This is a genomic window from Terrabacter lapilli (genome assembly GCF_039531305.1).
Lineage (GTDB): Bacteria > Actinomycetota > Actinomycetes > Actinomycetales > Dermatophilaceae > Terrabacter > Terrabacter lapilli.
Map to the genome: position 1 here is coordinate 1 of NZ_BAAAPU010000004.1, position 90,842 is coordinate 90,842.

The window sequence follows — 90,842 nt, forward strand, 5'->3', positions numbered from 1 at the left end:
CGGACCCGCCACCACTCACCCTAGAACCGCGCTTCCCGCCGCGTCTTGACACAGAGGGGAGCCATGATCGAACGCCTGGGGTCAGCGGTCGGCGTTCGTGCGCGCCACGATGATCGTGGCCCTCGTCGACGCCATCGGCATCTCGGTCGGCGCGGCCATCCTCAAGATGTCCTTCGCCTTCGCCATCGGCATCCTCGTGTTCCTGTTCGCGTTCATCCCCATCGTCCGCGCGCTGCCTCGGGCGCGGTCGCGGTGCTCCTCGCGGTCGTCGCGCGGGCCCGCGGTGGCGATCATCATGTTTGGCCGTCGTCATCGGCGTGCAGCAGCTCGAGTCGCACGTGCTCCAGCCGTTCCTGCTCGGCAAGGCCGTCAGCGTCCACCCGCTCGCCGTCATCCTCGACATCACGTGCGTGTCGATCATCGCCGGCATCGCCAGCATCGTCGGGGCGCTCGTGGCGGTGCCGTTCGCGGCAGTCTCGAACGCGGGCGGCAGGCACCTGCTCTCGGGTGAGTCCAGGGACGAGATCTACGGCGAGCTCGAGCATGCCGCCGACGAGGGCAGCACACCGGTCAGGCCTGACCGCGTGACCGTCGGCTCAGCGCGTGGGGACCAGCACCTCCTCGAGGAAGGCCTGCACGGCGGCGTCCCACAGCTGCGGCTGCTCCATGTTCGGGTAGTGCGCGGCGCCCGGCACCTCGGCGTACCGCCCGTCGCGCACCCCCGCAGCGAGCCGGCGGCCCATGTCGCGGTGGTCGGGCGAGTCGAGGTCGCCGCAGAGCGCAAGGACCGGGACCTCGATCTCGCCGAGGCGGACCTCCGCGTCGTGGACCGGCTCGGGCAGGAAGGCGTCGGGGCTGGCGTGCCGGGTCAGGGTGTCGGTCAGCATCTGCCGGCATCGCTGCACCGTGTCGCCCGCGACCTCGTCGAGAGTGCGCGTCGGGCCGGCGCAAAAGGCGAGGCTGGCCTCGACGTAGGCGGCGGCGTCGCGCTCGACGATCGCCCGCTGCCACTCCTGCAGGATGCCGAGCACCCAAGGGTCGGTGAAGGTGGGGACGCTCGTGGCCGTGCCGCTGACGACGATCGCCCGGACGACGTCAGGGTGCTCGAGCGCGGTGTCGGTGGCCGCTCCACCGCCCATGGAGAGGCCGACGAGGACGGCCGGCCCGGCATTGAGGTGGCGCACGAGGGCGGCGACGTCGTCGCAGTGACGGCCCGGAGCGTCGAGGGTCGAGGCCTCGCCGTGGCCGCGCAGGTCGGGCACGACGACGCGACGGTGCGCGGCGAGCACGTCCACCTGGTCGTGCCACATGCGGTGGTCGACACCGCCGCCGTGGAGCAGCAGCACGAGGTCGCCCTCGCCGGTGTCGGTGTAGGTGACGTGGCCGTGGTCGAGGTCGAGGCGGTGCATGTGGTCGCTCCCTGTGCGTGGTCGATGGGTCGATGGGTCGAGGGGATGGGTCGGGAGGCGGGCGGCGGATCCGGCGTCAGTCGCTGCCGCCGCGGTCGGCCGCGACGACGTCGGGGTGGAGCCGGTCGGCCTGCTTCCCTGCGATCCGTCGGACGCCGGCGGTGAGCCGGGCGAGCACCTCAGCGCACCGCACGAGGTCGTCGGGGTCGATGCCGGTGGTGGCGGCCTCGAGGTTGGCCGCCTCGGCGCGCTGCAGGTCGGCGAGGACGGTGCGACCGTGCTCGGTCAGCCCGACGAGCCGCGACCGGGCGTGCGCCGGGTTGTCGCGCAGCTCGAGGTGGCCGAGGCGCACGCCCTCGTCGACGACCTTCTGCACACCTTGACGTGTGACGAGCAGCTCGCGGCCGAGGTCCGGCACGGTCCGTGGGCCGCCCTCCAGGAGCAGCACGAGTACCGCTCGCAGCGGCAGGCTGACGTCGGTGCCCTCGAGCAGGTCGGCGACGGCGCGCGCGGAGTACTGGTGCAGGGGACGGACATGACGCAGGACGGCATACGCGCCCTCGACCCGGTTCATGACAACCAAGTTGTCATATTGGGCGAGGCCTGCGCAACTCCCGGACTGACGAACCCCACCCACACCCTCGCAGTGCCGCAGCCCGCCTCGACGGGTGAGTATGTGGCGCCCGCCAGGCTGCATCTAGTGTTCGTTGTCCACGCCGTAGACGGTGTATCCCGCTCCGGGAGCGCGGCCATGCCTCGGCTCCTCGCGACGCTCCGCGCCTCGTGGCCGGTCGCGGGCACGGTCGTCACCGGCGCCATAGCCGCCACCCAGCTCACCGGCTGCGTAAGCCACCCGAGCGCCGGGACGGTCTACGAGAAACGCTGCGAGGAGGCCGACAGAAGGGGGCCATGTCAGGATGTCGCCGTTCGCCATACTGCTCCGGTGTCACAGGAGCGGGCAACGATGAAATGGTTCACTTTTGCCTTCCATGACGGCCGCCTGCCGGACCGGGCGCAGGACGTGGTCATTCGCGACTACCGGAGGCATCTGCGGGACCTGCGACGGACCGCACTCGTTCTGCGCGCCCTCGCGGAGCTCAACCTTCACGACGCACAGGTCCAGCGGTGGCATCTCACGGATGCCCAGTTCCGCTGGAGCCTGCTGATCGGCGATCTCGAGAGCGGTTACCAGCTCGTGGACATCAGCTATCGGGCGGCGTCGCTGGTGGGGATCGACGCCCGGGCGCTCGTCGCGGCACAGCTGGACACATCGGCCGACGCAGAGCTTGTCTCGGATGAGCTCGACGCGCTTGACGACGGACGCTTCGAACACCGGTTCCGGTTCTGGCCGGAGCTTGAGTTCGGCGTTGCGTTCGGTCAGGTCGACGTCACGCTCCTTTCCGCATCGTCGCAAGACCGCCGGATGAGCTAGCCGTCTTGCCGAATCGGATCGCGGCATGAGCGAGCATCCACCGCGAGGGCGACGCCCGTCTGCCGATGTCCAGGGCGGGCTAGGTTGACGCTGGAGGAACGAGATCCCTCGCTTCATCGCTGTCGGCCACTAGCGTCGGCGCTGTGAAGCGACAGGTAGGGATGAGCCTCGGTGTGCTGGTTGTGGTCGTACTTGTGGCCGCCGCCCGCGTCGAGCGCGCGTCACACTCTGTGCCGAATGGCATGGCTCTCGGCGTTGTCGGCCTGGCGCTCGTGTCGGCGTTCGGATGGTGGTCGCTGCGTACCGGCAAGCACACGCCTTGGCGTGTGGCCGAAAAGGACCTGGCCCAGGGACGGGCCGTAGTGCTGTGGAAGCCCGGATGTCCGTACTGCGAGCGGTTGCTGGGGTCGCTGGGTCGCGATGAGCGGATCACCTGGGTGAACGTCTGGAAGGACGTCGAAGCCAACAGCGCGGTGAGGCGCCTGAACTCGGGCGATGAGTACGTGCCCACGGTTCTTGTGGGGACCGAGGTTCTCCGGAACCCGAAAGCACAGGAAGTGCGGAGCCTCCTCGCTGAGCGCTGATATGTGGGAGTCCGTGGAAGAAGCGCATCGAGTCTGCGCCGACGCTAGCGCGACAATGGGGACATGGCGAAGAAGTCCAAGGGCGCCACCTTTGCGGAGCTCCTCAAGCAGCCGACCGGGAGCGAAGCGGATGTGCTTAGGTCCAGGAAGCCTGCCGTACGTCCCGCCGGGCACAACGCTGCGGGTGAGTTTTTCGACCCCAGCGGCAGAGCCCTGCTTCTCCTGCACGAGAACGTAATCCCCGATCTGGCGCAGGAACGGGTCAGATCCGGTGCTCTCGTTGCCTACGAAGGCTGCGGTTGTGGCGGCTGGACTCGATGCCAGCCCGAATGGTTGTCCAGTGACGCGTTGTCACGACTCCACTCGGCCTCCGCACCCGAGTTGGTCAAAGGCCAGCGAGCGCCCACGTGGATCGACGTCTGGAGCAGCGACCGGTCCCAGGTCGTCGTCTACCTCCACGGAGACGTCCGGTGGGGTGACGTGATTCCGTGAGCCTCTCGCCGCCCTGACCGGTTAGTCGTGCTGCGGCATGCTCGGACCCGGCTTCCTCCGCGCGCCGTGAGCGGTGAACGCGTGACGCTGCCGCCAGCGTCTGTAGCCGGCGCGACGGCAGAGTCCGCGCCCCCGTTTCGGGCGCAAGTTCAGCCTCGAATGCCCATCGTGAGCGGAGCGGGCCACAGCAGTGATGAGGGCGGAAGTGGTCTTGCCGAGGGCGGTCCCGGGATGCGCTGAACCCGACGCCAGCCCCCGACGTCGTTCTGGGGTGAGGCCGTCCGGATCGGCTGGAGTGGCCCGGCAGAAGAAGGAATGGCCCATGCGTACACCAGTTGCCCCCCGACTCGTCGCGGTCACTGCGCTGGGCGTGGCCGCGATCGCCCTGGCCGCGTGTGGGGCCACGGGCGGCCCATCGTCGGGCGCTTCACCCTCGGTCGCCTCACCCTCGGTCGCCTCACCCTCGGCCGGCTCAGCCACGGCGGCCCCCGTGATGGCGCACCCCGCCCAACCGGTCGCGATCGGCGAGCGTCAGACCGGCGTGGGTCTTGCCCTGACCAACCCGGCGGGACGGACGCTCTACACCTACAGGCTGGACAAGGGCGCCGGCAGTCACTGCACGGGCGCCTGCGCAATCACATGGCCGCCACTCATGGTCGCCCCCCACGCATCGCTGACGAGCAGCGTTTCCTTGCCCCACGCGCTCGGCACGATCGCACGCCCTGACGGCATGCAGGCCACCTACGACGGACACCCGCTCTACCTGTTCGCTGGCGACAAGGCGCCAGGCGAGACCAAGGGGCCGGCGGTCATGCAGCTGTGGTTCGTCGCCACGCCCGTCGGCCGGGCCAGCATGGTGACTCCGGGTCCAGCAGGGACGATGACGCCCCCGACGGGCATCCGCGCTACCGCACCGCCGACCGTTCGACCCCTTCGGGCGTTAATCCCGCCCAGGATGGCGCCGCCGCGCGTGCCCGTTGTGCCGAATCCCATCCCGCAGGGCGGCGGCGGGGACCATGACTCGGATAACTTCGGTGGCCCCAACGACGGCGACGGCAACGTCTGATGACCGGCCTGCGCCGCTGCCACGCGGTTCGGGCCGCCGGTGGTCTGATGGCCGTCGCACTGTTGGCGGCTACGGGATGCAGCGCAACCGGTGCCGCCCCGGGTGGAGTCCCGGGTGGAGTCCCGGGACACCGCTCTGCGGCCTCGTCGGGCCCCAGCGCTGACCACACATCGGGCTTTGGCTGGTTCGTTCCCCGGGCCGTGCCCACCGGTTGGCGACAAGCCGGTCTGCCCGACCTGACTGCGGTCATGGCCTACCCACCATCGGCGCGGCCCATCCAGGCCGATACAGGCGCTGTCGCCGTCGCGCAACGCGGTGCGCAGGGAGACTTTTTGCTTTACCTCAACGCCACGCCAAAACAGGGCGCGGAGTCGCTCGCGAACTGGGCGACGTTTCGCCTCGCGCACCAAGCGGACGAGGCGAGCTCGGTGACGCTCGTGGCGTCGGCGACCGGCCTCATGTTCACCCGAGGCCGCGGCTCGTGCGTCATGGACGACTACACCTCCAGGCACGGACCGCGGGCCTACCGCGAGATCGCCTGTTTCGTCGCCGGTAAGCGCGGCAGCAGTGTCCTCGTCGCCGCCACGAGCAGAGAGCACTGGAGTGCAGAACGCGCCACCGTGCAGGCAGCAGTCGAGTCATACACCCCGCGCTGATGGTCCCGTCCGTCCATCCGTTCTGCGCCCTGCTCCCCACCGCTTTCACGCCTGACGCGCTGCCCCATGATGACGGCGCACCTGCTGACGAGCAGCGAGCAGATGTTCGAGCCCACACCCGGCCCACTGTCGCGAGGCGCCGCGGTGATCTCCGCCGAGAGCGACCGCTGACGCCTACCCACCGCCGTGCGCGGCGCCGGGGCGAGACTCGGCGCCCTCAGCCGTCGGCGACGGCGCCCAGCCTCGTCACCCGGGCGCCGGTGAGAACAGGCCGTGTCCAAGGCTGTCTCTCGGCGAGGTCTCGGTATGCGGAGAGCGGTCGTTGAGTGCGTCTGAAGCCGGGGAGCACTGACTTTCTTGGGGGGTCAGTCTTCGGGTGCTTCAACGATGGGCACGGCGATGTCCATGGCAGGCGCAGAAGTGTCTCCGTTGGGGTGGGTCGGGTAGTAGATCTCGCGGTTGGGCCCGGCGGGAACGACGCGGCCGCTGAAGGCTCCGGTCGATAGGTGAGCGTGTGCGGCCACGAGACGGTCCAGCTGGACGTCCCCGTTCGTGAAGGGGATGTAGGCCAGCCGGTCCTGCTGCGATCTCGAGTGCTATTCCCTCGGCTGGGCGCAGGGGTTGGGCTACGGGCACGCACACGCGGATGGATCCTGGGGTCAGGTCAGTCGCACGATTCAGGTACTCGGCGTACACGGGGGCGGTCACCGCGACGCCGCGCTGTCGAAGGACTGAGAAGAGAAAGTCTGCGGTTCGGCCGATGACGTCGGGGAGTTCGGTCAAGGTGGCTGCGCCGGAGCTGGTCAGGATGAGGGTTCCGGGTTGTTCTCTTTCGCGTGTCGTGAAGGCGGGTGCCTGCCCGAGTGCCGCTCGGGCGTCTTCCGCTTTGGCCGCCAGAACGCTGGTGTCGTTGCGTCTGAGACTCCATAGGTCGCCGAAGGCCTGCACGGGGTTGGAGGAGTTGAGGACCTGGGTGATGCGCTCCAGGGAGAAGTCCAGGTGGCAAAGCGCGACGATCTGGTGTCCCCGCTCGACCTGATCGGGCTCGAAAAGGCGCGTCCGGGTGAGCGGGTCGCGGCGTGCATCGAGTAGCCCACGGTCGGCCTCATCCGAGGGCGGCCACTCGCGGACGTCGAGCTGGTAGTGGTCAGCGAGTCTCGCCATCTGCGCCTTGTCTAGATTGGGGCACAAAGCCTCGACGGGAAGGAGTTGGCAGGGGATGCCGCGAGACATGAGTGGCACGGTCGAATCCGGGCGCGGCCTGGGTGTGGACCGGATGACTGATCCGGCCCTGCTCGAGCAGTTGCAGGTACTTGCCGGATGCCCGATCCTGCCCGGAACGCTGAATCTTCGTCTACACGCGGCCCTAGATCGAGGGGATCACTGGCGCTACGTCGCCGCAACGGACATCGCCCCGGACTGGGAGCAGCTCACCGGACAGGCCGGCTACTACCTTTCGCCGATCACGATCGCCCAGCGCTACCGCGGTCTGGCCTTCCAGGCCGATGAACCAGCTGGCTCCGGATATCCGACAGACCTGATCGAGCTGTTCAGCGAAGTCCACCTGCGGACCGCGCTGGGCCTCAGCGACGGTGATCAGCTTGTCGTGGCCTTGCGCGATTCGTGAGCTCCCAGACGCATCCGTTTTCGACACGGCAGCACACCACACCTGCCGGCGGTCGCGACGGCAGGCTCTGACGGGTCGCGCCCCCACCCCTCATTCGCAGGTCGGATGAACGCCTTCGCGCAGCTACGTCAGCGTGCTTTGGGGCCCGCTGGGAACTAGTCGGTGTCGTGCCGGGAGCCCGACTACGTACGGAGGAGGGTTGCCGAGGCACTACGCGCAATGCGCGGGGCCCCGCCCAACCTCAAAGTAGCGGCATGCCAGGTCGCTCACTGTCACGGCCAGCGCAGCGGCATAGGAAGGCGTTGACCGATGGTGCCTGTCGAGCGCGGTGGGCGGCGACCATGAGGTCAGAACCAGTGGAGGCAGTGGGGAGAGCGTTCGGCGCGGAAGAGGGCGTCGGCCAAGGCTGCTGCGCCTTGGTGGTGGGCCCGGATGTGCCCTGCACGCACGAGTGTGCTCGGTGCTGTTCCGCCGAGGTAGACGGCCCCCAGGTCGCTGACGTCGAGGGACAGGTCCGGCTCTCGTTCCGTCGGGACGCAATGAGCTTGGCCGCCCTGAACGGTCAGGAGATAGCGGTTGCGCTCGCCGAGGAAGGGGTCGTCGACGTCCAGGACGAGCTCGCCGTCCATGGACCAGCCGCGCGCGATCAGCGCCCGCGGAATGTCCAGCAGCCGCACCCAGAGCCAGTCCCCGACATGGTCCACCTGCGCGGCACGGCAGTCAGTGAGCTGCCAGCGCAGCGGGTGATCGTGCGGGACGTGTTTCAACACGCACTGCGTGACCAGGTCGTGATCGAGGATCAACCGGGCCAGGGCTGTGAAGACCGTGTCGTCGGAAGTGATGGTCTCGTCGACCGTCACCGTTCCGCTGTCGACCGAGTAGCTGGCGTACCCGTTGGGGACCCCGTCGCCGTCACGGTGGACGGCGACATAGCGCGGAGTGGGAGTGACCGGGGGCGCTCCCGCGCCCAGTGTCCACCAGCGGTGCGGGCGACCCAGTGCGCCGGGCGTCGCGCGACGGTACCGGTCGTAGACCTCTTCGAGGATCTGGCCGCACTGCTCGCGCCGCAGCACCTCGATAGAGCCAGTGCGGGACTCTGTCGTCGGGGCTCCGGGCGTCGCGCGCGCCCGGGGTCGGTCGAAGACTGCACGGTGGCGCTGCAGCGTCAGGTGGGCGGTGTACGTCGCCGGTCCGTAACCGAACCTCTGGTAGATCGGAGCCTCGCTTGCCAGCAGGACGGCGAGAAACTCCCCTCGGTTACGCACATCGGTGAGCTGCTGGCGCATCAGCGCGCTGAGTACGCCTTGGCGTCGGTGAGAGGGCAGGACGCCGACGGCGCTCACTCCGGCGACCGGGGCGATGACCCCACCGGGCAGGGTGAGCTCGAACGAGTACGCGGCGGCGCTGCCCACGGGTCGCCCGTCGGGCGTGTAGGCCAGCAGGCCGCGGTCCATCTCGATCGCGGACCACCAGAGCCCGCCGCCATCGACTGGGGTCTCCGTGAACCGCCCGAACGCTGCGTGAACGACGTCGAGGAGGACCGAGAGGTCCTCGTCGGTCGTGGCACGGATCTCCATTGATCTCCCCTGGCTGGGTGTCGGGACGCACGTCATTGGCACCGCCGTGCGGCGTCGACGATCCAGCAGCCCTGTCGCGCCGAGGCCGCGCCGACCGTACTGCCCGGAAGCGGGCCGCGGCCACGTGTTATTGGGCGGCCGGCTCACGCGTGCGGGCGGGTCGGCGCGGCGGAGCCCACCATCAGCAGCGAGCGGGGAGTCTCAGAGGAACTTCCGGGGTTGGGTCACGAGCTGACGAGCGATCGCGAGCATCTTGCGGATGCCTGGCCGGGAAAGGTGCGCGTCCGGGTCTGGGAGGTGGGCGGCGACGGTGCTCTGGTAGAGGCACACGCCGGCGAGATAGCCGTCGAAAGCGCCTCGTTCGACGGCTGTGAGAGCACCAGCGCCTTGCTCGTACGCGGTGATGCAGCTTCGGAGCTGCGTCACCGTGTCAGACGGCTCAGTGGCTATAGCGGTGGCCGTGTCGTCGGGACCGAGCAAGATCCAGGCGCCCGCGTACGCCAGATCGTGCACGCGTGGGCGTCGGGCGGCAAAGCCGAGATCGAGGACGAGGTGCTCGCCGCCGAGCCCAGCGGGAAGGTTCTCCAGCCGCGGATCGCCGTGAACCACGGTCGTCGGGAGTACGCGGGCGGGAACCCAGATCTTCTCGAGCCCCGCAGCGCTGACGCCACCTCGCGCACGTGCTGTCGCGAGAGTGAGGTGAGCGGTCGACGTGCGAGCAGTGCCAGGTGCCTGCGAAGCGTGCCGGGAGCGCCGTAGGTCGACACGACGGGACGTGGCACGTGCGCGTCGTCGAGCACGTCATGGATCCGCGACACGGTCGTGAACATGGCGCGGTAGGCAGGCCATCCGGGAACCGGTACCCGGTGAGGGACATAGCCCTCGATCTCGGCCACGCGGCCAGCCACCGAGAGCAGGTCGCGGCCGTTGCAGGTGCGAGGTTCTGCCGCGGACAGGCCCGCGTCCAACAGCTGGCGCTTCAGCCGGCGCTCGGCCTTGACCCGGGAAGGGCTGACGAACGGGGCATGCACTCGGAGAACGAGCTGGGCATCGATCAGGTGCACGTTCCGGCTCATGGTCCCACCGAGCGCCGCCACCCTGCCTCCGTTGGCCAATCGGCTCACCAGGTGCTGCAGGTCAGGATCGTCCGAGCCCAGGACCAGAGAACCTGAGGGTTTGGCCCGTCTGGGCGGTCGCTGCATGCCCACGAGTATCACTGACACCGCACCGTCGGCACGGGTCGGCCGCCACCGAACCAACAGCGCACATCGGCAGGTCCGGTAGACAACTGCCGCCTAGGGAAGCGGGTGAGTGGCCCGGACCAGCCTTGGGCCCGGGCGTCCGTAGTGGACTGGCGCTTCTGTTACAGGTGCCGAATGAGCGCTCGGACGCCGCGGAGGATCTGGGCGGCCACCCGGTCCGTTCCGTCCAGCTGCTTGACGTTGGCGACCACCCGGGGAGCCGAAGGGGACCAAGGCGCCCGAGCACCGGCGTACGGCCCCGCTCGGTCCCGAATTCCTCAGCCGTGGAGCCCCACATGTGCTCGGCGGTACGAGCCTCCGCCAGCCCGATCACGTGGATCCCGTCCGGGAAGTCGTCGACGCATCGCCGCGCCGGCTCGAGGGCGAGTCGGGTCTTGCCCGACTCGCCGCAGCCGTCGTGGCCGCCGCGGTGCATCATGGGTCCGTGGACGACGGAAACTTCGGATGACTCCCGGACGGCGACTCGCGGCGACGGTCAACGGTGCGGAGCTCAGCCTGGCCGGCGCCGACCCGTCGACCAACGCGCTCGACTGGCTGCGGGCCCAAGGCCTGACCGGTGCCAAGGAGGGCTGCGCCGAGGGAGAGTGCGGTGCCTGTGCGGTCATGGTGGCCCGACCCGACGGCGGTTCGGGCACCGAGTGGACCGCGCTCAACGCCTGCCTCATGCCGGCTGCCGCACTCGACGGCCAGGAAGTCGTCACGGCGGAGGGCCTGGGCACGCCCGAACGGCTCCACCCGGTGCAGCGCGAGATGGCGGTGCGCGGCGGCTCCCAGTGTGGATACTGCACGCCGGGCTTCGTCTGCGCGATGGCGGCCGAGTACTACCGCGACGGCCGCACTGCGACGCGTGACGATTCTGCCGCCGCCGGCCATCCGCACGGGCACGCCTGCGGGCCCAACGGGTTCGAGCTGGAGGCGCTCTCGGGCAACCTGTGCCGGTGCACCGGCTACCGGCCCATCCGCGACGCCGCCTTCGCACTCGGTGAGCCCGTGGCCTACGACCCGTTCGCGAACCGCCGCACGGGTCCGCCGCCCGCAGCCGCAGCGACGCGGCTCGAGGGACCGACCGGCACCTACGCCCGTCCCGCCCACCTGGGCGAGGCCCTGGACCTCCTCGCCGCCCACCCGGACGCGGTGCTCGTCGCCGGCTCGACCGACTGGGGCGTCGACGTCAACCTCCGCGGGGCCCGGGCGCCCTTCGTCATCGGCATCGACCGCCTCCCCGAGCTGCGGCACCTGGTCGTCGGTGACGACGTCGTCGAGATCGGCGGCGCCCTGAGCCTGACCGAGGTCGCGCGAGGCCTTGCCGGCCGGGTTCCGTTGTTGGACCAGCTCTTTCCGCAGTTCGCCTCGCGGTTGATCCGCAACGGCGCGACGGTCGGCGGCAACCTCGGCACTGCCTCACCCATCGGCGACCTCCCGCCGGCGCTGCTCGCGCTCGAGGCATCCGTGGTGCTCGCCGGCCCCGGAGGCGAGCGCGAGGTGGCGCTCGCCGACTACTTCACCGGCTACCGGCGGACGCTGCGACGCCCGGACGAGCTGGTCCGCGCCGTGCGGATCCCCGTGCCCCTCAGTGGCACGACGGCCTTCCACAAGATCACCAAGCGTCGGTTCGACGACATCTCCAGTGTCGCCGTCGCCTTCGCGCTCGACGTGGTCGACGGCGTGGTCCGCCGGGCACGCATCGGACTGGGTGGCGTGGCCGCGACGCCGATCCGGGCGTATGCCACCGAGGCGGCGCTCGAGGGGCAGCCCTGGACCGTGTCGGCTGTTCGCGCTGCTGCCGAGGTGCTGCAGGGCGAGGGAACCCCTCTGGACGACCACCGTGCGAGTGCCGACTACCGCAGCGCCGTCCTCGGCGGCGCGCTGCTGAGGCTCCACGGCGAGAGCACCGTCCACCCGGCCGCGGAGGCCGTCGCCGATCGAGGTGTGCAAGCATGACCGCTCTGTCGGACCGCCCGACTGATCCCATTGTGGGGCAGGCGATTCCGCACGAGTCGGCCGCCCTGCACGTCACCGGCGCGGCCCTCTACACCGACGACCTCACGGTGCGCACCCACGGCATCCTCCATGCGCATCCCGTCCAGGCCCCGCACGCCCACGCCCGGGTCACGCGGCTGCACACGGCGCCGGCGCTCGAGGTGCCGGGTGTGGTGCGAGTGCTCACCGCGGCCGACGTCCCCGGCGTCAACGACGCAGGGGTCAAGCAGGACGAGCCGTTGTTCCCCTCGGAGGTGATGTTCTTCGGCCACGCTGTCTGCTGGGTGCTGGCCGAGACCCTCGAGTCGGCACGGCTCGGGGCCCTGGCTGTGGAGGTGGACTACGAGCCGCTTCCCTCGATCGTGACGGTCCGCGAGGCGATCGCGGCCGAGAGCTTCCAGGGAGGCCGGCCGACGATCGCGCGAGGAGACGTCGACGCCGCCTTCGCGGGCGCCGAGCACGTGTTCAGCGGCGAGCTGGATCTCGCCGGTCAGGAGCACTTCTACCTCGAGACGCACTGCTCCCTCGCCCACGTGGACGAGGGCGGCCAGGTGTTCGTCCAGAGCAGCACCCAGCACCCGAGCGAGACCCAGGAGATCGTCGCGCACGTGCTCGGTCTGGCGAGCCACGCCGTTACGGTGCAGTGCCTGCGGATGGGAGGCGGCTTCGGCGGGAAGGAGATGCAGCCACACGGGTTCGCGGCGATCGCCGCCCTCGGAGCCGTCCTGACCGGGCGTCCGGTGCGGCTGCGCCTCACCCGGAGCCAGGACCTCACCATGACCGGCAAGCGGCACGGGTTCCACGTCCAGTGGCGCGCGACCTTCGACGGCTCCGGCGCGATCCGGGCCCTCGATGCCACCCTGACCTCGGACGGTGGCTGGAGCCTCGACCTCTCCGAGCCCGTTCTCGCCCGGGCCCTCTGCCACGTCGACAACGCGTACTGGATCCCGAACCTGCGGGTCAACGGTCGGATCGCTTTGACGCACAAGACGTCCCAGACGGCGTTCCGCGGGTTCGGCGGTCCCCAGGGGATGCTCGTCATCGAGGACGTCATCGGCCGATGCGCCCCCCGGCTCGGGATCGACGCAGCCGAGCTCCGACGGCGCAACTTCTACGCGGAGGGCCAGCACACCCCGTACGGTCAGCTCGTGCGCCACCCGGAGCGGGCGGTCAGGTGCTGGGAGCAGGTGCTCACCACCGGTGAGGTCGCGGCCCGCTCGGCGCAGATCGCCGCCTACAACGCCTCCCACGAGCACACCAAGCGGGCGCTGGCCGTGACCCCGGTGAAGTTCGGCATCTCGTTCAACTTCACGGCCTTCAACCAGGCGGGTGCGCTCGTGCACGTCTACAAGGACGGGTCGGTCCTGATCTCGCACGGCGGCACCGAGATGGGCCAGGGCCTGCACACCAAGATGCTCCAGGTCGCGGCCACGGCGCTCGGGCTCCCGCTCGCCCTAGTACGCCTCGCCCCCACCCGCACGGACAAGGTGCCCAACACCTCGGCCACGGCAGCGAGCTCGGGCGCGGACCTCAACGGCGCGGCCGTCAGGAACGCCTGCGAGCAGATCCTCGGGCGGTTGCGGGCCGTGGCCTCGGCGCGCCTCGGCGTGGACGACGAGGACGTGCTGTTCGAGGACGGCGTCGTGCGTGCGGCAGGGGGCGACGAGCAGGTGGCCTGGGCCCAGCTCGTGAGCGAGGCCTACCACCAGCGCGTCCAGCTCTGGGCGGCCGGTTTCTATCGCACCGAGGGCCTGCACTGGGACTCCAGGACGATGCACGGCTCCCCGTTCAAGTACTTCTCCTACGGGGCGGCCGCGTCGGAGGTCGAGGTGGACGGCTTCACCGGTGCCTACCGGCTGCGCCGTGTCGACATCGTGCACGACGTGGGGGACTCCCTGTCGCCGCTCGTCGACCTCGGCCAGGTCGAGGGAGGCTTCGTGCAGGGCGCCGGGTGGCTGACCCTCGAGGACCTCCGTTGGGACGAGTCGTCGACGCCTGCCCGCGGGCGGCTCGCGACCGCGTCGGCCAGCACCTACAAGCTGCCCAGCCTCTCCGAGATGCCCGAGGTCTTCAACGTCGCGTTGCTCGAGCGTGCCGCCGAGGACGGCGTCGTCTACGGGTCCAAGGCCGTCGGCGAACCCCCGCTCATGCTCGCCATCTCGGTCCGTGAGGCGCTGCGCCAGGCCGCCGCCGCGTTCGGGCCGTCCGGCACCTCCGTCGACCTCGCGTCCCCGGCGACGCCCGAGGCGGTCTTCTGGGCGGTCCGGCAGGCTCGCGGGGGCGGGCAGCCGCCGCACACGACCCCGCTCGTGGACGGGGGCGTCGGCCTCGTGCCGGAACAGCCCGACCCCGCTGCTCCTCCGCTGGAGCCCCGTTCCGAGCAGCTCGTCTCCGGATCGGGAGGCTGAGGTGCACTGGCTCGCAGCGGTGCAGCGGCTCCGGGTGGACCGGGAGCCCGGAGTTCTCGTCACGCTCGTCGGCGTCCGCGGCCACGCACCCCGTGAGGCCGGCGCCAAGATGGTCGTGTCGACCGACCGCACGTGGGGCAGCATCGGCGGCGGCAACCTCGAGGAGACAGCCGTGGCACGCGCGCGTGCGATGCTCGTGAACGGCGACGAGGCTCCCGAGCAGCTCGGCCTGTCGCTCAACGAGCGGGCCCCCGTCGAGCACGGCCAGCAGTGCTGTGGCGGGGAGGTGTCGGTGCTCCTCGAGCCGCTCGCCGTCGTGCCGTCGGTGGCGATCTTCGGCATGGGGCACGTCGGCACGGAGCTGGCCCGCATCCTGAGCCGGCACGACCTCGAGCTGCACCTCGTCGACGGCCGCGCGGACCGCCTGACGCCAGAGCGTCTCGAGGTGCTGGCCGATGCAGTGGCCGGGGTGCACGTGCACCACGCGCCCGTGCCCGAGCTCGTGCTCGGGCAGGTCCCCCGGGGCACCCACGTGCTGGTCATGACCCACGACCACGCCGAGGACGTGGCGCTGTGCGACGCCGCACTGAGGTGCTCACACCTCGGGTCCGTGGGGTTGATCGGATCATCGGCGAAGTGGCGCCGGTTCGAGCAACGCCTTGCGGCCGAAGGGCATTCGGCGCACGACCTGGCCAGGATCAAGTCTCCCATCGGCGCGCCCGGGGTCGTCGGCAAGAGCCCCGCCGCGATCGCGGTGGCCGTGGCAGCCGACCTCCTCGGCGTTTTCGCCCGCGAACGAGCCGACCAGGACGCCCCGTCGTGACCCTGTTCCGGGGGCACGTCATCGACACGCCCACGAGCCCCTTCACCGGTGGCACCCTGCGGTCCCACGACGACTGCGGGCTGCTCGTCCGGCAGGGGGTCATCACGGCACGTGGACCGTTCGAGGCGGTGCGCTGCGAGCACCCCGACGAGCCCGTCCTGGACCTGCGTGAGGGCCTGCTGCTGCCCGGGATGGTCGACACGCACGTGCACTTCCCCCAGGTGCGCGTCATCGGCGGGCTGGGGCTGCCCCTGCTCGACTGGCTCGAGCGCTACGCCCTTCCCGAGGAGATGCGGCTGGCCGACGGGGACTACTCGAGGGGCGTCGCGCGCGACTTCGTCGCCGGCCTCGTGGACGCCGGCACCACGACGGCACTGGTCTTCGGCGCCCACTACGCCCCGGCTGTCGACTCGATGTTCGAGGCAGCCGACCAGTGGGGCCTGCGCGTCACGACCGGGCTCGTGACGTCGGACCGGCTCCTGCCGGAGCCGCTGCTCACCACGGGGGAGCGTGCCTACGCCGAGTCCCTCGACCTCGCGACGCGCTGGCACGGCAAGGGCCGCCTGCGGTATGCCGTGACGCCACGCTTCTCGCTCTCGGCGAGCGAGGCGGTGCTCGAGGCCTGCGCTGCGACCTTGTCCGAGGTGCCCGGATCGTGGTTCACCTCGCACGTCAACGAGAACCCGCACGAGATCCGTGAGGTCGCGGCGCTCTTCGACGGCGCCTCCTACGTCGACACCTACGACCGCTTCGGCCTCGTCACACCGCGATCCGTGCTGGCCCACGACGTGCACCCGACCGACGCCGAGCTGGCGACGCTCGCCGAGCGGGGCGCCGCCGTGGCGCACTGTCCCACGAGCAACGCAGCCCTGGGCAGCGGGCTGTTCCCGTTGCGCCGCCACGTGGAGGCCGGCGTGCGCGTCGGCCTGGGCTCCGACGTCGGGGCCGGAACCGGGTTCTCGCTGTTCAAGGAGGGGCTGCAGGCCTACTTCGTCCAGCAGCTCCTGGGCCCCGCGGGGCTGCCCCTGACCTCGGCCCACCTGCTCTGGCTGTGCACCGCGGCCGGCGCCGACGCGCTCGGACTGGGCGAGGAGGTGGGCGACCTGTCGGTCGGCAAGCAGTTCGACGCCCTCTGGTTGCTGCCCGAGGCCGGTGACCCGCTCGCGGTCGGACTGGCGAACGCCGCGTCACCCGACGACGCGCTCTCGAAGGTCTTCGCTCTCGGCACGACCTCGGACGTCGGCGGGGTGTGGGTCGGCGGAGACCAGATCGCCTCCGGTCGCTGGCGGCTCCCGCTCCACCCCTGACCGTCAGCCGGAGCTGGTCGTCTGCGTCACGGCCGCCCAGGCACGCCGCGGCCCGGGCCGTTCCCGCAGCGACGCGCTGAGCCCGTCCAGGGACGCGTTCTGGCCGGTGAGCCCGGCTCCACCGTCGAGGCCGAGGAGCAGCTCGGCGGCGCCGCGGATCTCTGCGGCACTCGCCTGGTTGGGGTCGAGCACCTCACCCAGACCACAGCGCTCGATGGCAGCAGCACCGGCGAACTGGTCCGTGGACAGGGGGAGCAGGAGCAGCGGGACTCCCGCCGTCAGTGCTTCGGTGACACTGTTGTTGCCACCGTGCGAGACCGCAAGAGCTGCGCGACGCAGGAGCGTCACCTGCGGCAGCGTCTCGCGCACCAGCCAGGAGCGCGGGAGCGGCCCGAGCAGGTCGCTGGGCGTCGAGCCGCTGGCCAGTGCGACGCGGACGTCGAGGCCGCGCAGTGCTTCGGCGATCCGTGCCAGCACGTCGGAGCGGGCGGAGAGGAAGCTGCCGAGGCTGACGTAGACGACCGGCTCGTCCCCCTGGTCCAGCCACCTCCCGACCTGCTCGTCGTGGGCCTCCTCACGGACCGCGGATCCGAGGAAGGTGTGGCGGGGGAGCAGGGACGTGCGCCGGGGCTCGTGCAGCTCTTCAGGGTAGTTGAGCAGAAGGACGTCACCGGTCTCGGCAAAGGCGTCGGTGCTCGATGCAGCACCGGGGGACAGCTGCGCGAGAGCGGCGTTCCACTGCGCGGTGAAGTCGTCGCGGACCCGCTCGGACAGTCCGCGCAGCTCCTCGAGCGCACCGGGGTCGGGCCCGAAGGCGCGCGGCCACGCGTCAGGGTAGCCATAGACCTCGTCCCCCACGCTGAGCGCCGACGGGTGGCCGAGGACGACGTCGGCGTGGCTGATGCCGCTGCTGGAGAGACCCAGCCGGGCGCCGAAGGCCAGGTGGTCGACGATGATCGTGTCAGGGCGTACGCGCTCGACGACGTCGTGGACAGCCCGTGCCACCCCCACCGCGTTCCACAGCAGGTCGTCGCCCCGGGCCCTCGCCTGGTAGGCGAGTGTCTCGACGGCACCGAGGCGCGTCGCCGCGAAGAACCCTCGCAGGGAGTCGTCCTCACCGGCCGGCTGCTCCTCGGCTCGGATCACGCCAGGGTTCGAGCCTCGGCCGAGCTGGAGGTGCTCCCGCTCGTAGCCGAACATCGACACCAGGGCATCGGTGGCGGCCCCGGTGGCGACCACGACGCGCTCGCCGGCGTCGCGCCAGGCCGTCGCGAGCGTGGCGAGGGGGTAGAGATGCGAGGCGTAGTCGGGGCTGATGACGAGCAGCGTCACGAGGCGCCCTCCATGGCGTCGTGCCGGACGGGACCGGCCGTGGTGCCCGTCGAGCCCCTGCCGCCAGTCCGTCCCGGCCTGCGTGGGGCTGCGACGCGCTGGTAGACCGCAGCGAGCGAGGCGGCCATGATGTCGATGCCGAACCGCGTGCGCACCATGTCCTGCGCCTGCCGCCCGCGGGCCTCGGCACCCGGCGCCGCGGCCAGGTCGAGCGCCGCGTGCATGGCTGCGGCCACGGCATACGGCGTGGAGGTGGCGGTCAGGATCCCGGTCTCACCGTGGGCGACGTAGGTCGCCGGTCCGCCACCCGCGGGCGCGACCACGACGAGGCCGACTGCCATCGCTTCGAGGATGGCGATGCCGAACTCCTCCTTGAGGCTCGCGCTGACGTAGATCCCGGGCAGTCCTCCCACGCCGGCGCGAGCCGCGCGCAGAGCGGCGAGCCAGGCGATGGTCGTGGCGTTGGGGCGGTGGCCCGCGAGCAGCAGCCCTCGCTCGGCCGCCTCGGCTGCCGGGACGACGGCATCGATGCGCGCCAGCTCGGCCGCCTCCTCATCGGTGGGGTGCTCGAGGTCTCCGCCGACGAGCAGCACGTTGCAGCGGTCGTGGAGGTCTGGGTCGTCCACCCAGCCGCGCACGAGGGTCGCCATCCCCTTCACGGCGTTCAGTCGGCCGACCGACACGGCGACCGGCAGACCCCTCCGAGCGGTCGGCAGTGTCGCGAGGAGGTCGTCGAGCTCGCGGAGTGCGACCGCGGCCGCGGAGCCGCGCACCGCCTCGTCGCGGACCTCCCGCACTGCCCGGCCGAGGGCCGACACGTCGACGCCCTCACCGACGACGGTGGCCCGTTCCGGGCGGTCCGAGAGGTCGAGGCCGAGGTAGCGCTGCAGGTCGCGCTCGACCTGCGGCCGCGGGAAGAGCGCGAGGTGGTCGGCTTTCTCGGTCAGGTCGAGCAGCAGGCGGTCGCGGAACCAGAGGTGCTCCACGAGGTCCGCCTCCCCGAAGCCGGACCGGGTCAGGGTCCCGGCCGTGTCGCGGGCCTCGATGAGGGCCTGCGGGTCCGGGGCCAGGGTGAGCACGACCGGGATGTCGAGCTCGCACGCGACCTCCGCCGCGGCCATCGACCCGACGTCGGCCATCCGGAGGTGGATGGCGTCGACGTGCCCCGCGGTCCGCAGCACCCTGCGTATGCCGCGTCGTGCGGAGACGCGGGCCGGCCAGGCCCGGGACACCCCGGAGGGAGCCCCCGTGAGCTGCACGCGGGCGTAGTGGTGGCCGGCGGTGAGCAGCTCCGAGCCCGGCGTCGGGCTGTCGAGCGACCGGATGCGCGCCAGCGGGAACTGCGCCGGGTCGGGACTGCCACCCGAGATGGTGAGAACGCGTCCGATGCGCGGCTGCCGACGCAGGAGTGCGTCGCCGAGGTGGACGAGCAGGGTGGCGATGCCCCCGGTGTCGCCCTGGCCCGAATGGTGCAGGCGGCCGTCGATGTCGGAGTGGAGGAACACCTGCGCCACGGTGAGGCCTCCCGGGGCGGGGACCGTCGGCGCGGGGCACAGGTCGTGGAGGGCGAGCCGCGCGGTCTGGGCCAGGGGACCCATGCTCCGGGTCAGGGCGACGAGGAGTGGTTCGGCACTACGGTCCGCCGCCGGACCGTCGCCCAGGGCGGCCAGCGCCGCCGCCCGGACGGGAAGGGCTTCGTCGTCGTCGGCGGCGTGGTCGAGCAGGGCCTGGGTCGTGGCTGCACCGGCCACCAGCCCGAGGGTCTCCACCAGACGCGCGCGGCCGACAGGGTCCGTGCAGGTCCGCAGCTCGCCGACCAGCGCGGCGCGCACCTCATCCGGCCCCTGGCTCGCCCACTGCTCGAGGGTGCGCTGGGCCAGCATCCCGGCGAACCCTCCCTCCCGGCATACGTCGGCCAGGACCGGAAGGGCTGCGCCGACCAGGGGTGTGTTGCGAAGAGCGTCGACGGCATGCTCGGCCACGTAGCGGCGCTCGCCGGACAGGAGGTCGGTGAGGACGCAGCCCGCTGACGGGTGGTCCATGGCGCCGAGGGCGTGAACTGCCGCGGTGGCGGTGAGCGGGTCGCTCGTGAGTGCTGCCGACCGAAGCGTCGACAGGGAGTCGTCCCCGGGGGCTGCCGCAGCGGCAGCCGCCAGGGCACGCGCCTCGCGCATGCCTTGAAGCAGAGTGGGAGCGGCCCTGACGGCAGCGAGCGCTGGGCCGACGTCCATGGCCACAACCCTAGGTTGCCTCATGCTTTCGCGTCGTGGCGCTGTACAGGGTTCCTCGAGATGGCAGGGTCGCCGGCGACTGAGCCGACGGTCGTCGAGCGCGTGTCGCGTCCCTTGCGATCCGACGGAAGCCGTTGTGGCTGCTGACGGTTGCCCGGTCGGCGGTCGAAGACGGCCCCTGCGAGACGGCTCATTCGACTTCAGCCGGTCGCACCCTCGCGGGCCGTGGCCTCGAGTTGACGGACCCGGGACACGAGACCCTTCAGCAGCAGGACGGCAGTGTGCGGATGCTGCTCCATCAGGTCGGTCATGGCCACGGGCGACAGGCGGAAGGCGCGAACGCCCGAGGGGCCGCTCGTGACGGTCGCCGAGCGCGGCGCGCCGTCGATGAGGGACATCTCCCCGAGGTAGTCACCGGCCGACAGGGTCCGCACGTGGCGGCCGTCCACCTCGACGTCCGCCGTCCCCTCGATCAGCATCAGCATGCCTGCCGAGTGCTCGCCCTGCTGGACCAGCACGGTGCCCGGCCCGACCTCGAGGGTCGAACCCCGGGCGACCATTTCCTCCACGAGGTCGTCGGGCAGCTCGCAGAACAGCTCGACGGCACACAGCGAGTCCTTCAGGTTCATGGTTCATCCCCACCTCATGGCCCGTCCGGGTCCGCACCTCGACGGTAGCCCGTTCGACCAGGCCACGCGTCGGCATCGCGCGAACCAGCGAGACCAACGGACGGCAGCGCTTGGACGTCTCATGCTTTGTGGATGGTGACCCTGCCCGGTCACCCGTCGTCCAATACGGGTGAGGCCGACGACGCCGCACAAGAGGTGAGGGGATGACGACGAACAGGCCCGGGCTGGACAGCAGCCCCCACCCCTCCGCGCATCACGCCCGGCGAGCAGTCCCGCCTGCCTTGCGTGCGTATCAGCGATCGTGGCTTCGACCGGATGTCGTCGCGGGGGTGACGCTGGCGGCCGTCGCCATACCCGAGACGATGGGCTACACGTCGATCGCGCGTGTCCCGGTTGTCACCGGCCTGTACACGATCCTGTTCCCGGCAATGGCCTTCGCTCTCGTGGGCTCCTCACGGCTGCTCGTGGTCGGGGCCGACTCGGCGACGGCCGCCATCCTCGCCTCCGGGCTTGCTGCCGTGGGCATCGCGGGTCTGGTGCCCGACTCGCCGCAATGGCTGGCCCTGACCTCCCTCGTGGCGCTCATGTGCGGGGCCTTGCTCCTCCTCGCCCGCCTGTTGCGACTGGGATTCCTGGGCGACTTCCTGTCCGCCTCGGTGCTGGTCGGCTTCCTCACCGGCGTCGGCATCCAGGTGCTCTCCGGCCAGATCCCCGACATGCTGGGCATCCCCAAGGGGAGCGGCGGCTGGTTCGAGCAGCAGTGGTACATGTTGACCCACCTGCCGCAGACCAACCTGCCGACCATGGCCTTCGCCGTCGGAACCCTGGCGCTCATCGTCGGCTTCCGGAAGTTCCTCCCTGCCGTCCCCGGCGCCATCATCGCAGTGGTCCTGTCCATCGCGCTCTCGGCCGCGTTCCAGGCGTCCACCCACGGCGTGGCGATCATCGGGACGGTCCAGGGCGGGTTCCCTCCGATCGGCCTGCCGTCCGGGGTCGGCTGGGCGGACGTGCCCGACCTCGTCACGGTCGCCGTCTCGTGCTTCGTCCTGATCATCGCCCAGAGCGCGGCCACCTCGAGAAGCTTCGGTGCCCGACACGGCGACCGCGTCGACATCAACCAGGACCTCGTGGGGCTGAGCGCGGCGAACCTCGCGGCCGGGCTCTCCGGGACGTTCGTGGTCAACGGGAGCCCTACCAAGACCCAGATCCTCGACGGGCAGCACGGCAAGTCGCAGGTCGCCAACCTGACGATGGCCGGCGTCGTCCTCGTCGTCCTGCTCTTCCTGACCGGGTTCCTGACCGACATGCCCAAGTCCGTGCTGGCTGCGATCGTCTTCGTCATCGGGATCGACCTCGTCGACGTCGAAGGCCTGCGCCGGGTGTGGGCCGCCCGCCGCAGCGAGTTCTACATCGCGGTGATCACCGCCGTGGTTGTCTTTGCCGTCGGCGTCGAGCAGGGCATCGTCCTGGCCATCGTGCTGTCCGTCATCGAGATGGTGCGCCGCCAGTACCGTCCCCGCCAGTTCGTGGTCAGCGTCACCCGGGACGGCCGCGAGACCTACGCCCGCGCCGAACCGGGCCTGCAGAGTGCGCCAGGCCTCCTCGTCTTCCGCTACGACGCCGACCTCTTCTACGCCAACGCGAACCAGTTCTCCGACGAGGTGCAACGACTGATCGTCGGCGCCCCGGATCCGGTTTCGTGGCTGATCCTGGACTGCTCGTCGATCCCCGACATCGACTACTCCGCCGCTGCCGCCCTCGAAGGGCTGATCACCTTCGTGCACACCCACGGCGCGACGTTCGCCCTGGCAGCGACCGACCCGAACCTACGTGCGAGCCTGTCCGCGATGGGCGTGCTGGCGCACCTGCATGAAGAGCACATCTTCGACTCCGTCGAGGACGCCGTCGACGCGTACCGGAATACCGCGAACGCGAAGAAACGGGGCGGCGCCTAGCGACCCTCGCCCGCGAGCGAGGTCGTAGTGAACCCTGCGACAGGCGCGCCCGGATGTCGCCCCGCCGTGCGCGGCGCCCCCATTCGCCCCCGGACCTGCTGCGCAATTGGACCGCCCCGCGCCACGTGTGTCTCGAACGTTCAGGCGCAGTTGGTCGCAGACGACGGCGGCTGGGCGAGCTTCTTGAACGACTCCTTGTGCCCGGCGTCATCGGTGAACGTCGCCAGGTCATCAGCAACGGTCACCCGACCAGGCTGACTCGGATTGCTCCAGCCGGCCGGCGGGTTGCCATCCCTGACCAAGGGGCCGCCCACTCGCTCGAACCAGTCGACCCCGACCTGCACGTAACGGATGCCACAGTGGGTGTAGAGGTCCACCGTCGTGCCTTCATCCGCCGACGGGATCGGCGACGGCTGCTCGGACGAACACCCCGCGAGGCCCAGAGCGAGGCCGCACATGGTGATCAGGACCAGCGCTCCAGTCGGTCGCATGGCTGTACCCCCGTCTCATCAAGCCGTGTGCAGCGAGCATCGTGCCGGAGGGACGCCTCGCGGCGGCGGTCGCCGCAATCGTGACGCGACCGCAACTCATGCTTAGCCATCCCCGGCCCGGCACGAGCGGACCTTTGGCGGTTCGTGAGCCCCTGCCGACGTCTCGTCCTGTACTGCGTTGGCGGCTATTCGCTCAGCAGCTGCAGTTCGAGAGGGCTCCGTCCCATGGCCCAGCCCACCGCAGCCGTCGTTCCCACCGCTCCGGCGGCAAGGCCGGTGATGGGTGCCCAGAATGTGAGGTCGCGCGCGTTGCCGGAGCCCCAGAACGCGAGGAATGCAATGCCGGCGGCTGCGATCGCGGGGACGGCCAACATGGTTCCGACAACAACTGGAAGGGCGGCTTGAACCATGTTGGCTCGGCGGGTGACGCCGGCGGGGACACCGATGGCGCGTTGCGCGACGAGGGTGCGTCGTCCTGCCCATCGGGCCTCGGCGAGGGCGAAGATGAAGGTGAGGATGCAGAGCAGGTAGGCCAAGGTCAGGGCGCCACGGAGAACGGCGGACTGCTCAACGTAACGGGCAAGGCTCAGAGGGTCTTTGGTGACTCTCTGGATGATGGCGTCGGGTGCGCGGTGCTGGAGTCGCGCTTGAACGGCGTCAGCCTCGTCAGTCGGCACTACGGCGGTGATGGAGGCATTGGGGGCTGTAGCGGCCCAGGGCGCTGTACCGGGCGGAATGACGACGGCCATCCCACCAACCCCGCCGATGGTGTCGCGGGGCGCCGGGAGGGTGATCGGTGACCTGCCAACCTGCGGTATGGAGATGGTTGCGCCCGCCTGAACGGTGCCGGTGGCGCCGTCCTGTCCGACGCGCACTGGCCCCGGGACACAGTGCGCCCCTGATTCGCTGTATGTGTGGACATAGCGCTCGCACGATGTCACGTAGATGGACACCTGTTGTCCGTCCCCGCGTTGGGTGCCGATGAGGAAGATCTCGGACGTGGCGGGCAGGTCAGCTGCGATGGCGCGACGTTGTTCGGGTGAGGCGTCGGCGAGGTCTACGTGCAGGACTGCGGTGTGAGGGTCGCCGACTGCATCGAGGTAGGTCGACCGCAGAAACGCTGAGGACAAGCCGACAGCCATCACGGTCGCGACGAGGGCTGCGAGCAGGCGCGCACTGAGCCTGCCGTTCGTTGCCGCCTGCCGTGCTCCGAGCCGAATGCTGAGGGGCACCCCCTTGGTCGAGATCCACTGGGCGAATCGCGTCACGAGACCCGGCAACGCGATGAGTAGACCGACCATGGTCGACAGGCAAGCGCCCAGGACAAGCTGGACGTGCGTTGAGGGGTCGAGTACCGGATCCTCGGGAGCCGCACCCAGTACCTTGAGCGCCACTATCGTCAGGAATGCGCCGCCCACCAGAGCGAGAGTCCCACCGACATACACGGGCCACGGTCGCGAACGCAGTACGTGTTCACCGGTTCGAAGATGGCGCAACATGCTGCGTCGTGCGACGACGGAGGTCAGGACACCACACGTGAGGAGGCACGCCGCGGCCAGGCCGGGGTTCAGTTCGGTATCCGACGAAAACCAGGTGACGCCAAGGACCCCCGTGGAGAGCCAAGGAGTGGCGAGCACGTGAACCCCGATGCCCGCCAGTGCGCCGAGCGTGGCGACGAGAGTGAGCTCACCGCTGAAGATGCGGGCACACCGATCCAACGACACCCCGATCAGCCGCAGCGAAGCGAGCCGAGCACGCCGGCTCGTGACCGAGAGCCGCGCGCACACCGACAAGAACAACAGGGCCGGCAGTGCCACGAGCAGCATCGCCTCCAGGCCCAAGGCGCTGGAGGCGCCACCGGAGAGGCTGCGATCACCAAAAGCGACGACCGTCGACCCAGGCCCTGACGGCGTGGCACTCCCACCGCCGGTCGCCTGCGTGAGCCCCGCCGCTGACGCCGGGGGAGCCGTTGTCGACGCCGGTGCCGCTGTCGAGCCCGTTGGTGACAGGCGGCTGTATGACACGAGTTCGTCGGGCCGCGCCAGCCCGTCGTCGGCGATCACCCCCTCGTCGACAGCTCCCAGCGCGAGAGCTCGTCGTGGATCGTCGGCAAGAAGTCGCAGTAGAGCGGGTGAGACCTTGGAGTGACCGGGTGCTGGGAGCGCTGTGAGGCCGGGCGGGATCGGGGACGAGGAGTCCCCGCCGCTGAGACGGATCTGGGCCCAGATGCCTTGGGTGGTCGCGGTCTGGGTGGTGGCGACCTCGAAGTGAGCGGTCTTGCTAGAGGCGTCGCCCCAAACGGGCATTCGCGATGCCTCGCGGTCGGCGCCGGAGCCGAGGGCGCGCGGCACCGTGACGGCGACCAGGAGGGCAGCCACCGACAGGGCGACACCAACGGCCATCGTCAGCAGCCGGGTGAGGTCTGATGCTCCAGCGCCGCGGACCAATCTCGCCGCGAGGCGCAGATTCGAGGTCAACGCGGCGCGCCCACAGAGACAGCGACCGGCGCCTCGTGGCCGTCGACGACCTCGACGACTCTGTCAGCCGCTGACGCGGCTACCGCGTCATGGGTCACCAACACCAACAGGGATCCCTCGGAAGCGCAGGATTCGATCAGCAACCGCAACACATGGTCACGGTTAGCGCTGTCCAGTGCCCCAGTGGGTTCATCCGCGAAGACGACGGCGGGCCTTGTGGCCATCGCCCTGGCGATGGCAGCGCGCTGGCGTTGGCCGCCGGAAACGGTGGCAGGTCTGCGTCGGGCGGCCTCGGCTATGCCGAGTCGTTCAGTCCATGACTGCGCCATCCGCAGGGATTCCCGGCGGCGACGCCCGTTGAGCTCGACCGGTAACGCGATGTTCTCCAGCAGACTGAGCTCCGAAATGAGCTCCGAGGACTGGAACACGAACCCGAACCGAGTCAACCGGATCTGGCTGCGCTGCTTGTCGCTCAGCCGGTAGAGGTCGCGGCCCATGAAATGAACCACTCCGCTGGTGGGCGCCTGCAAACCCGCCAAGCTACGCAACAGGGTGCTCTTGCCGGACCCAGAGGGGCCGACTATGGCCACCGCCTCGCCGGCATGGGCAGCAAAGCCCATGCCGGCGAGAGCGGCGTTGACGCCGTAGCTGACATGAAGGTCCACGGCGGCCAAGAGGGACTCGGGCACAGGCGACGTCAGCGGTTGTAGGTGCCGACTTGGCAGGACTGCCCGAGAACCGTTCGGTCGCGGCAGACCTGCGCCTTGCTGTATCGCACGTACCGGGCTGCCCCGTCGTAGAGAACCCTGTTGAAGGATGCGTTGGTGCGGGGGGCCGCCTTGGCCAGCTGGCTGTAGCCGTACCCCTCCACCTGCGCGTAGAAATAGGCGCTCTGCGCATCCGTCGTGCCGGTGTTCCTCAGCGTTCCGACGTATTGAATGCCGGTGCCTGTGTAGCTGGTGCCCGAGGGATGCACGTCGTAGTAGTACGAGCCACTGGCCGAAGCACCGGAGACGGCGAGGTTGAACGTCCCGGAAGTGGCGGCCATCGCCAACCCAGCCCCGAGAAGAATCGAAGCCACTGCGGTCGTCCCGACAGCGGCGGCGCGAGATTTCTTGCGCATGAGAACTCCTCTTTCAGTAGGAAGAGGACTGACAGCGGGATCCCCAATTGGTCAGCTTTCGACGCGCGCCAGCCGTGTTGCCCCTGACGGCCCAAACACCTCACGTGATCAGACCCAACCGTTCAGCCGTCGACGCACCAGCGCCGACGGGGGGAACGTATTGAACATATTGGTCAGCCACAACCCGAGGTGCACAAACCTGCAAGAGCGCGGCAGCAACGACCGCGCAGGGGGTGCTCAACGGAGCTCCTCACGAACAGCCTGTTCTCGGGGCGTGTGCACGCGGACGCGTGCGGCGCCATCCTGGACGCGGTCAAGGTCCGGCTTGCCCCTGTGGGTGGCCCGACTGGCCCGGGCCCGAGTCGTACGCGTACTACCGGCTCGCCGACGAGGTGGCCCGGCTCCGTCTCGTGCTCTTCCACCGGCTCGAGCCGCTGGAGGTCCGCGCCGCTGACAGCACGGGCCGCGTCGAGACGATCCACACCTCGACGAACCGGGACGTCGTCGCGTTGCGTGCCGCCGGGATGACCGGCTCAGGGCGGCCGAAGAGGTCGCCCTCCCGGACCCGTGTCGGCCGTTCGCGCGTCGGCGACGAGGCGCCGGTCCACGACATCGGGCAGCCGCCTCGCGAGGCAGGCGCAGTCAAGGTGCCGGGGGAGTTGCCCAGTTCGACAGCAGCATCGCGGTGATCGTCTCGACCTCACCCAGGTTGGCCAGTGATGCCAGCCGTAGTGGGGGGCACGGCTCCGGCGGGCTCACCCGCATCAACAGCTCGCGACGGATGTCGAACGTGCGCTCCGGTCCAGGCGGGGTGCCCGGGCCTTCAAACCGGACAATGACCACGCCGTCCTCGGACCGCATCACCCAGCCCGCACCGTGGTCTGGGTGCGAGACGTCCAGCCCGACTGCCACAGAGTGCAGAGTCAGCGGTGTCGGCAGGAGCTCCTCATCTGCGTCGTCCGGCTCCTCGTCCTCGGGAAGCAGGCCTGCGCCCTCGATGGTCGCGCCGGGGACGTGATTCTCTTCCACCTTCGGGACCGCAGCGTCCGGCTCCCCGGCGGCGAAGGGCGTCCCCGTGAGGACGCCCAGGGCGTTGAGGCCATCGACAGCAGGGCCGCCGGCTTCGGCCTCCGGCAGACGCAGCTGGGCCCAGTGGGTCAGCCCGGACAGGGACACACCGAGCAGGCGGACCGGCTCGACCGGGTTGGCCGCGGTGAGCGCCGCAGTGGCTGCGTCCCGGAGCTGGTCAGCCTCGGCCGTCGGGTGGGCCAGCGTGACCGAACGGGTCAGCGTGGTGAAGTCGGACAGGCGGACCTTGACCGTGACCGTCCGGGCGCCACCGCCGTGGCGCGCGAGCCGGCGTAGCGTCCGCGCCAGGACGTCCTCGAGTGCACCCGGCAGCTCCCACCGGAGCAGGTCCTGGGCATAGGTCCGTTCCGCACCGACACTCTTGGCCTCGCGCTCCACGACGACCGGGCGTGGGTCATCCCCGCGCGCGAGCCGGTACAGGTTCCACCCCGCCGCGTCTCCGAGAACGCGCACCAGGTCCTCCCGACCTGCCGCGCGCAGGTCGGCGACCGTGCGGATGCCCAGCGTGCGCAGGGTCGCCTCCGTGGCCGGGCCGACACCCCACAAGGCGCCCACTGGCTTGGGCATGAGGAACTCGTCCTCGTCCTCACCGGGCACGACGGTGAACCCGTGTGGCTTGTCCGCGTCGGAGGCCAGTTTCGCGATGAGCTTCGAGCGTCCCAGCCCGACGGAAACCACCAGGCCGGACCGGTTGTAGATGAGCCGGCGTGCGAGGTCAGCGGCCATGACCGGGTCGGCTGCGAACGGGCCCGCGGCCAGGTCGACGAACGCCTCGTCGAGGCTGACCGGCTGCACCAGCGGTGACAGCTGCCGCAACGTGTCCATGATGAGGGCGCTGTGCGCGGCGTAGGCGGGGAACCGCGGCGTGAGCACGGTCGCGCCCGGGCACAGGACCCGCGCCTGGGACATCGGCATCGCCGACCGGCACCCGAAGGCGCGCGCCTCGTAGCTGGCGGTCGCAACCACCCCTCGAGGACCGGTCCCGCCGACCAGAACCGGTGTGCCGGCCAGCGACGGCTTGTGCCGGGTCTCCACCGAGGCGAAGAACGAGTCGGCGTCGACGTGCATCACGCTCGCGTCCTCGCGCACCTGCTTCGCCTCCTCCCGAGCTCTCCCTTTGACGGCACCAGCCCCTCGTGGTTCGCCGCAGCCCTCACTGTGCCGCACGCCCACGCACCGACAGGGCCTACCCCCTCGAGCGCATCCGCCGGGGCGGCCCTGGTCGACTCCAAGCGGGAGGGATGTAAGGGCCAGCTCGGCGGACGAAGTCACGCACCGCGGGGTCGGGGTCACCGGGTCAGGGGCACGTGCGTGCGTTCGAACGTGCGGTCACTCTGGTCGTGAGCCAGGCCTACTCCGTCGAGGTCATGCTCGACGAGCGCTGACACCACCAGGACCGACTGATGCCCGGCCTGCTAGCGCGGCGAGTACCGCCGGCGGGCGGCGACGACGAGGATGAGGCCGATGATGGCGAGGACTGCTCCCACGCCGATCGCGACGATCCAGGCGACGGCCTTGCCTGCGGTCGACTTCGCCGGTGCGACGGCGACGAGGGAGCCCTCGGACGGGACCTTGACGGAGAAGACGCCGGACGTGCCGATGGCGAAGTGGGCGACCTCGGTCCAGGTTTTGCCGTCGGCGCCGGTGACCTGGACGGTCTCGGTGGTCGGGATGACGGTCAAGGCGTCGCCGGTGGGGGCGGTCACGGTGACGGCGTCGGCTGGCACGGTCGCGTTCCCCGATGCCGGGGTTCGCGTAGAGCGCGGGACGTGGTCGGGGTCACGACCTCAAAAGTGTCGGTCCTCAGTCCCGGCAGAACACCTCCGATTGCGAGCCCTCAGGCCCGGTTGATCGCCTACAGGGGACGTTTCAGGACGGTCGGGCCCGACCAGCAGCTCGCCCCGACGAGGGAAGATCCTCGAGACTGGCCGGCCTCCAACGCCAACGAGCTTCGGCAGAGCCCGCCCTCCGCGGCGGATTCGGACGTCTCGTCCGCAGCGGATTCCGACGTCCGCCGCGGCCTGCACATGGTCGTCTGCGATCAGATGCCCCAACGGATGCTCGCCCCTCCAGACAGAGTCGGCCGAGTACGTCGCTGCCCAGTCCGCGGCCGCCCCGACGACTTGACTCGGCTGCCTGGATGCCACCGAAGCCGGTGAGGACGCGCCGTCGTAGAGCTGCAGGGCCGGATGGGGGGCGAGGTGCTGCTACCTCGGACGGGCCCGACGATCCTCAGGCTGGGTGTCGGAGGCCGCCGGGGCCTGGAGCCCGCCGACGACCCACGCGACGAGCATCGCCACGGACTCGGCGCAGGGCGGGCCTGCGACGGGCGAGAGGCTGCCGGACGCGAAGGCGCCGACGGCCCCCAGTACGGCGTTGTGACGCAGCATCAGCTCCTCGCGGCCGAGGTGGGGCAGCGCGGCCGCGAGCCGGTCGACGAGGTGGGCGTCCACGAGGTCGCGGACCGACCCCAGGTTCTCGAGGAGACCGGGTGAACGCTCCACCATGCCACGCTGGATGAGACCCCACAGCCGGGCAACGCGGGACCCTTCGGTCGCCGGGTCGAGCGCCGGTGCGAGCCAGATCCGCACGAGGTCCTCCAAGGGGGCGCCTTCGGGTAGCTCGTCGAGGCGACGGCGCTGGACCTCGGACACCTCGCGCAGCGCGTCCCCGTAGACCAGCGACACGAGGGCGTCCTTGCTCCCGAAGTGGTAACCGACCGCGGCGACGTTGGCGCCGGCCCGTTCGGTGATGTCGCGCAGCGTCGTCGCGGCCTGCCCCTGCTCGAGCAGCAGGTCCTCGGTGGCGGCCCGCAGGCGGGCGGCGGTCGACGAGCTCATGCGGCCATCATGCCAGCGCTTGCCGTGCGTCTCAAACATTTGCTTCAATCAATTGATTGAAAGCGCGAGGCGAGGAGGAGCCATGACGACGTTGCTGGGACGATTGGGCCGCGGGGCGGCCAGCCACCCGTGGCGGGCGTTGGCGGGTTTCGTGCTCGCGCTACTGGTCGTGGGAGGCGTCGCCGGCGGCCTCGGAGCCGGGTTCACCGACGAGGTCCGCCTCGGCGACACCGACTCGCAGCAGGCCTCGGACCTGCTGACCGAGCGGTTCCCTGCCGCCGCGGGAGACACCGCGACGCTCGTGTTCCACACCACCGGTCGGCTCGACACCGCCGCCGACAGCCCGGTCGGCACCGCGGTGGCCACCGTCGCACGTCAGCCCGACGTCGAGTCCGTCGCCCCGGTGCAGCTCTCGGCCGACGGCCGGACCGGGTACGCGACGGTGCTCTACGCCAAGAAGGCGGCAGACCTCACGGCGGGCCACCTCCAGCGGCTCGAGTCCGCCGTCGCACCCGTGAAGCCGGCCGGGGTTGACGCCAGCATGCGCGGCCCGGTCGTCGACCGGTGGCGGGAGCGGCCGGTCCCGCTCGGGGAGGTCATCGGTCTCCTGGCAGCGCTCGTGCTCGTGACGCTGCTCTTCCGTTCGCTCGTCGCGACCTTCGTGACAGTGGGTTCAGCGCTGCTGGGGCTCGCACTGGGCAACACGGTCCTTGCAGCCGTGTCCGGGGTCGTCGACATCCCCACCGTCGCACCCACGATCGCCATCATGCTTGGCCTCGGAGCCGGCGTGGACTACGGGCTGTTCCTCGTCGCGCGGTTCCGGAGCCGGCTGCGTGCGGGCGACGACGTGGTGACGGCAGCAGCCCGGGCCAACAGCACCACCGGCACGGCCGTCGTCACCGCCGGCGCCATCGTCGTGGTCTCCATCTGCGGCCTCTATGTCACGGGCATCACGATCATCGGCCGGATGGGGCTCGCGGCCGCCATCGTGGTGGCCGTCGCCGCGCTCACCACCGTGACCGTCGTCCCAGCGGCCCTGCGACTCGCCGGACGCCGCGTCCTGCCCAAGGCCGAGCGCACCGCCCCTTCCGGCACTGACCGCGCCTCCGCGCACGGGTCCGAGGGCCGTCGGGCCCGGCGCCTCGCACGGTGGGTCGCTGCTCGCCCCTGGAGCACCGCTGTAGTGTCGACCGTCCTGCTCCTCGGCCTCGCTTCGCCGGCGCTCGGGCTGCAGCTGGGCCAGCCGGACGATGGCAACCGGCCCGCAGGCGACACGATGCGGATCGCGTACGACCGGCTCGCCGAGGGCTTCGGCTCTGGGTTCAACGGGCCCCTCCTCGTCGCGCTCGACCTGCGCGACACGTCCGACCCGGCGGCCAGCACGCGCACGGTCACCGAGCGGCTCGCGCGCACGCAAGGCGTCGCGGCAGTGGCCCCGGCGCAGACGAACCCGGCCGGTGACACTGCGGTGGTCACCGTCATCCCGACCACAGCACCTCAATCCGACGCGACGAGCGAGCTCGTACAGACCCTGCGCGAGGACGTCCTACCTTCCGCCCTGGCCGACAGCGGCGTCACGGCACACGTCGGCGGACAGACCGCGACCTTCGACGACCTCGCGAGCAAAGTGTCCGGGAGTCTCGTGCTCCTCATCGTCGTGGTCGTAGGGCTCTCGCTCGTGCTGCTGACCTTCGCCTTCCGGTCGCTCGTGCTGTCTTTGGTCAGCGCCGGGCTCAACCTGCTGTCCATCGGCGCGGCCTACGGCGTCGTGACGCTGGCCTTCCAGACCGGCTTGGGCACCAGTCTGCTGGGTGTCAACGAGCAGCCGGTCGTCTCGTTCGTCCCGATGCTGATGTTCGCCATCCTCTTCGGGCTGAGCATGGACTACAACGTCTTCCTGCTCTCAGCGATCCGCGAGGAGCGCGCCACCGGGACGCCGGCGCGCGAGGCCGTACCGATCGGCGTCGGTCGTACCGCGAGCCTCATCACGACGGCCGGGGCGATCATGACGCTGGTCTTCCTCGGCTTCACCTTCACGAGCGAGACCGAGGTGCGGATGATCGGGCTGGGCCTTGCGACCGCTGTGCTCATCGACGTCACCGTCGTCCGGCTGTTCCTGGCCCCAGCCGTCCTCGAGCTGCTCGGCGAACGCGCCTGGTGGCTGCCCCGAGTGCTGCAACGGCGGCTCAGTCAGGTGCCCGCCCCGAGTCACTACCCTCACGGCCAGCGCCCGGGGCCCAGTAGTCGGGGTGCACCCACCGCCGGACAAGATCGTCAGGGGAGGACGAGCCGAGGTGTACGAGCGAAAGCACGCCACAAGAGCTGAACCCGACGGCTACCTGCACACCGCTCCACCGCTGGTTGATGACCAACAGGGCTTGGAGACGTCGTCACGGTCGGCCCAGTTCCGGCCTGGGAACGTCGGTGAAGACGCCCGCACCGCGCGGCGGGAGGCGTAGCGTCCGAGAATGCGCAGCTTCCCGGTGACGGACGAGATCCGCTCCTACGCCGTGACTCACGGGTCCTGGCGCCCAGACCCTGTGGTGCACGAGCTGAAGGTGCAGACAGCGGAACTGGGGGACGCGGCAGGCATGCAGATCGGCGACGACCAAGGCCAGCTGCTCACGATGCTCGCCCGTCTGATCGGTGCCCGCCGAGCCGTCGAGGTTGGAACGTTCACCGGCTACTCGAGCCTGTGCATCGCTCGGGGTCTGGCTGAGGGCGGTTCACTCCTGTGTTGCGATGTCAGCGTCGAGTGGACCGCGATCGGCCAACGCGCGTGGGCTGCCGCTGGTCTGGCTGACCGGATCGACCTGCGGATCGCGCCGGCGATCGACACCTTGCGCTCCCTACCGGCGGCGCAAGATGTCGACCTGGTCTTCATCGACGCGGACAAGCCGTCGTATGCCGCCTACTGGGCAGAGCTGGTCCCGCGCGTGCGACCCGGCGGCCTACTGCTTGCGGACAATGTCCTGTGGAGCGGCCGGATCACCGACCCGGAGGCAGCCGACGCCGACACCACCGCCCTGCGTGCCTTCAACGACGTGGTCGCCTCGGACGCTCGCGTCGAAGCCGTGGTCCTGACAGCCTTCGACGGACTCACCATCGCCCGACGGCGGTGACGAAACCTGCGACAGCACGCAGCTCGGTCCTTCAGGGAATGTTCGCGACTAGAGGCCGGTCTGGGCTTCCAGTCGGCCGGAGTCGACGGCGTCGACGAGGGCTTGGTAGTCGCGTTCGTTCTGGTCGGCGTAGGCCGCGGAGAAGTCGGCGATCGCCTCGTCGAAGGAGGTGCCCGCGCCCAGGTAGGACGCGATCGCGATGCGGTCACCGGATCGCGCGTGGGCGCGGGCCAGCGTCGCGCCGCACAGCTGGGCGTATGCCGTCATGGCGTCCGCGTGCAGCGTCTCGACGTCGGCGGAGCCCTTCCAGTCACGCAGCTGGCGGATGTAGAAGTCACGCACCTGACCGTCCAACCCGGTGACGCGCTGCCAACCGAGGAAGATGTCGCTGGCCGCCTGCATCAGCCGCTGCCCGGCCACGACGCGCTGCCCGTGGTTGGCGTACCTGCTCTTGCCCACGAACCTCTCGAGGACGGACGCCTCGGCCTCCTTGGCCTGCAGGAAGAGGGGGTCCTGGTCGTCCCTGCCGAGCAGGAGCAGGATCCAGGCCCGGGTCCCGACGCTGCCGACGCCGACCACTTTGCGGGCGGCGTGGACGTAGTGGAAGGACTCCAGCAGCTCTCGTCGGTCGGTCTCGAGCGTGCGCCGGTACGAGCGGATGAGCGCCTGCAGCTCTCCCTCGAGGTCGTCCCGGGCTGACCCGGCCGGTAGCAGCTCCTCGATCGGCACGATCAGCGGGGCGTCGGAGACGATCCGGCGCTGCCCGTCGACCTCATGGGTGAGCTTGGTGAAGGCCTGCATGCTGTCCCGGGTGCGGGCCTTGGCGACGTTCGCCTTCGTCCGCTTCCGCTGCTTCTTGGACACGCTGTCCTTGAAGGTGTCGTACATCGTCTCGACGTCGATGTGTGCGTACCAGACGTCGAGGTTGCGCTCGGCCGCGAACAGCCGCATGCGTGTCCGGTACTCCGCGACGCAGGCTCGAACGATCTGCCAGCGCTCCTCCGGGGCGAACCCTCGGTCTCGTCCGGCGATCTCGAAGCTGGCCGCGAGCCGCTTGACGTCCCACTCCCACGGTCCGGGGAGCGACTCGTCGAAGTCGTTGATGTCGAACATCAACCGGCGCTCGGGCGAGGCGAAGACGCCGAAGTTCGACAGGTGGGCGTCGCCGCAGAGCTGGGTGTGCAGCCCTGACACCGGAGTGGCCGCGAGGTCGTTGGCCATGATCAGGGCTGCGCCCCGGTAGAAGGTGAACGGCGAGACCAGCATCCGTCCGTAGCGCACCGGCACCAGCTCAGGGACCCTGCTGAGGCCCTGCCCCTCCAGGAGCGCGATCGGATCGGGGCGGTCCGCGGCGGGATGCCACTGGCCGTGGCTGGTGCGGGGCGTCTCGTTGCGAGCCGCCTTCCCCTTGGCTTCCCGCTCGTCGACGCTGAGGTGCGTCAGCTTCGGTGCAGCCTTGTCGCCGAGGGTGGCTGACGTCGTTGCGGGTCGCATCATGGTGGTCACGAGTTGCTCCTTTGAACGCGGGACGCCTTCAGCCGGAAGCGCGTCCCTCTGACGACCCCCGAGAACGAAGACCGGCGTATTGGCTGGTGGTCTGGTCCAAGTGCCCAGGGTGCTCGAGTCACGGAATGCCCGTGGGCGCATGGCAATCGGGCGAACCCTGCAGCACTCGAAACCTCCACCCACTGTGGCACTGCCAGGGCCTGCGTCGAATCATCCGTGAGGGACTAGACCTCGTGGCCATGGCCGCTCGGAACATCCGCAGCCGAACGGAGCAGGACGCCTTCGTTCGGGCGTCAGGGGCGGGCAGACCGAACGCCGACTACCCGGCGGCAGGCGAGGTCGCGGCCGGGGTGGGGACGGGCGGCTGGTCGGTTGCCCGGCGGGCCCGCAGGGCGCGGAGGATCATCTTGTAGACCTCACCCAGGATCAGCAGGAGAACGCCGGGCACCAGGGCGATGGCCCATTGCCTGCCGGTGAGCGGGGTGGTGTGGAACAGGTCCTGCAGGACGCGGATCTGGGTGATCAGCATCGCCCCGACGAAGGCCCAGGCGAAGGCCCACAGCAGCTTCGGGTTGGACAGGGTCGCGCTCCCGAAGGCGCTCACCTCCGGGAAGCGGAGGTTGAGCGCGAGGAAGACGTTCATCACCGAAAGACCCACCAGACCCATGGTCTGCCCCACCTCCAGCGACCCGTCGGTGGTCTTGCCGATCTGGACCAGGACCAGTGTCGCGGCCGCCATGAACAAGCCGTTGACGAACAGCTGCACCATCATCGATCGGACGATGATCGGCTGGTCGAAGGGCCGTGGCCCGCGTCGCATGATGCCCGGGCTGGCGACGTCCAGCCCCATCACTGCCCCGATCGGCGCCACGACGGCCATGTGGATCCACAGCACCTGAGAGGGGACGAACAGGGCGGTGCCGGCTATCCGGAACGCACTGGAGCCGAGGAAGGCGAGGATGAACATGAACAGGTTGGCGATCTGGATCCGCAGGAACTTCTGCAGGTTGTCGTAGACCGATCGCCCTTCCTCGACGGCGGCCACGATGGTGGCGAAGTTGTCGTCGGCCAAGATCATCTTGGCGGCGCCCTTGGCGACGTCCGTTCCGGTGATCCCCATGGCGATGCCGATGTCGGCCGCGCCGATGGCCGGTGCGTCGTTCACACCGTCCCCGGTCATGGCGACGATGTGACCGTTTCGCTTGAGCACGTCGACGAGCCGCACCTTGTGCTCGGGCGCCACCCGAGCGATCACGCCGATCTCGTCGACCTGCCTGGCCGCCTGCTCGTCGTCGAGAGCAGCGAAGTCGGCGCCGGTCATGGCACGTCCCTCGATGCCCAGCTCGCTGGCGATGGCGGCTGCGGTGACGGCGTGGTCTCCGGTGATCATGCGGACGCGGATCCCCGCCCGCTTCGCCTCGGCGATGGCCTTGGTCGCCTCGGGCCTCGGCGGGTCGACCTCACCGACGAGAGCCGTGAGCTCGAGCTCCTGCATGAGGTCCATCAGCTCGGCGGTGGGGTCGAAGCCGGCGGGGTCGAACTCTCGTTGGGCGAAGGCCAGGACGCGCCGACCCTGGCCGGCGATGCGGTCGTTCTCTGCCAGGACCTTGGCGCGCATCTCGTCGGTGAGCGACTGGCTGACGCCACCCGGCATACGGGCCCGCGTGGAACGCTGCAGGAGCACATCGGGCGCGCCCTTGACGTACGCCCGCACGACGGGCCGACCATCGGCCCCCGGCATCGTGTGGAAGGTGGCCATGAACTTGTAGTCGGAGTCGAACGGCACCGCTGCGATGCGCGGGTGGCTCTCGCGGAACTGCCTGACGTCGAGGCCGCCCTTCTGCGCGAGCACGTACAGCGCCCCCTCGGTAGGGTCACCGACCACGACGCCGTCCTGGATGTCGGAGTCGTCGCAGAGCGCGCACGGGAAGAACACGTGGTCGAGGTTGGTCTCGGCATCGCCCGCGGTGCGTTGCACCTGGCCGTCGAAGCTGTAGCCCTCACCGCTGACCGTGTAGCGGTGTGCGACGGTGGCGAACTCGCGGACGGTCATCTGGTTCAGGGTCAGGGTGCCGGTCTTGTCGGAGTTGATCGCCGACGTGGAGCCCAGCGTCTCGACGGCGGGGAGCTCCTTCATGATCGCGTTCCTCTTGGCCATGTTGACCGAGCCCACCGAGAGGATCGTGGTCACGACCGCCGGCAGGGCGTCCGGGATGGAGCCGACGGCAAGTGCGACACCGATGCCGAAGAGGACCGTGAAGGACTCACCCTGTGCAAGACCCATGATCACGATGGCGATGAAGGCGAAGAGGGCTGCGCCGATGATGAAGATCGTGAGCCGGTCCACCTGCCTGGTCAGCGGCGTCTTCTCCACCTTCTGCTCGGCAAGAAGGTGTGCGATGTGCCCGACCTCGGAGCCCATTCCCGTGGTGGTGACGAGGATCTCGCCATGGCCGCGCGTGACGTTGGTATTCATGAACGCCATGCAGGTGCGATCACCGATCGGCACGTCGACCGACCCGAGCGGCTCCGTGGCCTTCTCGACGGCGACGCTCTCGCCGGTCAAGGCGCCCTCCTCGATCTGCAGCGTGGCGGCGACGACCACACGGCCATCTGCAGGGACCCGATCACCGGCGTCGACGAGAACGACGTCGCCGGGCACGATCTCCTCGGCAGGGATCTCGAGGACGGACCCGTCGCGCCGGACCTTGGCGACAGCTTTCAGCATCTCACCCAGAGCCGCGGCTGCCGCGTTGGCCTTCCCTTCCTGGTGGTACCCCAACCAGGCGTTGAAGAGGGTCAGCAGCGCCAGCCCCACCGCCGTGCCCCACTCACCGATCAGCAGGCTGACAAGGGCCGCGACAACGAGCACGATCTGCATGTAGTCGCCGTAGTGCTTCAGGAACTGCTTCCAGATCGGCTGCGGCTGCTCCTGGGCCAAGGCGTTCGGGCCCGACGTCTCGAGCCGCCGCTTCGCCTCCATCTCCGTCAGGCCCCTGACCGGGTCGACGTCCAGCCGTAGAAAGACCTCGTCGGCCGGGAGAGCCCACCATGCGACGACGTGGCCTGGTCGGGTGGTCGCGGCCGGACGGCTGACCTTCTCGGACATGCTCTTCCTCCCTGAGGGCGACGCGGTCAGCCGTGCAGAGGTTGGCGCGTTCAGAATGGCGTGGGAATCAAACGCGGTGGCAGAGCCGGGGCTTCGTAGTCACCGGCTGCCTGGCGCTCCGGCAGCTGGACGTCCCGCACCGTCAGTGGCTCGTAGGGCACCTGGGTCAGCAGATGACTGATGACGTTGAGGCGCCCACGCCTCTTGCAGTTGGTGTGCGCGACGTGCCACGGAGCCCAAGGGGTGTCGGACGCGGCGAACATGGCGTCCCTGGCACGGGAGTAGTCGTACCACCGGCTGTAGGACTCCAAGTCCATGTCGGAGAGCTTCCACACCTTCCGCGGGTCGTGGATGCGGTTCTCGATCCGGCGCGTCTGCTCGTCGGGGCCGACCTCGAGCCAGTACTTGATCAAGATGATCCCCGAGTCGACCATGGCCTTCTCGACGCTGGCGACCTGCGCGAGGAAGCGTTCGGTCTCGGCCGGCGTGCAGAACCCCATCACCCGCTCGACGCCGGCTCGGTTGTACCAGCTGCGATCGAAGATCACCACCTCACCGGCCGCGGGGAAGTGCTTGATGTAGCGCTGGATGTACATCTGCGATCTCTCCCGATCGGTCGGCGCCGGCAAGGCGACCACGCGGAACACCCGGGGGCTCACGCGCTCGACGATTCGCTTGATCGTGCCGCCCTTGCCGGCGGTGTCGCGCCCTTCGAACACCACACACACCTTGGCCCCGGAGGACCTCACCCACTCCTGCATGGCCACGAGCTCCGCCTGCAGCGGCTCGAGCTCGGCCTCGTAGGTCTTGCGCCGCAGCTTCGCCCGTCCTGAGGGCTCGTCCCACGCGCTGGAGGCCCCGAGCGGGAGCTGGTCGGTCTCGCTGGCCTTCTTCTTGCCCATCGCTGGCCTCCTGCACGACGCCGAGACGTCTGCGCTGCGGTCCAGATGAACCGCTCGCCGTTCTCGAAGGCTAACCCGGGGTTCGGCTCGGTGCCTGACCTTCCTCGAACTGACGCCGCGCCTCACGTCGCGCCTCTTGCCGCGCCTCACGTCGCGCCTCTTGCCGCGCCTCTTGCCGCGCCTCACGTCGCGCCGACTCCAGGCATGTGACGTCGAGCCGGTCAGGGCGGCGACGACGTGTGCTGTGGCAAAAGCATGATGAGGTCGGCGATCGAGGCGCAGCATGAAGAGATCCGTCCCCAGGTCCAGTGCCAGAGCCCAAGGAGCGACGATGTCACGACGAGCCCCCTTCGTTCCCGACGGCGTGCCGGTGCTGTCCCGCGGTCTGCACCGCAGCCCCCGCAAGGGTGCGTGCTTCATGGAGATGGCCTCGTTCCTCGCCGGGGAGCAGTGGAGCGACCATCCGACCTGCACCCATCCCGTGTTGGCCGCGATGGCCCGCCGGGTCAACGACATGCTCGACGACGCCCACCGCCAGCGCCTCGTGACGATGATCCCCGAGGTCGTCGGCCTCAACCCGGACGACCCGCGCGCGACGACGGCCCTGCTGCTGACCGCCGTACGGGCCGCCCTGCCGGTCGCCGCACAGGAGCGGCAGAACCTCCTGGCGGTGGCCATCCTCAACGCCGAGCGCGTGCTCGCCGAGCAGGACGGCCGTCCCTGTGGTGACCTGTCGTTGGCGTCCCGAGACGCCCTGGAGAACTGTCCGGCGGCCGGGCACTGGGCGCGGGCCTACGTGGCCCGCGTGGGCTTCACCCCTGTGGTGGCGACGGCCCCGTCCAATGCGGCCAAGGTCGTAGCCCTCGCTGTGGACACCATCGCCCGATCCTGGGTCGAGGACCGCCACGCGGCTCTGGTCGAGCTCCTGCGCGACGGCATCGACGTCATGGCGGCCTTCTCGCCACTGGTGCCCGACCCCGTCGTCGTGTCCTGGCCGGTGCGAGACCCCGCGGTGCCCGAGTCGACGCCGACGCGAATGGCCCGCAGCTACGCCGGCTGAGCCCGGCGGCATACGCACCCTCCACCCCTGGCCCGGCATGCCGGCCGTCACCGCCTCCCCGTTGGCCGCGGCGCAGACGGACCCTCACAGTCGCCGGAGGAAGGCAGGCCCCACGATGCAGTCGCGGCAGCCGACGCTTCACCATCTCTCGACGTTGATCAGTCGCGGCTGGCACCTCGTCGGTGCTCCTCAACGGCCGGTGCTGTTCGTCAACCCCCGCGCCGGAGACGGGGCGGCAGGCCGCCACGGCGTCATCGACCTGGCGCGTGAGCGCGGAGTCGAGACAGTGACCGTGTGCCCGGGCGAGGACCTGCGGGCGCGTGTGTCAGAGTTCGTCGCGGAGGGCGCCGACGTGCTCGGCATGGCCGGAGGCGACGGCTCGCTCGCAGTCGTGGCGTCCGTAGCCGCCGCCCACGAGCTGCCTTTCGTGTGCATCCCCGTCGGCATGCGGAACCACTTCGCCATCGACCTCGGTGTCGACCGGCGGGACGTGGCCGGTGCTCTCGACGCGTTCACCGTGGGCGTCGAACGCAGGATCGATGTGGCCCACGTGAACGGTCACATGTTCCTGAACAACGTCGCCCTCGGCATCGAGGGGGCGGCCGACCGGAAAGCGGCGTACCGCGGCTCGAAGGTCCGCGCCCTGGCGGAGACGGCGCGCCGAGTGCTCGCGCCGGGGGTGCTGATGCCAGAGCTGCGCCTCGTGGACGGCCCTGGACAGAAGGATGTCCGACCTGCGGTGCTGCTGATCTCCAACAACCCGTACGCGTTCGAGGGCCCGGGTGCCGGCACTCGCCCCACGCTGGGCAGCGGGCGACTGGGCATCCTGGGTATCGACGCCCTGCAGGAGAGAAGACCTGCGCCCGGGCGCACGTGGAGCTCCCCGCACCTGGAGGTCCAGGCCCCGGTCGAGACGCACGTCCGACTCGACGGAGAGGCCGTCGAACTCGTCGGCCTGCTGCGCTTCGAGGTGCAGCCGGCGGCTCTGCGGGTCCGCATCTCGCGACGCCACCCGGGTGCGTCACCATCGGCACGGCTCCGCTCGCCGATGTCGTATGCGGCGCCGGAGTACGTGCCGCGCGACGCCACGGGCAGGTTCACGAGCAGGTTCACGACGGGAGGATGTTGATCACCCGCGAGAGCACCACGACCAGCACCGACAGGGAGATCATCGACTGCACCGCCATCAACGCCTTGACCCGACGCGTCAGGGGGAGGGTGTCCGTGGGGCTGAAGGCGACGACATTCGTGAACGACACGTAGAGGTGGTCGCCGAACCGTGGCTGCCAGCCGGGTGGCGCCAGCCCCTCGGTGTCGGACTGCGGGAAGAGGAAGTCGGGGTAGCGCGAAGCACCCGTCTGGCGCGCCCGGGGCCCACCGCCATCGATCTGCCAGTAGACGAGCCCGAAGGTGACGATGTTGGTGGCGAGGATGGTGACGGCCGTGACCAGCAGCTGTGTGACCGTGGGTGGCGTCTGGCCCGGGGGCGTGCTGCGCAGCACCAGGACCACGAGCCTGGACGCGGCGCCCGTGTTCGCCATGATGAGGACACCGAAGAGCGACAGGATCAACGGGCGAGCCGCCCTTGGGACAGGACCGGGCTTCGCAGCGATGACGATGAGCATCAGCGCCACCACTGCCTCCACGGCGGGGACGGCCAGGGGCGGTCCGTTGCGGTAGTTCGAGGGAACGAGGACCTGGGGGAGGATGACGAGGACGAGGGCGCTCAACGGCCACAGGTAGGTCTCCTGCGCCGACGAGTCGCGCGCCCCTCCCGAACCTCCCGAGACCACGCTGTCGGGATCGGCCGGCGGGTCACTGGGCATGGGCCCATCATCCGCTCAACGGACTCCTCCGTCTCCGAAGCACTGATCTCACGGTCCCTGCAGACCAGCTCCTGGATCCCGGCGTTGCCGGGCCGATCCTGCCCCTCGACCCGTAGCGTGCAGGCATGGACGGTCCGGCGCTGCCCCCAACCGGCACCTGCGAGCTGACCACCATCGGGCGTCGCAGCGGCAGAGCGCGTCGGATCGAGCTCTGGTACGTCGTCGTCGACGGCACCATCGTCCTGACCGGCACTCCCGGCGCACGGCACTGGCTGGCCAACCTGCGCACGCACCCCCGGGCGGTGCTGCACCTGCTCGAGCCGGCGGGCGATCTCGACGTCGTGGCCCAAGAGGTCACGGATCCGGCGACGCGGCGACGGATCGCGAAGCAGGCGAGGCGGATCCAGCCCTGGTACGCGGCGCAGCCCTACTCCGTCGACGACTGGGTGAGCGGCTCGCCGATGGTGACGCTGACCCCGTCAGGCTCCTCCCTACCCGCCCCCAGGTGAGAGGCCGGCGGTGACGACGAACACGACGACGGACTCGACGCCCGCGAGCTGCTGGGAGGCCCCATGAGACTGAGCGCCGACGACGCTCGCGCGCGGTTGGACACGCAGGTGCACGGCGTGCTGTGCACGCTCCACCCTGACCGCGGGCCGGACCCGCAGCCGGTCGTCTTCGCCGTCAGCGCAGACGGGCACATCGGGGTGCCGATCGACCGAGTCAAGGCCAAGTCCTCGACGCGGCTGAGGCGCGAGGACAACCTCGAGGCCGACCCACGGGCATCGCTGCTCGTCGAGCACTGGGAGACCCAGGACTGGTCCCGGCTGTGGTGGGTGCGGGTCCAGCTGGAGCACGTGCCCGACCCGGCGGCGCGCCTGACCCACGAGCTCGCCGACCGTCTGGCCCGCACCGTGCCGCAGTATGCCGACAAGCCCTTCCACCGGCTGCTCGTGTGCCGCATCGTCGGCATCACCGGGTGGGCAGCAAGCTGAGCACCACCAACCACGACCACCACTCGCTGGGGGCTCTCGTGGAGGCGCGGGTGTTGTGCCCGCCGGCCCACTGCTCGACCATGTGCTCATGACCGCCGGACCGCCTCGGGCGGACGGGCCATGAGCCTCGACGCAGCGGACGCCGTGCGCGACCACGTCGTCCTGTGGAGCCGAGCGGTGCCCAACCGCGTGGACCTGTCCCAGCTGGACGACGCCGAGCGGCAACGCGTCCACGCGGCGGCGACCCCGGCGACGGCGAGGCAGCGGGCCGCCGGGCTCACGCTGGTCCGTCGCGCTCTTGCCGAGGTGCTGGGCACAGACGCGCCGGCGGTCGCGGTGGACAGGACCTGCCCCCGGTGCGGGGGCCTGCACGGGCCACCTCGGGTGGTGGCCGACCCGGGGCTTTTCGTGTCCGTCACCCACGTCCGCCCGCAGGCCGGGAGAATGCCGGCGCGGGAAGCCGGCGTGATCGTGGCGCTGACCCGAATCGCGCCCGTGGGACTCGACATCGTCCGCAGCGACGACGTGCAGTTCCCCGGCTTCGACGCGGTGGCGCTGCATCCGGACGACGGGCTGCCGGCGGACGCGACGTCCCGGGCGCGTGTCTGGGCCCGCAAGGAGGCCGTCCTGAAGGCTCTCGGCGTCGGGCTGGACACCGAACCGACCTCGTTCCCGGCCGGGCGCCCGGGCGTGGTGCAGGGGTTGCCGAACGGCAGCTGCGCGATCGTGGCAGACCTCGACCTGCAGGCGCCGGCCGCTGAGCAGTCCCTCGGCTTCGACGTCGGAGCGGCAGGACAGACGGTCGCGGCGGTTGCCCTGGCGCGATCTGCGCCCCTGGTCGCGGTGCGGTGGATGCCGTCGGGTCACCCCTGACGACCTGGCTGACCACACCGGCGACGGGCTGCAACGCGTGAGTGGGCTCGAACGCGTGACCGGGCTCAGGGGAGCCGCGGCAACCTCGGGTTGTCCAGCCATGCGTCGAGCAAGGTCCGGATGCGCCCGCCCGCGATGCCGGCGTGGGCTGTCGCGACGTCGTAGAACTGCTCGGTGGTGACCGTGCCACCGGCGTTGGCCGAGGTCCAGTCCCTGAGCAGCGCGAAGAAGGCCGTGTCACCGAGGGCGTGTCTCAGGGCGTGCAGGGTGAGTGCGCCGCGCTTGTAGACCCGGTCGTCGAACATGTCGCTCGGTCCCGGGTCACGAAGAACGAGGTCCTGGCGCTGCCGAGCCAGGATGGTGTGGTGGCGGCGCGCGCTGAGCGAGGTCGGGACACCGTCGGCGGCCTCGGCCCAGAGCCACTCGGCGTAGCAGGCGAAGCCCTCGTGCAACCAGATGTCGCTCCAGCGGGCGGCGGTCAGGCTGTTGCCGAACCACTGGTGGGCCAGCTCGTGCGCCACGAGCCGCTCGTGGCTGCGGTCGCCGCGGAGCCAGTTCGCTCCGAACGTGGCCATGCCCTGGGCTTCGAGCGGGATCTCGAGGTCATCGGCGGTGACGACGACCGTGTAGTCCTCGAACGGGTAGGGGCCGAAGCGCTGGGAGAGCACGTCGATCATCTGCGGCAGGCGTGCGAGGTCGTGGCGGGCGGTGGCCGCCACGGCGTCCGGGACGAGGAGCCGCACGGGCACCGGCAGGCGCGTCAGCACGTGCTCGGTGTAGCGGCCGACGTGAACGGCCACGAGGTAGGTGGCCGTGGGGTGCGTCTGCTCGAAGACGCGGCGGGTGCGGCTGCCCCGGATCCGGGTCTCGACGAGGGCACCGGTGGCCGCGACGGCGAACGGTGAGTCGCACTCGATGCCGATCCGGTAGGTCGCCTTGAGGCTCGGGTGGTCGTTGCAGGGGAACCACGTGGGAGCACCGGTGGGCTGCGAGGCGACGAGGGCGCCGTCGCTCAGCTCCTCCCAGCCGAGGGTGCCCCACCGAGTACGCGCCGGACCCGGTGTGCCGGAGTAGGTCACCGTGACCTGGACGATGTCGCCACTGTCGAGGGGGTGGGGGAGACGGACGAGCACCTTGTCGCCGCGGCGGGTCCACTTGGCGGTGCTCGACCCCACGGCGACCTTCGTGACGCGAAGGCCGACGAGGTCGAGACGGACGCGGTCGATCGGCTCGAGGGCTCGCACGTCGAGGACCGCCCTGGCGGCCAGCCGGTTGCTGGCGACGCGGTAGTCGAGCTCGAGGTCGTAGTGCTCGACCCGATAGGTGGGGTCGGCACGCTCGGGCGTGTACGGGTCCAGCGCCGGTGTGGGGAGGGCGGCCGCTGCGGGCACGGTGCTCATTCAGTCGTCCTTCTTCCGCCGCCAGGGGGCGATCGGGTTGCCGGTCCACCGGCTGTCCGCCGGCACGTCCTCCCCTCGCAGCACGAGGGACCCGGGGCCCACCGTGGCAGCGCGTCCGATGCTGGCCGCCGGGAGGATGACCCCGTGCGGTCCAAGGGTCGCCCCGGCACCCAGGGTGACGGTGTCCATGCTCATGATCCGGTCATGGAACAAGTGGGTCTGCAGCACGCAGCCGCGGTTGACCGTCGCGCCGTCGCCGAGGCTGACGAGGTCGGCCTCGGGCAGCCAGTACGTCTCGCACCAGACGCCACGCCCGATCCGGGCACCGAGGCTGCGCAGCCACACGTTGATGGCGGGGGTCCCGGTCGCGGTCCAGGCGAACCACGGGCCGGCGACCATCTCGACGAAGGCGTCGACGACCTCGTTGCGCCACACGAAGGAGCTCCAGAGTGGGTGCTCGACCGCGTGGATCCGACCGATGACCGCCCACTTGGCCGCGGTCGTCGTCGCTGCGGCGAGGGCACCGGTGAGGAGAAGCACGATGCCACCCAGCACGGCTGCTGCGACCCATCCCCACGACAGCGCCAGCGCCTCCAGCGCGCCGAGCACGAGGACCGCGAGGGCGACCGTGACCATGACGGGCACCACGCGACACAGCTCGACCAGGCCCCGCAGGACCTTGAGCCGGAGCGGAGGCCGGTAGGTGCGCTCATCGTCGCTGCCCTGCGGCGCCCGCCGCATCCGCACCGGCGGGCTGCCCAGCCAGCTCGACCCGGCCTTGGACTTCGGCGGGGCCGCGGACAGCACGGCCACGAGCCCGTACTTCGGGACGCGCCGCCCCGGTGCCGTCATCCCGCTGTTGCCGAGGAAGGCCCGCTTGCCGATCTTCACGGGAGCGATGTGCAGCCAGCCCCGGGACAGCTCGTAGCTGCCGACCATGGTGTCGTCGGCCAGGAAGGCACCCCCGGCCACCGTCGTCATGGACGGCAGCAGCAGCACCGTCGAGGCTTCGACGTCCCTCCCGACCGTGGCTCCGAGGGCTCGCAGCCAGACGGGCGTCGCGAGGCTGGCGTAGAGGGGGAACAGCAGGGTCCGGGCCTGGTCCAGCAGGCGCTCGGTCATCCAGACCTGCCAGCCGACGCGCCCGCGCACGGGATGGAACCCCTCGCGTACACCCAGGGCCAGGAGCCGGACCAGCACGATCGTCAGGATGGCCAGACCCAGCATGCCCAGCAGGGTCGCCACGGGCACCCACACGAGCGTCGTGACGACGGCCTCGCCGGCGCTCGCGGCGCGTCCGGCGGAGCGGCCGACCAGGAGCAGTGCCGGCAGCATCGCCACGAACGGCAGCAGGGACAGCAGTGCGCCGGAGACGCCGTACACCGCCGTCCAGCCCGGTCCTCGAGGGGCGGCCTCGGCGGGGTAGCCGGGGTCGACGGGCCCGTAGACGCGTCGGGCCGGGGAACCGGCCACGACGCGTCCGGCAGGAACGGAGGTCAGGACCGTCGAGCCGGGTTCGACGACGGCACCGCGACCGACGTGCACGTCCGGACCGAGGGTGCTGCGCGCCCCGACGACGGCCTCCCGGCCGATGTGCACCGACCCGACGTGCACGACGTCGCCGTCCATCCAGTAGCCCGACAGGTCGACCTCCGGTTCGATGCTCGCGCCGGGACCGATCTGCAGCATCCCCGTGACCGGTGGGACGGTGTGCAGGTCGACCCCCGGCGCGATGTTCGCCCCGAGCAGGCGCGCGTAGTGGACGATCCACGGCGCGCCGGCCATGGTCACGGCACCCATCGCATCGGCGAAGCGCTCAGCCGCCCACAGCCGCATCTGCACCGAACCGCCGCGAGGGTAGGAGCCGGGCACCAGACCCCACAGCAGCAGGCGGCAGGCCAGGGCGCTGATGCCCATCCGCCCCACCGGGGTGACGAAGGCGAGGAGCCCGATCGCGATGACCCACCACGAGACCGGCCGCGCCCACGGCGCCAGGTCGGCTGAACGCAGCAGCTCGGTCGCCAGGGCCAGGCCGACGAGCCACTGCATGCCCTTGATGGTCAGCAGGACGACCGAGACCAGCGTCTGCAGGAGCTGGGTGCGTCGGCTGACGCGGCCGACCCGGCGCTCCGGTCGCGACGCCCCATCGGGCGTCTTGGGCGCGAAGGACTCGAGCAGCTCCGCCTGGGCGCCGAGGCGGGGATGGGCGTGGATGTCGGCGACGGTCACGTCCGGGAACCGTTCACGCAGCAGCGACACGAGCCGCGCCGACGAGAGGCTGGCGCCGCCGAGGGCGAAGAAGTCGGCGTCCGGCGAGCGGACGGGCAGGCCCAGAACCGAGGACCAGTGCCCGGCGAGCCAGCCGGTCAGGCCCTCCAGCACCTCGCCGGCGTCGTCCGGTCCGCCGGCGGCCCCGGGAACCGGCCAGGGGAGGGCAGCGCGGTCGACCTTGCCGGACGTGCGGGTGGGGATGGTGTCGACGAGCGCGAGCACGGGCACGAGGGCTGCCGGCAGCTCCTCGCGCAGCCGGTGCATCGCGGCCTCGATGTCGAAGTCCCGAGCGCCCTGGCCGCTCCCGTCGGCGGGCGCGAGGTAACCGATGAGCAGCTGGGTGCCGGCCGGTGTGGTCTGGACGGCGGCCGCGGCGCCGCCGACCCCGGGAAGCGCCTGGAGGGCCGCGTCGACCTCGCCGAGCTCGATGCGTCGGCCTCCGATCTTCACCTGTTCGTCGGCGCGACCGACGAACAGCAGCCCTCGCGGGTCGTTCACGACGAGGTCGCCCGAGCGGTAGGCCCGTTCCCAGCCCAGGGTGGGCATGGCGGCATACTTCTCGGCGTCCTTGACGGGGTCGAGGTACCGCGCGAGGCCCACTCCGCCGATGATCAGCTGACCGGTCTCGCCCGGTGCGACCGGTCGGCCCTCGGCGTCGACGACGGCCAGGTCCCAGCCGTCGAGGGGCAGTCCGATGCGCACGGGGCCGTCGCCGTCCAGGCGCGCGGCGCAGGCGACGACGGTGGCCTCGGTGGGCCCGTAGGTGTTCCACACCTCGCGGTCCGGCGTCACGAGCCTGGTCACGAGCTCGGGCGGACACGCCTCGCCGCCGAAGATGAGCAACCGGACCGGTTCGAGCGCCTCGGCGGGCCAGAGCGCGGCCAGGGTCGGGACGGTGGACACGACGGTGATGTCCTGCGCCACGAGCCAGGGGCCCAGGTCCTGCCCGGTGCGCACGAGCGAGCGCGGGGCGGGGACCAGACAGGCGCCGTGGCGCCAGGCGAGCCACATCTCCTCGCACGAGGCGTCGAACGCCACGGACAGGCCGGCGAGGATCCGGTCGCCCGGACCGATGCGGTTGTCCTGCAGAAAGATTCGCGCCTCGGCGTCGATGAACGCGGCAGCGGAGCGGTGGGAGACGGCAACGCCCTTGGGGACGCCGGTCGATCCAGAGGTGAAGATCACCCACGCGTCGTCGTCAGGGGTGACCAGGCCGACGGGTTCGTGGGTCGCGACGCGGCCGTGCGCCGGTCCCTCACGACTCGTGGCCCTGATCCGTCTGCGCGCCCCGACCACCGCGGTGACCTTGGCCTCCCCGAAGACGAGGTCGGCCCGCTCCTGGGGGTCGTCGGCATCGACCGGGACGTAGGCGGCTCCGGCATACAGGATGGCCACGATCGTGACGTAGAGGTCAACGTGACCGGACGGTGAGCGGACTCCCACCCGGTCGCCACGCCGCACGCCGGCCGTGCGCAGCTCGGCGGCGAGCGACCGGCCCGCTTCGAGCAGCTGCACGTAGCTCAGGACGGTGGTGGTGTCGTCCACGGCGGGTGCGTCGGGGTATGCCCGGGCCGTCTCCTCGAGCACCTCCACGAGCGTTCGCGGGGCGGAGGCGCGGTCAGCGGCGCGCAACGGGTCGGTCACCGAGCCTCCTGACGGTACGGGTGTCGCGACGACGGCAGAGCGCACAGGTGGACACCCACGTCCATCATGGGCTCTCCCGCCAGCCCCCGCACGCCCCCTCACGCGCGGCGTGTCAGCGCCGCAGGGAGCGGAGGCCCCGGTCGGCGGTGTCGCCGTCCGGGGCCTCGCCGGGCGTTGGTCTCGCTCAGTGGTCGCTGTCCGCGGCCGGGATGAGGGCTCCGGGCACGTCCTGCGGGGCGAAGATCCGGGTCTCCCCGGGGTAGGGCTGGCTCCAGCCGTGCGCCTCGTACCACCCGAGGTGGTTCATCTGCGCCGGGTTGGTCGAGTCGGCCTGGGCGTCCGGGCCGGTCAGCCGCTGCTTGGCCTTCCAGGCGTCCCACTCCGCCGCCACACCCTGCTGGCCCGCCGGGATCCTGCCCGTCGGGGCGGCAGGCGACGCAGGCGCCTGTGGTGCCGGCACGTCGGCGCCGCAGGACGGGAGTGTCTTGAGCCCGGCCGTCAGGGACGTCCGGTTGGGCACGGAAGTGAAGGGCGTGAGATCGGGCTTGGGGGCGAAGGCGCGACGCATGGGGGTGGCGGCCGTGTCCTTCTGGTTCATCGGCCTGATCCCGAGGATCTGCTCGATGGTGCGGATCATCGTGATCTGCGTGTAGTAGTGGCTGTCGACCGCGCCGTGCCGCGCCCACGGACTGACGATCTGGATCGGCGCCCGGTGTCCGTCGACGTGGTCGACGCCGGCCTGCGAGTCGTCCTCGACGACGAAGATCGCCGAGTCCTTCCAGTAGGGGCTGTGCGAGATCTTGTCGATGATCTTCCCGGTCGCGAGATCGTTGTCGGCGACCTGGGCCGGCCCGCTGGGCGGCCCGCCCGTGTGGTCGCTCGAGAGCCAGAACATGTTGAGGTTCGCGGGGCCGTTCTTCTCGAAGTCCCGCTTCCAGATCTCGTAGCGGTAGACATCCGGGACGCTGGTGTCGAACTTCGGGAACCCGTGCACCGACACGTCGTTGAGTGACGGGATCGGCGACGAGGACACCATCGGGTATGCCGTGTCGTTCCCGGTCGTGGCCATCACCTTGCTGTCGCAGTAGAGGTTCTGCCAGGTGGCGCCCGCCGGCTTGGTGAGGAACTGCTGGAACTCGCCGAAGTCGCGTACCGACTTGCCCGCCGCCTGCGCCCCCGTCCAGAGGAAGCCGCTCCGCTGGTGGCCGAGCGCATCGTCCTCGGTGTCGTAGCTGCGGATGTACTCGCCCGCCGAGGACTCCGTGTACTCCGGGTTGTCGGCCTGCATCAGCCAGTTGTGGCCCTCGGCCGAGTTGGTGCCGATGTCGTAGGTGTTGTCGTAGAGGCCGAACTGCCTGGCGAGGGCGTGCTGGTTGGGGGTGACGTTCTCCCCGTACTGCGCCAGGGTGGGCTCGCCGTTGCCGCGCGGGTCGTCGCCGAGGACCTGGTCGTAGGTGCGGTTCTCCTTGACGATGAGGAAGACGTGCTTGATGGTCGACGGGTCGCCGAGCTTGACCGGCACGGGCACCGGTTTGGCGCCCTTGCCATCGCTCAGCGCGGCGGACCCACCGTGCCAGCCGTTCTGGGTGAACACCGTGCCTGTCTCGGCCTTGATGACGTCGTCGCTCGGCAGCGTGAAACGGGTGAGGCTCGACGTCGTGTCGTGCGTGCCGTGGGTGGGGCCGCTGGACCTGCGGGCGTCGATGCCGCGGGTGTTGGAGACCACGATCTCGTCACCGGTGGAGGTGATCTCGGCAGGGAAGTAGTCGGTGGGGAGCAGGCCGACGTAGCTCACCGGCTCGAGCGGGCTGGTGTAGCGGTAGACGGCGACCGCGTTGGCGCGGCCGAGGGTCACCAGCAGGTGTCCGTCGTCGGTCAGCGTGACGGCGTCCGGCTCGTAGCCCACGGAGGCCTCGGGCCAGGGTTGCGTGGCGATGGTCTGGACGACCTTGTCGCTGGCGGTGTCGATCACGGAGACGTCGTTGCTGGCGGTGTTCGTGACGAAGAGGGCGCCCTTCTTGACGTAGAGGGCCGTCGGGTGCAGCCCGACGTCGATGCTGTCGGGCGCTGCGTCCGGGTGCGCCAGGTCGATGACGCTGACCGTCCCGGTGGTCGTGGCGGCGGTCGCCTGGTCGGCGGGAACCTGCGTGCCGTAGGAGTTGATGGTCGGCTCCCCGGGCTTCGCAGGGCGCCCGCCCTCGTTGCCGACGTAGAGCTTGGACCCGACGAGCGCGAGGTCGCGGGGGGCGTTGCCGACCGACCAGCTCTGCTTGACGGTACCGGTGGCCGCGTCGAGGGCCACGACGCGGTTCTGCCCGTTCACGGCGGCATACACCGTCGAGCCGTCAGGCGAGAACACTGCCTGTCCCACGAGCGCGCGCTTGTCGCCGTCCTTGGCGATCGGGACGAACGTGGGGTCGGAGAGGGAGCCGTCCGGGGTCACGGTGAACTTGGTGAAGCCGTCGGCCTGGCCGAGCCACAGCTGCGAGCCGTCGGGGGAGTAGGTGGGCCCCTCCTGGCCGACGCTGTTGCCGCTGATGCGCAGGTCGGCGGCGGTGTTGTTGCCGACGTACTGCTGCACCTTCCACGTCTTGAGGTCGACGATGGCCAGGGCCATGCCGCCATCCGTCACGGTGGCGGCCAGGTGCGTGCCGTCGGGGCTGGGCGCCGACGACATGATCTTGCCCTTGTCGAGGACGAGGCGCTGCCCGTAGGGGCGCAGGTACTGGTCGCTCGAGACGACCAGCCCGTTGGCGGTCGTCTGCCCGACCTGGTCGGTGCCGAACTGCTGGGTCTGGGCGACTGCGGCGCCGGTGACCACGAGCGCGGCCGCGGCGGTACCGGCGGTGACGAGCGCCGCCCGGCGTCTGAGGAGGCGGTTGATCCGGCCGGTCTGGCCGAAGCCGTCACAGTGACGGCGGCGTGCTACCTGCATGGTTATCCCTTCGGGGTGGTTGACGACAGGTCGACGACGGCGTCGAACTGCCACAGCGGGTTCGGCTCGGTGCCGTTGGGGGAGCGCACCTGGAAGTAGCCGTTGACCTCCTTGGGCCCGTCACCGTCGGCAACGAGCTGTCCGTCCGCGCTGACGTCCAGCTGGTAGACGGCCGTGCCGACGGCGTCGACGCCGGGCAGGTGCCAGCTGACGATGCATCGCCAGTCGTTGCCGGGTCCCTGCGCCGGCTCGAGACCACCGCCCTTGGTGCACGTCGCGCTGGTCTGCAGCTGCGCCTCGGTGACGGGGGGCCGGCCCAGCTGCTCGGTCTGCAGGCGGTAGAGGTGACCGAAGGACGTGGCCACCGACCGCTCGACCTTGGCCTTGTCGATGCCGGAGCCGCTCGCACCCGCCGTCCAGGCCACGACGGCGGCCGTCGACGCTGAGACGACGAGCAGCGGCAGGACACCGACGGTCAGCGCTCGGCGTCCGGAGCCGCGCTCGTGGATGTTGGTGAAGTCGCGTGCGCGGAAGATGACGTATGCCGCCGTCCCCAGGATCGCGGCCCACGCGAGGCTCACGACGGCCGAGGTCGCCAGCGGTGCCAGCTGGGCGGGGTCGGTGAAGAGACCGTGCCAGGCGATGAAGCCGTATCCGGGGAGGGCGAGCCGGACCGGGACCGGCAGCGGGAGCAGCTGGGCGAGCTGCATTGCCAGGGCCACCACGGCGGGCAGCAGCAGCCCCACGGGGGAGCTGCTCAGGGTCACCGAGCCGAGCAGCCCGACGGCGGCGAGCGCGAGGGTGGGCGCGACGATGGAGCCCCAGGCGAGGACGAGTCTCGTCGCCGCGTCCGCCGGGGCCAGGACGTGTCCGTCCAGGCCCGCGAGGGGGTGGCTGCCGACGGCCAGCAACCCACCGACCACGCTGGAGCACGCGAGCCCGAGGACCAACAGGAGGATCACGGTCGCGCTCGCGAGGGCCTTGGCCGCGAAGATCCGCCGTGTCGAGCGGACGGCCACCAGAAGGTGGCGCCACGTGCCGAGCCGGTCCTCCGCGGCGAAGCTGTCGCCGGCGACGAGGGAGACCGCCAGGGGAAGCGCCCACGTGCCGGCGAAGCCGAGAACGACGAGCGACCCTGCCCACCCGGAGGCGTGCATCCAGCGACCGAACAGCGTGTCGGCGGGCAGCGAGGACTGCTGGCTGACCCCGACGACGAACGCGGCTGGTCCGACCCAGCCGGCGAGCAGGAGCAGCCGGACGCGCCACTGAGCAGCGAGCTTGGTGAGCTCGAACCGGTAGATGCGCCGCAGGGGGACGGCCGTGACAGGCCCGGGACGAGCCGTCGTGGCCGTCATCGGGCGTGCTCCTGCCGGTCGGTCAGGGCGAGGAAGGCGGCCTCGAGCGGGGAGACGAGAGGGCAGAGCTCGCGGATCGCGACACCCGCGTGCACCAAGCCCACCACCAGCTCGTCGAGGGCGGGCGCCGCGGCTCGGACGACGAGCGCTGCACCGGCAGCGTCGGACGGCTCGGAGCCCTCGACCAGGTGGATCGCAGGCAGCCTGGCGGCCACCCGGCGTCCGGCGCGGGCGTCGGTGAGGACCAGTCGGTAGTCGAGCGCGGGCACCTCGGCGGCCAACGTGGCCGGGGGACCGGAGAAGACGACCCGTCCGGTGTCGAGGATGGTGACCTCCGAGCACAGGCTCTCCACGTCGTCCATGCGATGGCTCGAGAGGATGATGCTCGTGCCGGTCCTCGCCAACTCGGTGAGGACCGCGTGAGCCTGGCGTTTGCCGGCGGGGTCGAGGCCGTTGGACGCCTCGTCGAGGACGAGCAGGCGCGGTCGGCCGAGCAGGGCCGATGCGAGACCCAGCCGCTGGCGCATGCCGAGGGAGAAGCCCTGGACCGGCTCGTCGGCGACCTCGGTGAGCCCGACCTCGTGGAGGACCTCGGCGACACGTGTCCGGGGCTCGATGCCGCGCAGGACCGCCAGGGTGGCCAGGTTCTTCCGGGCGGTCAGCGAGGGGTACAGACCCGGGCCCTCGACGAACCCGGCGACCCCCTCGTGGACGGAGGGGGCCCGACCCACCTGGGTCCCGAGGATCTCGAGGCTTCCCGCGTCCGGTGAGGCCAGCCCGAGGAGGAGCCCGAGCAAGGTCGTCTTGCCCGCGCCGTTCGGGCCGACGAGGCCGTGGATCTCGCCCCGCTCGACGTCGAGGTCGATGGTCTCGAGCGCCAGCACGTCGCCGAACGACTTCGTGACGCCTCGGGCACGGACCGCATACGTCACGTCGGTTCTGGGCCTTTTGTGCACGTCAGGAAACGTAGGCAGCGCACACCAACGCGTGGCGGTCGCCCGACTGAACGTTGGGCGAACGCGGGTGATCGGTCGCATGGCCCGGGAAGGCGCACCCGTCGACGAGCGGCCGGGTCACAGCACAGCTGCGCCGCCGGCTCGCACGGAGTCCGTTCCTCCGCCGGTGAACCGAACGAGGCCGGATGCCGTGTTGCCGAGAGGGGCGTCTCCGCCCCCTGCACCCGAGCCAGGTAGCCCGGGCGGTCACCCCCCGAGGAGGACCGCCATGCGCGAGTACCTGCTACCCCTGACCTGCTCCATCGCCCTCGTGATCGGCGCGCCGGCCGCCGCTGTCGCCCAGACGAACCCCACCACCGGCCAGCCGGGCACGACCGCAGGCTTCAACTGCGCGACGTCGAGTGCTCCGGCCGAACCGGGCACCGCTGCCGCTGCGCCGGGCTCGGCGTTCAACGAGACAACGCCCGGGACCGCCCGCACCGTCTGTGCAGGCAACGGGCCGTGGTTCGTGGACCACGCCGGCAGCACTGCTGCAGTGTCCCAGGACGACGCCGCCTGCAGGCAGCTCAGCCCGCACCGAGCCAGCCCGTTGGCTCGCCGTCCCTGCTCGGTAGGTGTGGCCCGCAGCGGGCGGCCTCACTGAACGCCGCCGCCGCGGCGACGGTGACCGTCAGGGCTGTGCGCCGTGACCGAACGCTCCGGAAGTCGATTGGCTGACGCACCCCGGCCGGGGGAGCATTGGGCATGCTCACGATGGAAGAGATCTTCCCTCCCTTCGGACTGCTCATCACCAGCGGCAGCGTCGAGATGCGCGTGATGCGCGACGAGGACATCCCGGAGCTCGTCGAACTCATCCACGACGGCATCCAGGCACCCGACCTCCCGATGCCCTTCCTCACCGACTGGCATGCCCAGAGCTTCACACCGGGCTCGCCTGACGGGTTCCCGACAACCTCGCTCGCGTGGTGGTGGAGCCAGCGAGCCATGTTCGCCCCCGAGGACTGGCGCATGGCCCTGACCGTGCGCCGTGACGGCGTCCTCGTCGGTATGCAGGACGTCCACGCCACGAACTTCGCGCAGACCCGGCACGTGGAGACCGGTTCCTGGCTGGGACTGCGCCATCAGGGCCAGGGCACCGGAACCGTGATGCGGCAGCTCGCGGTCGGGCTCGCGTTCGATGAGCTCACCGCCCAGTCGTGCGGGTCCGGATACATCGTCGGCAACCTCGCTTCGGCCGCGGTCAGCCGGAAGACGGGCTATGTCGACAACGGACGCAACCGGATCGTCCAGCGCACAGCCGATGGGAAGGTCGGGATCGAGGAGCAGCGGGTCCTCGTCACCCCGCACACGTACCTTCGCCCAGTAGGGCCAGTCACGATCCGGGGCGCCGATGCACTTCGTCGATTCCTGGCGATCGAGGACTGACGGTCACTCGTGGCCGGTCGGGCCGGCCCGTCCGGGAATGCGGGGGGGGTGACGCAGCGGTGATCGTCCCGCCGAGATCTCGGGAGGCGTGGATCGCCCACGGTGGCGAGTCGGTGCGTGACTGGTTGGACCGGTTGCCGTGGCTGTCGGAAGAACTGATGGATCGCTGGTCCTGCGTGCCTGCCGGCGACGTGCGGGCCGGCTTTGGCGGAGTCGTCCTTCCGGTGCGCCGCGCGGACGGGACCCGCGCCGTGCTGAAGCTGTCGCTCCCGGGGGAAGGGGACGACCTCGAGTCCGCAGTGCTGGCGACCTGGGCCGGGCGTGGTGCCGTGCGTCTGCTGGAACGTGACGATGCTCTCCGGGCACGGCTTCTGGAGAACCTCGAAGACCGCTCGCTCGCCGAGGTCGAGGACGCAGAGGTGTCGATGGCCGTGGTGGGTGACCTTGCCCGCCGCCTGGCAGTCCCGGCTGCGGGCGGCCTGCCCCGGCTGAGTGAGGCGTGTGCGCGGTGGGAGCGGGAACTGCCGAGGATGAACCAGCTGGCGGCCCATGCGCTGTCGCCGCGCGCCGTCGCCGTTGCCGTCGCGACCTGCCGCGAACTCGGAGCCGAGCAGCCAGAAACGGTTCTGCACGGGGACCTGCACCAGAACAACGTCCTGCGCGGTAGGAGAGAGGAGTGGCTCGCGATCGACCCCCTGGGACTGGTCGGTGACCTGGCCTCCGAGTGCCTGACCCACCTGCGCGACCGGTGGGTCGAGCTCCACCGTCAGGACCAGCCGCATCGGGCGCTACGACGCCGGATCGACATCTTCGCCGATGCCGCGCACATCGATCGCGAACGAGCCCGCCGATGGACCCAGCTGCGAGCTGCGGTGACGAGCCTGCGCAGTCGTCTGGACACCGCGCCTGTCGACGACCACGGCTTGCATGCGTGGGTGGCGTCCGTCCTCTGATCGACCGACTGTCGATCCACCGGCGTCATGACGGACCTTCCGCGTCCCAGCGCCTGCCGACCCGGCCCCGGCCGCGGTCTGCTGGGATGACGCAGCGATCGGACGTCATAAATCCCGTGCGTCCGGGCGGTGTGTCCGGTTGGCTCTGCGTATGTCGGTCGCGATGCAGTCCGGAACACCGGCCTTGTTGGACGATGTCGTGGAGGCGGTGGCGAGCTGGCAGCAGGAGGGCGCGCCGGTCCAGGTCCACCCCGGTGATCTCGGCTGGAACTGGGGCTTCGGCTCGGAGGCGCTGGCCCGGGAGGTTCGCCTGTGGCGGCGTGGGGGCACGATCCTGGCCGCTGGCATGGTGGACGCCAAGGATGGGTTGATCCGGATGGCGATCGCGCCGAGCGTCGACTCCGACGAGGCGTTCGCCAGGCAACTGCTGGCCGATCTGGCGGACCCGGGCCGTGGGGTACTGCCCGCCGACGGAGGGGTCGTCGAGGCCCGCTTCGGTGCCGCGTTCCGAGACCTGCTGCACCGTTCCGGTTGGGTGGCCGACGAACCGTGGACTCCGCTTCGTCGTGAGCTGACCGACCCTGTCGAGGACTGCGGCCTCAGGATCGAAGTCCTCGACGCAGACCACGTCGACGAGCGGATCCTGCAGGACCGGGTCGCGGTGGGCCGGGCCTCGTTCCCCAACTCGACCTTCAGTTCGCAGCGCTGGCGCGCCATGGCGGCGAGCTCGGCGTACCGTCGGGCTCGCTGCCTGGTCGCGTACGACGAGGACGGCGCTGCGGTCGCAGCGACGACGGTGTGGTCGGCCGGCCCCGGGCGTCCGGGGCTGATCGAACCGCTGGGTGCGCACCCGGACCACCGAGGCCGGGGGCACGGTCGGGCCATCACCTTGGCAGCGGTCGCCGCCCTGCAGCAGATGGGGTCGTCCAGCGCGACAGTGTGCACGCCGAGCAGCAACGTCGCCGGCGTTGCGGCATACATCTCGGCAGGGTTCGAGAAGCTCTCGGCCGTCACCGACTTCCGACGCCTGGCCTGAGCGAGGCGCGGGCCGCGGCACGGGGGCGGGCCTGCCGCGTCGAAGCATTAGCCCCAGCGACGCACTGCGGTGGACCGGATTCCACCGGTTCAGGGTGCACCAGCCGACGAACGAACCGTCAGAGACACGATCCACCGCCAGCCGCGCGCCCCCGTGCCCTCCTCTTCTCCTGTCCGGAAGCCGGTGGGCGGCCGACGAGCCTACCCACGCCGGGCAGGAGGGGTCACGCACATCCGTCTGCGTACGCCGGTGCTCCCCTCCTCGGCCGAGACGGTGGCCGCCGCCGGAGAGCGGCCCACCGGCGGTCGGCGGGCGCGTGGACGCGTCACCCCACGTCAGGGGCGTGCACCTCCACTCACCGGGCGACTGGCGGCTTCCTCGAACGCGGGGCCGATGCCTGTCATCGTCGGGCCCAGGGGGTGGCGGTCCAGGGCATGGAGCAGGTGTGTGGCGTCGAAGGCCTCTCCGGGGGCGATGGCGCCGCTCTCGAGGCCCTGTCCGTGCAGCAGCCGCACCGCTCCTTCGACCACGAGCGGCCCTGTGCTGGCGTAGATGTCGCGGCCGGCAGCGCTCGACCGACGCAGGTGCCCATCGACGATGACAGCCACGTCGAGGACGAACTGCTGGCCGGAGGGGCCCGATGCGTCCGCCGCGACTGGCTGCGGCGTCGACGGGTCGCGAAGCTGCGCCAGGGGAGCGGTGGTGATGTACGAGGTCAGGTCCTGCACGTCGAGATGACGGTGGGTGGTCGGCACCTCGGAGAAGGTGAGCTCGGTCACCGGCTGCGCCCCGAAGGGCGCGGGGAAGGACCACTGCTCGCGCGCGCCATGCCCGCCCAGGACAGCAAGCCTTCCCTCCCGGATGCGCCGGCGGGGAGCGGTGTTGCGGGCGCCGGTCGTGCGGGTCCCAGCGGTGGGGTGCCAGCTGTCGAGCGCAACGGCGATCTCCACGCTGCACTCGAATGGGCGGCTTGCCTCCGCGAGGGCCGCGCTGACCATCAGGTCGGCCAGGCCGCCGTAGAACGCCATGGCCGGGACGACGCTGACGCCGGCAGCGCGCGACGGGGCATCGAGCGACTCGTAGAGCTGCCATACGGCGGGCTGCTCGGCGGTGACGTCGAGGTAGTGCGCCCCGGCCGTGACGGCCGCCGACGCCAGTGGAAGGGCGGTGTCGAGGAACGGGCCGGCGCAGTTGATGACGACACCGACCTCGTGCAGCCTCGAGGGCAGCCGGTCCTCGGTCAGGGCGAAGACCCTGCGGTCCAGCCCCGCGAACCGGCCGCCCATCGTGTCCAGGGCGCGCGCATCGCGTCCGGCGAGAACGGGGGCGACGCCGCGGGACATGAGCTCGTCGACGACGAACCGTCCGGTGTGCCCTGCCGCCCCGTAGACCAGTACCTGTGCATGAGAAGTCATGACCCCAGCGTGCGGTTCACCGGCCCGGTCGACGAGCGGCTGGGGGGACACGATCCGTACAGTTTCGGACATGCACCGCGTCGCCCTGGTCGTGCACGAGTCGGCCATGCTCCTCGAAACCGCTCTCGCCGCAGAGGTCTTCGCCGTCGACCGGTCGGAGCTGTCGCCGACGGGGAGCTGGTACGACGTGGTGGCCGTCACCCCCGACGGGCTCCCACACGCATGGTTGCCCGGACTCGCGTCGGCCGCGTACGACGACCTCGAGGAGATGGACACGATCGTCGTCTCCTCGACCAGTCAGCCGCTGGCCGAGCCGGACCCGCGGCTGCTCGACGGCCTGCGCGGCGCGCACGATCGCGGCCGTCGCATCGTGGGCCTGTGCACGGGGGCCTTCGTCCTGGCAGCGGCCGGGCTGCTGGACGGACGTGTGGCGACGACCCACTGGATGCACGCACCGGAGCTCGCCCGGCGTCATCCGCAGGTCGACGTCCGAGCCGACGTGCTCTACGTGGACGAGGGGCTGGTGCTCACCTCCGCCGGGAAGACGGCGGCACTCGACCTGTGCCTCGCGCTCGTGCGCCAGGACCTCGGAGCGGTGACGGGCAACGGCGTCGCGCGGCGTCTCGTCGCGCCGGCACACCGGCCGGGAGGGCAGGCGCAGTTCATCGCGCCGCCGGCACTTCCGAGATCGGACACCGACCTCTCGGCGACGCTCGAGTGGGCCCGCGGGCACCTGGACCAGCCACTGACGGTGGAGCGGCTGGCTCGCCGAGCGGGCCTGAGCCGGCGACAGCTGGCGCGGCGCATGCACGCGGAGGTCGGAACCGGCCCCCTGGAGTGGATCCACCGGGAGCGGCTCTTCCTGGCCCGGCAGCTCCTCGAGATGTCGGATGCCTCCGTCGAGCACGTCGCGGCGCGAGCGGGCCTCGGTTCGGCGGCTACCCTGCGTCGTCACTTCCACCAGTCCCTCGGCGTGACGCCCACGGCGTACCGCACGACCTTCCGAACAGGCTGACGCGCGCGCCACGAAGCGCACCGGAGCCGAGCGGCGAGCATCCGCATCTACTTCTCGAGCGTCATCACACTCCGGGGATGAGGGCGCTCGCGGGATGCCGGTCGCCCGGCCGCCCCGAGGCCACGCACGGGATGTTCAGGCGCTCAACCGGTGCTCGGCGGACTGACCACGCCGGTCGTGCTCTCGCCGACGCTTCCAGCCGAGGTCCATGAGGAGTGCCAGCGCCAGGATCACCACGAGGGCGAGCGACGAGGCCGGCGCGTCGACCAGGGTCGTGGTGCAGAAGACGACGAACGTCACGACGGTGCTCAGCAGGGCGGTGACGAGGACCACGAGCATCAGTACGTAGACGAGCAGGCCCGGGGTCGGCTTGGCGGCCCCGGCCAGCGGCGTCGGCCGGCGGCGACGACCTGATCGGCCGTCAGGGTCCCGAGCACCCCGAGCGAGACGGCCACGTAGACCGCGGTCGCGACGGCCAGGGCGAGGAACATCGCGCGAGGCAGCTGCCGCGTGGGCCGTGGAGCCGACGACGTTCAACGCGGTCATGGCCACGACGAGGGCAACCGCGAAGACCCTTGCCCACGTGGCGTTGTCGTGCGCCAGCACGGCGCGGGCGTACCCGCCGAACGACGAGGCCACCATGGCCGTGACGATCGCGCCCGTGACGTAGAACAGCCACGAGGTCACCCCGGTGACGTGCCCCTCGCCGAAGCTGCGGGGGAGGTGGGCGAGCCATGCCGCCTTCCGACGGGCTCTCGCTCCCAGCATCGGCCGGCGACGCATTCGGGTCATCAGCCCCAGAGGCTGACAGCCCTCGCATCCGGACGCGTCCATACGACGGGGCCGGGACGAGCGCCGAGGCCCCGTCATGTGGTGGTCCGGACAGCCCACAGCCCTCGACCGGAGAACCGGTCAAGGGCTGTTCGCGCGTCGAGCCAGGACGGGGATCAGGAAAGCGCCCGAGCCTTGATCTGGCTGTACTCCTCCTGGGAGATCGCACCACTGTCCAGGAGCGACTTCGCCTGGGACAGCTGGTCGGTCGGGGAGTAGGCCGGCTTTGCGGCGACGCTGCGGATGTAGTCCTCCTGTGCGGCCCTCTGCCGCTCGGCGCTCGCCATCTCGCGGTCGGCCATGCCGTGTCCCCGGACCACCAGGTAGACGAGAGCGGAGAGGAACGGGAAGACGATGAGGACGATCACCCACAGGACCTTGGCGAAGCCGCCCAGCTCCCTGTCACGGAAGAGGTCTCCGAAGATGTGGAACAGGATCATCAGGTAGGCGACGAAACAGAAGGACCATACAAGCAGCCAGAAGAAGCTCCAGAAGTCCATGGTGAGCCAGTCCTTTCATAGTGACTCGGCGAGGGTTGCGGTCAGTGGACCGCCTCCACCACTCAATCTGCCGCTCCCACTCCCTCCCGACATCGCACTTGGCGAGGGAGATGAGAGGTTTCACCGGGTGTCCGGCTCCACGGGTGCATCGCGTTCCGGCGACTCCTCGACCAGGTGGGTGGAGGTGACCTCCAGGCCCAGGGCCGTCAGGCTGCCCAGCACCGCCACCAGCTCCTGGCTGTCGTGCACCCGCACCGTGAGGGTGGTGCTCGTCCCGTCGCTGAAGCACCACGCGGCATACGGCCAGATGTCCCGCTCGTCCACGTTTCCGGTCACGGTCACGACGGCGTGCATGGTCATCTCTCCCTCCGCGTGGGGTCCGCGTAGGGACATCGTCACCGGAGCTGGTGCCCCTGCGCCTCGCCCCCTGCGAGGGAGATCGCCGTGCCGGCAGGCCCGAGAGGGCCCGAACCGGCTAGTAGAGCTCGAGCTCCGCGGCACGGCGGATGGCCGCCCGACGGCTGCTCACGCCCAGCTTCTGGTAGATGTGCGAGATGTGCGTCTTCGCCGTGTGCAGCGAGATGTACTCCGCATCGGCGATCTCGGCAGCAGTGAGGTTGGTGGCGAGGTACTGCAGGATCACGTGCTCGCGCTGGGTGAGGTGCTCGCTCCGACCGGTGACGTCGTGCGGCTGTCCGGTCGAGATGCGCCCGAGGATCTGCGTCACGGTCGTGGCGTGCGAGGTGCCGTGTCGCAGGTGCGACTTGAGCAGCTCGCGCAGCTTGCGACCGGCGCCGAGGAAGGGCCCGTAGAGCTGGTCGCGCTCGGCCGCGGCCAGCGCCAGCTCCAATGACTCGTGGGCGTTTGGACGGCCCAGGACCGCGCGCGCCTCCGCCTCGATGCACCGGCAGAAGCACTCGACGTGCACCAACCTGTCCTCGGCCCGCACCCGGCCCAGCTCGGCGAGCGCCTCGACGGGAAGGCCCGCCTGCAGGAGGACCGCGGCGCGGTGGGGCCGAGCCATCGGGTAGCCAGGCTCCGTCACGGGACTCATGGCCAGCGCCACCGCCTCGCGCTTGCTGCCCTCGGCCAGCAAGACCAGACCCTCGAGGCCGGCGAGCATGGAGGCCCACGTCGGTGAGCGGCGGCCGGACTCGATCAGCTCCTTGATCTGCGAGGTGGCCCGTCGCGCCCCGGCGACGTCTCCCAGTGAGAGGTAGGTCTTGGTGAGGAAGTTCAGGGTGAGGCCGCGCAGCTCCCAGTCGAACGGCAGCATCATCGACAGGCTGCGCTCCAGCTCGGCTCGTGACTCGTGCAGGTTGCCCCGCCAGTGGTCCAGCCAGCCCAGGTAGGCCACTGCCGGGGCGAGCGTCGCGAGCCCCACCCAGCCGCGGTCCTCGGCCCGCGTCAGCACGCTCATCGCCAATGCGCCGATCTCACTGAGCCGCCCCTCAGCGACGGCCGGGATGCACGACTCGGCCAGCGCCGACAGCTCGAGGGCGACGAGACCTGCGTCGTGGGCCGTCGCCGCGGACGAGCGCAGCATCTCGAGAACTGGCCCCCGCCGATCCTGCAGCCGCGCTTCGCCCATGCCCACGAACATCTGCACGGAAGCCAGCACCGCGGGTTCGGTCGGATGCCGGCTCTGCCCGAACCTCTCGAGCAGGGCCTCGCCGGGCTCGATCGCCGCGCTGAGGCCCAGGCCGTAGCCGGTCCGGAAGAGCTCGACGACGGCCATCCGGTCTCGGAAGCCGTCCTGGTCCGCCTCAGGGACGTCCCCGGCGGCAACACGCGCAGCGTCGATCTCGAAGCGGGCCTCGTCCGTCTTGCCCTGCTGCACGAGGATGAGCGCCCTGGCCAGGTGCGTGTCTCCGCAGTAGGCCGAGCTGTGTGGCAGCTGGTCGAGAGCGCCGAGCACGGCGTCCTCCTTGCCCTCCATCAGCATCTCGAGCCAGTGCTCGGCGAAGATCTTCGAGGCCAGCTCGGCGTCGCCGGCGGCCATGGCATGGCGGATCGCCGTGGGCGCGTCGACCGCGCTCCACCACGCCGCGGCCGCCCTGTGCTGGACGGTGGCCCGCTCCGGGTGGGCCGTGACCAGGCGACGGTGGACGTGTGCCGCGAAGAGGGGGTGCCAGGAGTACCAGGGCTCGTCCGTGCTGCTCGCGCGGGACAGGAAGAGCCCGTCGGCGAGGCACTGCTCGAGCAGCGCCTCCGCGTTGTGCGTCCCGCGCACCCTGTCGATGAGCGGCGCGCACACCTGCTCGTCGAGCGTGCTGTCGAGCACGAACTCGCGCACCTCGTCGGTCAGTGACGCGAGGACCTCCGTCGCGAGGTACTCCGCCAGGGCCTGGTCGCGTCGCAGCTGGGTCGGCACCTGTCGCCGCAGGCCGTACTGCCGGGCCGCGAGGACGGCCATGCGCACGCCTGCCGGCCACCCACCGGTGGTGCGGTGGATGGAGTCGACTGTCTCGACGTCGAGGTCGAGACCGGCCACTCGGACGGCTTCGGCCGTCTCCTCGGGACCGAACGCCAGGTCCTCGTGGGTCAGGTAGGTGAGCCGGTCGTCGAGCCGCAGTCGCTGCAGTCGCAGCGGAGGGACGACGCGTGCCGCGATCGCGATGCGCATGTTCGCAGGAGCCCACCGCAGGATGTGGTCGACCAGAGAGGCGGAGGCCGGGGCGCCGGTGAGGTGATGGAGGTCGTCGAACACGAGGGTCAGCGGGACCCCGGCGTCGTAGAACACCTCGAGGAGCGAGTCGACGAGGGTCTGCGGTTCCGCTCGCAGGGTCGACTCGCGCACCGGTCTGAGGTCGGCACCGGCCCGCTCGAGTCCCGAGATCCCGGCCGCGCTGACCAGGTCGGAGACGAGGCGCGCCGGCGCGCGGTCGGAGTCGTCGAGCGTGAGCCAGATGGCCACGCCCTGCTCCTGCCGCCGGCGGGAGGCCTCGGCCAAGAGTGTCGACTTGCCGTAGCCGGCCATTCCCGCGAGCACCACCACCGGCCGTCGGTCCACCAGGGGCACGAGCCGTGAGCGCGCGATGGTGTGGGCGGAGAGCAGTGGAGGGGTCATCCGCGCCTGACGTGGTCCGACCATGTCAACCTTGTCGGTGGATGCGGGAGTTCTCTTTCCTTGTCAGATTAGACAGACGCAGAGCCACGAGAGCGGAGTTCGGCGTTTTCGGGATGTGAGGCCCGCCATGCAGAGATACGACATCGTGATCGACGGTGAGCTCACCGCTGATCTCCTCGATCCGGGGCTGTCGCTGCGACGCCGCAACATCGACAGGGCGACCATCCTGAGTGTCCCTGCGCTCGACCCGGGCGTACTGGGACGAACGTTGCAGCTGCTGGAGTCCCTCGGCATCGGCGTGACCGCCATCCACAAGGTCGATGACCTCGAGGGAGACGTCGACAGCCAGGCAGCAGGGCAGGACGCTCCAGCCACACATGGCGATGGCGGCTGACCGGGTGTCACCACCGGGTCGTCACCGCCAGATCGTCACGGCCACGTGGTCAGCCGTCACCACCAGGAAGGTGGCTGCTGTCCCAGCACCAGCCGGCCGAGCGCTGCCTCGTCGCGCTCGGCGTGCTCCTGGCGCAGGTAGAGCTGGAGGTCGGCCACGCGTCCGGCATGGTCGTCCTCCAGCGCCAGCGGGGCGGGCCCGGTCGCATGACCCACGCGCTGCAGGACCGCCTCCGCGGCACGGCTGACCACGTGACGGACCCGCAGGGCGAGAGCAGCGCCCTCGGCACCCTGCGCGAGGCCGTCGTCCACGCGCTTTGCCGCATCGGACAGGGTCGCCCGAGCCGCCCACAACGTGGCCTCGACGGCGCCGAGGTGCATGAGCGCAACCTGGTCCGGCGCTCGCCGGCTCGCCAGCAGCCGCCGCGCCACCCCGACCGCCCCGCCGTACCAGATGGCGGCCACCCCCATGCCGCCCCAGGCGAAGCCGGGTCGCTCCAAGTACCACCCTGCTGGCCCGACAGGCGTCGCCGCCGAGCCGTCGAACGTGACGGGCCCGCTCGGGACCGCGACGAGCCCGCGGGCGAACCACGCCGCCTCGTGGACGGTCACGCCGTTCGACGGGCCCAGGCGCACGGCATACAACCGCCGCGTCGTCGGGCCGTCCCAGGCGGTGACGAGCGCGTGGGTCAGCGACCCGGCGAGGGAGCACCACGGCTTGGTGCCGTGGAGCCGGAAGGCTCCGCCGTCCGCGACCGCCTCGAGCCGCGTGCCGGGCCCCTCGGCGGCGTAGACACCCCAGCTCGCGCCCGGGTCGTCGACGTCGACGAGCTGGTGACCGGCCGCTCGGGCCTCCGCGAGGATCGCCAGCGCGTCGAGGTGCGGCTCGACCGCGCGCGCGGCGGTCAGGCTCACCGCCGCGAGCGAGGCGAGCGCCTCCCACAGCTGCGTGGTGTCGCCCGTGCCGGGGAGCGGAAAGGCGTCCGGACGACGCCGCACCAGGTCCAGCGCGGCCGCCGGGTCGGAGCCCGGGCCGAGATCGTCCAGCAGCCCGTCGAGGAGGCCGTCCTTGCCGCCGCCGCCGTCGTCGACTCGCTCGCTGGGCCGTTCGGTCAGGCGCACGGCGCCGGTCACTGGACCGCGTGGGGTCGGGAATCGCTCACGACGAGGGTCATACCCCCGAGGCCCGCGCGCACGGCGCTCCTCCACCGGGGTGGCTCCCGACGTCGGCGCGGGTACGCCACCAGCGAGACGCGCCAGCGCGCCCTGCCCAGCCCGATCCACCTCAGGAGGAAGCACCTTGATCTTCATCACCGCGAAGTTCCCCGTGAAGCCCGAGCACGCCGACGACTGGCCCGAGATCTCCCGCGCCTTCACCGAGGCCTGCCGCGCCGAGGAGGGCTGCCTGTGGTTCGACTGGTCACGCAGCATCGACGACCCGAGCGAGTACGTCCTCGTCGAGGCCTTCCGTGACGACGCCGCGGGAGCCGCGCACGTCCATAGCGACCACTTCAAGGAGGCCACGTCGAGCCTTCCGTCCTACCTGTCCGCGACGCCGAAGATCGTCAACACCACGGTCGAGGGCACGCAGTGGTCCGAGCTCGGCGAGATGGCTGTCGAGAAGTAGCCGAACAGCCTCGCGCAGAGCGGGTTTCGCACTCCGGGCGAGCGTCCGCTATCGTCTACCTCGCACCCCGAGCCCACGGGCTCGGAGGTTGGCAGGCGGACGTAGCTCAGTTGGTAGAGCGCAACCTTGCCAAGGTTGAGGTCGCCGGTTCGAGCCCGGTCGTCCGCTCCGCCGGAAGGGCCCGTCGACTCACGTCGGCGGGCCCTTCCGCTCCTCCGCGGCCCTTCGCGTCTCCCGCATGGCGTATGCCGTGTCCCGGCCCCTGCGGTCCGTAGGCTGTCGCCCATGGCTGCGTCGAGCAAGACCCCCACCGTGGAGCTCGAGGTCGGCGACCACACGGTGCGCCTCTCCAACCCCGACCGCGTCTACTTCTCCGAGCGCGGCGAGACCAAGCGCGACCTGGCCGACTACTACCTGTCCGTCGGCCCCGGCATCGTCAACGCCCTGCGCGAGCGGCCGTGCATGCTGCACCGCTTCCCCAAGGGCGTCGACGGGCAGAAGGTCCACCAGAAGAGGCTGCCCGCCGGCGCGCCGCCGTGGGTGCAGACCGTGCGGCTGCACTTCCCCCGCTACGGGCTGCACGCCGACGAGCTGTGCGTCACGCAGCTGGCCGACGTCATCTGGGCGGTGCAGATGTCGACGGTCGAGTTCCACCCGTGGAACAGCCGACGTGCCGACACCGAGAGCCCCGACGAGTGGCGCATCGACCTCGACCCGATGCCCGAGTGCAGCTTCGACACGGTGCGGCGGGCGGCGGCCACGACGCACGAGATCCTCGACGAGCTCGGCGCGGTGGGCTGGCCCAAGACCTCCGGTGGAGCCGGCCTGCACGTCTACGTCCGCATCGCCCCGGAGTGGGGCTTCAAGGACGTGCGCCGCGGGGCGCTGGCCTTCGCCCGGGAGGTCGAGCGGCGGCTGCCCGACGAGGTCACCACGACGTGGTGGCGCCGGGACCGCTCGCCCAAGGACCTCTTCGTCGACTACAACCAGAACGCCCGTGACCACACCATCGCCGCGGCCTACAGCGTGCGCGGCAACCCCCGCGGCACGGTGTCGGCCCCCCTGACCTGGGACGAGATCGCCGACGCCGAGCCGCAGGACTTCACCATCGCGACGATGCCCGAGCGCTTCGCACGCCTCGGTGACCTGCACGCCGGCATCGACGACGCGGTCTTCGACTTCCGCCCCCTGCTCGAGTGGGCCGAGCGCGACGAGCGCAGCGGCAAGGACGTCCCTCCCGAGCCGGAGGAGGGCTCGGCCTGAGCCGCATCCAAGTGCCGACGCCCATCCGGATCGGCTCTCGCACCGAATCCCCGACACCCGCAACGACAGCGAAGGAGACACCGTGACGGTGCTGCACGACTTCAAGGCCACCGCCCTCGACGGCAGGGAGGTCTCCCTCGCCGACTACGCCGGCGACGTCGTCCTCGTCGTCAACACGGCGAGCCAGTGCGGCTTCACCCCGCAGCTCGCCGGCCTCGAGGCCCTCCACGAGGCCTACCGCGACCGCGGCTTCGCCGTCCTGGGCTTCCCGTGCAACCAGTTCGGTGGCCAGGAGCCGGGCACCGAGGAGGAGATCGGCGCCTTCTGCCGGAAGAACTACGGCGTCACCTTCCCGATGTTCGCCAAGATCGACGTGAACGGCTCGGGAGAGCACCCGCTCTACGCGTGGCTGAAGTCCGAGAAGGGCGGCCTGCTCGGCGCGCGGATCAAGTGGAACTTCACCAAGTTCCTCGTCGGCCGCGACGGCACCGTCCTGGGCCGCTACACGCCCAACACCGACCCTGCGGACCTCGCCGGCGACGTCGAGAAGGCCCTCGGGGACCAGTAGGCGCAGGCCCTACGATCGGCGGGTGGACCACGCCCGCTTCGCCGACCGGGAGGCCTGCGGTGTCGTCGACGTGCGTCACGGACCCGAGGCCCTCGAGGCGCTGTCGGGCGACGGCTTCTGGGCCGTCGTGGCGACGTTCGAGGGCGACGTGACGGCCGTGCGCTTCGAGCACGTCACGAAGCAGCCGTATGCCGCCACGCCCGACGACGCACGCCGGCCGGCTCGTGCAGTGGGCTGGCGCCCGCTCGACCGCCGGTGGCGCAGCTCGCTCGACCGGACGGCATACGTGGAGGCGGTGAAGCAGGTGCAGCGGCGCATCGCCGCGGGCACCGTCTACCAGGTGAACGTCTGTCGCGTGCTCACCCACGAGCTCGAGGAGGATGCGGACCTCGACGCCCTCGATGCGCTTCTGCGGCAGGGGAACCCGGCTCCACACGGCGCACGCATCCGGTGCACTGCGGCAGGGATCGACGTCGTCAGTGCGTCGCCGGAGCTCTACCTCTCGCGGGACGGCCGGCGACTGGTCACGCGTCCGATCAAGGGCACCGCCACCACTGCCGCGACGATGCTGCCGAAAGACCACGCCGAGAACGTCATGATCGTCGACCTCATGCGCAACGACCTGTCCGGCGTCTGCGAGCCGGGCACCGTCTCGGTCGACGCGCTGTGCGAGATCGAGGAGCATCCCGGTCTCGTGCACCTGGTCTCGACGGTCAGCGGCCGCCTGCGCGACGACGCGCGCTGGGCCGACGTGTTCGCCGCCGCCTACCCGCCCGGCTCGGTGTCGGGTGCACCCAAGTCGAGCGCCCTGACCGCGATCCGCGACCTCGAGACCGCCCCGCGCGGGCCCTACTGCGGCGCGGTCGGCTGGGTCGACGCCGACGCCGACGAGGCGGTCCTGGCGGTCGGCATCCGCACCTTCTGGGCCGAGCGGGACGACACGGGCCGGCGCCTGCTGAGGTTCGGCACGGGCGCCGGCATCACCTGGCACTCCGACCCCGAGGGGGAGTGGGCCGAGACCGAGCTCAAGGCCGCCCGGCTCATCGGGCTCGCCGCGGGCTCTGTGACACCATGAACACAGCCGGTCGGCCACGCTCCCGGTGGCGCCCGAGCCCGTCAGGAAGGGGCACGAGAGGTACATGAGCACGACCACACGCGTCTGGGTGAACGGCGACCTCGTCGACCCGGAGGGGCCCTCCCTCTCAGCGCTCGACCACGCCGTCACCGTCGGCGACGGCGTCTTCGAGACCGCCAAGATCGTCGCCGGCCGGCCCTTCGCCCTCACGCGTCACCACCGCCGGCTCGAGCGCTCGGCCGCGGGCCTCGGCCTGCCGCCGGTCGACCTGGGCCTGCTCGACAAGGGTGTCGCCGCGGTCCTCGACGGCCCCACCATCGACTTCGGGCGGCTCCGCTACAGCGTCACGGGCGGGCCCGGCCCGCTCGGCTCCGACCGCGACGACACCGCCCTGACCTACATCGTGCTGGCGGCGCCGCAGGCCCTCCCGCCACAGAGCGGCAAGCTCACGGTCGTGCCGTGGACCCGCAACGAGCGCTCGGCCGTCGCCGGCCTCAAGACCACCTCCTACGCCGAGAACGTCGTCGCCCTGGCCCGCGCCAAGCAGGAGGGTTCCATCGAGGCCGTCTTCGCCAACACGCGAGGCGAGCTGTGCGAGTGCACCGGCAGCAACGTCTTCGTCGTCGTCGACGGTGTGGTGCTCACCCCGCCGGCCGACTCCGGCCTGCTGCCCGGTATCACCCGGGAGCTCACCATCGAGTGGGGCCGCGCCGCCGGGTTCGACATCCGCGAGGAGCCGCTGCCGCTCGAGATCCTGCGCACCGCCGACGAGGTCTTCATCACGAGCACCACCAAGGACGTCCTCCCGATCCACGCGGTCGACGACCGGACCCTGCCTGATGACCACCCCGTGACGGACGCGCTCCGGCGGGTCTTCCGCAGCAACGCCGAGCGGGACAGCGACCCGTGAGCGGGCCGAGTGGGCCGCACGACCCGACGGCCGACGGCACCCGTACGCCTGACCCCGTCGACTACTCCGACGCGGACGTGACGCTCGACGCCGGCGAGGACCGCTGGGCCTGGCGCGCCCGGCTGCGCCGCAACCCGGTCACGCACGCCATCTGGCGCACCGCCGTGGGCGTCGTCGGCGCCCTCGTCACCGGAGCCGGGCTCGTCATGGTGCCCGCCCCCGGCCCGGGGTGGCTCGTCGTCTTCTTCGGCCTGCTCATCCTCGCCAGCGAGTTCGAGTTCGCCCAGCGCTGGCTCGACTTCGCCAAGCACCACGTGAGCCGCTGGAACGACTGGATCATGGGCCAGGCGCTCTGGGTGCGGGGCCTCGTGGCGCTGGGAACCCTGGCCTTGGTGTGGGTCGTGGTCTGGGGCTACCTCGCGGTGGCCGGTGTCCCGCAGTTCGCTCCCGAGTGGGCCGAGCAGCTGCTGACGCGGCTGCCGGGAGTCGACTGACCGCACGGTCGCCCACCGGCCGACCCACGGGCCGGTGCGACGCGGAGGGCCGATTACCGCGCAGACCTTCCTTCCCGCTATTGTTTGCAACCGTCGCCCCGACGCCCTCGTCGGCACAGGGGCGCCCGGACGTGTAGCTCAGTTGGTTAGAGCGTTCGCTTCACACGCGAGAGGTCAGGGGTTCGAGTCCCTTCACGTCCACCACCCACACCACCCGGCACGACGACAAAGCGGCCGCCTCGATCTGGTTGACGCACAAGGACGCCGGCGCGACATTGAGACGGTGACCCGGGCGCTGACCTTGCTCGCCGTAGCAGCGCTGCTGGTGATGCTGCTGGAAGCCGCTCCCAGCGGCCAGGTCATGCCCGCCGCGGTCACCGGGTCGGGCTTCGTGGCCTGGTCGGTGCTGGGCTACCGCTGGGCGCTGGTGCGTCGACGCCGCGCCCGAGTGACCTACCTGGCCGTGGCGTTGGTCCTCGGCTTCCTCGTCTTCGACGTCGCGGGCGCCGGAGTCGGCAGCACCCTGCTCCTCGTCGTGGTCGTGGTGCAGGCCGTCATGCTGCTGCCCCTCGGCTGGGCCGTCGTCGTCGCGCTCCTCGTGCCCTTCGTGCATCTCGGCATGCCGATGCCCGACGCCGTGCGGCAGGTCGTCAGCACCGCACTCGCGTGCGCCTTCGCGTTCGTGCTGGCCGCCCTGCACCTGCGCGAGCAGCAGGCGCGGGCCGAGCTGGCGGAGGCCAACGCTCAGCTGCAGCTGTTCAGCGCGCAGGCGCAGGAGCTGGCGACCATGCGGGAGCGCACGCGGGTGGCCCGGGACATCCACGACGGTCTCGGGCACCACCTGACGGTGGTCGGCATGCAGGTGCAGGCCGCCCGGGCGGTGCTCGGCCGCGACCTCGTCAGGGCCGATGCCCTGCTCCTCCAGGCCGAGGACCAGGCGCGAAAGGCGTTGACGTCGGTGCGCGAGTCGGTTGCCGCCCTGCGCGAGCCCCGTGCCGCCGAAACGCTGCAGGAGCAGCTGAGGGGTCTCGCCGACGAGAGCGCGACCCTCGGGCTGCCGGCCGCCGTCGAGGTCGAGGGGGTCGAGCGCCACCTGGACCCCGAGGTGGAGGTGGCGCTCTACCGAGCCGCGCAGGAGGGCCTGACGAACGTCCACAAGCACGCCTCGGCACGCGGTGCCGTGCTGCGACTGGCGTACCGACCCGGCTCGGTGGCACTCGAGGTGCGAGATGACGGCTCGGGCCTGCGCCGCGAGGGCGGCGGATTCGGCCTGGTCGGCATCCGTGAACGCGCCGAGCGCCTGGGTGGCTCGCTCACCATCGAGTCATCGGCGACGGGCGTGGTGCTCCGCGTCGAGGTGCCGGGATGAGCGCCGGCCGCCCCCTGCGCATCCTGGTCGTCGACGACCAGACCCTCTTCCGGGAGGCCCTGACGACGCTGCTGGAGGCACGGCCGGAGGTGGACGTCGTGGGCACCGCTGCGCACGGTGCCGAGGCGCTCGAGCTCGTGGCCGCGCTCCAGCCCGACGTCGTCCTCATGGACCTGCGCATGCCGGTGCTCGACGGCGTCTCGGCCACGCGACGGCTCAGCGTCGAACACCCGGGCGTACGCGTACTCGTCCTGACCACCTTCGACGGCGAGGACGAGGTCTTCCCGGCACTGCGCGCCGGTGCGGTCGGCTACCTGCTCAAGGACGCCTCGGCCACGCTGCTGGTCGAGGGCATCCTGGCCGCAGGTCGGGGCGAGTCCGTCCTGCAGCCCTCGGTGGCCGCCAAGGTCGTGGCGCGGGTGAGCCAGCTCCCGGAGCAGCCGGGCGGCCCGCGTCCGCAGCCACTGGTCGATCCCTTGACGCCTCGCGAGCTCGAGGTCCTCCGGGCGGTCGCCGAGGGGCTCAGCAACCGGGAGGCCGCGCAGCGGCTCTACCTGTCGGAGGGCACCGTGAAGAACCACGTCACCACGGTCCTGGCCAAGCTGGGCGTGCGCGACCGCACCCAGGCCGCGCTGCGGGCGCACGTCCTCGGCCTGCTGTGAGGGTCATGCCGAACCGATGACCTCGACCATGACCTCCGGCACGTCACCGCATTGACGCCCCGGATCGACCATCGTCGGCATGGACACTCTCACCACCTCGTATGCGGAGCCCGCGCCTCGCGCCACGGCCCGCCGTCTCCTTCGCCCGCGGCTCGTCCGCTTCCTGATCGCCTACCTCGAGATGACCGTCTCCATGGTTGTCGGCATGCAGCTCCTCGGAGTCGTCTGGGACGCCGTCCGGCCGGGCCTGACCAGCCGCCCCGACGCCATGGCCCTGACGATGGCCGTCGACATGACCCTGGGCATGAGCGCCTGGATGTGGGTGCGAGGGCACCCCACGAGGCACATCGCGCAGATGTCCGCCGTCATGGTCGTGCCGTTCCCGGTGCTGCTGGTGCCGTACTGGCTCGGCGCGATCTCCGGCGAGGCGCTCCTGACGTGGGGTCACGTCGCGATGTTCGCGCTCATGGCGGCCTTCATGGCTCGCGTTCCGCACGCCGGGCAGGCGCGGCATGCGCCCCTCGGTGACCAGGGGGCGCACCTCGCCGGCCCTCCGTCGACTGCCCCGCAAGGTGCCACCCCGGCGTCACGCACCGGCCGCACCGCTGCCGGCCTCCTCGTCCTCGGCGCGACGCTCGCCGTCCTCGGCGGTCTCCTCCACCCGCACAGCGAGCCGCCGAACTCCCACCTGGCCGTCTTCGCCGAGTACGCCCGGAGCACCGACTGGGTGTGGGTCCACGACCTGCAGTTCCTCTCCGGAGCGTCCGTGGTGGCAGGGTTCCTCGTCCTCGGCCGTGCGCTCCGCCGGGCCGGCGTCGCCCCCGCCCTGGTGCGACTCGGCGACACCACAGCGGCCGCCACGGTGGCGCTCATCGCCATGAACATGGCCGTCGACGGCGTGGCCCTGAAGCGAGCCGTCGACGCCTGGGCCAGTGCAGGGGCGGGGGAGAGGGCCGAACGGTTCGCCGTCGCCGAGGGGGTGCGCTGGGTCGAGTGGGGCGTCAACTCCTTCTTCACGATCGCCCTTGGCCTGACCGTCCTGATCTGCGCCGTCGCACTCCTGCAGGTCGCCCGCCGGACCCGCCTGCGGCTCGCGGCCGTCAGCGGGGCGCTGGCCGGGGGAATGCTCGTCGTCAACGGCCTGGCCGTCGGCGCGCACGGCTTCGAGCCCAGTGCGTTGCCATTCGTGGCAACCGCCCTCTACGTCGTCATGGCGCTGTGCGTCCCGGCACTGGACAGGCCGGCACTAGCCTCCACGCCCGAGGCACGGGCGTACGCGCGAACCGTCGCCTCCCGCTGACCTTCGGCCGCGGACGGACCGAGGAACGATCCCCGGTCCGTCCGCGCAGCCCGTCCCCGCCCGGATCGCCGCGGTCGAGCGTCCCGGCATCACGCATGGACGGGTCGCGCGAGGGTGATGAGGTCCCGCAGGCCGGCAGCGGGAAGGTACGCGCGGCCGAGGGCGAGTCCGATCCGCGGGAGCGCCGCCTCGTCGGGGAAGACGAGGTAGAGGGGCTCGGTCCGGGGCTGGAACTTCGCCTTGAAGGCGTGCAGCGAGCGGAATCCGTAGTAGGGCTCGAGGGTGGCTCCGAGCCGGTCGAGGAAGGCGTCGAGCGTGCCTCGGTCAAGGCCCTCGTCCGCACCCGTGCTCCGGGCCAGGGGCGCCCCCGACAGGGACACGGTCGAACATCCCTCGTCCCGGAAAGCCAGGCAGGAGGACGCGATCAGGAACTCCATCGAGTGGCGGAAGCCCCCAGGCAGGCGGCGCATCACATCGAGGGTCCAGCCCGCCGGTCCACCGCCACCGACGCCGTAGATCGGCATCCACGACGTGACGCCGTGCACCGTCCGGTCGGCGTCGACGGCGAGGCCGACCCGGACCCTGGGATCGAGGGCCTCGTCGACGCCCCCGAGGGTGAAGCCCATCTCGGGCAGTCCCTTGTCCTCGACCCACTGCGAGGAGATGGCCTTGACCTGCATCTGCAGCCCGCGGGGCATATCGGTCAGCGGCCCCAGATCCAGGTGGATGCCCTGCTTCGCCGCCTGGTTGAGGGCCGTACGCACGTCCTGCCACGCCTTGCCGACGAAGTCGAGCTGGTCGAGGTCGATGACTGCCTCCTCGGCGACCTGCAGGCTGTGCCAGCCCTGCGCCCGGGCGTGCCTGGAGGCCTCGGCGCTCACGGTGAACAGGCACGGGACCAGGCCCTGGGCGTGCACCCGGTCCGCGAACTCGACCAGCAGCCCGGCTCGGTCCGGCTCCGCCGCCGCGACCGGGTCGCACAGTCCCACGGCAACCCCGGCATGGACGCGATAGGCGACGTAGCCGGCCCGGTCCGCGGTGGTGAACCACCGGTTCTCCGGCCAGGTCGTCATCCACGCGAGCCGGTTGACCGTGCCCTGCTGGGCGAGCAGCTCGGTCGCGAGCGTGCGCTGGTCGTCGTCGGCCGGCGCGACGAGGCTTCCCGCCGTGCGCCGCGCCCGTCGCGGCGACGGGTTGCGGAAAGCCCGTCGCCCCACCAGGAGCAGGCCCAGGCCCGCGGTGTTCAGCACGAGGTCGTAGGAGGCTGCCACCAGCCCGGGCTCACCGACCACGACCATCCACACGACGTTGCCGACCTGGATCGCGATCACCACGGTCAGCAGGCCGACAGCCCAGAGCCACGCGCGTCGTCGGCCCTTGTAGAGGCTGCGGGCCAGCCACAGCCACAGGAGTGCGAGGACGACGGCGCCGACGAGGTTGCGGTGCGAGAGCTCGTCGATGCGCGCCTGCGCCGAGAGCGTCGCGGCGAGCGGCCCCTGGGCGGTCGTGAAGTTCTCGATCACGGCCTCGATGGCCGCCACGACGAAGAAGCCGCAGGCGAGCAGCCGGTAGTCCCGCCGGGTGAGCCGCCGGGCGCTCAGCTGCGGTGGCCGCCCCTGGAGCAGCGGGCCGATGAGCAACCCGCACGCGACGGCGAAGACGTGCTCGAGGTCGGTCAGGGCGCCCATGTGCACCGCGAACAGCAGCACGTAGGCGACCAGTACCGCGCGCAGCCGACCCCGCCAGGGAGGGCTCAGCGTGACCGAGGCGGCAGCCACCGCCCCGAGGAACGCAGCCGACGGTCCGGCGTCCCGGTCGTCGGCGAGCGAGGTGGTCCAGAGGTACCCGTGGTCCCGGCTCGCCCACAGCACCGCGGCAGCTGCGAGAACCGCGACAACCTGGCAGGCCGCAAGCGCAACGCCGGCCCGTCCGGTCCCCAGGCGCCACTCCGCGAAACCACCGAACAGGGCCAGCCCCACCAGGATCGGGAGGTACCTGACGGGCTCCAGGGCCAGGAACGAGCCCGTCACCAGGGTCCACCACGCACCGTCCTCGAACGAGGGCAGCCCGTAGGCCATCGACGATCCCAGGGGACGGGTACCCAGTGGCTGCCAGAGCCCCCGTGTCACGACGGACATCACCAGGACGAGGAGGACCAGCCCCACGGTCAGCGGGAGCTGCCTCATCACCGTCACCGGACGGGCCATCCCTACATCGTCGACCTGCCCCGGCTGCTCCGGGGTGGGATTGGTCGATCCCGCCACCCGTGAGCCCGACACCCGGGCACTGCCGGCGCCGACGGTCCACCATGGGAGGAGACACGCGAGGCCGGCGGGTGACTGCGCCCCGGTCCGCCCGGGCCGGGCCGTCGCGCGACCTGCGCTTCCGCCGCTCGGTGTCCGAGCCTAGGGAGGCCACCATGGTCGTGTTCGAGGACCGGCACGATGCGGGTAGCCGGCTGGCCGGAAAGCTGGAGTTCCTCAGGGGTGAGGACATCGTGGTGCTGGGGCTGCCGCGAGGTGGCGTGCCCGTCGCCGCGGTCGTCGCCCGCACCCTCGACGCCCCGCTCGACGTCATCGTGGTCCGCAAGCTGGGCGTGCCCTTCCAGCCCGAGCTCGCGATGGGTGCCATGGGAGAGGGCGGGATCGAGGTTGTCGACCGGCACATGCTCAGGCGCGCCCGCGTCAGCGACCGGGACCTCGCCGCGGTCGAGGCACGCGAGCGGGCCGTCCTCGACACGCGGGTGGAGCGGCTGAGGCAGGGTCGTCCTCGGGTCGACCTGCGCGGCCGCGTCGCCGTCGTCGTCGACGACGGCATCGCCACCGGCGCGACGGCCCGGGTGGCGTGCCGGGTCGCCAGGGAGCTCCGGGCGGCGCGCGTCGTCCTCGCCGTCCCCGTCGCCCCCGCAGACACCCTGGCGCGCCTGCCGGAGGCCGACGAGGTCGTGTGCGTGTCGGCGCCGGCGCACTTCCGTGCCGTGGGGGCACACTACGAGGACTTCTCGCCGACGACCGACGAGGAGGTCGTGCACCTGCTCGAGCAGGCCGACCGCCGATCGCGACACGACGGTGGCGTCGCGACGTCCCCCTGCGACGTCGACGAGGACGTCTTCGTGCCAGCCGGGTCGGTCACGATCGAGGGTCACCTGCGAGTGCCCGAGCACGCCAGGGGGGTGGTCGTCTTCGCGCACGGCAGCGGCAGCAGCCGGCACAGCCCCCGCAACCGCTACGTGGCCGGAGTGCTCCAGGACGCCGGCCTCGGCACCCTCCTCCTCGACCTGCTGACACCCGAGGAGGAGGGGGACCGGCGCAAGGTGTTCGACATCCCGCTGCTGGCCGACCGTCTCGCGTCCGCGGCGGACTGGCTGGCCCGGCGAGCGGACACGGCGACGTGCCGGGTCGGCTACTTCGGCGCGAGCACCGGCGCCGGAGCGGCGCTGTGGGCGGCCGCGGCGCCGGACTCACGGGTGGCTGCCGTGGTGTCCCGCGGCGGACGACCGGACCTGGCCGGGCCCCGGCTCGCAGACGTACGCGTACCCACCCTGCTCATCGTCGGCGGCGACGACGACGTCGTCCTGGAGCTCAACAGGCAGGCACGTGCCGGGCTGCGGCACTGCCCGAGCGAGCTGACCGTCGTCGCGGGTGCCACCCACCTCTTCGAGGAGCCCGGAACCCTGTCCCGGGCCGCGAGGCTGGCCCGCGACTGGTTCGTCGAGCACCTTGTCGAGGACCCTCCGCCGGCCCAGGACAGGGGCCGGCCGTGACCCTGTCCACCAGGACCGACCACGACGGGTGTGGCGTCGTTCCAGCAGGCGCGGAGCGCCGCGGCCCCGAGCGCCCGCGCACGGACTAGCGTGGGAGACATGCTCGCCACGGTCTCCAGCCTCTACATCTATCCCGACTCCGATGCGCCTGGCCAGGAGCTGGAATCGGTCCACGTGACCGAGTCGGGCCCGGAGGGCAACCGCTCCAAGAAGCACGCCGTGCACCTGGTGTCGGTCGACGACTACGTCGAGACGCACCCCAAGGCCAACATCGTCCTCGACATGGACGCCTCCGCGCTGGAGAAGCTCGTCGGCCGGATCGTGCGGCTGGGGGACTGCACCCTCGAGGTCACCCAGACGCCGTCGCAGTGCGCCGGGGTCTACGCCCGCGTCGTCGAACCCGGCACGGTCTCGGTGGAGGACTCGCTCCTGGTCGCCGAGCCCGAGTGACCGGCCCACTCGCCGCCCCATGACGATCCACACCGAGCACCCGTTCGAGACCCCGGAGGACGGCCGCGACCAGGTGCGCCGACTCCGCAGCCGCGTCGGCGCTACCGTGTCGCTCTGGACGTCGGGCGAGGGGGTCGAACGGGCGGGGCTGACCGTCTCGTCCTACCTGGTGGCGACCGGCGACCCCGGACGGGTCGTGGGGCTGCTGCACCCGGACTCCGACCTGCTCGACCGGCTCCGGGAGACCGGCACCGCCGTCGTCGCCCTGCTCGGCGCGCGCGACGAGCGGCTGGCCGAGGCCTTCGCCGGGAGCATGCCCGCGCCAGGCGGCCCGTTCCGCCTCACCGAGTGGGAGCAGACGGAGTGGGGGCCGAGGGCCGTGGGCGCGCAGACCTGGGCCGGCGTGCGCCTCGATCCCTCGAGCGTTCACGAGGTCGGGTGGTCGGTGCTCGTCGAGGCCAGCGTCGAGCACGTCGTGGTCGGCGCCGACGAGGCCCCGCTCGTGCACCGACGGGGCCGCTACCAGCGTTCGACCTAGACGGTCCCCGACATCTCCGTCGTCTGCAGCCCGTCCGGGATGCCGAACGCGTCGACGAGGGTGAGCGCGTGCGGGCGCAGCTCGGCGCAGATCTCGTTGACCAGCGCCGTCAGCGCCTTGGCCCGAGCGGGGCTCAGCCGGTCGTGCTCGAGGTACCACGCCTTGTGGCGCTCGATGGTCGAGAGCAGGTGGAGGTCACAGACCCGCCCCAGCAGTGCCCGGACGTCGGTGTCCGGGCAGGACTCGACCGAGGCCGCGAACGACTCGGCGACCATGCGCTCGACGTGGGCGGTGGCCGCCTCGACGAGGTGGTCCTGCGTGGCGTTGAAGACGGCGAAGGCGTCGGCCCCCGGTGCGGTCGCCCGCCGCAGCCGCCGGGCCAGACCCTCGATGAGGTGGGCCTCCCGCTCGCGGAGCAGGCGCAGCTGCGTGCCCCGGATCCCGAACGCGACGACCTCCTCGCGGCCCGGGGCCGCGTCGACGAGCCGCTGGATGATGCCTCGGGCGGCGGACCGCTCGAGGACCGTGCCGCCGACGAGGCGCGCCCCGAAGCGCACGATGCCTGCCGTGTCGAGGTCGCCGAAGGTCGCCTGGTACTCACCGAGCAGCGACTTGGCCACGAGCTGGAGCAGGACGGTGTTGTCGCCCTCGAAGGTCGTGAAGATGTCGGTGTCGGCCTTGAGCGCGGCCAGCCGGTTGGCCCAGAGGTAGCCGGCGCCACCGCACAGCTCGCGGCACTCCTGGATGGTGTCGGTCGCGTGGCGCGTCGTCAGCACCTTGATGCCCGCGGCCCGGGTCTCGAGCTGCCGCTGGTCCTGCTCCGAGGTCGCGCGCCCGCTCAGCACGTCGTCCATCGCCGAGACGAGCTCGTGCTGGGCCACCTGCAGGGCGTATGCCGTCGCGAGCCTCGGCAGCAGGCGCCGCTGGTACGTGCGGTAGTCGAGGACGGTGGTCTCCACGTCGGTGCCGGGGGCGGCGAACTGTCGGCGCCGGGCGGCATACGTGGTCGTGACGGCGAGGGCCGAGCGGGCTGCGGCACCCGCGCCGCCGGCCACCGAGATGCGGCCGCGCACCAGGGTGCCGAGCATCGTGAAGAAGCGGCGGCTGGGGTTGTCGATCGGGCTCGAGTAGGTGCCGTCGTCGCCGATGTCGCCGTAGCGGCCGAGCAGGTTCGTGCGCGGCACGCGGACGTGGTCGAACAGCAGGCGGCCGTTGTCGACGCCGGCGAGGCCGAGCTTGGGGCCGCAGTCCTCGATGGTGACGCCCGCGGCCGCGGCGCCGTCCTCGTCGCGGATGGGCACGAGCACGCAGTGCACCCCGCGCGACTCGCCGTCGACCACGAGCTGGGCGAACACGGCGGCCATCCGGCCGTCCCGGGCCGCGTTGCCGATGTAGTCCTTGCGGGCCGCCGGCTCGGGGGAGTGGACGACGATCTCGTCGGTGTCGGGGTCGAAGGTGGCGGTCGTCAGCAGGCTCTGCACGTCGCTGCCGTGACCGGTCTCGGTCATCGCGAAGCAGCCCTGCAGCTCGCCGGAGATGATCCTCGGGAGCAGGTCGTCGTGGCGGCTGGTGCCCAGGAGCGAGACGGCGCCGCCGAAGAGGCCCCACTGGACGCCGGCCTTGACGAAGAGCGACAGGTCGCTGTGGCCGAGCATCTCGAAGGCCGCGACCGCCTCGCCGTAGCGCGCGGTCCCGCCCTGGTGCTCGGGGAATCCTGCTGCGGCGTAGGACTGTTGGGCCAGTGCCTCGAGCTGGGCCGCGACGCGGGCCCGGTGCTCCTCCATCGGCAGCGGCTCCGGCGGGGGACCGAACACCGCGGCGTCGAGGGTGCGGCACTGCTCGCGGACGTCGTGGAACGGCCCGTCGAGGTGGCGACGGAGCGAGGCGACGAGGCCGTTCTGGTCGCCCGTCCCCGGCGTCGGCTTCGGCTTCGGCTTCGGCTCGACGGTGGGCGCGGACGCAGAGGACTCCGCGAGATGGTGAGCGGAGGAGTCGGCGGGGGTGCCGGCGGGGGAGTCTGTGGCCGTGGACATCTGGGTGCCTTCCGGTCTGGACCTCAGGAGGTCGGTCTCGTGGTGGGAGTGGCGCGAAGGGTGGGTGCGGCGAGTGCGGGCGCGAGGCCCTGCCACGCGAGCTCGGTGAGCGACTCGACCACGGCGGCGCGTGGGGCGCGGTCGGCCTGGGGCGTGGCGAGCCAGTCGTCGGCGACGGCGCGCACCGCGCCCACGAGCGCGATGGCCCACGTGCGGGCCCGGGACGGGTCGGTGCCGGGCGCGGTCAGGGAGTCGAGCAGGAGCCGGGTCAGCTGGTCGGCCACCTGGACGACCGTCTCGTCGACCGGGTCGTCCGGCAGCGGCCGGTCGACCAGAGGACGCGTCACGACGAACCGGTAGACCTCCGTGTCCGACTCCACCAGGGAGAGGTACGCCTCGACCGTCGACGCCACGACCTCTCGGGGGCCGGCCGCCGGGGCCTCGGCCGCACTGTGCGAGCGTGCGAGCGCCGCCCCGACGTTGCGCACCACCCTGGCGTCGATCCGGGCCGCCACGGCGCGATAGAGCCCCGCCTTGTCCTCGAAGTGCCGGTAGACGACCGTCTTGGAGGTGCCGGCCTCGGCCGCGATGTCGTCCATGCCGACGCCGGCACCGTGCTTGCGGATGGCGCGGATCGTCGCGTCCACCAGGGCCTCACGGCGCTCCTCGCGGTGCTGCTCCCAGCGGGCGTCGCGTCCGTCGCGGGTCGTTCCGCGCCGAGCGGCGCTGCTCGCAACGTCCTCGTCCATTGCACGAAAGTAACAGGTACTTGCTGTATCGACTACTACCGGTTTCGGTTATCTTGGTCGGGACGACAGGTCCAACCCCAGCAGCAGGAGAGACCCATGGCCCCCACAACCACCCCGCGCGCGCCGCGCCGTGTCGCGATCCTCGGCGGCAACCGCATCCCCTTCGCCCGCTCCAACGGGCCGTACGCCAAGGCCTCCAACCAGGACATGCTGACCGCGACCGTCGACGGGCTCGTCGCCCGCTACGGCCTCGCGGGGGAGCGGCTCGGCGAGGTGGTCGCGGGGGCCGTGCTCAAGCACAGCCGTGACTTCAACCTGACCCGCGAGACCGTGCTCGGCACGCGCCTGGATCCGGCCACCCCGGCCTACGACGTCCAGCAGGCCTGCGGCACGGGTCTCGAGGCGGCGATCCTCGTGGCCAACAAGATCGCCCTCGGACAGATCGACGCGGGCATCGCCGGCGGGGTCGACAGCGCGAGCGACGCCCCGATCGCGGTGAGCGAGGGCCTGCGCCAGACCCTGCTGGCGGCCAACCGCGCCCGTTCTGCGACGGAGCGCGCCAAGGCGCTCACCGGACTGCGCCCCGGCCACCTGGTCCCATCGATCCCCGAGAACGTCGAGCCGCGCACCGGCCTGTCGATGGGCGAGCACATGGCCCTCACGGCCGCCCAGTGGGGCATCACGCGCGAGGCCCAGGACGAGCTCGCGGCCGCGAGCCACCAGCACCTCGCCGCTGCATACGACCGGGGCTTCTTCGACGACCTGCTGACGCCCTACCTCGGCGTCTCCCGTGACACGAACCTGCGCCCGGACTCCGACGTCGCCAAGCTCTCCACGCTCAAGCCGGTCTTCGGCAAGGGCCCGGACGCGACCATGACGGCGGGCAACTCCACGCCGCTGACCGACGGAGCCTCGGCCGTGCTCCTCGCGAGCGAGGAGTGGGCCACCGAGCACCGGCTGACGCCGCTCGCGTGGTTCGTCGACGCCGAGACCGCGGCCGTCGACTACGTCCACGGCGACGAGGGGCTGCTCATGGCTCCCGCGTATGCCGTTCCGCGGCTACTCGCCCGAAACGGCCTGAGCCTGCAGGACTTCGACTACTACGAGATCCACGAAGCCTTTGCCGCAACGGTGCTCACGACGCTCAAGGCGTGGGAGGACCCGGACTTCTGCCGCGAACGACTGGGTCTCGACGCGCCCCTCGGGTCGATCGACCGCAGCAGGCTCAACGTCAACGGCTCGTCCCTGGCGGCCGGGCACCCCTTCGCCGCGACGGGTGGGCGCATCGTCGCCTCGCTCGCCAAGCAGCTCGAGGAGGCCGGCGGCGGACGTGGTCTCATCTCCATCTGCGCTGCCGGCGGCCAGGGCGTCGTCGCGATCCTGGAGGCCTGACCATGAGCGACCTGTTCTCGACCATCCTGAGCTCGCCCGTGGCCAAGCGGGCCGGCGTCCCACAGCCGACGCGGCTGCGCCGCTTCGAGCCCGGTATGCCGCTGTGCGAGGGCCCCGTGCTCGTGGCCGGCGGTGGCCGCTTCGCCGACGGCGTCGCGTTCTGGCTGGGCAGCCGTGGGGTGGCGACGGTCCGCACGCCGTCCGACGCGAGCGACAAGCTCGGGGCCGTCGTGCTCGACCTCAGCGCCGCGGTCGACCCTGCCGAGCTCGACCAGCTGCGGCTGCTCGGGGCACCGGCGGTCAAGGCCCTGAAGCGCAACGGGCGGGTCGTCGTCATCGGCACCGACCCGGCCACGCTGTCCGACGTCGCCGAGGTGGCGACGCAACGCGCCCTCGAGGGCGCGGTCCGCTCCATCGGCAAGGAGCTGCGGGCCGGCGCGACGGCGAACCTCGTCCTGGCGCAGGGCAATGCGTCCGACGGCGTGCGCTCCGCCGTCGAGTTCTTCCTCTCCGGGCGCTCGGCCTACGTCGACGGCCAGATCGTCCGGGTGGACGAGTCGACGAGCGGCGAGGTGGACGCCGTGCGCCCGCTCACCGGCAAGGTGGCGGTCGTCACCGGCGCGGCCCGCGGCATCGGGGCCGACATCGCACGCGTGCTCTCGCGTGACGGGGCGACGGTGGTGGCCGTGGACGTGCCGGCTGCCGGCGACGCCCTGGCCGTCGTGGCCAACGAGGTCAAGGGGACTGCGCTCCAGCTCGATGTCACGGCCGAGGACGCCGGGCGGCGGATCGTCGAGCACGCGACGACGCGCCACGGGCACCTCGACATCGTCGTGCACAACGCCGGCATCACCCGCGACAGGCTCTTCGTCAACCTCGACGAGGACCGCTGGCGCAGCGTCATCGACGTCAACCTGCGCTCGATCCTGCGGATGAACGAGGCGATCCTCGGCGAGGGCGGCCTCGGCGACGGGGGGCGCATGGTGTGCGTCGCCTCGATCGCCGGCATCGCAGGCAACCGCGGCCAGGTGAACTACGGCGCGAGCAAGGCCGGCGTCATCGGTCTCGTGACCGCTCTCTCCCGGCAGGTCGCCGACCGCGGCATCACCGTCAACGCGGTCGCGCCCGGGTTCATCGAGACGGAGATGACCGCGCGGATCCCGTTCGCCACCAGGGAGATCGGCCGCCGGATGAAACTCGCTGCAGCAGGCAGGCCTGCCCAAGGACGTCGCCGAGACCGTCGCGTGGTTCGCCCAGCCCGGCACGGCTGCCGTCACGGGGCAGGTCGTGCGGGTCTGCGGCCAGAGCCTGCTCGGGGCGTGAGACGGCCATGACGAAGGAGATCACCCTCGACCAGGCCCCCGACCTGCGCCGCATCTACGCCACGGCAGCCCTGCGACGGGGCAGCTCCAGCGACACGCTGCCCGATGTGCGCTACTCGCGTGCCGGCATACGCGTCGCGGTCGACGACCTCGTCGACTACGCGCACGTGTGCCGCTTCCCGGTCGGCAGCATGCTGCCGCCCACCTACCCGCACCTCGTCGCGTTCCCGCTGCAGATGGCCGTGATGAGCGGGCACGGCTTCCCGCTGCCGCTGCTGGGTGCCGTGCACGTCGAGAACCGCATCGAGGTCGTGCGGGCGATCGGCGTCGACGAGCCGCTGGACGTGTCGGTCTGGGCGTCGGACCTCCGGCCGCACCGCCGGGGACGGCAGGTCGACCTCGTGTCCGAGGTGAGCGTGCGCGGCGACGTGGTGTGGCGCGGCACGAGCACCTACCTCTCGCGCGGGGCCGAGCACCCGGAGGCACCCTCGTCCGAACCGCCGTCGACGGCCGCGCTGGAGCGCGTGACGGCCGGCCCGCTCTGGCGGCTCGGGGAGGGCACGGGACGGGCGTATGCCGCCGTGTCCGGTGACTGGAATCCCATCCACGTGCACGCGCTGGCGGCCAGGCCGCTCGGCTTCCCCAGCGCCATCGCCCACGGGATGTACTCCTACGCCCGGGCGTTGGCCTCGCTCGGCCCGAAGCTGCCCGAGTCGGGCTTGACCAGCCGGGTGTGGTTCCGCAAGCCCGTCCGGCTGCCCTCGACCGTGCGGCTGCGCACCACCTTCGAGCCCTCGCGCACGCTGTCGGTCCTCGAGAACGCCAAGGGTGAGCGCGGCGACGTCGTCCACGCCGTCGTCGAGAACACCTGGTAACCGTCGAGAGGCCACGAACGGCCCACCCCCAACCGTCGAAAGGCCACGAACGGCCCACCCCCAGCCGTCGAGAGGCCACGAAGGCACCAGTGCCGCCAGGGGCCAAACCGTGTCGCCGGGGCGCGCAGGCGCTCGATACCCTTGCTGGAGCCGCAGCAGCGGCGCCACCCCCCGACCCGTCGCCCGTCGACGGGTCCCTGCTGAACGAGGAGCACCAACCGTGTCTGCACAGATCACCGTCACCGTCGCCGGAAGCGAGCGATCGGTTGCGGAGCAGACGACGGCGGGTGACCTCTTCGAGGGTGACCGCGCCGTCGTCGTCGCGCGCGTCAACGGCCAGCTGCGCGACCTGTTCCACGTCCTCGCCGACGGCGACGTCGTCGAGCCGGTCCCCGTCGACAGCGAGGACGGCCTGTCCGTCCTGCGGCACTCCACCGCGCACGTCCTGGCGCAGGCCGTCCAGTCGCTGCGCGCCGACGCCAAGCTCGGCATCGGGCCGCCCATCCGCGACGGCTTCTACTACGACTTCGACGTCGACACCCCGTTCCACCCCGATGACCTCAAGGCCCTCGAGAAGGCCATGCAGAAGATCATCAACGAGGGCCAGACCTTCTCGCGACGCGTCGTCACCGACGCCGAGGCGCTCGAGGAGCTGGCGCACGAGCCGTACAAGTGCGAGCTCGTCGGCCTCAAGGGCGGCAACGCCGACGAGGCGGCCGAGGGTGCGGGCGTCGAGGTCGGGGCCGGCGAGCTGACGATCTACGACAACATCCGTCGCGACGGCACCCGCGCGTGGGGCGACCTGTGCCGCGGACCGCACCTTCCCAACACCAAGGTCATCGGCAACGCGTTCAAGCTGATGCGCTCGGCGGCCGCCTACTGGCGCGGCTCGGAGAAGAACCCGCAGCTGCAGCGCGTCTACGGCACCGCGTGGCCGAGCAAGGACGAGCTCAAGGCCTACCTCGACCGGCTGGCCGAGGCCGAGCGCCGCGACCACCGCAAGCTCGGGGCCGAGCTCGACCTCTTCAGCTTCCCCGACGAGCTGGGATCCGGTCTGCCCGTCTTCCACCCCAAGGGCGGGGTCATCAAGCGCGAGATGGAGGACTACGTCCGGCGCCGGCACATCGAGGAGGGCTTCGACTACGTCGGCACGCCGCACATCAGCAAGGACGGCCTCTTCCACACCTCGGGCCACCTGCCGTACTACGCCGACACGATGTTCCCCCCGATGGAGCTCGAGGGCGCGAAGTACCAGCTCAAGGCGATGAACTGCCCGATGCACAACCTCATCTTCGCCTCGCGGGGACGCTCCTACCGCGAGCTGCCGCTGCGGTTCTTCGAGTTCGGGTCGGTCTACCGCTACGAGAAGTCGGGCGTCGTGCACGGCCTGACCCGCGTGCGCGGCATGACGCAGGACGACTCGCACTCCTACGTCACCGCGGAGCAGGCTCCGGCCGAGATCCAGCACCTGCTGGACTTCGTGCTCTCGCTCCTGCGCGACTTCGGCCTCGACGACTTCTACCTCGAGCTGTCGACCCGTGACGAGGAGGGCGACAAGAAGGACAAGTTCATCGGCACCGACGAGCAGTGGAAGGTCGCGACCAAGGTCCTCGAGGACGTGGCCGTCGCCTCCGGGCTCGAGCTCGTCCCCGACCCGGGCGGCGCCGCCTTCTACGGCCCGAAGATCTCCGTCCAGGCCAAGGACGCCATCGGGCGCACCTGGCAGATGTCGACGATCCAGTACGACTTCAACCAGCCGGAGCGGTTCGGCCTCGAGTACCAGGCCGCCGACGGCTCGCGCCAGCAGCCGGTCATGATCCACTCGGCGAAGTTCGGCTCCATCGAGCGGTTCCTCGGCGTGCTCGTCGAGCACTACGCGGGCGCGTTCCCGGTGTGGCTCTCGCCGGTGCAGGTGCTCGGCGTCCCGGTCGCCGAGGACTACGCCGACTACCTCGGCGAGGTCCTGGGCCGCATGAAGCGCCAGGGGGTCCGTGTCGAGCTCGACGCCAGCGATGACCGCTTCCCGAAGAAGATCCGCAATGCGAGCAAGTCGAAGGTGCCCTTCACGCTCATCGCGGGGGAGGAGGACCGAGCCGCCGGCGCCGTCTCCTTCCGCTACCGGGACGGGTCGCAGAAGAACGGCGTGCCGGTCGACGACGCCATCGCCGAGGTCCTCGCCGCGATCGAGAGCCGCGCGCAGGTCTGAGACACGGGCCGCCGGTAGCGCACCACCGAGGGCGTATGCCGTCCCGCCGAGCCGGCGAGACGGCATACGCCCGCTTCCGGCAGCGGATCCGGGGCACCGCTCCGGGGCACGCGAGTTTCTTCGAAACGCCCTCTGCGGCAAGGAGGCAGTGCTAGAAAGGAGAGACCGAACTGCTTCGGCGGAACGGTCTTCCGAGTCGCTTCGGCGACGAGGTGGCGAAGGCCCGGGAACTCATACGTCCCGGGCCTTCCCCTGCCTCACTCATCCACGCGCTGCAGCGACGCGCGGACCTCGGAGCACCGGCCCCGCGGCTCTCACACCCGCGGGGCCGTCCGCTGCTCCCAGACGAGAGGCTGTCGTGGGCGGGACACCACAAGGGCCCTGCGGTCTCACACACCGCAGGGCCCTCTCCATTGAAGCCGCGGTCGGCGCGTCCTGGGAAATCGACACGCCACAGGCACCGACGGCAGGACCGTGGCATCCCCTTCTCGGCGGGGTCCGGTCCTCGCCCGGCGAGCCGCTCGCCCTAGGATCACCTGTCATGACGAGGCAGGCGAGCGGTCCCACGACGCCCGGCGCGACCACGTTGCCCGAGGGCGACGAGACGGAGACGCCGGTCGCACCCTCGGTCGAGCCCTCGCAGGACTTCGCCCGCGTCGAGGACGGCTTCGAGCGGCTCTGGACGCCGCACCGGATGGCCTACATCGAGGGGGAGAAGCCGACCGCGGAGGCCGGTACCGGCTGCCCGTTCTGCGCGGCGCCCGGCAAGTCCGACGCGGAGGGCCTCGTCGTGCACCGCGGCCACACCTGCTACGTCGTCATGAACCTCTTCCCCTACAACCCCGGCCACCTGCTCGTCTGCCCCTACCGTCACGTCTCCCTCTACGTCGACCTCACCGACGAGGAGACGACCGAGTTCACCACCCTGACCAAGCAGGCGGTGCGCGCCCTCGAGGCGGCCTCGGCGCCCCACGGCTTCAACCTCGGCATGAACCAGGGCGCCGTCGCCGGGGCCGGCGTCGCAGCACACCTGCACCAGCACGTCGTCCCGCGCTGGAGCGGCGACTCCAACTTCCTGCCGATCATCGGGCAGACCAAGGCGCTGCCCGTCCTGCTCGAGGACACCCGATCACGCCTCGTCGAGGCCTGGCCCAAGCCGTCCGCCTGACCTGAGCACGGCCCGAGCACGGCCTGAGCACGGCCCGAGCACGGCACGCCGCTGTTGCTCCGGGTGCCCGGGCGCCCGGCACCCATCAGTACGCTGGTCCCACCATGCTCAACAGACTCCTGCGCGCGTCGATGACCAAGATCCTCGGTCCGATCGCCCACCTGTTCCTCCGACTCGGGATCAGTCCCGACATCGTCACGATCGTCGGCACGGTGGGGGTGTGCGTCGGAGCGCTGGCCTTCTTCCCCCGCGGTGAGATCTGGGTGGGCGTGCTCGTCATCACCGCCTTCGTCTTCTCCGACACGGTCGACGGGATCATGGCCCGCGAGTCCGGCCGCTCGAGCAAATGGGGGGCCTACCTCGACTCGACCCTCGACCGCATGGGGGACTCGGCGATCTTCGGCGGACTCGTCCTCTACTACGCCGGCCGCGGCAACAACCAGCTCATGGCCGGTCTCGCCCTGGCCTGCCTCATCCTCGGCAGCGTCGTCTCCTACGCGAAGGCGCGGGCCGAGGGCCTGGGTTACACGGCCGACGTCGGGATCGCCGAGCGCGCAGACCGGCTCGTCGCCGTGCTCGTCGCCGCCTTCTTCGCCGACGTCTTCGACTCGACGGTCCTCCTCGGCGTCGTGCTCGGCCTGCTGGCCGTCGCGAGCTTCATCACGGTCCTCCAGCGCATGCTGACCGTGCGCAAGCAGGCCCTCGCGTCCGGAGAGGTGGGCGCGTGACGAGCATCGCCCGCCGGGCGACCGACACCGTCAGCGTGCTCGGGTTTCGGCTCGGGTGGTCCGCCGTACGCGCCCTGCCGGAGCGGGCGGCATACGCCCTCTTCGACCGCGTCGCGGACGTGCTGGTCCGCCGGGGCGGCAAGGGCATCGAGCGCCTGCGCTCGAACTACCGTCGCGTCCGGCCGGAGCTCTCCGAGGGCGACCTCGACGCCCTGGTGCGCGCGGGCATGCGCTCCTACATGCGCTACTACTGCGAGGCGTTCCGGCTCCCGTCGCTCTCGCGCGCCCAGATCGACGGCGCCGTGGAGGTCAGGGGGGACTCGGAGGTTCGTGAGCTGTGCGCTCGGGGCGAGTCGGTCATCGCCTTCGTCGGGCACCTCGGCAACTTCGACCTCGCGGCCGCGTGGTCGGCCGGCAACCTCATGCCCGTCACGACGGTGGCCGAGCGGCTCGAGCCCGAGGAGGTCTACCAGGAGTTCGTGGCGTTCCGGCGCAGCATCGACATGGACATCATCCCGCTGACCGGGGGAGACGACCCCTTCCACGGGCTCCTGTCGGCCGCCCGCGGCGGAGGCCGCATGATCGCGCTCGCCGCCGACCGCGACCTCACCAACGGTGGCGTGGAGGTCGACCTGCTCGGTCATCGCGCCCGCATGGCCAAGGGGCCAGCCGTGCTCTCGCTCATGACCGGCGCCCCGCTCTATGCCGCGCGGATCTGGTACGAACCAGCAGCGCCCGGGACCGGGCTCGGCGGCCACCGCACCGTCATCGAGTTCAGCGACCGGCTCGTCCCCCGGGTCCAGGGCACCACCGCGGTCCGGGCGGCCGACCTCGTCCAGCAGTGCGCCGACCACCTCGCCGTGACCATCCGCGAGCACACGTCGAGCTGGCACATGCTCCAGCGCGTCTTCGTCGAGGACCTCGACGCGCCGGCACCGCCCTCAGCCAGCGCCCCGACGGCGTCCGGG

The 90,842-nt window shown here is 71.1% G+C and carries 74 protein-coding genes, 2 tRNA genes and 3 pseudogenes; 46 read left to right on the top strand and 33 right to left on the bottom strand.

Annotation, left to right across the window (positions count from 1 at the left end; genetic code table 11):
- Positions 1-81 precede the first annotated feature (81 nt).
- Complete coding sequence (locus tag ABD241_RS06190; RefSeq protein ID WP_344059556.1) at positions 82-297, bottom strand: hypothetical protein; 216 nt, start codon at positions 295-297, stop codon at positions 82-84.
- A 41-nt stretch (positions 298-338) separates the two neighbouring features.
- Here ABD241_RS06190 and ABD241_RS06195 point away from each other — a divergent pair.
- Positions 339-425 (top strand): annotated as a pseudogene (locus tag ABD241_RS06195) (hypothetical protein); the annotation flags it as partial.
- Between the two features lie 171 nt (positions 426-596).
- Here the strand turns inward: ABD241_RS06195 and ABD241_RS06200 are convergent.
- Both ABD241_RS06200 and ABD241_RS06205 read right to left on the bottom strand, forming a co-directional pair.
- On the bottom strand, positions 597-1,409 hold the full coding sequence (locus tag ABD241_RS06200; protein ID WP_344059558.1) for an alpha/beta fold hydrolase: 813 nt from the start codon (positions 1,407-1,409) through the stop codon (positions 597-599).
- 76 nt (positions 1,410-1,485) lie between these two features.
- Complete coding sequence (locus ABD241_RS06205) at positions 1,486-1,983, bottom strand: MarR family winged helix-turn-helix transcriptional regulator (RefSeq protein WP_344059560.1); 498 nt, start codon at positions 1,981-1,983, stop codon at positions 1,486-1,488.
- A gap of 177 nt (positions 1,984-2,160) precedes the next feature.
- Between ABD241_RS06205 and ABD241_RS06210 the strand changes: the two genes are divergently transcribed.
- The 6 genes from ABD241_RS06210 to ABD241_RS06235 all read left to right on the top strand — a co-directional run bounded on the left by ABD241_RS06210 (position 2,161) and on the right by ABD241_RS06235 (position 7,266).
- Positions 2,161-2,841 carry a hypothetical protein gene (locus ABD241_RS06210; protein ID WP_344059562.1) on the top strand — a complete coding sequence of 227 codons (681 nt, stop codon included), beginning with the start codon at positions 2,161-2,163 and terminating at the stop codon, positions 2,839-2,841.
- A 143-nt stretch (positions 2,842-2,984) separates the two neighbouring features.
- Positions 2,985-3,425: a glutaredoxin family protein gene (locus tag ABD241_RS06215; protein WP_344059564.1), complete on the top strand. Its 441-nt coding sequence runs from the start codon at positions 2,985-2,987 to the stop codon at positions 3,423-3,425.
- 63 nt (positions 3,426-3,488) lie between these two features.
- Positions 3,489-3,917 (top strand): hypothetical protein, encoded by a 429-nt coding sequence (locus ABD241_RS06220; RefSeq protein ID WP_344059566.1) that lies wholly within the window; start codon positions 3,489-3,491, stop codon positions 3,915-3,917.
- A gap of 493 nt (positions 3,918-4,410) precedes the next feature.
- Positions 4,411-4,983: a COG4315 family predicted lipoprotein gene (locus ABD241_RS06225; RefSeq protein ID WP_344059929.1), complete on the top strand. Its 573-nt coding sequence runs from the start codon at positions 4,411-4,413 to the stop codon at positions 4,981-4,983.
- 248 nt (positions 4,984-5,231) lie between these two features.
- On the top strand, positions 5,232-5,639 hold the full coding sequence (locus tag ABD241_RS06230; protein ID WP_344059568.1) for a hypothetical protein: 408 nt from the start codon (positions 5,232-5,234) through the stop codon (positions 5,637-5,639).
- A gap of 1,231 nt (positions 5,640-6,870) precedes the next feature.
- Positions 6,871-7,266, top strand: coding sequence for a DUF120 domain-containing protein (locus tag ABD241_RS06235; RefSeq protein ID WP_344059570.1), 396 nt, complete (start codon positions 6,871-6,873; stop codon positions 7,264-7,266).
- A gap of 347 nt (positions 7,267-7,613) precedes the next feature.
- On the opposite strand, the gene ABD241_RS06240 is transcribed toward ABD241_RS06235, so the two are convergent.
- Together ABD241_RS06240 and ABD241_RS06245 are read right to left on the bottom strand one after the other, a co-directional pair.
- A complete protein-coding gene (locus ABD241_RS06240) occupies positions 7,614-8,843 on the bottom strand; it encodes a GNAT family N-acetyltransferase (RefSeq protein WP_344059573.1) in 1,230 nt (409 codons plus the stop codon).
- A 201-nt stretch (positions 8,844-9,044) separates the two neighbouring features.
- A pseudogene (locus tag ABD241_RS06245) lies at positions 9,045-9,506 on the bottom strand (phosphotransferase); the annotation flags it as partial.
- Positions 9,507-10,549: 1,043 nt separating this feature from the next.
- Between ABD241_RS06245 and ABD241_RS06250 the strand changes: the two are divergent.
- From ABD241_RS06250 to ABD241_RS06265, 4 genes are read left to right on the top strand one after another with little or no spacing between them, the layout of a single operon-like run.
- The gene (locus ABD241_RS06250) at positions 10,550-12,046 is read left to right on the top strand and encodes a xanthine dehydrogenase small subunit (protein WP_344059575.1); all 1,497 of its coding nucleotides are present in this window, start codon (positions 10,550-10,552) and stop codon (positions 12,044-12,046) included.
- Positions 12,043-14,493: a xanthine dehydrogenase molybdopterin binding subunit gene (gene xdhB, locus ABD241_RS06255; RefSeq protein WP_344059577.1), complete on the top strand. Its 2,451-nt coding sequence runs from the start codon at positions 12,043-12,045 to the stop codon at positions 14,491-14,493. Before ABD241_RS06250 ends, xdhB begins: the two co-directional genes overlap by 4 nt.
- 1 nt (position 14,494) lies before the next feature.
- Positions 14,495-15,316, top strand: a complete 822-nt coding sequence (gene xdhC, locus ABD241_RS06260) for a xanthine dehydrogenase accessory protein XdhC (RefSeq protein WP_344059579.1) — start codon at positions 14,495-14,497, stop codon at positions 15,314-15,316.
- Entirely contained in the window at positions 15,313-16,623 is a 1,311-nt protein-coding gene (locus ABD241_RS06265) for a guanine deaminase (protein WP_344059581.1), read from the top strand. Before xdhC ends, ABD241_RS06265 begins: the two co-directional genes overlap by 4 nt.
- A gap of 3 nt (positions 16,624-16,626) precedes the next feature.
- Here ABD241_RS06265 and ABD241_RS06270 read toward each other — a convergent pair whose 3' ends face one another.
- The 3 genes from ABD241_RS06270 to ABD241_RS06280 form a co-directional block, all read right to left on the bottom strand.
- Positions 16,627-17,955, bottom strand: a complete 1,329-nt coding sequence (locus ABD241_RS06270; RefSeq protein WP_344059583.1) for a nucleotide disphospho-sugar-binding domain-containing protein — start codon at positions 17,953-17,955, stop codon at positions 16,627-16,629.
- A complete protein-coding gene (locus ABD241_RS06275; RefSeq protein ID WP_344059585.1) occupies positions 17,952-20,186 on the bottom strand; it encodes a glycosyltransferase in 2,235 nt (744 codons plus the stop codon). Before ABD241_RS06275 ends, ABD241_RS06270 begins: the two co-directional genes overlap by 4 nt.
- A gap of 200 nt (positions 20,187-20,386) precedes the next feature.
- On the bottom strand, positions 20,387-20,815 hold the full coding sequence (locus ABD241_RS06280; RefSeq protein WP_344059587.1) for a Crp/Fnr family transcriptional regulator: 429 nt from the start codon (positions 20,813-20,815) through the stop codon (positions 20,387-20,389).
- A gap of 203 nt (positions 20,816-21,018) precedes the next feature.
- Between ABD241_RS06280 and ABD241_RS06285 the strand changes: the two genes are divergently transcribed.
- Positions 21,019-22,770 carry a SulP family inorganic anion transporter gene (locus ABD241_RS06285; protein ID WP_344059589.1) on the top strand — a complete coding sequence of 584 codons (1,752 nt, stop codon included), beginning with the start codon at positions 21,019-21,021 and terminating at the stop codon, positions 22,768-22,770.
- Between the two features lie 140 nt (positions 22,771-22,910).
- Here ABD241_RS06285 and ABD241_RS06290 read toward each other — a convergent pair whose 3' ends face one another.
- The 7 genes from ABD241_RS06290 to ABD241_RS06320 all read right to left on the bottom strand — a co-directional run bounded on the left by ABD241_RS06290 (position 22,911) and on the right by ABD241_RS06320 (position 30,790).
- Positions 22,911-23,261 (bottom strand): hypothetical protein, encoded by a 351-nt coding sequence (locus tag ABD241_RS06290; protein WP_344059591.1) that lies wholly within the window; start codon positions 23,259-23,261, stop codon positions 22,911-22,913.
- A 185-nt stretch (positions 23,262-23,446) separates the two neighbouring features.
- Positions 23,447-25,663: an ABC transporter permease family protein gene (locus ABD241_RS06295; protein WP_344059593.1), complete on the bottom strand. Its 2,217-nt coding sequence runs from the start codon at positions 25,661-25,663 to the stop codon at positions 23,447-23,449.
- Between the two features lie 71 nt (positions 25,664-25,734).
- The gene (locus ABD241_RS06300; protein ID WP_344059595.1) at positions 25,735-26,403 is read right to left on the bottom strand and encodes an ABC transporter ATP-binding protein; all 669 of its coding nucleotides are present in this window, start codon (positions 26,401-26,403) and stop codon (positions 25,735-25,737) included.
- Between the two features lie 32 nt (positions 26,404-26,435).
- Positions 26,436-26,861, bottom strand: coding sequence for a hypothetical protein (locus tag ABD241_RS06305; protein ID WP_344059597.1), 426 nt, complete (start codon positions 26,859-26,861; stop codon positions 26,436-26,438).
- A 642-nt stretch (positions 26,862-27,503) separates the two neighbouring features.
- Positions 27,504-29,039, bottom strand: coding sequence for a DNA polymerase IV (locus tag ABD241_RS06310; protein WP_344059599.1), 1,536 nt, complete (start codon positions 29,037-29,039; stop codon positions 27,504-27,506).
- 326 nt (positions 29,040-29,365) lie between these two features.
- Positions 29,366-29,677 (bottom strand): hypothetical protein, encoded by a 312-nt coding sequence (locus ABD241_RS06315; protein ID WP_344059601.1) that lies wholly within the window; start codon positions 29,675-29,677, stop codon positions 29,366-29,368.
- Positions 29,678-30,157: 480 nt separating this feature from the next.
- Entirely contained in the window at positions 30,158-30,790 is a 633-nt protein-coding gene (locus ABD241_RS06320; RefSeq protein ID WP_344059603.1) for a TetR/AcrR family transcriptional regulator, read from the bottom strand.
- A gap of 82 nt (positions 30,791-30,872) precedes the next feature.
- On the opposite strand from ABD241_RS06320, the gene ABD241_RS06325 reads away from it, so the two are divergent.
- The gene (locus ABD241_RS06325) at positions 30,873-33,116 is read left to right on the top strand and encodes an MMPL family transporter (RefSeq protein WP_344059605.1); all 2,244 of its coding nucleotides are present in this window, start codon (positions 30,873-30,875) and stop codon (positions 33,114-33,116) included.
- Between the two features lie 142 nt (positions 33,117-33,258).
- Positions 33,259-33,912 (top strand): O-methyltransferase, encoded by a 654-nt coding sequence (locus ABD241_RS06330; RefSeq protein WP_344059607.1) that lies wholly within the window; start codon positions 33,259-33,261, stop codon positions 33,910-33,912.
- Positions 33,913-33,960: 48 nt separating this feature from the next.
- Here ABD241_RS06330 and ABD241_RS06335 read toward each other — a convergent pair whose 3' ends face one another.
- From ABD241_RS06335 to ppk2, 3 genes are all read right to left on the bottom strand, one after another.
- On the bottom strand, positions 33,961-35,409 hold the full coding sequence (locus ABD241_RS06335; RefSeq protein WP_344059931.1) for a DUF2252 domain-containing protein: 1,449 nt from the start codon (positions 35,407-35,409) through the stop codon (positions 33,961-33,963).
- A 328-nt stretch (positions 35,410-35,737) separates the two neighbouring features.
- Entirely contained in the window at positions 35,738-38,527 is a 2,790-nt protein-coding gene (locus tag ABD241_RS06340; protein WP_344059609.1) for a cation-translocating P-type ATPase, read from the bottom strand.
- Positions 38,528-38,577: 50 nt separating this feature from the next.
- Complete coding sequence (gene ppk2 / locus ABD241_RS06345; RefSeq protein ID WP_344059611.1) at positions 38,578-39,429, bottom strand: polyphosphate kinase 2; 852 nt, start codon at positions 39,427-39,429, stop codon at positions 38,578-38,580.
- A gap of 331 nt (positions 39,430-39,760) precedes the next feature.
- Here ppk2 and ABD241_RS06350 point away from each other — a divergent pair, with 331 nt between their 5' ends.
- Complete coding sequence (locus ABD241_RS06350) at positions 39,761-40,489, top strand: hypothetical protein (protein WP_344059613.1); 729 nt, start codon at positions 39,761-39,763, stop codon at positions 40,487-40,489.
- Positions 40,490-40,604: 115 nt separating this feature from the next.
- Positions 40,605-41,618 (top strand): diacylglycerol/lipid kinase family protein, encoded by a 1,014-nt coding sequence (locus ABD241_RS06355; RefSeq protein WP_344059615.1) that lies wholly within the window; start codon positions 40,605-40,607, stop codon positions 41,616-41,618.
- Here the strand turns inward: ABD241_RS06355 and ABD241_RS06360 are convergent.
- Positions 41,599-42,315: a hypothetical protein gene (locus ABD241_RS06360; protein ID WP_344059617.1), complete on the bottom strand. Its 717-nt coding sequence runs from the start codon at positions 42,313-42,315 to the stop codon at positions 41,599-41,601. The two genes, ABD241_RS06355 and ABD241_RS06360, sit on opposite strands and share 20 nt — an antisense overlap.
- Before the next feature lie 125 nt (positions 42,316-42,440).
- Here ABD241_RS06360 and ABD241_RS06365 point away from each other — a divergent pair, with 125 nt between their 5' ends.
- The 3 genes from ABD241_RS06365 to ABD241_RS06375 all read left to right on the top strand — a co-directional run bounded on the left by ABD241_RS06365 (position 42,441) and on the right by ABD241_RS06375 (position 44,183).
- The gene (locus tag ABD241_RS06365) at positions 42,441-42,824 is read left to right on the top strand and encodes a nitroreductase/quinone reductase family protein (protein WP_344059619.1); all 384 of its coding nucleotides are present in this window, start codon (positions 42,441-42,443) and stop codon (positions 42,822-42,824) included.
- A 63-nt stretch (positions 42,825-42,887) separates the two neighbouring features.
- The gene (locus tag ABD241_RS06370; RefSeq protein WP_344059621.1) at positions 42,888-43,310 is read left to right on the top strand and encodes a PNPOx family protein; all 423 of its coding nucleotides are present in this window, start codon (positions 42,888-42,890) and stop codon (positions 43,308-43,310) included.
- Between the two features lie 120 nt (positions 43,311-43,430).
- Positions 43,431-44,183: a 4'-phosphopantetheinyl transferase family protein gene (locus tag ABD241_RS06375; RefSeq protein ID WP_344059624.1), complete on the top strand. Its 753-nt coding sequence runs from the start codon at positions 43,431-43,433 to the stop codon at positions 44,181-44,183.
- A gap of 65 nt (positions 44,184-44,248) precedes the next feature.
- Here the strand turns inward: ABD241_RS06375 and ABD241_RS06380 are convergent, their stop codons facing one another.
- The 5 genes from ABD241_RS06380 to ABD241_RS06400 all read right to left on the bottom strand — a co-directional run bounded on the left by ABD241_RS06380 (position 44,249) and on the right by ABD241_RS06400 (position 54,744).
- A complete protein-coding gene (locus ABD241_RS06380) occupies positions 44,249-45,583 on the bottom strand; it encodes a M1 family metallopeptidase (protein ID WP_344059627.1) in 1,335 nt (444 codons plus the stop codon).
- On the bottom strand, positions 45,584-49,498 hold the full coding sequence (locus ABD241_RS06385) for a Pls/PosA family non-ribosomal peptide synthetase (RefSeq protein ID WP_344059630.1): 3,915 nt from the start codon (positions 49,496-49,498) through the stop codon (positions 45,584-45,586).
- Positions 49,499-49,682: 184 nt separating this feature from the next.
- Positions 49,683-52,433, bottom strand: coding sequence for an alkaline phosphatase family protein (locus ABD241_RS06390; RefSeq protein WP_344059633.1), 2,751 nt, complete (start codon positions 52,431-52,433; stop codon positions 49,683-49,685).
- Positions 52,434-52,435: 2 nt separating this feature from the next.
- The gene (locus tag ABD241_RS06395; RefSeq protein ID WP_344059636.1) at positions 52,436-53,788 is read right to left on the bottom strand and encodes an ABC transporter permease; all 1,353 of its coding nucleotides are present in this window, start codon (positions 53,786-53,788) and stop codon (positions 52,436-52,438) included.
- Positions 53,785-54,744 carry an ABC transporter ATP-binding protein gene (locus ABD241_RS06400; protein WP_344059639.1) on the bottom strand — a complete coding sequence of 320 codons (960 nt, stop codon included), beginning with the start codon at positions 54,742-54,744 and terminating at the stop codon, positions 53,785-53,787. The genes ABD241_RS06395 and ABD241_RS06400 overlap by 4 nt, the downstream gene beginning before the upstream one ends.
- Positions 54,745-55,012: 268 nt before the next feature.
- On the opposite strand from ABD241_RS06400, the gene ABD241_RS06405 reads away from it, so the two are divergent.
- From ABD241_RS06405 to ABD241_RS06420, 4 genes are all read left to right on the top strand, one after another.
- Positions 55,013-55,387: a hypothetical protein gene (locus ABD241_RS06405; protein ID WP_344059642.1), complete on the top strand. Its 375-nt coding sequence runs from the start codon at positions 55,013-55,015 to the stop codon at positions 55,385-55,387.
- A 101-nt stretch (positions 55,388-55,488) separates the two neighbouring features.
- On the top strand, positions 55,489-56,169 hold the full coding sequence (locus ABD241_RS06410) for a GNAT family N-acetyltransferase (RefSeq protein WP_344059644.1): 681 nt from the start codon (positions 55,489-55,491) through the stop codon (positions 56,167-56,169).
- A gap of 113 nt (positions 56,170-56,282) precedes the next feature.
- Complete coding sequence (locus ABD241_RS06415) at positions 56,283-57,122, top strand: aminoglycoside phosphotransferase family protein (RefSeq protein ID WP_344059646.1); 840 nt, start codon at positions 56,283-56,285, stop codon at positions 57,120-57,122.
- 151 nt (positions 57,123-57,273) lie between these two features.
- Entirely contained in the window at positions 57,274-58,158 is an 885-nt protein-coding gene (locus tag ABD241_RS06420) for a GNAT family N-acetyltransferase (RefSeq protein ID WP_344059648.1), read from the top strand.
- 335 nt (positions 58,159-58,493) lie between these two features.
- Here the strand turns inward: ABD241_RS06420 and ABD241_RS06425 are convergent, their stop codons facing one another.
- On the bottom strand, positions 58,494-59,573 hold the full coding sequence (locus ABD241_RS06425; protein ID WP_344059650.1) for a saccharopine dehydrogenase NADP-binding domain-containing protein: 1,080 nt from the start codon (positions 59,571-59,573) through the stop codon (positions 58,494-58,496).
- A gap of 70 nt (positions 59,574-59,643) precedes the next feature.
- Here ABD241_RS06425 and ABD241_RS06430 point away from each other — a divergent pair, with 70 nt between their 5' ends.
- Positions 59,644-60,588, top strand: coding sequence for a GlxA family transcriptional regulator (locus ABD241_RS06430; protein ID WP_344059652.1), 945 nt, complete (start codon positions 59,644-59,646; stop codon positions 60,586-60,588).
- A 135-nt stretch (positions 60,589-60,723) separates the two neighbouring features.
- Here the strand turns inward: ABD241_RS06430 and ABD241_RS06435 are convergent, their stop codons facing one another.
- The 4 genes from ABD241_RS06435 to ABD241_RS06450 form a co-directional block, all read right to left on the bottom strand.
- Positions 60,724-61,380, bottom strand: a complete 657-nt coding sequence (locus ABD241_RS06435) for a hypothetical protein (protein WP_344059654.1) — start codon at positions 61,378-61,380, stop codon at positions 60,724-60,726.
- Positions 61,381-61,535: 155 nt separating this feature from the next.
- The gene (locus tag ABD241_RS06440) at positions 61,536-61,919 is read right to left on the bottom strand and encodes an SHOCT domain-containing protein (protein WP_344059656.1); all 384 of its coding nucleotides are present in this window, start codon (positions 61,917-61,919) and stop codon (positions 61,536-61,538) included.
- A gap of 120 nt (positions 61,920-62,039) precedes the next feature.
- Positions 62,040-62,279, bottom strand: coding sequence for a hypothetical protein (locus ABD241_RS06445; protein ID WP_344059658.1), 240 nt, complete (start codon positions 62,277-62,279; stop codon positions 62,040-62,042).
- A 115-nt stretch (positions 62,280-62,394) separates the two neighbouring features.
- Positions 62,395-65,013, bottom strand: a complete 2,619-nt coding sequence (locus ABD241_RS06450) for a winged helix-turn-helix domain-containing protein (protein ID WP_344059660.1) — start codon at positions 65,011-65,013, stop codon at positions 62,395-62,397.
- Between the two features lie 121 nt (positions 65,014-65,134).
- Here ABD241_RS06450 and ABD241_RS06455 point away from each other — a divergent pair, with 121 nt between their 5' ends.
- Positions 65,135-65,383: a hypothetical protein gene (locus ABD241_RS06455; protein ID WP_344059662.1), complete on the top strand. Its 249-nt coding sequence runs from the start codon at positions 65,135-65,137 to the stop codon at positions 65,381-65,383.
- A 56-nt stretch (positions 65,384-65,439) separates the two neighbouring features.
- On the opposite strand, the gene ABD241_RS06460 is transcribed toward ABD241_RS06455, so the two are convergent.
- A complete protein-coding gene (locus ABD241_RS06460) occupies positions 65,440-66,504 on the bottom strand; it encodes an acyl-CoA dehydrogenase family protein (protein WP_344059664.1) in 1,065 nt (354 codons plus the stop codon).
- 178 nt (positions 66,505-66,682) lie between these two features.
- On the opposite strand from ABD241_RS06460, the gene ABD241_RS06465 reads away from it, so the two are divergent.
- The 11 genes from ABD241_RS06465 to ABD241_RS06515 all read left to right on the top strand — a co-directional run bounded on the left by ABD241_RS06465 (position 66,683) and on the right by ABD241_RS06515 (position 74,650).
- Positions 66,683-67,009, top strand: coding sequence for a putative quinol monooxygenase (locus ABD241_RS06465; RefSeq protein ID WP_344059666.1), 327 nt, complete (start codon positions 66,683-66,685; stop codon positions 67,007-67,009).
- A 95-nt stretch (positions 67,010-67,104) separates the two neighbouring features.
- A tRNA-Gly gene (locus ABD241_RS06470) sits at positions 67,105-67,177 on the top strand.
- Between the two features lie 117 nt (positions 67,178-67,294).
- The gene (ligD, locus tag ABD241_RS06475) at positions 67,295-68,272 is read left to right on the top strand and encodes a non-homologous end-joining DNA ligase (RefSeq protein ID WP_344059668.1); all 978 of its coding nucleotides are present in this window, start codon (positions 67,295-67,297) and stop codon (positions 68,270-68,272) included.
- 82 nt (positions 68,273-68,354) lie between these two features.
- A complete protein-coding gene (locus ABD241_RS06480; RefSeq protein WP_344059670.1) occupies positions 68,355-68,840 on the top strand; it encodes a glutathione peroxidase in 486 nt (161 codons plus the stop codon).
- 22 nt (positions 68,841-68,862) lie between these two features.
- Positions 68,863-69,915, top strand: coding sequence for a chorismate-binding protein (locus tag ABD241_RS06485; RefSeq protein WP_344059672.1), 1,053 nt, complete (start codon positions 68,863-68,865; stop codon positions 69,913-69,915).
- A 64-nt stretch (positions 69,916-69,979) separates the two neighbouring features.
- Positions 69,980-70,825 (top strand): aminotransferase class IV, encoded by an 846-nt coding sequence (locus ABD241_RS06490; RefSeq protein ID WP_344059674.1) that lies wholly within the window; start codon positions 69,980-69,982, stop codon positions 70,823-70,825.
- Complete coding sequence (locus tag ABD241_RS06495) at positions 70,822-71,319, top strand: TIGR02611 family protein (RefSeq protein ID WP_344059676.1); 498 nt, start codon at positions 70,822-70,824, stop codon at positions 71,317-71,319. The genes ABD241_RS06490 and ABD241_RS06495 overlap by 4 nt, the downstream gene beginning before the upstream one ends.
- A gap of 127 nt (positions 71,320-71,446) precedes the next feature.
- Positions 71,447-71,523: transfer RNA gene (locus ABD241_RS06500), tRNA-Val, on the top strand.
- A 79-nt stretch (positions 71,524-71,602) separates the two neighbouring features.
- The gene (locus tag ABD241_RS06505) at positions 71,603-72,688 is read left to right on the top strand and encodes a sensor histidine kinase (protein ID WP_344059678.1); all 1,086 of its coding nucleotides are present in this window, start codon (positions 71,603-71,605) and stop codon (positions 72,686-72,688) included.
- Positions 72,685-73,350: a response regulator gene (locus tag ABD241_RS06510; RefSeq protein WP_344059680.1), complete on the top strand. Its 666-nt coding sequence runs from the start codon at positions 72,685-72,687 to the stop codon at positions 73,348-73,350. Before ABD241_RS06505 ends, ABD241_RS06510 begins: the two co-directional genes overlap by 4 nt.
- A gap of 79 nt (positions 73,351-73,429) precedes the next feature.
- Positions 73,430-74,650 carry a hypothetical protein gene (locus ABD241_RS06515; protein WP_344059682.1) on the top strand — a complete coding sequence of 407 codons (1,221 nt, stop codon included), beginning with the start codon at positions 73,430-73,432 and terminating at the stop codon, positions 74,648-74,650.
- Positions 74,651-74,739: 89 nt separating this feature from the next.
- Here the strand turns inward: ABD241_RS06515 and ABD241_RS06520 are convergent, their stop codons facing one another.
- On the bottom strand, positions 74,740-76,836 hold the full coding sequence (locus ABD241_RS06520; RefSeq protein ID WP_344059684.1) for a bifunctional lysylphosphatidylglycerol flippase/synthetase MprF: 2,097 nt from the start codon (positions 76,834-76,836) through the stop codon (positions 74,740-74,742).
- A 233-nt stretch (positions 76,837-77,069) separates the two neighbouring features.
- Between ABD241_RS06520 and ABD241_RS06525 the strand changes: the two genes are divergently transcribed.
- From ABD241_RS06525 to ABD241_RS06535, 3 genes are all read left to right on the top strand, one after another.
- On the top strand, positions 77,070-78,413 hold the full coding sequence (locus tag ABD241_RS06525; protein ID WP_344059686.1) for a phosphoribosyltransferase family protein: 1,344 nt from the start codon (positions 77,070-77,072) through the stop codon (positions 78,411-78,413).
- A 99-nt stretch (positions 78,414-78,512) separates the two neighbouring features.
- Positions 78,513-78,863, top strand: a complete 351-nt coding sequence (locus ABD241_RS06530; protein WP_344059688.1) for a hypothetical protein — start codon at positions 78,513-78,515, stop codon at positions 78,861-78,863.
- Positions 78,864-78,882: 19 nt separating this feature from the next.
- Positions 78,883-79,401: a flavin reductase family protein gene (locus ABD241_RS06535; protein WP_344059690.1), complete on the top strand. Its 519-nt coding sequence runs from the start codon at positions 78,883-78,885 to the stop codon at positions 79,399-79,401.
- Here ABD241_RS06535 and ABD241_RS06540 read toward each other — a convergent pair.
- Together ABD241_RS06540 and ABD241_RS06545 are read right to left on the bottom strand one after the other, a co-directional pair.
- Entirely contained in the window at positions 79,398-81,434 is a 2,037-nt protein-coding gene (locus ABD241_RS06540; protein WP_344059692.1) for an acyl-CoA dehydrogenase family protein, read from the bottom strand. The genes ABD241_RS06535 and ABD241_RS06540 overlap by 4 nt on opposite strands.
- Before the next feature lie 23 nt (positions 81,435-81,457).
- A complete protein-coding gene (locus ABD241_RS06545; protein ID WP_344059694.1) occupies positions 81,458-82,183 on the bottom strand; it encodes a TetR/AcrR family transcriptional regulator in 726 nt (241 codons plus the stop codon).
- Between the two features lie 96 nt (positions 82,184-82,279).
- On the opposite strand from ABD241_RS06545, the gene ABD241_RS06550 reads away from it, so the two are divergent.
- The 7 genes and pseudogenes from ABD241_RS06550 to ABD241_RS06580 all read left to right on the top strand — a co-directional run.
- On the top strand, positions 82,280-83,575 hold the full coding sequence (locus ABD241_RS06550) for an acetyl-CoA C-acetyltransferase (protein ID WP_344059696.1): 1,296 nt from the start codon (positions 82,280-82,282) through the stop codon (positions 83,573-83,575).
- Between the two features lie 2 nt (positions 83,576-83,577).
- Positions 83,578-84,898: pseudogene (locus tag ABD241_RS06555) on the top strand (3-oxoacyl-ACP reductase).
- A 7-nt stretch (positions 84,899-84,905) separates the two neighbouring features.
- Complete coding sequence (locus ABD241_RS06560; protein WP_344059698.1) at positions 84,906-85,772, top strand: MaoC family dehydratase; 867 nt, start codon at positions 84,906-84,908, stop codon at positions 85,770-85,772.
- Between the two features lie 220 nt (positions 85,773-85,992).
- Positions 85,993-87,978, top strand: coding sequence for a threonine--tRNA ligase (gene thrS / locus ABD241_RS06565; protein ID WP_344059700.1), 1,986 nt, complete (start codon positions 85,993-85,995; stop codon positions 87,976-87,978).
- Positions 87,979-88,519: 541 nt separating this feature from the next.
- Positions 88,520-89,146: an HIT family protein gene (locus ABD241_RS06570; RefSeq protein ID WP_344059702.1), complete on the top strand. Its 627-nt coding sequence runs from the start codon at positions 88,520-88,522 to the stop codon at positions 89,144-89,146.
- 104 nt (positions 89,147-89,250) lie between these two features.
- Positions 89,251-89,874, top strand: coding sequence for a phosphatidylinositol phosphate synthase (gene pgsA / locus ABD241_RS06575; protein WP_142185535.1), 624 nt, complete (start codon positions 89,251-89,253; stop codon positions 89,872-89,874).
- Positions 89,871-90,842, top strand: a 972-nt coding sequence (locus ABD241_RS06580; protein WP_344059707.1) for a phosphatidylinositol mannoside acyltransferase, incomplete at its 3' end; no start/stop codon positions are given. The genes pgsA and ABD241_RS06580, both read left to right, overlap by 4 nt.

What these genes read in the sequence shown, in the direction of transcription:
- ABD241_RS06190 (WP_344059556.1), bottom strand. Translation starts at nt 297, where the DNA reads ATGATGATCGCCACCGCGGGCCCGCGCGACGACCGCGAGGAGCACCGC.
- ABD241_RS06200 (WP_344059558.1), bottom strand. Translation starts at nt 1,409, where the DNA reads ATGCACCGCCTCGACCTCGACCACGGCCACGTCACCTACACCGACACC.
- ABD241_RS06205 (WP_344059560.1), bottom strand. Translation starts at nt 1,983, where the DNA reads ATGAACCGGGTCGAGGGCGCGTATGCCGTCCTGCGTCATGTCCGTCCC.
- ABD241_RS06210 (WP_344059562.1), top strand. Translation starts at nt 2,161, where the DNA reads ATGCCTCGGCTCCTCGCGACGCTCCGCGCCTCGTGGCCGGTCGCGGGC.
- ABD241_RS06220 (WP_344059566.1), top strand. Translation starts at nt 3,489, where the DNA reads ATGGCGAAGAAGTCCAAGGGCGCCACCTTTGCGGAGCTCCTCAAGCAG.
- ABD241_RS06225 (WP_344059929.1), top strand. Translation starts at nt 4,411, where the DNA reads ATGGCGCACCCCGCCCAACCGGTCGCGATCGGCGAGCGTCAGACCGGC.
- ABD241_RS06230 (WP_344059568.1), top strand. Translation starts at nt 5,232, where the DNA reads ATGGCCTACCCACCATCGGCGCGGCCCATCCAGGCCGATACAGGCGCT.
- ABD241_RS06235 (WP_344059570.1), top strand. Translation starts at nt 6,871, where the DNA reads ATGAGTGGCACGGTCGAATCCGGGCGCGGCCTGGGTGTGGACCGGATG.
- ABD241_RS06240 (WP_344059573.1), bottom strand. Translation starts at nt 8,843, where the DNA reads ATGGAGATCCGTGCCACGACCGACGAGGACCTCTCGGTCCTCCTCGAC.
- ABD241_RS06250 (WP_344059575.1), top strand. Translation starts at nt 10,550, where the DNA reads ATGACTCCCGGACGGCGACTCGCGGCGACGGTCAACGGTGCGGAGCTC.
- xdhB (WP_344059577.1), top strand. Translation starts at nt 12,043, where the DNA reads ATGACCGCTCTGTCGGACCGCCCGACTGATCCCATTGTGGGGCAGGCG.
- ABD241_RS06275 (WP_344059585.1), bottom strand. Translation starts at nt 20,186, where the DNA reads ATGGACGTCGGCCCAGCGCTCGCTGCCGTCAGGGCCGCTCCCACTCTG.
- ABD241_RS06280 (WP_344059587.1), bottom strand. Translation starts at nt 20,815, where the DNA reads ATGAACCTGAAGGACTCGCTGTGTGCCGTCGAGCTGTTCTGCGAGCTG.
- ABD241_RS06285 (WP_344059589.1), top strand. Translation starts at nt 21,019, where the DNA reads ATGACGACGAACAGGCCCGGGCTGGACAGCAGCCCCCACCCCTCCGCG.
- ABD241_RS06290 (WP_344059591.1), bottom strand. Translation starts at nt 23,261, where the DNA reads ATGCGACCGACTGGAGCGCTGGTCCTGATCACCATGTGCGGCCTCGCT.
- ABD241_RS06295 (WP_344059593.1), bottom strand. Translation starts at nt 25,663, where the DNA reads ATGGCCGTTGGTGTCGCCCTGTCGGTGGCTGCCCTCCTGGTCGCCGTC.
- ABD241_RS06305 (WP_344059597.1), bottom strand. Translation starts at nt 26,861, where the DNA reads ATGCGCAAGAAATCTCGCGCCGCCGCTGTCGGGACGACCGCAGTGGCT.
- ABD241_RS06320 (WP_344059603.1), bottom strand. Translation starts at nt 30,790, where the DNA reads ATGAGCTCGTCGACCGCCGCCCGCCTGCGGGCCGCCACCGAGGACCTG.
- ABD241_RS06325 (WP_344059605.1), top strand. Translation starts at nt 30,873, where the DNA reads ATGACGACGTTGCTGGGACGATTGGGCCGCGGGGCGGCCAGCCACCCG.
- ABD241_RS06330 (WP_344059607.1), top strand. Translation starts at nt 33,259, where the DNA reads ATGCGCAGCTTCCCGGTGACGGACGAGATCCGCTCCTACGCCGTGACT.
- ABD241_RS06335 (WP_344059931.1), bottom strand. Translation starts at nt 35,409, where the DNA reads ATGATGCGACCCGCAACGACGTCAGCCACCCTCGGCGACAAGGCTGCA.
- ABD241_RS06340 (WP_344059609.1), bottom strand. Translation starts at nt 38,527, where the DNA reads ATGTCCGAGAAGGTCAGCCGTCCGGCCGCGACCACCCGACCAGGCCAC.
- ppk2 (WP_344059611.1), bottom strand. Translation starts at nt 39,429, where the DNA reads ATGGGCAAGAAGAAGGCCAGCGAGACCGACCAGCTCCCGCTCGGGGCC.
- ABD241_RS06350 (WP_344059613.1), top strand. Translation starts at nt 39,761, where the DNA reads ATGTCACGACGAGCCCCCTTCGTTCCCGACGGCGTGCCGGTGCTGTCC.
- ABD241_RS06355 (WP_344059615.1), top strand. Translation starts at nt 40,605, where the DNA reads ATGCAGTCGCGGCAGCCGACGCTTCACCATCTCTCGACGTTGATCAGT.
- ABD241_RS06360 (WP_344059617.1), bottom strand. Translation starts at nt 42,315, where the DNA reads ATGCCCAGTGACCCGCCGGCCGATCCCGACAGCGTGGTCTCGGGAGGT.
- ABD241_RS06365 (WP_344059619.1), top strand. Translation starts at nt 42,441, where the DNA reads ATGGACGGTCCGGCGCTGCCCCCAACCGGCACCTGCGAGCTGACCACC.
- ABD241_RS06370 (WP_344059621.1), top strand. Translation starts at nt 42,888, where the DNA reads ATGAGACTGAGCGCCGACGACGCTCGCGCGCGGTTGGACACGCAGGTG.
- ABD241_RS06375 (WP_344059624.1), top strand. Translation starts at nt 43,431, where the DNA reads ATGAGCCTCGACGCAGCGGACGCCGTGCGCGACCACGTCGTCCTGTGG.
- ABD241_RS06380 (WP_344059627.1), bottom strand. Translation starts at nt 45,583, where the DNA reads ATGAGCACCGTGCCCGCAGCGGCCGCCCTCCCCACACCGGCGCTGGAC.
- ABD241_RS06390 (WP_344059633.1), bottom strand. Translation starts at nt 52,433, where the DNA reads ATGCAGGTAGCACGCCGCCGTCACTGTGACGGCTTCGGCCAGACCGGC.
- ABD241_RS06395 (WP_344059636.1), bottom strand. Translation starts at nt 53,788, where the DNA reads ATGACGGCCACGACGGCTCGTCCCGGGCCTGTCACGGCCGTCCCCCTG.
- ABD241_RS06405 (WP_344059642.1), top strand. Translation starts at nt 55,013, where the DNA reads ATGCGCGAGTACCTGCTACCCCTGACCTGCTCCATCGCCCTCGTGATC.
- ABD241_RS06410 (WP_344059644.1), top strand. Translation starts at nt 55,489, where the DNA reads ATGCTCACGATGGAAGAGATCTTCCCTCCCTTCGGACTGCTCATCACC.
- ABD241_RS06420 (WP_344059648.1), top strand. Translation starts at nt 57,274, where the DNA reads ATGTCGGTCGCGATGCAGTCCGGAACACCGGCCTTGTTGGACGATGTC.
- ABD241_RS06425 (WP_344059650.1), bottom strand. Translation starts at nt 59,573, where the DNA reads ATGACTTCTCATGCACAGGTACTGGTCTACGGGGCGGCAGGGCACACC.
- ABD241_RS06430 (WP_344059652.1), top strand. Translation starts at nt 59,644, where the DNA reads ATGCACCGCGTCGCCCTGGTCGTGCACGAGTCGGCCATGCTCCTCGAA.
- ABD241_RS06435 (WP_344059654.1), bottom strand. Translation starts at nt 61,380, where the DNA reads ATGACCCGAATGCGTCGCCGGCCGATGCTGGGAGCGAGAGCCCGTCGG.
- ABD241_RS06440 (WP_344059656.1), bottom strand. Translation starts at nt 61,919, where the DNA reads ATGGACTTCTGGAGCTTCTTCTGGCTGCTTGTATGGTCCTTCTGTTTC.
- ABD241_RS06445 (WP_344059658.1), bottom strand. Translation starts at nt 62,279, where the DNA reads ATGACCATGCACGCCGTCGTGACCGTGACCGGAAACGTGGACGAGCGG.
- ABD241_RS06450 (WP_344059660.1), bottom strand. Translation starts at nt 65,013, where the DNA reads ATGGTCGGACCACGTCAGGCGCGGATGACCCCTCCACTGCTCTCCGCC.
- ligD (WP_344059668.1), top strand. Translation starts at nt 67,295, where the DNA reads ATGGCTGCGTCGAGCAAGACCCCCACCGTGGAGCTCGAGGTCGGCGAC.
- ABD241_RS06490 (WP_344059674.1), top strand. Translation starts at nt 69,980, where the DNA reads ATGAGCACGACCACACGCGTCTGGGTGAACGGCGACCTCGTCGACCCG.
- ABD241_RS06510 (WP_344059680.1), top strand. Translation starts at nt 72,685, where the DNA reads ATGAGCGCCGGCCGCCCCCTGCGCATCCTGGTCGTCGACGACCAGACC.
- ABD241_RS06515 (WP_344059682.1), top strand. Translation starts at nt 73,430, where the DNA reads ATGGACACTCTCACCACCTCGTATGCGGAGCCCGCGCCTCGCGCCACG.
- ABD241_RS06520 (WP_344059684.1), bottom strand. Translation starts at nt 76,836, where the DNA reads ATGAGGCAGCTCCCGCTGACCGTGGGGCTGGTCCTCCTCGTCCTGGTG.
- ABD241_RS06525 (WP_344059686.1), top strand. Translation starts at nt 77,070, where the DNA reads ATGGTCGTGTTCGAGGACCGGCACGATGCGGGTAGCCGGCTGGCCGGA.
- ABD241_RS06530 (WP_344059688.1), top strand. Translation starts at nt 78,513, where the DNA reads ATGCTCGCCACGGTCTCCAGCCTCTACATCTATCCCGACTCCGATGCG.
- ABD241_RS06535 (WP_344059690.1), top strand. Translation starts at nt 78,883, where the DNA reads ATGACGATCCACACCGAGCACCCGTTCGAGACCCCGGAGGACGGCCGC.
- ABD241_RS06540 (WP_344059692.1), bottom strand. Translation starts at nt 81,434, where the DNA reads ATGTCCACGGCCACAGACTCCCCCGCCGGCACCCCCGCCGACTCCTCC.
- ABD241_RS06545 (WP_344059694.1), bottom strand. Translation starts at nt 82,183, where the DNA reads ATGGACGAGGACGTTGCGAGCAGCGCCGCTCGGCGCGGAACGACCCGC.
- ABD241_RS06550 (WP_344059696.1), top strand. Translation starts at nt 82,280, where the DNA reads ATGGCCCCCACAACCACCCCGCGCGCGCCGCGCCGTGTCGCGATCCTC.
- ABD241_RS06560 (WP_344059698.1), top strand. Translation starts at nt 84,906, where the DNA reads ATGACGAAGGAGATCACCCTCGACCAGGCCCCCGACCTGCGCCGCATC.
- ABD241_RS06570 (WP_344059702.1), top strand. Translation starts at nt 88,520, where the DNA reads ATGACGAGGCAGGCGAGCGGTCCCACGACGCCCGGCGCGACCACGTTG.
- pgsA (WP_142185535.1), top strand. Translation starts at nt 89,251, where the DNA reads ATGCTCAACAGACTCCTGCGCGCGTCGATGACCAAGATCCTCGGTCCG.